This is a genomic window from Flavobacterium aciduliphilum, from assembly GCF_003268855.1.
In the GTDB taxonomy this organism is placed as follows: Bacteria; Bacteroidota; Bacteroidia; order Flavobacteriales; family Flavobacteriaceae; genus Flavobacterium; species Flavobacterium aciduliphilum.
The window spans coordinates 1-115,343 of record NZ_QLSZ01000005.1; the positions used below are offsets into that span (position 1 = coordinate 1).

A 115,343-nucleotide genomic window follows, 5' to 3' on the forward strand; every position below is an offset into this window, starting at 1 on the left:
ACCCTATGTTCTCAACAGATTACTGGTTCTCTGTAGACTACTCCGAAGCCAATGCTATTAAACAATTTAAAGCGCATTTCTCATTAAAAAGATAAGAACAACCATGAAATTAAGACTTTTATTTCTAATCTTGGCAGTAATTTTTACTAAACAAACGTATTCTCAAGAAATTTTACCCGTTTATTCAGATTATTTATCTGACAATTATTTTTTATTACATCCCTCGATGGCTGGCGCTGCTAATTGTGCTAAAATTAGAGTAACAGGCAGACAACAATGGTTCGGTCAAGAAGATGCTCCAGCTTTACAAACATTAAGTTTTAATGGAAGGGTTTCTGATAGAGATGGTATGGGTTTAATTTTATTGAATGATAAAAATGGATATCATTCTCAAAAAGGTTTTAGAGTTGCTTATGCTCACCATATTTTATTTTCACGTGACGAAATCGATTTGAATCAATTATCATTTGGTGTCAATTTTGGATTTGCACAAAGTTTGCTTGACGAAACAAGTTTTTTAGCTAATAACCCCACTTACGATCCAATTATCAATGGAACTATAGTCCAAAAAGCAACCTACATGAATATGGACATAGGAGCTTCATATAATTACTTGGATTTTTACGCCCATTTAACCGTTAAAAATGCCTTAGCGAGTGCAAGAGATTTATATACTGATAAAGAACCTGTGAATCTTAAGAGATTAGTCTATAATATGGGCTATACTTTTGGTGATTCAGAAAATATTATGTTTGAACCTTCTTTTATGTTTCAACATGTTTTCCAAACAAAAGAATCAACAGTCGATTTAAATATCAAAGCATATAAAGAATTAGAATTTGGTAAATTATGGGGAGGAATTTCTTACAGAAGGAGTTTAGATGGCGCAGAATATGTAGAAGGTAATTCGATTTCATCTCAAAAACTTCAATACTTTACTCCTCTTTTGGGAATTAATTTCAAGAACTATATGTTTGCTTATACTTATTCACATCTAATGGGTAATGTTAAATTTGACAATGGTGGTTTTCATCAAATAACATTGGGAATTAATTTATTCTGTAAACCAGAAAAGTACCATTGTAATTGTCCCGCAGTTAACTAACAACAACAATCCCGATATCCTTATCGGGATTTATTTTAAGTAGCTATGATTATCAAAACAATCAAAAATAAAACACCTAAAATTCCAGAAAACTGTTTCATAGCAGAAAATGCTACGATTATAGGGGATGTTGAATTTGGACAACACTGTAGCATTTGGTTTAATGCAGTTGTTCGAGGTGATGTTCATTACATAAAAATTGGGAACAAAGTCAATATTCAAGATGGGGCGGTAATACATGCAACCTATGAAAAACACCCTACAACTATTGGCAACAATGTATCCATAGGTCATAATGCGATTGTACATGGTTGCACTATAAAAGACAATGTATTGATTGGCATGGGAGCGATTGTTATGGATAATTGTGTTATAGAAAGTAATTCAATTGTCGCAGCAGGCTCAGTTGTTACACAAAACACTATAATTGAATCGGGAACTATATACGCAGGAATACCTGCAAAAAAAGTCAAGGAAATCAATCAATCAGATTTTGCAGGTGAAATCGAAAGAATTTCAACAAATTATGTAATGTATTCTAAATGGTATACTGATGAAAATTTAGAAACCAAATAATTTTTCTGCGTGTAATAACACCTTTGGATTAATCAAAACTATACTAAAAACTCCTGATACAATAATTATTTTCAAAATATTATGTAGTAAAAGATAGTGCTTTTTATCGTTTGCTTTATTTAATACTATCATAAAAATAAAAAGTACTAAAAGGCATATGTAAAAATACAAATCCATATAGCCTACATCATAAACATCTACTAAAAAATATACTGGCACTATAGTGCTACAGACTAATATTAAAATAATTCTTTTAGCAAATAATTCACCATATTTCACTGGAATAGTACTATAATTATTGGCAATATCACCTTTTAAATTTTCAAAATCTTTAACAATTTCTCTTATAAATAAGAGTAAGAACAGAAAAAGGGCGTGAACAAATATTTGAGGAAATAAATTTTTATAATATAAGAAAATAGCAAAGAAAGGGAATACTGCAAGGAAAGAGGCTGTCAAATTCCCTACAATAGCATACTTTTTTAATTTATGAGAATAAAACCATATAAAAAAAATGTAAAATGAAAAAAATAAAACAGCTCGAAAAGATATTAGAAAGGCCAATAATACAACAACTATATTTACTGTAAAATATACCTGTAATTTTGTAGCCTGACTAACCAATCGATCTATTTGAGATTTCTTGGGGCGATTTATCAAATCTTTTTTACTATCATAAAAGTTATTTATGATGTACCCTGTTGCTATTGTTAATGAAGAAGACAAGACAAGAATTAGCAAATTACCATCTAAGATAATTGAAAGAGCTCTTCGATTGGGAGATATAATAAAAATAGCAGCTAAATATTGTGCGAATGCTATTACAGGAATATTGTACCCACGAACAACAGAAAACATGCTAAATATTTTCAGCATGACTATTTTTGTCTGTTTATTCATTTTAAAAAGTTAAAACTGATACACAACCTCTAACTTATATCCTTTGAGTGATTGTTGCGCTTTTTCAAAATCTTCAGTAAATCCAAGGATATAACCGCCACCACCTGAACCACACAATTTTAAATAGTAATCGTTCGTATCGATTCCTTTCTGCCAAATTCCATGAAATTGTTCAGGAATCATAGGTTTGAAGTTATCTAAAACCACAGTAGATAATTTTTTAGTGTTTGAAAAAAGTGATTTTTTATCACCTCCTAAGAAATTTTCAACACACAAATCGGTATATTTAACAAATTGATTTTTGAGCATTTTACGAAAACCTTGATCTTTAAGATTTTCCATAAATATATTTACCATTGGAGCGGTTTCTCCAACAATACCTGAATCAAGTAAAAATACAGCACCTCTTCCTTCTTTTGTTTGAGATGGAATACCTGTAGCTTCAATATTGTCTTTAGAATTGATTAATATGGGAATACTTAAATAACTGTTTAAAGGGTCTAAACCAGAACTTTTCCCGTGAAAAAAAGACTCCATTTGGGAAAAAACAGCTTTTAATTCTAATAATTTCTCACGAGTTAAATTTTCCAAAACGGTAATTTTATTTACAGCGTACTTGTCGTAAATAGCTGCAACTAAAGCACCACTACTCCCTACACCATAACCTTGAGGAATACTAGAATCAAAATATAAACCATTTAGTATATCCTCTTTAAGTAAATGAAAATTATAATCAACAAGAAGTTCACCTTGTTCTTTTAAATTTTCTAAGTAAGTAACGAATTTTGATAAATTTTCATTGGATTTTTTTGCTTCTTCTGAAGTATTTTTATCCAATTTTAAAGCCCCATTGTAAAAATTATATGGTATTGATAAGCCTTTAGAATCCTTAATAATACCATATTCTCCAAAAAGTAAAATCTTAGAATAAAATAACGGTCCTTTCATAATATTTTAAAATTAAATTATTTTTTGGGCTCCATGACCAATCTCATCACAAATATACTGATCATTTTGACAATAGCCAACTAATTCTGAATTAATAAATTGTAAAACAATTTCTTTTACATTTTCTGGATATAAGACATGAACATTAGCTCCAGCATCAAGTGTAAAACAGACTGAAATATTTGTTTTTGCTCTAAACTCCCATATTTTATTAATGATATGCAACGTATTAGGTTTCATTAAAACAAAATATGGCAACGAGGTCATCATCATAGCATGAAGTGTTAATGCTTCTCGCTCTACGATTGTAATAAATTTCTCCAAAAGGCCTTGTTCCAAAACACTCTTTAATTTAGACATCGTTTCGTGGGCCTGAATAAATCGTTGTTCCGAAAACGGATGGTTAATCATTAAATTATGTCCAACCGTACTGGAGACTTTTTTTTCTCCTTTATCTACTAGTAAAATAGTATCTTGAAATGTCAAAAAAACCGGTGCTATTTGTTTTACTTCAACACCAAACCAATCATTACTTTCTGTAAAATCTTTCTGTTTGCCCCAAGCCACAATACTCCCATTAACACTTCTACAAGCGCTTCCTGAACCTAAACGAGCTAAAAAAGAAGCTTTTTTATAAAAAAAATCATCTGACATTTCAGGATTTAAAAGTCGTTCAAAATCCATTACATTCATAGCTAAAGCAGCCATTCCTGATGCTGAAGAAGCTATACCAGAACTATGTGGAAACGTATTTGAAGAAGAAATCATTAAGTGATAATTTGTCAAGTAGGGACAATACACATTTATCCGTTCTAAAAACTTTTGAATTTTGGGTTTAAATGCATCATTTGTTTTCCCATCAAAAATAAAATCAAAAGAAAAACCCTCTTTATTCGTATTAGAACCTTTTTTCTTAAATTCGATTTTTGTAGTGGTTTTACAATTCTTAAGAGTAAAACTAATCGATGGATTTGCTGGAATCTGATGGTCTTTTTTACCCCAATATTTAACTAAGGCAATGTTGCTAGGAGCACTCCATTCAGAAATTCCACCATCAATTAATTCGAAATTGTGATTATAAACAAAATCTTTTTCTACAAGCATAGGTAAAAATTTTATACAAAGATACTTTTTTATCTATCAATATTAAACAGAATAGTATATTTGACCAAAAACTTTATGCAAAGACAACTAAGACTTTTGATTACCCTTTTTACAAGCTTAATCATCGGATATTTATCAGGATTATTGATTCAAGAAAGTTTTTATTCTTGGTTTCAAAAACCTACAAATCCCTTATTTTTTATATCTCCACCTTTGTGGATTACTTTTGCTTCAATCTTTTATTTTTTATACGGATTGTTTGGAGGTTTATTATGGAATACTTTTGACAAATTTGAAGTAGACTTCAAACAGGCTTTTTCTTATTATATTTTAGGTTTTGTGCTTGTAACACTCTGGTTTTATATCTTCTTCTGTCTACAAAATGTTACATTAGCACTCATCGAATCTGTATTAACTACTCTATTTTTGTACGAATTATATTTAAAATCAAAAAAAATAGATCCAAAAATAGCTCGATATATTTTTCCTTGTGTTTTTTGGAATACAGCAATAACACTTTTAAATAGTATTTTCTTTTTTATAAGCTAAAAAAACCGGTTCATTTTACAATTCGAACCGGTTTTTACTATTTTAATTTTTTCTTAACTTCAACTTGTTGGAAAGCCTCAATGATATCATATTGTTCAATATCATTATAGTTTTTAATTTGCATTCCACAATCGTACCCTTTGGAAACTTCTTTAACATCGTCTTTGAATCGCTTCAGAGCAGCAAGTTCTCCAGTGTAAATTACGACTCCTTCTCTAATTAAGCGTATCTTAGAATTTCTAAATATTTTACCATCAGTAACCATACATCCTGCAATGGTACCCACTTTAGATATTTTGAAAGTTTCTCTAATTTCAGCCGTTCCTGTGATTTCTTCCTTCATTTCTGGAGACAACATTCCTTCCATAGCATCTTTCAAGTCGTCAATAGCATCGTAAATAATAGAATAATTTCTGATATCTATTTCTTCTTTGTCTGCCAATTGTCTCGCATTTCCAGCAGGACGAACATTAAATCCAATAATAATCGCATCGGAAGCAGAAGCCAACATTACGTCGGTTTCTGTTATGGCTCCAACACCTTTATGTATGATATTAATTTGAATTTCATCAGTAGATAATTTTGCAAAAGAACTTGAAAGGGCTTCAACAGAACCATCAACATCTCCTTTAAGAATAATATTCAATTCTTTAAATTGACCTAACGCTATTCTTCGTCCGATTTCAGCTAAAGTAATATGTCTTTGGGTACGAACAGATTGTTCTCTCAACAATTGAGCTCTTTTCACAGCAATTTGTTTTGCTTCACGTTCATCTTCGAACACACTGAATTTATCTCCCGCTGTTGGAGCTCCATCCAATCCTAAAATTGAAATAGGTGTCGATGGTCCAGCTTGTTTAACACTATTCCCTCTTTCATCATGCATCGCTTTCACTTTACCATGATTTTTACCTGCCAATACGTAATCTCCCACTCTCAAAGTACCTGCTTGTACTAATACAGTTGATACATAACCTCTTCCTTTATCCAATTGGGCTTCAACTACTGTACCGATGGCAGGTTTGTTCGGATTTGCTTTCAAATCTAATATTTCGGCTTCCAATAATACTTTTTCTAGAAGCTCTTTAACGCCAATACCCATTTTTGCAGAAATATCATGCGATTGATACTTTCCTCCCCAATCTTCCACTAACAGATTCATTGCTGCTAATTTTTCCTTTATTTTATCGGGATTTGCATTAGGTTTATCGACTTTATTTATAGCAAAAATCATTGGAACACCAGCTGCTTGTGCGTGACTGATAGCTTCTTTCGTTTGAGGCATAATATCATCATCCGCAGCAATCACAATAATTGCAATATCTGTTACTTGAGCCCCTCTAGCACGCATTGCGGTAAACGCCTCGTGTCCTGGTGTGTCTAAAAAAGTTATTTTTTGACCATTTTCTAATTGAACCGCATAAGCTCCAATGTGTTGCGTAATCCCTCCAGATTCTCCAGCAATTACATTTTCTTTTCGAATATTATCTAACAAAGACGTTTTACCATGATCTACGTGACCCATAACGGTTACAATAGGAGCTCTTGTCACTAAATCTTCTTGACGATCTTCAACTACTTCGATAGCTTCTTCAATATCTGTCGTGATAAACTCTACATTATAACCAAACTCGTCGGCAACAATAGTCAAGGTTTCTGCATCCAAACGTTGGTTCATGGTTACCATGATTCCCAAAGACATACACGTACCAATAACCTTGGTAATAGGCACATCCATCATACTAGCGATTTCACCAACAGTTACAAATTCCGTAACTTTTAATGTTTTGCTGCCTTCTTCCAACGCTCTTTGTTCTTCATCTGAACGTTGACGGTGTGTATCTCTTTTATCTCTTCTATATTTAGAAGCTTTTGATTTGTTTCCTTTACCTTGAAGTCTTTCAAGAGTTTCTTTAATTTGATTTTTTACTTCTTCTTCCGTAGGCTCAACTTTTTGAACTACTGCGGGTCTATGTCCTTTTTGGAAATTCGATTTATTTCCTCCAGGTTTGTTACCTCCTGGTCCTGAAGGTTTATTGGAGCCACCAACTACATTTCCACCACTTTGATTGGGTCGAGCTTCATTTGGTTTCGTCTGAATTCGTTTACGTTTGTTTTTGTTCGCATTCGCATCAGGTTTCCCTTGAGCGCCACTTTTAACAGGTTCAACTTTTTTCTTAGGTTTTTCGAACTGAGACAAGTCGATTTTTTGACCCGTCAATGTTGGGCCAGTTAAATTTTGATACTGTGTAGTGTACGTATCATCCACCAAAGAATTCTCATGGTTATCTACTATTTTTTCGGGAGTTTTTGATTCCGTCTCAACTTCTTTAGGTTCTTGAACCGATTCTTTTTTATTTACAGGAATCGCTTCTTGAACGGGTAGCTCTTTCTTTTCTTTCTTAACTTTTTCTACAGTTTTTTCTGTCTGAGAATTTTCTACAATAGAAACTGGTTCTGCTTTAGTTGCTACAGACTTAGCAGGTTCTAAATCAATTTTCCCGATCTGTTTAGGTCCAGTTACAACCGCTTTGGCTTTAATTACTTCTTGACGTTGACGCTCTTCTTCTGCACGTTTCTTTTCTTCAATTTCTCTCTCTCTTTCAAGTCTTAGAGCTTCTTTCTCTTTTTTAATTTCTTCACCAACACCTTTTGAGGCTTCTTTATTGCCTTTGTCACCAGCGAATTGATTTTGTAGAATATCAAATTCTTTGTCAGATATCTTAGCATTTGGATTAGCCTCAATGGCTATTCCTTTATCTTTAAGATAATCGACAGCTCTTTCTAACGAAATATTTAATTCCCTTAAAACTTTGTTTATTCTAATATTTCTTTCTTCAGACATAAAATCTTTTATAAGTTCTTTTATTTTTTTTTTAAACAAGAATTAATCTTCAAATTCTTCTTTTAAAATACGCATTACTTCTTGTATGGTTTCTTCTTCTAAATCGGTTCTTCTGGCTAAATCTGCGATATCTTGCTTTAAAATACTTTTGGCAGTATCTAATCCGATTTTAGCAAATTCGTCAATAATCCATCCATCGATTTCGTCAGAAAATTCAGTTAATTCTACATCATCATCTTCAGCCGAGCTACCTTCTCTAATTACATCTAATTCGTAGCCTGTTAGCATGCTCGCAAGCTTGATATTTTGTCCCCCTCTTCCAATGGCTTTAGAAACTTCTTCTAATTTTAAAAACACCTCAGCTCTTTTACTCTCTTCATCAATTTTTACAGACGATACTTTTGCAGGACTTAAAGCTCTTGTAATTAACAAGGAAGAATTTGTTGTATAGTTGATGACATCAATATTTTCATTACCTAACTCCCTTACAATCCCATGAATACGAGACCCTTTCATACCAACACATGCCCCTACTGGATCAATTCTATCATCATAAGAATCTACCGCTACTTTTGCTTTTTCACCTGGGATTCTGACTACTTTCTTAATCATAATTAAGCCATCGAAAACTTCTGGAATTTCTTGTTCAAATAATTTTTCTAAGAACTTCTCAGAGGTTCTCGACATGATAATTTGAGGTTTATTTCCTTTAAGTTCAACACTTTCAATCACTCCTTTAACATGATCGCCTTTTCTAAAAAAATCAGAAGGAATTTGTTTTTCTTTTGGCAACACGATTTCATTTCCTTCGTCGTCAACTAATATTACTACTTTAGGTCGTACATGATGAACCTCAGCAGAATACACTTCACCAACAATATCTTTGAATTGTTTGTACAAATTTGTGTTATCATGTTCGTGAATTTTAGAAATTAAATTTTGACGTAATGCCAAAATAGCTCTTCTTCCTAAATCAATTAATTTTACTTCCTCTGACACCTCTTCTCCAATTTCAAAATCGGGTTCAATTTTTCTTGCTTCGGTCAAAGTGATTTCTTCATTTTCCAAATCCAAATCATCGTCTGCTACAACAATTCTTCTTCTCCAGATTTCCATATCTCCTTTGTCTGGATTAATGATAATATCAAAATTGTCATCCGAACCATACTTTTTCTTTAATGCATTTCTAAACACATCTTCCAAAATCGCCATTAGCGTTACTCGATCAATTAGTTTATCATCTTTAAACTCTGAGAATGATTCGATTAATGCAATATTTTCCATTCCTTAACGTATTAAAATTTTATTGTAACAATTGCTTCTTTTATTTCATTATATGATAATTCAAGGGACTTTTGTACAGTTTCTTTCCCCTTTCCTATTTTTTTTGGTTCTCTTGCTTCCCAAGAGAGTGTAATTTTTTTATCATCAGCAGCACTTAGAATTGCCTCTATCGTTTGATCGTTTGTTTTTACAACCAGATATCTTCCAATATTTTTTTTGTACTGTCGTACAAATTTTAAAGGAGAACCCACCCCAACAGAGGCTACTTCCAACTCAAAATCAAGTTCTTCTCTATCAAGATTATGTTCTACTGCCCTGCTCACGTCTATACAATCTTGAAGATTCACCCCCTCATCACCATCAAGAATAATATTAATTTTGTTAGTGTTTGAAATCGAAAAATCAACTAAAAACAAATTTGGTTTTTCTTGAAGTGCATCCTCCAAAAGTTTTGTAACCTGATCTTTAAAAGTCATAATTTATAAAAAGAGGGAAGCATTGCTTCCCTCACTATCCTATATCAATTCAACAATGGTGCAAATATAGATTTTTTTTTTATAATACACCTTTTACGTTCATATTTTTTTTGTACCTTTATGCACTATTAATTTACATTTAAAAAATACTTTTTTTACAACATTATGAAAAAAATCTTAATCCCTACTGATTTCTCAAAAAACGCAGAATATGCCCTTAAAGTTGCCGCTCAAATCGCAAGAAAAAACAATGGAGAAATCATTTTGTTACACATGTTAGAACTTCCTCACCAATCAAGTGATGCTATTGGTTCAGGTACAGATATTCCAGGAATTATGTTTTTTAAGAACGCAGCTATAAAAAAACTTGAAGACTTAATGGACGAAGATTATTTAGACGGTCTCAAGGTTTCTGAAATTATTCAATTTGAAATGGCTTTTGACGGAATTTTAAAAATTAGCCAAATCAACAATGTCGATTTAATTGTAATGGGATCACATGGAGCTAGTGGCTACAAAGAAATGTTTATTGGATCTAATGCAGAAAAAGTAGTTCGCAATTCTGAAGTACCTGTTTTAATCATTAAAAAAGAAGAAAAAGATTTTGAGGTAAAAGATTTTGTTTTCGCCTCTGATTTCAGCGAAGAGATTAAAAAACCATTCTGGAAAGTGGTTGAATTTGCTAACAACTTCAATTCAACATTACATTTGGTTATGATAAACACTCCAAACAATTTCCTTCCGACTTCAATCGCTGAAGAAACCATGAAAAACTTTATTGCTCCTTACAACATAAGCAAAGTACAAACTCATATCTACAACGAAACTAATGTTGAAAAAGGAATCTTGAATTTTGCTAACAGCATCAACGCTGATTTAATCGGAATGAGCACACACGGAAGAAAAGGACTTTCTCACTTCTTTAACGGAAGTATAAGTGAAGACCTAGTAAACCACGCCACTAAACCCGTAGTTACTTTCAAAATATAACAAAGACATTCAAAACAAAGAAAAGCCTCTGTTTTAGAGGCTTTTCTTTGTTTTGAATGTACTGAAATAAAAAAAATCCCAACTTAAAAAGTTGGGATTTTTGTTGGTCTACTAGGACTCGAACCTAGAAAGACGGCACCAAAAACCGTAGTGTTACCATTACACCATAGACCAATACTGCTTGATTGCGGGTGCAAATTTAAAACATTTTTTATTTAAAACAAATTTTCAGACGTTTTTTTAATCATTTTTTAGAACAAGAAAATCAAATTTTACACTGCTTTTTCTTATCTACATGTCTTTCAAAATATTAGAAATAAAAAGAGATTTTAGAAAATTTTGTTAAGTCGTACTTCAATACACAAAAAAATAGTTTCTTTGCATTTCAATTAATTTGATACATATATTATGTCAGCATTTAACTTCAAAAAATGGAATAACATCATAGGTTGGGTCGCTTTTTCAATCGCATTATTAACATACACTCTAACTGTTGAACCCACCATGAGTTTTTGGGATTGTGGAGAATACATTCCAACAGCAGCAAAACTTGAAGTAGGTCACCCTCCTGGAGCACCACTATTCCAAATGTTAGGTGCTTTTTTTGCTATGTTTGCCACAAGCAAAGAAACTGTTGCACTTATGGTTAACATGATGTCTGTTTTTTCGAGCGCGTTCACCATCCTATTCATGTTTTGGTCTTCCACAATTATCCTAAAGAAAGTAGTTTCTTCATACACCGAAATAAACAAAAACAATAGTATTGTAATTTTAGGAAGTTCATTAATTGGAGCCTTGACATTTACATTTTCAGATAGCTTTTGGTTTAATGCTGTTGAAGCAGAAGTTTACGCTATGGCTATGTTGCTCATCTCATTGTTACTTTGGCTAGGTTTACGTTGGGAACAAGACATGCATGAACACAGAGGAAACCGTTGGTTGCTTTTAATTAGTTTAGTTGTTGGGCTTTCTTTTGGGGTTCATTTTATGGCTCTGCTGACTATCCCATCTATTGGATTTTTATACTATTTTAAAAACTATCAAAAAGTAACGATAAAAAATTTTATAATAGCCAATATTATTATAGTAGCGGTACTCTTATTTATATTCAAACTTTTACTTCCTTATACATTAGCCTTCTTCGGTAAGACTGAAATTTTTATGGTAAACAATATGGGCTTACCTTTTAATTCGGGAACAATTTTTGCTTTACTTGTCATTGTTGCCTTTTTTTATTTTGGTTTAAAATATACGAGAGCAAAAAATCATCCTACCTACAATACCATTCTTTTATGTATTTTGTTTTTACTCATTGGGTTTTCCACTTGGATGATGCTTCCTATTCGAGCTAATGCTAATACACCAATTAATGAAAACAAGCCTTCTGATGCCGCTGAAGTTTTAGCCTATTATAACCGTGAACAATACGGTGTAAATCCTTTGTTTTACGGACCACAATATACTGATGTTTTTGCGGGTCTAGATCCAAACAATCCTTATTTGGACAAAGCACCAAATTATGAAAGAAATGAACAAACAGGAAAATATGTCATTGTCAATGACTATAAAAACGCCGAACAAAATACTGATGATGCACACAAAGCAATTCTTCCAAGAATGTGGAGTACCGATAATATTCAAGGATATATTAATTTTACTGGCGTTCCAAAATTCAAAATAAAAGCGGATTATGCAGAAGAAAAAGAGTTAACAGATGTTGTTGCCGAATTTAGACAAGCCTACGCTTCAGGAAAAATTGATAATGATGGCTATGTTTCATTTTTAAAAGCTTATGGCGACTACTTAGACGTAGAAAAACCCTCAGCTTGGGACAACCTAAGCTTTATGGTGGAGTATCAATTTGGTTACATGTATGGTAGATACTTATTATGGAATTTTGTAGGTAGACAAAATGACAATCAAGGAAGGTATGACAATCTTGATGGGAATTGGATGAGCGGCATTAAAGCTATTGACAAAATTCATTTAGGCTCTCAAGACAACCTTTCGTCAGATGTTAAAAATAATAAAGGGAGAAATCTATACTACTTTCTTCCATTCTTCATTGGCTTAATAGGACTGATGTATCATGCTCAGAGAGATCTTAAAAGTTTTTATGTATTATTAGCCTTATTCTTATTTACTGGTTTAGCCCTTAAAATTTACTTGAATGAAAGACCTTTCGAACCTAGAGAACGCGATTATGCACTAGTAGGTTCCTTCTATGTGTTTGCGCTTTGGGTTGGATTTGGTATATATGCAATTTACGAGATGATTAAAGAAAAAATTGCTTCCAAATTGGTGGGACCTGTAGTAATGATTTGCTGTTTGTTTGCAGCCCCAATACTCATGGCCTCTCAAAACTGGGATGATCACGACCGTTCCGGAAGATATACAGCAATCGCTATGGCAAAAAACTATTTGGCCTCTTGTGATAAAAACGGAATCCTCTTCACCATAGGAGACAACGACACATTTCCTCTTTGGTATGCCCAAGAAATTGAAGGATATAGAACCGATGTAAAAATTGTCAATACAAGTTTATTAATGACCGATTGGTATATTGATCAGATGAAAATGAAAACCTACCAATCGGAAGGACTTCCTATTTCATTTAAACACCAACAATATGTTGCAGACAATCGTGATGCCATCATTTTTAACAAACAAACCAAAAATAGATGGAATCTTAACGACTTAATCAATTTTGCAAAAAGCGAAGATGAACGCACAAAAATTGAAATGCAAAGCGGACACAAACTTCACTTTTTCCCTACTAATAAATTCAGAATCCCAATTGATAAGAATGTAATAATAGCTAACCATATGGTCAATCCAAAACAATATGATTCTATTGTACCTTATATTGATATTGATGTCAAAGGAGGGGCATTATACAAAAACAGACTCATTATGTTTGATATCCTAAACAATAACAATTGGAAAAGACCTATCTATTTTAGTCCCGGAAGTTTTGGCGATGACGATTATTTATGGATGAAAGACTATTTACAACTTGACGGGATGGTCTATAAATTAGTTCCTATTAAAACTCCAGTAAATGAAGATGATTATCCCGATATGGGTCAACTCGATACCGAAAAAATGTATCATCTCGTTATGAATTGGGAATGGGGAAATGGAGAAAGCACCAAAATATATCACGACCCTGAAACTAGAAGAAATGCCATTTCATATAGAACGAATATGGCGCGCTTAATGAATAATTTAATTGCTGATAAACAATATGGTAAAGCAAAGAACGTCATCGAATTAGCCTTAAACAAAATGCCGCTTGATTTTTATGGTTATTATTTAACCATAGAGCCTTTTGCTACAGGGTATTATGAAATTGGAGAAAAACAAAAAGCAAGGGAACTAATTTCAAAATTAATACTAAAGTATCAAGAAGAATTAAAATATTACAGTACGTTTAGTGCTCCTGACCAAAGCTTTATGACTACCGATATCATCACAGCGATTGAGCGGTACAGAAGTTTATTATTAGTAATGAAAAAACACGGTGATCATGATTTTTACACAAAATCCAAAGTCGATTTTAATGCGTATAACAACCGATTTCATCGTTTTGGAAGAGATAACGAATAAAAAATAATGCCCATAAGTGCTAGTAACAAAATTATTAGCACTTATTTTTTTATTATGAAAACAAACTGGGTTAAGACAAATTGGTTGGTAAAAAAAATATTCTCTAAATACATTTGGGAAATTCCAAACAATGAAAAAAAAGTATATTTGACTTTTGATGATGGTCCTATTCCTGAAATAACCGAGTGGGTTTTAGGACAGCTCGAGTCCTATAACTTTAAAGCCACTTTTTTTTGTGTCGGTGAAAACATTAAGAAAAATCCTGAGATTTTCAAAAAAATATTGACTAATGGGCATGTCGTTGGGAATCATACTTACAACCATATAAAAGGATGGAATTTTGATACCAAAACATATATAGAAAATATTTATTTATTTGAGCAAGAATGGGCTAAACACACTTCTGAAAGATGCTATTTATTTCGCCCTCCTTATGGTAAAATAAAACCAAGTCAATCAAAAATTTTGAGAAAATTAGGATATAAGATAATAATGTGGGATATTCTAAGCTATGATTTTGAACAAACTTTAAGCCCCGAAGCATGTTTAGATAATGTTATAAAAAACATAACTTCAGGAAGTATTGTTGTCTTTCACGACAGCAAAAAATCATTTACAAATTTGGAATTTGCCCTTCCAAAAACGCTAGATTTTCTGAAAAAAAACGGATATCAAAGTGCTTTAATTCACTAAGCCTGTTCTTGAACGATGCTTATAATGGTATTGGCATCAAGTTCACCCGATTGCCTCCAAACCATCTGACCTTCTTTATAAATCATCAACGTTGGAAGTCCTTTAATTCGCAACGCTTCTGCAAGTTCTTGATTTTTATCTACATCAATCTTAATCACTTTAGCTTTATCTCCAAGAGCTGCAGCAACATCTCTTATTACGGGATGCATACTAACCGATGATTCATTCCACTCGGTATAAAAGTCTATTAAGACCGGAACTTGTGCATTTATAAGTTCTCCAAATTTTGACATAAATCCAAAATATTTAATTTCCTTAGCAAAAAAAAGAAATATTATTATACAAATATAGCATATTTAAGTAATTATACTACATTTTTACCTTTTTTTAGTTCGATTACGGTAATTTCTGGCATTATTCCTACTCGACCAGGATACGCATGGAATCCAAATCCACGATTCACGTAAATATATTTTCCATATTTTTCATACAATCCTGCCCACTGATTGTAGATATATTGTGCAGGACTCCATTTAAAATAACCAGGGATTTCTATTCCAAATTGCAACCCGTGGGTATGACCAGAAAGCGTTAAATGAAAATCTTTTGGATGCTGATTCACTTCGGCGTCCCAATGACTCGGGTCGTGACTCATTAGAATTTTGAATTCCTCTTTAGAAAGACCTTCAGATGCCTTATGTAAATCTCCAGCTTTTTTAAATCGTACTCCCCAATTTTCTACGCCTACTAGAGCTATTCTATCTTCTCCTTTGTGTATGTATTTATGCGTATTCAGCATTAAGTCGAACCCAATTTTACCATACAACGCCTTGATATTTTCAAAATTTTCTTGTTTGTCTTTCTTCGTTTTCCATGTGACATATTCCCCATAATCATGATTTCCCAAGACAGCGTGTTTTCCGTAGGGATGGGGTTTAATTTTATTAAAAATTGAAATCCAGGGCAACATTTCTTTAGCGTGTGTATTAACAATATCCCCAGTAAATAAAATCATATCAGCATCTTGTGCATTAATTAAGTCAATTGCATGCTCAATTTTTTCAGGGTCATCAAAGCTACCGCTATGAACGTCAGATATTTGTGTGATTTTAAACCCATCAAAGGCATCTGGTAAATCTGGAAAAAATATTTGTTGACGTATGACTTTGTAGTTATATTTCCCTAATGTCATGCCGTATATTAACGAGCTAAACGGAATAGCAGCTATTCCTAATGCTAGTTGACTAACAAATTTTCTTCGTTCAGGTAAAAAAGAGTCTGTTGAAGTTCCTGAAATTTTTAAATATACTCCTGAAAATAGTCTAAAGACATCTTCTATTAGTAAAACAAGGGTCAGAATCAGTTTTGGAATTAAGACCAACAACAAGACTCCTAGAGTTATTAAAGTCATTTTTGTTTGCCCCACACTCCGATCAAACTTTGTAAATTGATACGCAATAAAGGCAATGGCTATTATGGAAACTACTAGATAAACCCACTGTACCCATCGTACTTTTGTGAATGTTTTTACCGCTTGAAAAGCATAAAACTCTATTAATGTAATGATTAGAAAGAAAATTATTAAACGTATAGTCATTAAATAAATTTTCAACAAATTAACAAAGAAACTTAATGCAAATCGATACTGTTAAATATATTTTAACAATCATTTAAATTCTATACAAAAACAAATGTTTCTTTTTGAAAGTTTATTTATTTTTACGCTTCATAAAAATTACAATATGTCACAAAAACGCCTTTACCTTCTTGATGCCTATGCCTTAATTTTTCGGGGTTATTTTGCTTTTATAAAAAATCCTCGAATCAATTCCAAAGGGATGGATACCTCGGCCATTATGGGATTTATGAATGCCTTGATGGACGTCATCAAAAGAGAAAAACCAGACCATTTAGCCGTAGCTTTTGACAAAGGCGGAAGCGATTACCGCTACGAAATGTATCAAGAATACAAAGCACACCGTGACGAAACACCCGAAGCAATCAAAATTGCAGTGCCTTATATTCAAGAATTACTAAAAGCGATGCATATTCCGATTATTGAAAAAGCAGGTTATGAAGCTGATGATTTAATTGGAACTTTAGCCAAACAAGCTGAAAAAGAAGGCTTCAAAGTATATATGGTGACTCCTGATAAAGATTTTGCGCAATTGGTTTCCGAAAATATTTTCATGTACAAACCCGCTCGAATGGGTAATGATATCGAAATTTGGGGAATTCCTGAAGTATTGGAAAAATTTGAAATTCAACGCACCGAACAAGTCATTGATTTTCTCGGAATGATGGGTGATGCCGCCGATAACATTCCTGGATTGCCGGGTGTGGGTGAAAAAACCGCAAAGAAATTCCTAGCAGAATTTGGTTCTATGGAAAATCTTTTGGCCAATACTCATCAATTAAAAGGAGCCATCAAAGAAAAAATTGAAGCGAATGCTGAGCTCGGAATACTTTCAAAAAGACTAGCTACTATCCTACTCGATTGTCCCGTATCGTTTGATGCTCCCTCGTTTGAATTATCAAAACCCGATATTGAAAAAACCGATGCGTTGTTTCAAGAATTGGAGTTCCGTCAAATGAAAGCTCAGTTTGATAAATTTTTTGGCAGCGGAAAAGAATATGATGAGATTGACACAAATGGCAATGACACTTCAAACGACGCTCCGAAGTCAGTTAAGAAAACTCCAGCTAAAAAGTCAAACGAAGAACAATTTGATTTATTTGGATTTTCGGATGAAGATAATGGCGAACATAACTCACATTCGCATTATGCCTCTCTAGAAAACACCGAACATTTCTATCAAATTGTACAAGGGGATTTGCCTGTAAAATTGTTAATGCAAAATTTAATGAATCAATCTTCTGTATGCTTTGATACTGAAACTACAGGAATTGATACCTTGAATGCCGAATTGGTTGGGATGTCATTTTCGTATGAAAAAGGAAAAGCGTTTTATGTGCCGTTTCCCGAAAATCAAGAAGAAGCACAACTTTTAATAGAAAAATTCAAACCTTTTTTTGAAAACGAAACCATCGAAAAAATCGGTCAGAACATCAAATACGATTTAAAAATTCTCTCACATTATGGTATACAAATCAAAGGAAAATTGTTTGATACGATGATTGCGCATTATTTAATTAATCCTGACATGCGTCACAATATGGATGTTTTGTCGGAAACCTATTTAAAATATTCGCCTAAATCTATTGAAGATTTAATTGGTAAAAAAGGGAAAAATCAATTGTCCATGCGACAAGTTCCGCTGGAAGATATTAAAGAATACGCCGCAGAAGATGCCGACATAACGTTCCAATTGAAACAAAATTTCAGTCCGATTCTTGACAAAGTGGAAACCAAAAAGCTTTTTGATGAAATTGAAATTCCGCTGATTCCAGTTTTGGCTTCGATGGAATTGGAAGGTATCAATCTAGATGTTCCTTATCTCAAAGAAATGTCGATAGAAATGGCTAAAGAAAGTGCAGCCTTAGAACAAAAAATCTATGAAACTGCAGGCGAAAAATTCAATTTGGCTTCTCCGAAGCAATTGGGAGATATTTTATTTGACAAACTAAAAATCGGCGGTGCCAAGCAAAAGAAAACCAAAACGGGACAATACGCTACGGGTGAAGAAGTGTTGAGCTATTTGGCCAACGAACATCAAATTGTAAGAGATATTTTGGAATGGCGTCAAATGGTAAAATTGCAAAGCACGTACATTGATGCATTACCGAATCAAGTCGATAAAAAAACGGGGCGCGTGCATACCGATTACATGCAAACGGTGGCGGCTACTGGGCGATTGAGTTCGAATAATCCAAATTTACAAAACATTCCGATTCGAACCGAAAGAGGAAGATTAATCCGAAAAGCATTTATTGCTCGTGATGAAAATTATACGCTATTATCTGCCGATTATTCACAAATTGAACTTCGAATTATTGCGGCATTATCTGGTGAAGAAAATATGATAAAGGCGTTTCAAAACAACGAAGACATTCACCGAAGTACCGCGGCAAAAGTATTTAATGTCCCTTTAGAAGAAGTAACCAAAGAACAACGAAGTAATGCCAAAACAGTAAATTTCGGAATCATTTATGGGGTTTCTGCCTTTGGACTTTCGAACCAAACCTCGCTTTCGCGAAAAGAGAGTGCTGAATTGATTGATGCGTATTATGCCACCTATCCAAAACTGAAATCCTACATGAGCCATCAAGTAGATTTTGCTAGAGAACATGGTTATGTACAAACGGTTTTAGGAAGACGTCGTTATTTAAAAGATATTAATTCGGCGAACATGATGGTAAAAAGTGGCGCCGAACGAAATGCCGTAAACGCACCTATTCAAGGTTCGGCTGCCGATATTATCAAAATTGCGATGATTAATATTCATAAAAAACTAACTTCCGAAAATTGGAAATCGAAAATGTTGCTGCAAGTACATGATGAGTTGGTCTTTGATGTACACTTATCCGAATTAGAACAGATTAAACCCATGATTAAACACGAAATGGAAAATGCGTTTGCAATGGAAGTCCCACTAGAGGTTGAAATGGGCGTAGGCAAAAATTGGTTGGAAGCGCATTAAAAAAAGCGACTTAAGTCGCTTTTTTTATAATTTTCTAGTAGAATCTCTTTGTCTCAACTCCGTTTTAATAACTGTAGTTTTATAATTGTAACTTTCATCTTTATTTTCTAATTTTTCAATTAGCAATTTGGTCGCTACTTCTCCTATTTCAGGCCCGTGTTGACTTACCGTTGACAAACTTGGCGTCATTCTTCGTGACCAAACCCCATCAGCAAAACCAATAACAGATAGCTCCTCAGGAATTTTTAAACCTTTTTTAATTCCCATTTTCATTGCCGTTACGGAAGCATGTTCATCCAATGCAAAAACCGCATCCACTTTATTGTTATCGAAGAACCCTTCGACTTTTGCATCAAAATCTTCTTGAGTTTCTGCCAATACAACTATATTTTCATCCACACTCAATCCTCTCTCTTCAATCGCCTTGTAAAATCCCTTCACTCTTAACTTTCCAACACTCAAATTGTCTATTGAGGAAAATAATGCGATAGTATGGCAACCCGTTTTTATCAAATGTTGCGTCGCATCGTAAGCCGAATCCAAATCATCTACAATCACTTTGTCACAATTTACCTCATCGGCAATTCGGTCGAACATCACTATCGGTGTTCCTTCATTGATAATAGATTTGAAATGATCGTACTTTTGAAGTTTTTGCGCTTCTTCAGAAATAGACAAAATAAAACCATCAATAGTACCATTACTCAACATCTCTAAAGCGTTAATTTCTTTTTCTAGTGACTCATTAGAGATACAAGTAATCACTTTATAGCCTCTCTCATCAGCTACTTTTTCAATTCCTGTAAATACTTTAGCAAAGAAAGAATTCAAAATATTAGGCAAAATTACCCCTATAGTCTTAGTAGAACGGTTTTTTAAATTTAATCCGATGACATTAGGCTTGTAATTTTTAAGTTTTGCATATTCTTGTACTCTTTTTTTGGTAGGTTCACTGATTTCAGGACTGTCGTTTAGTGCTTTTGAAACCGTGGAAACAGAAACCCCCAATTCTTTGGCAATTTGTTTTAAAGTAGCTTTTGATTTCATGTCGTAAGGTGTAAAAAATATAAGGTAAAAGTATAAAAAAATATCTTGGAATAAGAAATAAATATCTATTTTGTATAATTGACATTAATTTTCAAAAAAGTGACACTAAATAACACCGCAAAACCATTATATAAATCCTTATATTTCAAAATAATAATAAAAAATAAAATCAATTTTGGATATCTCATAAATAATTGTAATTTTGCACTCCCTTAATTGGGAATGGAATGTTTAATTAAAATAAATTATTGTGAACAATTTAAGCTACAAGACAGTTTCAGTAAACAAAGCCAATGCAGACAAGCAGTGGATTGTTGTAGATGCTGATGGTCATAACTTGGGTCGTTTAGCTACAAAAGTGGCGATGCTTTTGAGAGGTAAATACAAACCAAGTTACACACCGCACGTTGATTGTGGAGATAACGTAATTGTTATCAACGCAGAAAAAATCAACCTAACTGGAAACAAGTTGACTGACAAAGTGTACATCAGACACACAGGTTATCCAGGAGGACAAAGAAGTTTAACTGCTAAAGTAATGCAACAAAAAAATCCTGCATTGTTAGTAGAAAAAGCTGTAAAAGGAATGCTTCCTAAAAACAAATTAGGCGCTGAGTTATTCCGAAATTTGAATGTTAATGTTGGTTCTGAGCACAAACACAGCGCTCAACAACCAAAAACCGTAAACCTTAACGACTTAAAATAATGGGAGTTATTCACAAAATCGGTAGAAGAAAATGTGCTGTAGCACGTGTTTATGTTTCAGAAGGAACAGGTAAAATTACCGTAAACAAAAGAGAATTTAACAACTACTTCCCTACTGCGACTTTACAATACAAAGTTTTGCAACCGTTAGCAATGACAAACAATGCAGACAACTTTGATGTAAAAATCAATGTATATGGAGGTGGTGCAACTGGTCAAGCAGAAGCTGTACGTATGGCTATTGCTAGAGCAATGTGTGAAGTTGGAGAAGACAACAGATCTATCCTAAAACCAGAAGGATTACTAACAAGAGATCCAAGAATGGTAGAACGTAAAAAATTCGGTCAGAAAAAAGCACGTAAGAGATTCCAATTCTCTAAACGTTAATATTCGATTTCTATTAGAATATTTTTTTAAACCATTTTTACAATTAAAATTGAATTAAAAACTAAGTTGCCGATATTCCTTGTAAAAAGGGAATTAGTTTAGCATCTAAATGAGTTGGGAGTTTAAAGTTTAGTAAAAAACATTATAACCAAAAAAATTCATTGCTAATCACGGAACGTAAACTATTACACAATGGCAAACAAAATTGAAGTAAAAGAGTTATTAGAAGCAGGTGTTCATTTCGGACACATGACTCGCAAATGGGATCCAAACATGGCGCCCTACATTTATATGGAGCGTAATGGTATTCATATCATTAACCTATATAAAACTGCTGCAAAAATTGAAGAAGCGAATGACGCTTTGAAAAAAATCGCAGCCTCTGGTAGAAAAATACTTTTCGTAGCTACCAAAAAACAAGCAAAAGACATCGTTGCTGAAAAAGCAACTGCATGCAACATGCCTTACATCACTGAAAGATGGCCTGGAGGTATGTTAACCAATTTCGTAACTATCCGTAAAGCCGTAAAAAAAATGGCTACTATTGATAGAATGAAAAAAGACGGAACATTCATGACACTTTCTAAAAAAGAAAGACTTCAAGTTGATCGTCTTCGTGCAAAATTAGAAAAGAACTTAGGTTCTATCGTTGACATGTCTAGATTACCTGCTGCTTTATTCGTAGTAGATATCAAAGCTGAACACATCGCAGTAAAAGAAGCTCAAAAATTAAACATTCCAGTTTTTGCAATGGTTGATACAAACTCTGACCCACGTGAGGTAGATTATGTAATCCCTGCAAATGATGATGCTTCTAAATCAATTGAAAAAATATTGTCTTTAGTAACTGACGCTGTAAAAGACGGATTGGCAAACAGAACTTCTGAAAAAGAAGCAGACGATATGCCAGAAGTTGAAGAAGTTGAAGAAGTAACTGCAGCGGTTGAAACACCTGCTACAGAAGCAAAATCTGAAGAATAAAACAAAACAATTACGAATTGTGAATTGTGAATTACGTAGATTTTGCGTAATCCGTAATTCGTAATTCGTAATTTCTTTTAAAAGAATTTCTAATCTTAAAATAAAAAACAACATGGCAACAATTACTGCTGCAGACGTAAATAAATTAAGAACAATCACAGGTGCAGGGATGATGGACTGCAAAAAAGCTTTAGTAGAAGCTGACGGTGATTTCGATTTAGCAATCGAAAACCTTAGAAAAAAAGGACAAAAAGTAGCGGCAAACCGTTCTGATAGAGAATCTACAGAAGGAGCTGCAATCGCAGCGGTTAACGCTGATAGAACTGCAGGTGTGGTCATCACACTAAATTGTGAAACTGATTTCGTGGGTAAAAACGAAGGATTCGTAAAATTAGCCACAGATTTCGCTAACCAAGCGTTGAACTATGATACTAAAGAAGCTTTCTTAGCATCCGATTTTAACGGCATTACAGTAGCAGAAAAACTAATTGAGCAAACAGGTGTTATTGGAGAAAAAATCGAAATCGGTTCTTTCGAAAAATTATCAGGAGCTTTCATTGGTTCTTATGTTCACTCTGGTAAAATTGCGGTTCTTGTAGCGCTTTCTGCAAACGTGGCAGGTGCTGATGAAGCGGCTAAAAATGTAGCGATGCAAGCGGCTGCGATGAACCCAATTGCTTTAGACGAAGCTGGTGTTGATGCTTCAATCATTGAAAAAGAAGTTGAAATCGCTAAAGACCAATTGCGTCAAGAAGGAAAACCAGAAGCTATGTTAGACAATATCGCTAAAGGAAAAATTCAACGTTTCTACAAAGACAACACGTTAGTAAACCAAGATTACATCAAAGACGGTTCGATGAATGTAGCAGCTTATGTAAAATCGGTTGACGCGGGATTAACTGTTACAGGTTTCAAAAGAGTAGCTTTAGGTTAATTTAAAAAATAAAGCATCTAAAAAACAAAACCTCGCTTCTTAATTGAAGCGAGGTTTTGTTTTTTACAATATATTAATTTAACAAAAATATTACAACAATCTATCTATTAGTTTTTTTATCAATTCAACATCATAACCATCATCAGTTATCTTATATTTTTCTGGATTTCGTTCCGCATAAAATGAATTGATAAAATAGCGATCATTTTCTTTGTGAATTTTAGCTTCAAATATGGTATATCCCGTCCATGAACGCTGAAAAAACAATGTATCGTTTTCAAACTTGATGCGCCATCTGTTCTCCATTTCTTTGGGAGACAATCCAAGTGTCAGTTTTTGGTATTGCTCCTCATTGAACGATAAATCAACAGCTATTTTATGACGAATATCAATTGGAAAATTTCTTCTTTGGTCCTTTTTTACTAACATTTAAATTTGTTTACTCCTTTCAATATTAATTTTATACCAATTTAAATTGTTTTCATAAGCTTGTATTATGTCAATGTATATAGGATAAAATTTTTCTCCTAACTTTTCTGAAATTTTTTCTGAAATTTTTTCTAAAAATTTATTTATACTATCGTAATGTTCAACAGATTCTATTTTACCCATACTTAAATTACTTTTCAATATAAAATCTTCAGTAGTTTCATTATCATTATTATATAAATTACTAATATAATTTAAAGAGTACTTATCTAATGGTATTTTTAATTTTGAAATACTCTTTTCTTTTGATGTTATATTTCCTTTAAGATTATATGCAACCCAATAATTAGTATATAAATTATAAACTTTGTGAAGTTTAACTAGCCCTTTACTATCAATTTTCCAATTTTTAAAAACTCCATGAGTATTATTTTCTATTTGTTTAAAAAACAAATTTCTTGTTTCGTCTTCACATGGATTTAAATCTGAATATAATTGAGCAACTTCCTTAAAATAATAACTCATTCCATAGTTCTTTGGATTGTTGCGAATAAAACTTCTGTAAGTACTTCCTGTAATAGCTATTTTACATAAATCATTTGGGTTAAGTTTATTGCTAAGACCATAAAAACTAATTATAACGTCTTTGTAATCTTTAAATAAACCCTCTAAATCATCAACTTTTTCAATTTTTTTTAACATTCTCTATTTTTTTATTCTTTAACACATCGTACAGACATACTCATTGGATAGTCAATAAATTTATAATTTCTTGTATAAAAATCAGTTTGTAGGTTGAGTGCAAAATCAATATAGGAAGTATTCTCAGTTTTATCATTAGAGGCACACCAAAATTTAGCTCCAATAGTAATATCTTTACTATTGTTCATATTTCTACCATCATGAAATCCTCCTGGCAATACACAAAAACCAAATTCATCTGTACCGTTACCGTTTCCTTTATAATCTGACTTTGCCCAACCATCAACTGACTTTAATTTAGCCCCTACTTTTTTATTTTTTCCTAAAAAATTACTATAATCAGCAGGCCCCATACCATCAGGCATTGGAGGTGTTAAAAAAACATTTAATTCTTTCCAATCATCACTGGTAGGTATTCTCCAACCATCTGGAGCTAATCCTCTAAGGTCATTTATTGCATACCAATTATATAATTTTCCATATATTTTTCCGTTTTCAGAGTTAAAATCATAATAACACCAACTTGGAATACAATTTTTATTAGCATTTTCCCATTCCTCTGTAGACTTTGCTTCTATAATTTTTTCTCCATTTCTAAAAGTATCAACATCTAAATTTCTGTTAGACCATATTTGATTTCCAATTTTTACTTGTTCCATTTGATTTATATTTTAAATTAAGCGAATTTATCAAATTATCTTTCTGAATACAAATTATTTATATATTTTATTATTACAGTCTGATTAATCATTCCTATTTTTTCTGACATTGAGACAATCTCAATATATCTACAAATTGTAGTAGTATTCCACCTTGTATCATTTTTTTGAATTAGTAGTTATTTTGGCTGTAATTATTACCTTTTAATCGACTTGGCTGGTTTTATATTTCTTTTGTCCAAATTCCTTTTCTCTTATTTTTCTACATAATCGACCATTATATTTTTGTGGGTATAAAAGTTATCTATTTTGGTTACGCTTTAAAGCTTTGTCCGCTAACATTTTTTCATACTCAGCGTGTGCTTTATCTGCTTTCGCACCTAACATCTCTGCTTTTTTTGTCAGCTCTTTTATTTTATTTTGACTTTCAATCCATTCAGGATTTTTACTTAGTCTCCATGCCTTGTAGGGTATGTAGATAAAGTAGATAAATGCTCCAAGTATTATTGCTCCAAGTATCATTTTTTGATTTTGGTAGTTGTTGTTTAGTAATTAGTAACTAATTTATTATTTTAAACCATATTTTTTAGAAAACCATTCCCTATCCCAAGTGCCTGCTTCGTTTTGCGCTTTAAATTGTTCAGCTGCTTTTTTTCCATAGTTTTTAGCATACTCATCATAATCTTTTTTTAAATTATTTTCTGCGTTTACAACGGCTTCTCCAGCTGCGTTTATTCTATCCGCAGCCGTTTTCACACCTTTCATAGCCTCTATATATTCAGGGTCTTTATGTAAACTATCGAAATAATTACCATATTTTGCTTTAACTATTTTATCAATAGAAAATCTTATTAATTTATCAAACATTCCCATTTTTAGTGATTTTAGAAATTTTAGTAAATTTACAAAAAAATATTAAACATGAAGAAAATACTACAGAATGAACGGCTGATATTTAATCTAATAGCAATAAATATTCTAATTATTTACCTTCACTCTTTTAATACTTTTAAACCTTATTTTTTTTATTTTGACCTTGTTGATGTTGGGTTAACTCTTTTTTTTAGCATTGAAATAGGTTACTCAATATTTGTTAAACATCCAAGTTTTTCATCTTATTTTAAAAACAATTGGAATAAGCTTGATTTTATTTCTATTCTATTATCACTCCCCAGTATTCTTGTTATTTTTATCCCAAACTTTGAAATATTAACTGGATTTATAGCGCTAAGGTCACTTAGAATTTTTAAAACACTTCGAATAATTGAATACATACCTAATGGTAAAAAAATAAGCAAAAAACTATTTAAAGCATTTAAAGGAATTACGTTTATTTTATTTACCTTTTTGGTTTTTACTACCGTTATATCATTAATATCTGTTAGTTTGTTTAAAAGTGTTGCTCCAAATTATTTTCAAAATGCCTTCGATAGTTTTTATACTATTTTCAAAATATTTTCAGGAGATGGTTTCTCTGATGTAGTTGCTGAAATTCAACAAAATACTTCTCCATTACTAACTGGTTTTTCGAAATTGTATTTTGTAATAATTGTATTTTCAGGAAGTATACTAGGACTTTCTCTGATAAATAGTGTTTTTATCAATGAAATGAGTACTATAGCAGATGATGTTGTAGAAAATGATAAATCTATTGATGCATTACATAAACAGTTAGAAATTGTAAAAAATCAGCAAACTGAAATTTTAAAAAAGTTGGAAGAACTATCAACCAACAACAAACCTTAACTATGCCAAAACAATTCAAAACCATAAAACCAATTACTGCCAAACAAAACCTTTGGTCAACTTTGGATATACCAGTAGGAACAATTCTCGAACAAATTCCTGACACTACTAATTTAATTCATCCTATTAGAGGGATTGTTACAACATACAACGACCAAACTATTGCTATTCCTTACGAATATATTATTCCTAATTATGAGTTTAAAACCACAATCTTATTATTGCATGGTTTTAATAGCGCACCCGAAAACAAACAAGCTATAATCAATCAATGGCTACTAGATAATAATGTATCAGACCACATTACTTTGATAGCTCCACAACTCAATTACAATCCCAACAAAGCCATAAAACAAATAGGCAGCATCATTCAAGAACATTATGGAAACATCATAGTAATAGGCACCTCTCTTGGAGGATTTTATGCCAACTATGTTCGTGCTATGAATCAAACGGACCAAATTAAAGTACATGCCATAAACCCAAGTTGGTCTCCAAGTATTTCTTTAAAAAAAGAAGTAAACCAAGAACAAATTAATTTAAAAACCAAAGAAAATTGGAAGTTTACAGAAACTTATTTAAACTATTTAGCACATTTTGAAAAAGCATGCAAAGTAGAATTAAAACACTACAAAGGAAATAACTACACATTGCATTTAGCCAACGCTGACGAATTATTAACTTTTGACACTATGCTAGAGTATCTCAATGAAAACAAGGTACCACACGAGGTTTTCTATTACAATACCAACCACAGATTTGAAACTGTAAAGGAATTGCTTGAAAATAGTAAAAATGACTTAATCCCATAAACATCATGAAAAGATATATCTTACCAATTGTTGCTGTATTTTTATGCACAATACAATCACAAGCCCAAAAAGTATATTCTGTCGATTATGCCAATCAAGCCGATGTAAAAGTCTTTGTTGTCGATTACGAAAATCAAGCCGATTTGAAGGTGTATAAAGAAAAATACCAAAACCAAGCCGATAAAAACGAGGGGCGCTGGTTTTTTACAGACTACGCCAATCAAGCCGATAAAAAAATATTCTTTGTGCAATATGCCAATCAAGCTGACCTAAAAATCTACTTTGTAAAATATGAAAACCAAGCAGGTTGGAACAACAAATCAAAAATGCAGTTAATGTATTAAACATGAAAAAAAACATCCTATCACTACTCATATTATTGCTTACCATGATAAGCACCGCACAAACCAAAATCCGGCAAGGCGACGGCACCTATGCGTCCAATAAAGTACTCTTCACTATAGACGGCACCAAAGTAAGACAAGGCGATGGCACGTATGCTTCAAACAAAGTATTATACACCTTTGATGGCGTAAAATTTAGAGAAGGCGACGGTACCTATGCTTCCAACAAAGTACTCCTAACTATTGATGGCAATAAAATCAGAGTAGGAGACGGCACCTATGCCTCCAACAAGGTTGTTTTCACCATTGATGGTGTAAAAATCAGACAAGGCGAGGGTACCTATGCCTCCAATAAAGTACTGTTTACCATAGATGGAAATAAAATCAGACAAGGCGACGGCACCTATGCCTCTAATAAAGTACTTTACACCCTTGAAGGAGGTCTAGGCATAACCAAAATAGCCTGTCTGCTTTATTATATCCTTTAAAAACAAAAAGGAGATAGTAAAACCTATCCCCTTTCTCTCAAATTCAAAGCATACCTACTTTATACAACCCCTATAATATTTAGAACATTATAAGACCCATTCTTCAACAAGTATAGCTCCCCATTAACCTCTTGGTAAAAAGCAATAAACAAAAAATAAAAATGAGTACCACTACCCTCAGGAGCACCATTAGGATCCATAATCAAAGTAGACTCATTCAAATCAATAGGCACATTCAACACATCACTCTTTTTGATGTTATAAATCCCAGTTGAAAAATCCAAATTCAAAAAAGCACTTTGCAAACTAAAATGAGTAGCTCCTTGTGGATAATTCAAATCCTCCTTTGGCTTAAAATGTGTAAGAACCGTTTTACCACTTTCCACATCCAATTCAATTGGAAAATCCAAAACACTTTTCAAAGGCGCATTCATATTAAAATCAAAACCTTTAAGCACATTTCTACCAGCATCAGTACAAACACCTTCAGAAACTTTTCTTTGCCCCCTTGCTGAATGCCCATCCAGTTTTTTAACCTCAGACATTGCTTTTTGTAATCGACTAGACAGTTTAGAGTCTTTTGCTTTCTTGGCTAAACCATCTGTAGCACTTCGCAACATTTTTCCCATAGAAGCACAGTGACCAAATTCACCCATATTCTCTCGAGTACGCTCAAAAGCAGGATCTTTCATCATACGTTCTCTACTTACACCACCTTTGGTGCGAACCAAGTACCCATCGGCACTTTTGTAGAAGGTAACATCATCTAGTGTTCCTTCAATCTTAAAAAGGCTTTTATTCTTTGCCATAATTAAATTGTTATTTTTATGCCCAATACTTACTTATTGAACTATACTATCTATCTTTCTGCTCATCCCATTTTGGGTATTTTAATGTTAAATAATCGTTAACTTTTACAAACTCAGTATTATCAAGGGATTTTGCTTACAAATATGCCAAAAACTAAGTGTATAGTCAGTTTAGTATTAAAATTATAGTTGTATAACTATAGTAGGATTTATTTATTAATCTGTATAGCTAAATTAGGACGGGTCATAATTATTTTAGGACGAGTCAAGTAACCAACTTAGTACATACTTGGTAGATACTTAGTACATAGTTAGGGTAATTGGATAAAAAGAGTTAAAAAAAGTATACACTTGCATTACATTTTTTTTATTATTTTTGACTGATATGAAAAAAACAGTTCAAATACTTTTAGGGGGAGCGTTTTTCTTTACGTCCTGCCAATGGATGGGCAACCCAGTCCCCTCTGAAAAAGAACTGCTTGAAAAACAAATCAAAGAAATCAATTGGAAAGAAGTAGATGTTTATCCGTCCATTGCCGATTGTGAAGCATTGACCGATGCCACTCAAAAAAAACAATGTTTCTTTGAATTTTTATCAGCTACCATTCAACAAAAATTAAGTATCGATACACTTAAAGTTCTATTTCCAAAACTCGATACCATTGAAGTTAAAATCACCGTAAACCCCGATGCAAGTTTAGAATTTGAACCCCAATTTCCAAGAGACACCGTAGCTTATGACACCATTAAAATTGACAGCATACTCAAAGTAAAATTGGTCGATTTCCCAAAAGTACATCCTGCTATCAAAAGAGGAATCCCTGTAAAATCACAATTTATTTTACCCGTTATCATCAAATCGGAACAATAGAACTATCGTGAAAAAGTTCGACCCTTCCAGGTAAAACGCCCAAACAAAGCATAGAATCCGACAAAACTAGAAAATACAGGATAAATCAAACTGCTTACAAGTGGAATAACAACCTTGTTTTTTCTTATATATTGGTTGGTTTTGTAGATTAAGATACAATCTACAAGATATTTCATTAAAAACACTGCAACCATTATTTTCCCAGCTAAAAAACCCTCAAACCACAATACACCACCCAAAACTAAAGAGAGATTCATCAATAATACCACAACCGCTAATAGTTTAGCATACGCATGTTTATAGCTTGTTGTTTTACTCGCCCATCGTACCCGTTGCATAAAAAGAGCATACAAATCATTTTCTGGCTTCGTTTTTACAATAACATCTGTGTTTTTTAAATACTGCACGCACTCAGGGTTCTTTTTTAAGGCTTTTTGAAGCAACAACACATCATCGCCACTAGCTTGAGTAGTAATCCCTCCAAAACCGCCAAGCTCTTGAAAAAGTCTTTTGGTATATGCAAAATTAGCGCCATTACACATAAACGGTTTTCCAATTCCAAAACTTCCAATTGTAGTGCCTTGTAAACTCAGAAGATCCAATTGCTGAAAATGGTGAAACCAGTTATTTTTAGTTTTATAAACAACGGCACCAACAATCATTTCCGTAGTGTTTTTTTGAATAAAAGCATCCATAGTCAGGAGCCAATTTTCATTGACAACACAATCAGCATCAGTAGTCACAACCCATTCATTTTTAACGATAGGCATCGCTTTGGTTAGCGCGTCTTTTTTGGGGGAATTAGACAACTTCAAGTTTTCTAAAAGTGTCGAATGAATCAATCCATGTTCCATACGCCATTTGATATAAATGCGCTCTGAAGCATCTTCAGAAAAGTCATCTACCAAAATCAATTCAAACAATTCCTTTGGATAATTCAGACTTGAAATGGACTTCAAAAGTTTGGGCAAATTTTTCGCTTCATTTCGAAAAGGAACGATTATAGAAAACGTTGTTTTAGGTTTTTCATTCGTTCTTTCAAAGGAGTTTACTTTATCAAAACCAAAAATTAGTTGAATGATAAACACAACATAAATTGCCAATATCAAAAATAAAACCATTTCTATCATAACTACTAACACTACAGATTATACCTATTTACACAAATAACACACTAATCATTTATAGGTTTAAATTGCGGAGAAATCTTAAAAATCAATACAAAATAACTTCCTATAATTACGGGCAAAACAACATTCAAAAACCACATAAGCGTAGTTACAAAAACCACAACCCATTCGTTAACCTCAAGAATACCAAAGAAATAAACTGCTAAACTCCCTTTTAAAGCGAAATCCAAAAACTGAAAACTTGGAATCACAGAAGCTAAAAAATAAACGGTGGTAATCGTAGCCATCAAAGTGGTGTAGGGCAAATCTACATCAAATGCTAGAAACAAAAAATAATATTGATGCGAAAAAACCACATAACGACACATCCCTAAAATAAAATTTTTCCGATGAATGGGTTTTGGAATTTCATTACTTTTTTCCAACAAAGCACCTAAAGAATAGCCTTTTATTTTTACTTTTTTGGTAAGATAGGAAAACCATACAAAAGCTATAACTCCCATAATTGTTCCTAAACTCCAAAGCCAATAACCTAAGAAAAACATACCTAAGATTCCGAAAACACCAGTAGCCACAATCTGAATCCCATTGCATATCAGGTTAAGAAAAATGATTTTTTTAGTGTCTTTTTTATCAAAATAGAGTGCTTTTCCAGCATATTCGCCTACACCCACGGGGGTAAAAACTCCCAAAGTTAAAGCCGCAAGAACTTGTTTGGTCGCTTCATATATTGAAATAGGCTGTACAACTTGCGCCAAGTTTTGCCATTTAAGGATTTCGAAATAACGATTCAAAAAACTTAAAAACAAAAGAAATACAATACCACTAACCGATTGGTTTTTACGATATAAAATCAAAAATTGATCCCAATCCAATGCGTCATTCGAAGCCAATTGATGGTACATAAAATATAATGCGCCAACAACAATCAAAAGTTTGATTGAAAAAACCAAGAATTGTTTAGCTTTGTGAGGAATTGAAATCATGGATGCAAAAGTAGTTAATTTGAAGATGAGACAATTTGAAAATTTGAAAATGAAAAGAATATTAGGATTCAACGATTAATAAAAGATTGGATATTCTTAAAAAATTATGGCACACGAACGCATCATATTAGGAATCGACCCAGGAACGACCATCATGGGCTTCGGTTTGATAAAAGTCATCAACAAGAAAATGGAATTTCTTCAGTTGAACGAACTGATTTTAAGTAAATACGACGACCATTACACCAAATTGAAAGTGATTTTCGAACGCACTATCGAATTAATTGAAACCCATCATCCTGACGAAATTGCTATTGAAGCGCCCTTTTTTGGTAAAAATGTGCAATCCATGTTGAAGTTGGGAAGAGCACAAGGTGTCGCGATGGCCGCGGGTTTATCGAGACAAATTCCAATTACAGAATACGAGCCCAAAAAAATAAAAATGGCGATTACCGGCAATGGAAATGCGAGTAAAGAACAAGTAGCTAAAATGTTACAACAACTTTTAGGATTGAATCAATTACCCAAAAATCTTGACTCTACCGATGGACTGGCAGCTGCAGTTTGCCATTTTTTCAATAGCGGAAAAGTGGTTGGACAAAAAAGCTATTCGGGGTGGGATGCTTTTGTAAAACAAAATGAAGAACGAGTTAAAAAATAGTATTCAGTCACAGTTTTCAGTCACAATACTGCAAACTGCGACTGTTACTGATCACTAAAATATGTCAGGCATCTACATCCATATCCCATTCTGCAAACAAGCGTGTCACTACTGTGATTTTCATTTTTCAACCTCTATGAAAAAGAAAGAGGAAATGGTTTGGGCATTAGCTAAAGAATTGCAACTACGTAAAGGCGAGTTTCAAAATGAAATAGTAGAAACAATCTATTTTGGTGGTGGAACGCCGAGTAGATTAACGATTGAAGAGGTAAGGTTTTTGATTCATTCAGTTTATTCAAATTATGAAGTTGTTAAAAACCCAGAAATAACATTAGAAGCCAATCCAGATGATGTATCAGAAGACTATTTGATAGCGCTAAAAGAACTTGGCATCAATCGGTTGTCTATTGGAATTCAATCTTTTTTTGAAGACGATTTAAAACTGATGAATCGCGCGCACAATGAAGAGGAGGCAAAAAAATGCTTAGAATTGGCCACAACCTATTTCGACAATATTTCGATTGATTTGATTTACGGAATTCCTCACATGAGCAACGAAAGATGGTTACAAAATATAGAAACGGCTTTATCATTTAATATACCTCACATTTCGAGTTATGCGTTGACCGTCGAACCTAAAACGGCGTTACATAAGTTTATTCAAAATGGAATTATACCGCAACTAGATGATGAATGGGCGTCCTCGCATTTTAATTTATTGGTGGAAACACTGGAAGAAAACGGATTCATTCATTATGAATTATCTAATTTTGGTAAGGAAGATTATTTTTCTAAAAATAATTCTGCTTATTGGTTAGGGAAAAAATACATAGGAATTGGCCCATCAGCACACAGTTATGATGGGATTACAAGAGGATGGAATGTATCAAACAATACCTTGTATTTAAAATCCATTCAAGAAAATCAAGTCCCTATTGAAACGGAAATTTTGTCTAAAACCGATCGCTATAACGAATACATCATGACGGGATTGCGCACTATTTGGGGAATTTCGTTAGATCGAATTGAAAAAGAATTTGGCACATCCTACTTAAATTACCTCAATCAACAAGCGGCAACATATATTGAGGATCATTTTTTATATGTTGATGAAACTGTTTTAAGAACCACCAAAAAAGGGAAATTTTTGAGTGATGGAATTACATCAGATCTTTTTTTATTAAATTTGGAATAGTTTAACCGCAAAGAGCGCGAAGCTTTAAGACAAAGTACGCAATGTTTTGTAAAATAAAGATTTTTTTACGAAATTGGCATAATTCTTAATTAACCTTGCGGTTAAAATTAATAAATAGTAAATGCCATATAAAATGAATTATGTCAGAAAATGAATTATCAAAAATTGTATTTGATTGTGCTTTGAAACTGCATCAAAATTTAGGACCTGGTCTTTTAGAAAGTGCTTATTAAGAATGTTTGTTTTATGAGTTGAAGAAAACAGGTATTCATGTTCAAAAACAAAAACCACTACCCTTGATTTATGAAGAAGTAATTTTAGATGTAGGCTACAGAATTGATATTATGGTTGAAAATAAACTAATCTTAAAAATTAAATCGGTTGAAGCATTGAATGACGTGCACTTTGCACAACTTCTAACGTATTTAAAATTAACAGATTGTAAACTAGGATTATTAATAAATTTCAATGTAACCTTGATAAAAAATGGAATCAAACGAATAGTAAATAAACTTTAATTATTACGGCGAACTTAGCGTTGTCACCCTGAGCTTGTCGAAGGTCTTTGCGCTCTTTGCGGTTAAGTATATGAAAGCAACAATAAACAACTTCCAAATCGACTTATCAAAACCTATTGATATTTCCATTTCGTTATCGAATACTGATGCCAATCCGATTGCTTGGTATCTTGAAAAACCTGAAATCGAACCCGTAAAGTTTGGTGATTGGGTAGGAAAAGTGTCAGAGGGAAGTTCGACCAATTTCAACAACATTCTTTTTAACCCCCACGGGCATGGCACTCATACCGAATGTCTAGGACATATCACAAAGGAGTTTTATTCGATTAATCAATGTTTGAAACAATTTTTCTTCACAGCCGAATTGATTTCAATCACACCCGAAAAGATTAACAACGATGGTGTAATTTCTAAAGTTCAAATTCAAGAAGCTTTAAATGGCAAAACTCCTGAAGCAATCGTTATTCGAACCCTGCCCAATTCAGAAATTAAAAAACACACCAATTATTCTAAAACCAATCCGCCGTATTTGGAAGCTGGAGCAGCGACATTCATTAGAGAAATCGGCATTCAACATTTATTGATTGATTTACCAAGTGTTGACCGAGAAGAAGATGAAGGAAAATTGTTAGCACATAAAGCGTTTTGGAATGTAAAAGATGTTATTAATTTGAACGATGATGCTCGAATGCATTGCACAATTACCGAAATGATATATGTAGACGACAGCATTTTAGACGGAAATTACATTTTAAATTTACAAATTACCTCTTTTGAAAATGATGCTTCGCCATCAAAACCGATATTATTTAAGGTTTCTGAATTTTGATTTCTGATTTCAGAACTTCAAAAATCAAAAATCGTTAATCTTCAATCAAAAATCATAATGATTACCGTTTCTACAGACAAATCCAAACTAGATGTTCCTTTCATTCAAAACTTTTTGAAAGATGTGTATTGGGCTGCAGGAAGAACCATAGCAGAAGTTCAGACTACTATTGATGCGTCTTTTTGTTTTGGAATATATCTGGATGATCAACAAATTGGTTTTTGTCGCGTCATAACCGATTACGTCGTTTTTGCTTATGTGATGGATGTTTTTATTGATGAAGATCATCGTGGAAAAGGATATTCTTCCATTCTAATCAATGCCATGATGACCGAACCCAAATTACAACACGTCAAAATTTGGAGATTGGCTACTTCGGATGCCCATTTTTTATATAAAAAATTTGGATTTACACTATTGGGGCATCCTGAAAAAATGATGGAAAAAATAATAAGTAACAAGTAAATAGTACTTCGTGAGTAGTTTAGATTTAATTCCTTATCACTAATCCCTTAAAAAATGAACATTCAACAACTTTACGATTTTTGCCTATCTAAAAAAGGAGTTACCGAACATTTCCCATTTGACGAAGACACTTTGGTGTTTAAAGTAGGTGGAAAAATGTTTTGTTTAACATCCTTAAAAGAATGGGAAAAAGGGACGCCATCAGTCAATTTAAAATGTGATCCAGAGCGAGCCGAAGAACTTAGAGCCGAATATGAAGGAATCAATCCAGGTTGGCACATGAGTAAAATCCATTGGAATACGGTAGATTTTAATAATGATGTATCCAACAAAATGATGTGCGAATTAATCAACCATTCTTACGATTTGGTTTTCAAAAGTTTGACTAAAAAAATTCAAAATGAAATTATTGAATTAGAAAATTAGGCATTACTTTTGATGCGTTTTTAAACTCTTAAACCTTTTAAACTTATAAACATTAAGATGATTGACAATTTAAAAAAAATATTAAACGAAGATCAAGATCCAAAAGCTATTGAAAAAATAACTACTAAACTTGATAATTTATTAATGTCAAATGAAGAAGTTGGTTATATAGCGGTTCAAAAAAAGCCAGCGGTAACTATTTTGCCCGATAGTATTGTGGTTACTAACAAAAGAATTATTCTTTGCAAACCTAAAAATTTAGGATTATCTATGGAATTTATGGATTATGACTGGGATGATATTGCGGCCTGTTTTGTAAAAGAGGGTATTCTCGGTGCTGATTTTACTTTTACCACAAAGTCTGAATTAACTCATACTGTTGATTATTTACCAAAAAATCAAGCACGAAAATTATACACTTACTCGAAGGAGCAATTGGACTTATTAAAAAACCCAAAAAACATAATACAAACTGAAGATCTTATTCCTGAAAAAAACGAAACTGTAGAAGAAATTCAAACAGAAGAAGTAACAAACTTTGCCGAAATTATTCCTTCTAACAATCTTTCTTTTGAAGAACCTAACCTTGAAAAAAATGTTGGAGAAAAAAAACTAAGCGAATTAACCCAAGACGAATTGTTTGAAAAATTACAAAACTACAAGAAGCTGTTGGACAATGGCTTAATTTTACAAGGCGAATATGATAATTTAAAAAAAGAAATTCTGAGTTATATGTAAAAAATCATCCGGTACTTCACCGGATTTTTTATGCCTTTTTGTAACATTTGATACTGTTTTTATGCTATTACCAAGCTAACTTTACATCATCAAATTAATCAAAATCATGACAACAACAGTAGTAATTGGAGGAAGTTTTGCTGGGATGACAGCTGCTCTAGAGATAAAAAGAAAAGGAAAAGCACAACACAATGTAGTACTAATAGATAAGTCTCCATTATTTTTATTTATTCCGTCTTTGATTTGGATCCCGTTTAAAAGACGGGAAATGAAAGACATTTCATTTAAAAAAGAAAATATTCTAAAGAAAAAAGGAGTCAATTTTATACATGCTGAGGCATTAAGAGTCGATCCTAATACACAAGTTGTTAGTACTGATAAAGGCGATTTTAAGTACGACAATCTAGTAATTGCAACTGGCCCTAAAGTTAAGTATGATGTAGCACCTGGTGTTGAAACTTACACACATTATATTGGCACGCCAAATGGAGCAATGAAAATCAGAAAAGCTTTAGAAGAATTCAAAAAAAATCCCGGTCCAATTGTTATAGGTGCTACACAAAATGCAGGTTGTATGGGTGCCGCGTACGAATTTTTATTCAATGTCGAAAAATGGTTGCGTGAACAAAATATTCGTAAAAAAGTAGATTTGTATTGGATAACACCCGAAGATTACCTTGGTCACTTTGGAATTGACGGCATGCCTTTGGCAGAAAGTATGCTTAAAGGATTTATGAAAATATTCAATATTCATTATAGAACACAGGTTGGAGTTAAGGAAGTCAAAGAAAATAAAATCATATTATCTACAGATGAGGAGTTGCCTTTTAAATTTTCAATGTTAATGCCTCCCTTTATTGGGGTCGATTTTGTTACAAACTCTACTGATTTGCATGCTACCCCAACAGGTTATATAAATGTTGGGGAGGATTACAGACATGTGGAATATCCAAATATATGGGCTGCAGGAATCGCTGTTAATGTTGTTTTACCATTCACCCCAAAATCCGTACCATTTGGAACTCCAAAAACTGGATATCCATCTGATGAAACTGGAAAAATTGTAGCCGAAAATATTATTAGAGTTTCTAAAGGAAAAACAGATTTAAAGAAAAAAGCATGGGGCAAAATCATGGGACTTTGCATTATGGATTGCGGCAAAAAAGAAGTTATCATTTTCTCAGATCACTTATTCAAACCTAGAAATTTTGCTATAATGATTCCTAATGTATTTTACGATTTTAGTAAAGTAATTTTAGAGAAATACTTCATTTGGAAAAGCAAACACGGCTATTCATACTTACCATAAATTATAAAAAGCCCCATTTAGGGGCTTTTATTTATTTATAAAGTTCTGTAAAATATTTATAAAACAACGGAATCGTTTCTATTCCTTTCAAATAATTAAACACTCCAAAATGTTCGTTGGGTGAGTGAATAGCATCCGAATCCAATCCAAATCCCATCAATATCGTTTTTGATTTTAACTCTTTCTCAAACAACGCTACGATAGGAATGCTTCCTCCAGATCGAACAGGAATCGCAGGAACACCAAAAGTCTCTGTGTAGGCTTTATTAGCCGCTTGATATCCAATACTATCAATGGGGGTTACATATCCTTGTCCTCCATGATGAGGCGTTACTTTTACTTTTACGGCTTTTGGTGCAATACTTTCGAAATGTTTAGTAAACAACTCCGTAATTTCTTCCCAATCTTGATTGGGCACCAAGCGCATCGATATTTTTGCATAGGCCTTACTAGCAATAACGGTTTTAGCACCTTCACCTGTATAGCCACCCCAAATTCCGTTAACGTCTAAAGTAGGACGAATCGAATTCCTTTCATTGGTTACATATCCTGTCTCACCATAAACATCTTCAATATCAAGTGCCTTTCTGTAATTATCTAGACTAAAAGGAGCTTTGGCCATTTCTTCACGTTCTGAGGTTGATAATTCTTCAACTTTATCATAAAACCCAGGAATAGTGATATGCTTATCTTCATCATGCAATGAAGCAATCATTTTTGTAAGCACATTAATGGGATTTGCCACAGCACCTCCATAAAGTCCCGAATGCAAATCGCGATTTGGCCCCGTCACTTCTACTTCCACATAACTCAAACCACGAAGACCCGTAGTAATGGAAGGCTGTTGATTGGAAATCATACCTGTATCAGAAATTAAGATAACGTCATTAGCCAATTTTTCTTGGTTGCGTTCTACAAACCATCCTAGCGATTTTGATCCCACTTCTTCTTCGCCTTCAATCATGAACTTGACGTTACAAGGCAACACATTGTTTTGAATCATGTATTCAAATGCCTTTACATGCATGTACATTTGTCCTTTATCGTCACAAGCGCCACGGGCAAAAATAGCCCCCTCTGGATGAATTTCAGTGGTTTTTATTACAGGTTCAAACGGTGGTGATGTCCATAAATCTATTGGATCAGGTGGTTGAACATCATAATGACCATAAACCAAAACCGTTGGTAAATTTTTATCAATGATATGTTCTCCAAAAACAATGGGATACCCTGGTGTTTCACAAATTTCAGTATGTTGACATCCAGCTTTATCTAAAGACTCTTTTACGGCAAAAGCTGTATTTATTACATCTTGAGAATAGGCAGTATCTGCACTTACAGAAGGTATTTTTAATAGTTCTACTAATTCTGAAATAAAACGTTCTTTATTGTCTTGAACGTATTGTTTTATATTATTCATGGGATTTAAAAATTAAGAGTTTCAAAAGTACTAAAAAATATTTTTAAAAAAATTTATTATTCGTTATTCAAAATTCATAATTATAATTATATTTGCACTCACAAATAAAAATTCACCGAACACCTATAAAACATAATGTTTTGTGAAGTAATTTTGCGGGTATGGCGAAATTGGTAGACGTGCCAGACTTAGGATCTGGTGCCGCAAGGCGTGTAGGTTCGAGTCCTATTACCCGCACAAAAAAAACCTCTTAAACAATGTTTAAGAGGTTTTTTTTATATGCTCTTTATCTTAGTATCTATAGTACTCGGGTTTGAATGGCCCTTGAACCTCAACACCTATATAAGCAGCTTGTTCTGGACGTAATGTTTCTAACTCAACACCTAACTTAGCTAAGTGAAGTGCTGCCACCTTTTCATCAAGATGCTTAGGCAACATATATACTTCATTTTTGTATGCGGCACTGTTATTCCATAATTCAATTTGCGCTAACGTTTGATTTGTAAACGAATTACTCATTACAAAACTTGGGTGACCCGTAGCACATCCTAAGTTAACCAAACGACCCTCAGCTAAAATAATGATATCCTTTCCATTAACATTATAAATATCGACTTGAGGTTTTACTTCATTCTTAGTATGTCCGTAGTTTTTATTTAACCAAGCCATGTCAATTTCGTTATCAAAATGACCAATGTTACATACTATCGTTTTGTCTTTCATTTTCTCAAAATGCGATCCTACAACGATGTCTTTATTTCCAGTTGTAGTGATAATGATATCCGCATTTCCAACAACTGTGTCTAATCTTTTAACTTCATAACCATCCATAGCCGCTTGTAATGCGCAAATTGGGTCGATTTCGGTAACTGTTACAATCGAACCAGCGCCTCTAAATGAAGCTGCAGTTCCTTTTCCTACATCACCATAACCACAAACCACAACTCTTTTACCAGCCAACATCACATCAGTAGCACGACGAATAGCGTCTACAGCCGATTCTTTACAACCGTATTTGTTGTCAAATTTTGATTTTGTAACCGAATCATTTACATTGATTGCAGGCATGAATAAAGTCCCGTTTTTCATTCTTTCATACAAACGATGAACTCCTGTTGTAGTTTCTTCTGACAAACCTTTGATTCCAGGGATTAATTCTGGGTAACGGTCAAAAACCATATTAGTTAAATCTCCTCCATCATCCAAAATCATATTCAATGGTTTTCGATCATCACCAAAAAATAACGTTTGCTCGATACACCAATCGAAATCTTCTTCATTCAATCCTTTCCAAGCGTAAACCTGAATACCTGCAGCAGCAATTGCAGCAGCTGCTTGATCTTGAGTTGAAAAAATATTACACGAAGACCATGTGACCTCTGCTCCAAGTGCAATAAGTGTTTCAATCAATACTGCCGTTTGAATAGTCATGTGTAAACATCCAGCAATTCTTGCTCCTTTTAAAGGTTGACTTGCGCCATACTCAGCTCTTAAAGCCATTAATCCTGGCATTTCAGCCTCAGCCAATTCAATTTCTTTTCTTCCCCAAGCTGCAAGCGAAATATCTTTCACTTTATAAGCCACATAAGGTAATGTTTGTGTACTCATCAATTATGTATATTTGTTTTTTTAAATTTGATGCAAAATTACAACATAGGTTTTTAATTTTATAATTTATTTAGAATTATTATTCTTGAATACTATTGCAAATAATTGTTATACAACATTCTACTAATGCCTTTTTACAAAAAAATAGCTTTACCAAACAACACAAGCCTATATCTTTGGAAAATTACTGAAGATTTAGATTTTTTTCGACAACAAGTATCCTTGAATGAAAATTCAAAAAAAAGATTACTTACGATGAAATCAGAAAGTCATCAGAAAGGATTTTTAGCAGTACGAATGTTATTACAACACCTTAATTTCTCAGATTTTAATTTGAATTATGATGCATCAGGAAAACCATATTTGTATGGTGCTTCTCAAACCAACACTTTTTTGAAAGAAACGCCAATAACATCACACATATCCATTTCGCATTCTCATGATTTTTCCGCTCTAGCTTTTAGCCGTTTACCCATAGGAATTGATATTGAATTAATCAAAGATAAGACTCTCAAAATAGCCTCTCGGTATATGGATATAAATCATTTAGAACAACTCACAATAGAAAAGAAACTAGAAAAGGCAACCGTGATTTGGGGAGTAAAAGAGAGTGTGTTCAAAATTAAGAACAATGAGGGGATTAGTTTTTTAAATCACATTCAAGAAGACGCATTTAATCTTGAAGACAAAAAAACAATTGCTACCCTCAAATTTAATGGCATGGAAGAAACGTTTGAGATTTATTTTGATACTTTTGAACAATATGTCTTTGTTTGTGCTATGCAAAATGACGAGTTAGCCTATGAATAACATTTACAATGAAATTTGCCAAGCCAAACATAAAAGTCAAAAATTATTGGCTATTTTACTAGATCCCGAAAAGATTGTTTTAGAAAATTTCTTAGAGTTAATTAGAAAAATAAAAGCATCACCTGCAACCCATGTTTTTGTTGGAGGCAGTACCTATGACGGTGGAGATATGGACAAAATCATTCTTTTATTAAAACAAAACCTAACGATTCCCATACTCATTTTTCCAGGACATCCTTCTCAAATATCTCGTTTTGCTGACGGTCTTTTATTTTTGATGTTATTATCAGGAAGAAATCCCGATTATCTTATTGGCTACCAAGTGGAAGCAATTCCATATATATCAAATACAACTATTGAGGTTATTTCCACAGGCTATTTGCTCATTGAAAGCGGTATAGAAACTACCGTTCAAAAAGTGAGTAAAACAAAACCCATTCATCGAAATGATAATCAATTGGCCATGCAAACAGCACTTGCGGGCGTATTAATTGGAAACAAAATAATCTACCTTGAAGCAGGAAGTGGGGCGCAATATCCTGTTCCCACAGATATGATTCGCACAGTTGCTCAATATTGCAATGTCCCCCTAATTGTTGGTGGAGGCATTCGTTGTCGAAGAGATATTGATAATGCCTATGAGGCTGGAGCAACGTTGGTTGTTATTGGAACAGCCTTTGAAAATGACCCTAATTTTTTCACTACGTAACGAATTTAAAATGGTTGATTTTTTTATTGCTCAATACAGACATGCGTCCAATATTCAAATAATTTTGGAGTTTCTTGCGTTTGTTTTTGGTATAATTAGTGTGGTTCTTGCCAAAAAGGAACATATTGGTGTATACCCTACAGGTTTAGTATCTACAATTATTACCGTTTATTTATTATATAAAGCCTGCTATTTTGGAGACATGACGATGAATATTTACTATTCTATTATGAGTATATATGGTTGGTACAAATGGAAAGTTCACAAAAATGCAATGGAATTACAAATTAGTTATACTAATGCAAAAGAAAAACGTATAGGATTTGGATTTTTCATCCTTACGATACTAATTACTTATTTTGTGTATGATTTTTTTGATTATACACTTGAAATTCCTAATTATATTGATATTTTTACATCTGGAATTTTTTTTACTGCGATGTGGTACATGGCGTTAAAAAAAATAGAAAATTGGACACTTTGGATTTTGGGTGATTGCATTGCGGTGCCACTATTTGCATATAGAGGGCTCGGCATGTTATCGCTACAATATCTCATCTTTACAATATTAGCTATTATAGCCTTAAAAGAATGGAAGAAAACCTTAAACAAAAGCAAAGTAATGTTGTAAAAATTGCATTGTTTGGACCAGAATCAACGGGAAAAACAACCTTAGCAAAACAACTGGCAACCGAATACAATACGTCTTGGATTCCTGAATTTGCACGTGATTATTTGCAGAAAAAATGGGATTCTAATAAAGGAATTTGCGAACCCAATGATTTGTTACCAATTGCGATAGGACAAATTACTCTAGAAAATGAAGCACTATCCATCGCCAATCAAATTCTTTTTTGTGATACGAATGTATTTCTAACAAAAGTTTTTTCTGATTTGTATTATGGAAGTTGTGACCCTTTGATAGAAAAAGCAGCCAAAAAACATACTTATGACTTGATTTTTCTTACTGATAGTGATGTGCCATGGGAGAAAGATGATTTAAGAGATCGCCCAGAAAACAGAGAAGAAATTGCCACATTTTTTGAAAAAAGCTTGGTACAGTATAACAAACCTTACATAAAATTATCAGGGAATAAAGAAGAACGTCTCAATAAAGCGAAGAAAATAATAGATGATTTCTTTGAAGCAAGAAAGTTAGGGTTTACTTCTAGGGATTTTGTATCTATTTACAACAGGGGTGTCTCACTAAAAACCGTAAAATTCCAGTTTGATATTCTCAAAAATGGCATCCCAAAAATCAATCTTGATAGACCGGCGATATTACATGATGGCATAATGCCGATGTCTAAAGAAGAAGCTTTATATTTTTCGAATTATTTTGATGAAAAGAAAAACAGTTTAAAGCTAAAAAAATTCGTACCCGCATCAGGAGCCGCAAGCAGAATGTTTAAATTCTTAAGTGAATTTGTCAATGAGTACAAACTAGGTGAAGAGTCTATAAACGCCTATATAAATAGAAAAAACGACTCAAGTTTATCTGTTTTTATTGTGGCAAAAGAGAAGCTTCCTTTTTACAAAGAAGTTTTAAAAAAAACTAAAGAAGCACTACCAGATTATGAAACTTGTGATAGTGATGTTCAGGATTATTGGTTCATTAAAACCATGCTTTCCGCTTCTTACTTTGATTATGCAAATAAGCCAAAAGGAGTGCTACCCTTTCATAAATATGAATCACATATAGCAACGGCCATTGAAGAACATTTAAATGAATGCGTTTATTATGCTGTCTCAAATTCAAATTCGTATCTTCATTTTACAGTTTCTGAGGAGCATCAAAGGAGTTTTGAAACTATTATAGCGTCTGTAAAAAACAAAGTTGAACAAGAGGCTAATGTTTCCATTCAGGTAAAATTTTCCTATCAAGATAAAGCCACTGATGTAATTGCTGTTGATGGTCTAGGAAATCCATTTCGAGGTGAAAATGATGAACTTCTTTTTCGTCCAGGCGGTCATGGTGCTTTAATAGAAAACCTAAATGCATTAAACTCTGATATCGTATTTGTTAAAAACATTGACAATGTGATTCAAAATCATCTTGATGTAATTTCGCTCTATAAAAAGGCGTTGGCTGGTATTCTTGTTCAGTTTCAGGAACAGATTTTTAATTATCTGAAAAAACTTCAATCAGATGCAATTTCAAATGATGAGTTGAATGAAATTGCTAGTTATATTTCCTCAAAATTAAATATTTCGATAAAAGAAGATTTCTATAGATATACTAAAGAATACAAAATAGGGCATCTCGTAACTCTATTGAATAGACCAATTCGTGTTTGTGGAATGGTTAAAAATGAAGGAGAACCTGGAGGAGGTCCTTTTTGGGTTACAGACAAAAAAGGAAAAACATTTCTTCAAATTGTTGAGTCTTCTCAAATTGCAACAAAAGACGAAAAGCAATTAGAAATATTTAATAAAGCGACCCACTTTAACCCTGTAGATTTGGTTTGCGGAATTAAAGACTTTAAAGGTCAGAAATTTGACTTAACTAAATTTGTTGATGCCAATTCGGGATTTGTTGTTGAAAAAAATAAAAATGGAAAGCCTTACAAAGCATTCGAGCTTCCTGGTTTATGGAATGGTGCAATGGCCAAATGGTTAACTATTTTTGTTGAAGTACCTTTAATCACGTTTAATCCAGTTAAAACAGTAAACGACTTACTAAAACCGGCCCATCAACATATGGGTTTGTAAAAATAGTGCAAAAAAAAACTCGCATGATGCGAGTTTTTTTGTTTCTTATTGAAAAAATTATGCTTCAAAAGGAATTATTGATACATAAGATTTTTCATTAGCTTTCTTTTGGAATTTTACAATCCCATCAACTTTAGCGTGTAAAGTATGATCATTACCCATGTAAACGTTTTCACCTGGATTATGTTTTGATCCTCTTTGTCTAACGATTATGTTTCCAGCAATAGCAGCTTGACCACCAAAAATCTTAACGCCTAAACGTTTAGAATGTGATTCTCTACCATTCTTCGAACTACCGACACCTTTCTTGTGAGCCATGATGTTTTGGTTTTATTAGTTATTACTCTTGACTTTCAGTCTTTTTTGTTTTCTTTGTAGCAGCTACCACGTCTTCTTCCGTTTTTTCTGCTTTTGGAGCGGCTTCTTTCTTAGCTGCTTTTTTCGTACCTGTTGCCACAATCCCTTCAATTAGGATTTGTGTAAAACTTTGACGATGACCATTTTTCTTTTTGTAACCTTTTCTTCTTTTTTTCTTGAAAACAATTACCTTATCTCCTTTTAAGTGTTGTAACACTTTTGCTTCTACAGAAGCACCTTCTATAGCTGGGGCGCCTAAAGTTACTGTTCCGTTGTCATCCAATAAAAGAACTTTGTCAAAAGAAACTTTTGAACCTTCTTCTTGAGCCAAACGATGCACATAAACCTTTAAGTCTTTGCTTACTTTGAATTGTTGCCCTGCTATCTCTACGATTGCGTACATAACAATATTGTTTAGTTAAATTTTAAGTGTGCAAATATATAAAATATTATCATCCGTACAACAATATACTTAAAAGTTTTTTTGTGATTTCATTTAAGCATGAGTATTCTATTTTACTATCAATAAAAAAACTACTTTTGTGTAACTAATACTACAAGATTTATACTAATTGTAGTACAACTAAAATTTAATAGTTTTTTATGAAAAAATCTTTAATCGCTTTAAGTTCAATGCTTATGCTTGGAGGAACTGCTCATGCCCAAAAGGTTGCTTTTGAGGAATATGATTTAGCCAATGGGTTGCACGTGATTTTACACAATGACTCATCTGCGCCTGTTGTAATTACGTCTGTCATGTATCATGTAGGCGCGAAAGACGAACAACCAGACAGAACTGGTTTCGCTCACTTTTTCGAACATTTGTTGTTTGAAGGAACTGAAAATATTAAACGTGGGGAATGGTTTAAAATTGTCACGTCTAATGGCGGAGTTAACAATGCCAATACCACAGAAGACAGAACGTATTATTATGAAGTTTTTCCCTCAAACAACCTAGAACTAGGTTTGTGGATGGAGTCAGAACGTATGTTGCACCCTGTAATCAACCAAATTGGGGTGGATACACAAAACGAAGTAGTTAAAGAAGAAAAAAGACTTCGATACGACAACAGTCCTTATGGTCAATTGATTCCGCAAGTAAAAAAATACATGTTTACAAAACATCCGTATCGTTGGACCACTATTGGTTCAATGGAGCATTTGGACGCTGCTAAATTGGAAGAATTTCAAGCGTTTAACAAAAAATTCTACATTCCGAATAATGCCGTTTTGATTGTAGCTGGAGACATTAACAATCCGACACAAACCAAGCAATGGATTGAAAAATATTTCGGTTCGATTCCAAAAGGACCTGCTATTGTACGTCAAACATTTGTTGAAGATCCTATCACCCAACCCATCAATGCCACTTTCGAAGATTCAAACATTCAAAAGCCTATGGTGGTTGCGGCCTACAGAACACCTTCTATGAAAACTAGAGATGCCAGAGTTTTAGATTTTATATCTACGTATTTGAGTGATGGAAAAAGTTCTAAATTATACAAAAAAATTGTAGACGATAAGAAAATGGCACTTCAAATTGGAGCATTCAGCTACAATCAAGAAGATTATGGAACGTACATTCTTTACGGAATGCCACAAGGAGAATTTACTTCAAAAGATTTAGTTAAAGAAATTGATGAAGAAATCGTGAAACTTCAAACGGATTTAATTTCTGAAAATGATTTACAAAAATTAAAAAACAAATATGAGAATCAATACGTTAGTGGCAACTCAAGTGTAGAAGGTATTGCTGACAATTTGGCTTCGTATTATTTATTGTATGGCGATGTTAACCTTATCAATACCGAAATAGAAATGTACAACTCTATTACTCGTGAAGAAATAAGAACAGTAGCTAAAAAATATTTGAATCCAAATCAAAGATTACTCTTAGATTACGTTCCTGCAAAAGACAAAGCTGAAAATAAATAAAACGACACAAGATGAAAAAATCACTAATTATAGTATCAAGCTTGTTTTTAACGATTATCATGCAAGCACAAGACAGAACCCAACCGAAACCAGGACCCGCTCCAACCATTAATATTAAAAAACCTGTTTCTTTCACATTGCCCAACGGACTTAAAGTATTGGTAGTAGAAGATCATAAACTACCAAGGGTTTCTTTTAGTTTGCAATTGGACAATGCCCCTTACACTGAAGGAACAAAAAAAGGAGTAGATGAATTAACCGGAAGTTTAATTGGAAATGGATCCATGAAAATTTCTAAAGATGCTTTCAATGAAGAAATTGACTTTTTAGGAGCAGACATTAACTTTAGTACAGACGGTGCTTTTGCTAGTGGACTGTCTAAATACTCTAAGAGAATATTAGAATTAATGGCTGATGGAGCTTTAAATCCCAATTTTTCTCAAGAAGAATTTGACAAAGAAAAAGACAAATTAATCGAAAGTTTAAAAACGCAAGAAAAAAATGTAACGGTGGTTGCAGGACGTGTAGAAAACGTTTTGGTGTATGGCAAAAACCATCCTTCAGGGGAATACTTATCTGAAACAACTATAAAAAATGTTACATTAGATGATGTTAAATCACATTATGCTACGTATTTTGTACCTGAACATGCTTATCTTGTTGTTATTGGCGATGTAAAATTCAGCGATACTAAAAAAATGGTGGAGAAATTGTTTAGCTCTTGGGTGAAAGCAAAAGCCCCACAAGTTTCGTATTCAGCCCCAAGCAATGTGCAATACACACAAATTAATTTTGTGGACATGCCCAATGCAGTTCAATCTGAAATTTCATTGGTCAATACGGTTAATTTAAAATTATCAGATCCAGACTATTTCCCTGTTATTGTAGCCAATCAAGTGTTAGGGGGAGACTTTAATAGTTATTTAAACATGAATCTTCGTGAGGCACACGGTTGGACGTACGGTGCGCGCTCTAGCATTGGGGTTAACAAATATACGGTTAGCAAATTTAAAGCCAATTCTCAAGTAAGAAACATGGTAACTGATAGTGCTGTTGTCGAATTTATTAAAGAAATCAAAAGAATCCGAACTGAAAAAGTAGCTGATGAAGCCCTTAATAATGTAAAAGCAGGCTATGTTGGTCGTTTTGTAATGAATGTTGAAAAACCACAAACTGTAGCTCGATATGCCTTGAACATTGAAACAGAAGGATTGCCTGCAGATTTTTATGAAAATTATATCAAAAAAATCCAAGCTGTTACTGCCGATGATGTATTGCGTGTAATGAACAAATACGTTCTTGCCGACAATATGAGAATTATCGTTACTGGTAAAGGTGCCGATGTTATCCCTGGATTAGAAAAATTGAACATTCCTATTTTCTATTTTGACAAATACGGAAACACTACCGAAAAACCAAAAATGAAAAAACCAGCCCCAACAGGAGTTACTGTAAAAACGGTTATGGACAACTATATCAATGCGATTGGTGGTGCTAAAGCAGTTGCTGGAATAAAAACACTTTTCGTATCAGGTTCATCAGAAATAGAAGGTGCGCCAGCTCCATTATCATACACTTCGAAAAAAGATGTGAAAGGAAAATCATTATTCAAATTAGAATTGGTTGGAATGATGGAACTTTCAAAACAAGTAATCGGGGATAAATCTGGATATATTGCCTCTCAAGGTCAGAAAAAAGACATGACTGCTGAAGAATTTGCTGAGAAAAAAGCAACGCTTTCTACATTTGAAGAATTGTTATTAGCAACCAAATCCGATGTTGTTTTGGATGGAATCGAACCTGTAAATGGAAGTGATGCCTATGCTATTAAAAATGGCAAAACCACCTTGTACTACGATGTAAAAACAGGACTAAAAACCATGTCTTCTACAACTACTGAAAAGAATGGTCAAAAAATGACATCAACCATAACCTATAGTGATTATAAAGATGTGAAAGGAATCAAAGTACCATTCACTATCGTATTATCACAAGGAAGAGATATCGAAATTAAAGTTACTGACGTTAAAATAAACGAAGGCGTTTCTGATGCAGACTTTCAATAGTCATTCCAATTAATATACTAAAGACTGTCTGAAAAGGCAGTCTTTTTTATTTTTTATTTGCTAGATAAACTCCTATTAATATGACAAAGGCGCCGAAACATTGAAGAGGGGTTAAAAATTCATGATCCAACATCCCCCAAACAAAAGCAACTACAGGAATTAAATAGGTAACTGACGATGCAAAGACAGGCGTCGAAATTTGAATGAGCTTAAAAAAAAGTACATTCGCCACACCAGTACCAAGAATGCCTAAAATCATAATAAACAGCATGGCATGTTGGGTTTTGCTTTCAGACATAATACTTGTAAAATTTGTCGAAAAGAGTACTATCAAAGCTGGGATAAGCATTACTGTAAAATTACCCGTTGTGATACTTAATGGTTTCACGTCTGATAAATATCTTTTTATAAGATTGACGTTTAAAGCATAACAAACAGAGGCAATAACAACCAAAATAGTGTAGGTATAATTTTCAGTACTCCCAACTGTAGCGCCACCAAAAATCAGAATGATAGTTCCTATTAAACCAATCAGAACTCCAAAAAATTGACTTCTTTTAAAGGACAATCCAAATGACAAAATACCAATCCAAAGAGTATTTAGAGGAGTTAAGGAATTTAATATGGAACAAATGGAACTGCTTACTTGAGTTTCAGCAATAGCAAACAAAAAAGCGGGCAAAAAAGTACCAAACAAGGCGGTAATTGCAATGTATTTCCATTGGTAGTGCTTAATTTCTGCTAAATTTTTAAATCCTATCACCAATAAAAAAACGGCTGTAAAAATAATACGCAAAGCGCCCAACTGGAACGGAGACAGCCCAATCAACCCTTTTTTAATTAATATAAATGAGCTTCCCCAAATAAGCCCTAAAAGGAGCAACAAATACCATTTTAATTTTTTTTCCATTTTGATGGTTGATTTTAATGAAACAAATTTGACATATTTTTATGAATTGTCATATAAAAAATAATGTAAATTTGCTCTAGTAAATCAAATTCAAACGAATATCATGAAATCGGTTAACATTGCAGCAGGTTTATTTTTTATAGGAGTGCTTCTAACCAGTTGTCACAACAATTCAAAAAACTCAGAAAATCAACTTTCAAAAAATGGAAATGAGGTGGTGGTTTCTCCCCAAAAAGTAACCTTTACTATAGACGGGATGACTTGCCCAGAAGGTTGTGCAAAAACCATTCAGAATAAACTATCGGAACTTAAAGGAGTAACTTCGGCTACAGTAGATTTTGACAAAAAATTAGCCATTGTTAGTTTTGATGCTGACAAAATATCCAAAGATAGTTTAGTACAATCTGTTGAAAATACAGGCGACGGACAAACGTACAAAGTTTCTAATATTTTGGTAAAATAATTTTTATCTGTTTACTTCCATTTTAACGTTTCCATCAAGGTTTGCATGTCATTTCGGATGTAATCGGCAGCGGGAAGAATGGAATCAAAGTTTGGTTTTGCATAGAAGTAAACCGAACCCGTCAAGAAATGTTTAACACTATCGGTTACGTAAAATTGTGCATTAGTTGCCGCATTACCTGAAACTCTATAAAACATTCCGTAGACTTTTTTATTTGGGTTGATATAGGGTTGTTCTAAAATATCATCTGCTTTGATAACGTGCTCATAAGTTAATTTTTGGGCGTCCTTTAAAAGTTTTTCCAAATTGTGATTCACTGGCTTGTAGGTCAAATAAATCGTCGCTTTCATTTTGGGGTAATTGATTGTAAATCCACAATCTTTTTCACCTTTAATAACTGCATTTTCATTCATATTAAAGGTAAACGGACACTCATTTTCGAAAGCAGCATACGTTGCCACCGGATACTCTAATCGCAACTGACTCGTTGGTTTGGGCAAAACTTCATCTTTACAACTCACAAAAAACGATGAAATTAATAAGAGGAGTATTCCAAAAAAGGAAGTTAGTTTCATTTTAGACATCTAGGGTTACTTTTATTTGTTTAATTCTTTTTTTATCAACGGTCTCTATAGTAAACAAGCAGTTTTCAAATTGAATTTTTTGTGATTTCTTCGGAAAATTTCCTAATAATTCGAGAATAAATCCAGCTAGTGTTTCGGCTTCACCCTTTTGATTTTCAAAAACATCTTCATCAACTTCAACAATTCTGTAAAAATCTTTCAGACTGATTTTTCCGTCAAAAATAAAATTTTTATCATCAATTTTGGTAAAAGGATGCGCGTCTTCATCAAATTCATCACTAATGTCTCCTACAATTTCCTCAATAATATCCTCGAGTGAAATGAGACCAGACGTTCCACCATATTCATCAACGACAATAGCTAAATGGTTTTTCATGTTTTGAAAATCATTGAGCAAATCGTCTAATTTTTTATTTTCAGGTACAAAAAATGGCGCGCGTATTAAGGTTTTCCAATCAAATGTCTTTTTATTAATATGGGGAATCAAATCTTTAATAAACAAGACTCCTTTTATTTGGTCGATAGTATCTTGATATACAGGAATTCTAGAATATCCTTTTTCTATAATTTTGGGGATAATTTCGGAAAAAGGCTCGTCAATTTCTAATGCGAAAATATCAATTCTCGGACTCATGACTTGCTTAGTATCAGTATTCCCAAACGAAACAATTCCTTCAAGAATTTTTTGCTCCTCTTGTGTGGTATCTTCTGTAGAAGTCAACTCTAAAGCCTGTGAAAGCTGATTTACGGAAAAATTAGTTTTCTGTTTGCCCAATTTTTCCTGAATAAACAAGGTAAACGATCGCATCGGAATACTGATGGGCGACAACAATTTATCCAAAATAAATAAAGGATGAATAATGAATAAGATGAATTTTACATTATTTCTACTAGCATAGATTTTAGGTAATACCTCACCAAAAAGCAAAATTAAAAAGGTAACCAAAAGTACTTCAACCACAAATTTTAGCAACACATTGGTAAGGGTTGAAAAAACAGTATCTAGTGAAAAGGAAAATAATATTACAATAGAAATATGTAAAAAATTATTGGCTACCAATATAGTAGCCAATGTTTTCTTGGGTTTACTAAGCAATTGATTTACCAAATCGCTTTTAGAAACACTTTTTTGTGAAAGTTCTGAAATATTTTTTTGTGAAAGAGAAAACAAAGCCACTTCAGACGCGGCAACCATAGCTGTTAAAAATAGTAAAATACTAATCCCAACTATTCCAAACAGAAGATTTGTATCAATATTTGAAAAAGTCAATAAATTGGGCGCCAGGTCCAAAGGAATATGTTTTAGTTACACAATTATTAGTACGACAAATCGTTGTCAATCGTTGAGTCAAAACCGCCACTTTTTGTATCGTTAGTAGAGATTTGTCTGTTGGATTCATTATCTTTTTTAACGTTTAAAAAGGTAAATTCAGTAACTTGAATTTCAGTAGTATATTTTGTAGTTCCGTCTTCAGCTTGCCATTGACGCGATTTTATTCTGCCTTCAACATATATTTTATCACCTTTGGACAAATATTTCTCACAAATTTCAGCTGCCTTATTTCGAACAACCAAATTGTGCCATTCTGTCGAATTGATTCGCTCATTAGTCGATTTATTGATGTAAACCTCATTGGTTGCTAGAGGAAACCTACCAATACAATTGCCTCCTTCAAAATAGTGCATCTTAATATCGTCTCCTAAATGGCCGATAAGCATAACTTTATTTAATGTCCCGTTCATGATGATTAAATTTCTAATTACCAAAAGTACAAATTAAAAACTATATTTTTCAATAAAATTATAAATTACTATAGGAAATGGGAAATTTATCAGGGAATTAAGGGGTACTCCCTCCGAAATATGTTCTGAAATCGTACAATGATAGAATTGAATGTGAAGTTTTTGATGCGACAGTTTATGAACAATGACATTGTTTTCATAACTATGTAATGACTTTGGTTTTAATGTTTCAAACTTTTTGAAAACAAGTTCTTTCAGCACTTCAAAATCAAGCATATTTTCCGATTCAATAAGTGGAAACTCATATAAATTATGCCAAATATCTTTTTGAGTTCTTTTTTGGATAAGAGTTTGTTGTTGAGCATCTTCAAAAATTAAATACTGGAAATACCTATTTTTAACATCCCCTTTTTTACGTTTAACAGGCAACTCAGACACCTTTCTCTTTTGAAGCGCTAAACACTTTTCATTGAGAATACAATCTAAACAATTTGGATTTTTAGGAACACATTGTAACGCACCAAATTCCATTATCGCCTGATTATATAAGGCAGGAACTGAAACAGAAATAAGCTTTTGAGACAATTCGAAAAACTCTTTTTTTGCGCTCCCTGTGCTAATATCTGTGCTCATGTCAAAATATCGGGCCAGTACCCTAAAGACATTTCCATCCACAACAGGCACAACTTCATTGAATGAAAAAGATGCTATAGCAGCCGCGGTATAGTCTCCAATTCCTTTTAGTTTTTTTAATTCAGCATACGTATCAGGAAATTTTCCATCATGTTCAAAGGCAATTTTTTGTGCAGTTTGATGTAAATTTCGAGCTCGAGAATAGTATCCGAGACCCTGCCATAGCTTCAAAACAACTTCTTCATCGGCTGAAGCCAAATCATAAACCGTAGGAAAAGCCTCTAAAAATTTATTAAAATAAGGCAACCCCTGTGCCACACGGGTTTGTTGTAAAATTATTTCAGACAACCAAATAATGTAAGGATTTGCAGTATCACGCCAAGGCAAATCTCGTTTATTTTGGTTGTACCATTGCAAAATTAATTCAGAAAATTCCATAGAAAAAGATAGTGGGACAAAACTAAATCTTTATGTGATTAAATTTTAATAAATTATACTTGAAATATTCTTTTTTTAATTTGTATATTTGCGCACTCAAAAAATTACACATATAATAATAAATACGAAAGAAAATGACGAAAGCAGATATCGTAGCTAAAATTTCAGAAAAATTAGGTCTAGAAAAAGGAGATGTTCAATCTACAGTTGAAGCATTGATGGAAGAAGTAAAAACTTCATTAGAAAATGGAGATAATGTTTATCTAAGAGGTTTTGGTAGTTTTATTATCAAAACTAGAGCTGAAAAAACCGGTAGAAACATTTCAAAAAACACAACAATCAAAATACCAGCACACAATATTCCTGCATTCAAACCTGCAAAAGTGTTTGTTGAAGGTGTAAAAACAAAAACTGAAGTAGCAGTTTAAAAATATTTATTAACACAAAATACATGACCTATGCCAAGCGGTAAAAAAAGAAAAAGACATAAGGTAGCGACGCACAAACGTAAAAAAAGAGCAAGAGCTAACCGCCATAAAAAGAAAAAGTAGTTTTACACTACTTTTTTCTTTTTAAACGTTCATTGAAAATGAAATTTAGTAAACAGTATTCAGTCACAGTAAGCAGTGTGCTAACTGAAAACTACTACTGCCAACTAAAATTCACCGGGTAAAAAAACCTGTAAAAAATGTTTAATCCATCCCTATTGTAGATTTTAGAATCAGGAATTAGGAATTAGGAATTTTAAAATCCTAAATCTCAAATCTCAAATTCTTGAATTGAAAATATGGATAAAAATTTACAACATGAATAAAGAATTAATCATCCGTAGTGGTGAAAATGCTGTAGATTTTGCCTTATTAAAAGATGGAAAACTAATTGAATTACACAGAGAAGAAGGAAAAGGAAATGCTTTTTCGGTAGGTGATATTTTTATTGCCAAAATCAGAAAACCAGTACCAGGACTTAATGCAGCATTTGTACACGTAGGCTTTGAAAAAGATGCCTTTTTACATTATCATGATTTAGGACCATCCTTACTTTCTTATCTGAAATTCATAAAACTTGTAAGCGCAGGTAAAATAAAAGATTTCTCCCTTAAAAACTTTCAGTTTGAAAACGAAATTGATAAAGATGGGGCAATAGCCGATGTGCTAAGTGCCAATCAGTCAATTTTGGTGCAGGTAGTAAAAGAACCTATTTCTACAAAAGGCCCGAGAATTAGCTCGGAACTTTCTTTTGCAGGAAGATATTTGGTTCTAGTCCCTTTTTCAGATAGAGTTTCAGTTTCTCAAAAAATTGAAGACAAATCTGAAAAAGACCGATTAAAAAAATTAGTACACGCAATCAAACCTAAAGGTTTTGGTGTTATTGTGAGAACAGTAGCAGAAGGCAAAAAAACAGCCGAACTAGAAAAAGATTTGCAGAACTTAATAGAAAGATGGACTGCAATGTGTAAAAAATTACCAACTGCTCATCATCCATCTAAAGTACTCGGAGAGGTTAATAAAGCTTCTTCAATACTTAGGGATATATTTAACGATACTTTTACAAGTATTCAAATTGATGATGAAGAGTTGTACCAAGAAACCAAGGACTATTTAGCCGAAATAGCCCCTGAAAAACAAAAAATAGTGAAGCTTTATCAATCTGTAGATGTACCTCTTTTTGAGAAATACCATATTGAAAGACAAATTAAAACTTCTTTTGGGCGAACCGTTTCCATGAGTAAGGGAGCTTATTTGATTATCGAACACACTGAAGCATTGCATGTGATTGATGTAAACAGTGGAAATCGTTCCAATAAAGCGACCAATCAAGAAGACACAGCTCTTGAAGTAAATTTAATTGCGGCAGCCGAAATTGCCCGACAACTCAGACTTAGAGATATGGGTGGGATAATTGTAGTTGATTTCATTGACATGCAAAATCCTGAAAACAGACAAGTATTGTACAATTTCTTGAAAGAAGAAATGAGCGACGATAAAGCCAAACACAAAATCTTACCGCCAAGCAAATTTGGATTAGTTCAAATTACGAGACAGCGCGTAAGACCAGAAGTTACGATTGACATAAGAGAAGAAAATCCGAATAATAGGGATAGCGAAGTAGATGCTCCTATTCAAATCATTGATAAAATTTCGTTTTCTCTCGAAAAAATTTTACAAGACCACAATAAAGTAAAGCTAAATGTGCATCCTTTTGTGGCAGCATACCTTAAAAAAGGTTTTCCATCAATACGTTCAAAGTGGTTCTTTGAACATAAAAAATGGGTGAAAATCATACCTCGTGACGCTTACACGTATCTTGAATATCATTTTTTTGATGCTCAAGGAAAAGAAATTAAATAAAAAAACGCCTTTCGTATGAGAGGCGTTTTTTTTATAATCTGTTTTTTTATTTTCCTTTGTTGACTTCCGAAACATATTTCTCTAAAGCCATAGTCATAGATGGCGTTTCTGGAGTTGGTGCCAAAATATCAATACGCAATCCATGTTCCAAAGCCTCTTTTTGAGTAGTGCTCCCAAAAACAGCAATTCGCGTGTTGTTTTGTTTAAAATCAGGAAAGTTTTTGAACAACGACTTGATCCCTGTAGGACTAAAAAAGGCTAATACATCATAATATACATCTGCTAAATCAGACAAATCACTCATAACCGTTTTATAAAAAACAGCGGGAGTCCAATTAATTTTCAAATTGTTCAACGTAGCTGGAACATCAGCATTTAGCTGGTCTGAAGCAGGTAATAAAAACTTCTCGTCTTTATATTTTTTAAAAAGCGAAGCCATGTCGGCGAAATCTTTTTGGCCTACATATATTTTTCGTTTTCTATAAACTACATATTTCTGTAAATAGAAAGCAATAGCTTCCGATTGACAAAAATACCTCAAATCTTCGGGAACCTTATAACGCATCTCTTCAGCCACTCTAAAAAAATGGTCTACCGAATTTTTACTCGTTAGAATAATAGCGTTAAAATTATTCAAATCTATTTTTTGAGCCCTTACATCTTTTGCGCTTACACCTTCTACATGAATAAAAGAGCGAAAATCAACTTTTATCTTGTGTTTTTGTTGTAAATCAAAATATGGCGAATTCTCTACTTTTGGTTCTGGTTGTGACACCAAAATTGTTTTCACTTTCAAATTTGACATATCTATGCTCTAGTTTTTTGTAATCAAATAATATATGAAATAGTAGGGAGCTATTTCAAGTGCGCAAAGATACAAAATAAAATAAAACAACTTGTCGGGTGATAAATTTTGATAAATTTTCAAAGAAAAAAGATAAGTAAGCACATTTATTGTTAATAATATAACTATTATAGCAAATATTGCAAACATTGATACATAATTGCAATAATACAAAACCCCTGTAACAGGAAGTAAAAGGAGTCCAACATAGGTTCTATAGTTAACTTTTTGTAAATTAATCTGTTCAGCAAACTCCTCAATCTCAAAAGTAGTAGCAATAATTTTCTCAATTAAAAATTTTGAAAGGATAAAAACCCCCAACAATGTAAATATCCGTACAAACAACATCCAATCGGTTTTAGAACCATAATGATACCCGTGAACCAAAATCATTTGTATAAAAAAAGAAAGCGAAATTAAATTTACCGCAAAAAGTAAAACATTGAACCCATTTAAAAGCTGGTTACTCTCTCTGTAAATTTTGTTGTATTTATTAGACACTAACATTCTTACGAAATCTGAAAAACGGGATTCGAAGGTTGTTTTTGCTAAAACAATCAAGACTAACGCTATCAAAAAAACTAAGGTAGCCCAATCTTTATTTTCTATATTTCGTAGATGTAATTCGTGCATGATCATAGTCAACAAAAATACTAAAATTTATTTGTTGCATACTATTATACTATTATTAAGAATAAAGAGTTATAAAATCAGTATTTTTGTGCAAATTTTTATTCAATGAATTGCGGCGTAGTAATCATTCCCACTTACAATGAAATTGAAAACATCGAAAGTATTATTCGAGCAGTGTTTTCTTTACATAAATCGTTTCACCTCCTTATTGTGGATGACAATTCTCCTGATGGGACTGCCACAAAAGTTCGGGAGTTACAGCAAGAATTTCCACAATCGTTATTCTTAGAACAACGAACAAAAAAAGCAGGGCTTGGTACGGCGTATGTTCATGGATTTACATGGGCGTTAGCTAAAGAGTATGAATTTATTTTTGAAATGGATGCCGATTTTTCCCACAACCCAGTTGATTTAGAACGCCTTTATGAGGCATGCCATTTTGCCGGTGCTGATATCGCAATTGGTTCGCGGTACGTTACCGGCGTAAATGTAGTAAACTGGCCTTTAAGTAGGGTATTACTCTCTTATTTTGCCTCTGTATATGTTCGAATGATAACAGGAATGAAAATTATGGATGCTACTGCGGGTTTCATTTGTTATAATCGAAAAGTATTAGAAAGCATCAATTTGAAAAAAATTAAATTTATTGGGTATGCTTTTCAAATAGAGATGAAATACAGGGCTTTTTCTAAAAACTTTGTCATTCATGAAGTCCCAGTTATTTTTACAGATCGAACCAAAGGACAATCCAAAATGAGTGGCTCTATTATAAAAGAAGCTATTTTTGGTGTTCTTTCCTTACGAATCAAAAAGTTTTTTAATCGGTTGTAATATGAAAAAAACACTCATTAAAAATGCAAAAATTGTCAATGAAGGTTCTATTCTCATTGGTGATGTATTGATTGAAGGAGCGTTTATAGCCGAGATTGCTCCCTCGATTGCTGTAGCAAATTTCGAAGGCACCGTTATTGATGCAAATCAACATTATTTAGTTCCAGGAGCAATAGATGACCAAGTTCATTTTAGAGAACCTGGCCTCACACACAAAGGCACTATTGCTTCCGAAAGCCGAGCAGCTGTAGCAGGCGGCATTACCTCTTTTATTGAGCAGCCCAACACCGTACCCAATGCGGTTACTCAAGAATTACTCGAACAAAAATATCAAATAGCCGCTGAGACTTCTTATGCCAATTATTCCTTCATGATGGGAGGCACTAATGACAATTTGGACGAAATTCTCAAAACGAATCCAAGAAATGTGGCGGGTTTAAAATTATTTCTAGGTTCTTCAACCGGAAATATGTTGGTTGATAATCCAGAAACGTTAGAAAAGATTTTTTCAAATACAAAAATGCTCATTGCGGTTCATTGCGAGGATGAAGCCACTATAAAATCAAATTTAGAAAAATATAAAGCAACATACGGTGAGGATATTCCAATAACAGCACACCATTTGATAAGAAGTGAAGACGCATGTTATTTGTCTTCGTCAAAAGCAATTGAATTGGCAAAAAAAACGGGCGCTAGATTGCATGTGTTTCATCTTTCTACTGCAAAAGAAATGGAGTTATTTACCAACAAAATTCCTTTGGAAGACAAACAAATTACCGCTGAAGTTTGTGTGCACCACCTATGGTTTTCTAATGAAGATTATTCCACGAAAGGCAACTTTATTAAGTGGAATCCCGCTGTAAAAACAAGTCACGACAGGGAAGTCCTTTGGGAAGCCTTGCTTGATGATCGCATAGATGTAATCGCAACAGACCATGCGCCACATACCCTAGAAGAAAAACAAAACGTATACACCAAAGCACCTTCAGGAGGACCACTAGTGCAACATGCGGTTGTGGCGTTATTTGAAGCATTCCATCAAGGGAAAATTTCTATTGAAAAAATTGTAGAAAAAATGTGTCACAATCCTGCTAAAATTTTCAAAATAGAAAAACGTGGCTTTATACGAGAGGGCTATTATGCCGATTTAGTACTTGTGAACCCCATGAGTCCTTGGACCGTTTCTAAAGAAAACATCGCATACTTTTGTAAATGGTCTCCTTTTGAAGGACAAACCTTTACTTCAAAAATAACACATACGTTTGTAAATGGCGAACTCGTTTATGAAAAAGATTCGGTAAAAGAAGCCCGTCACGGAATGCGATTGCTGTTTAATCGATAGATCCCTTTGTAACATGAAAAAACATATAATTATTAGCTTTTTAGTCTTGTTTTCAATTCAAGCGTGTAAAGAAAACACGATTGAAAAGCCCAAAAACCTTATCAGTAAAGACAAAATGGTCGATATCATTTATGATTTGGCTGTTTTGGAAGCGGCAAAATCACAAACTGCAGGGGTGTATCAGTATCCTCGAACGTCGGTATTTATAAAGAACAAATACCAAGTAGACAGCTTGACTTTTGCTCAAAGTACACAATATTATGCTGCCGACATGAAAGCGTATAAAAAAATCTATGAGGATGTAAAAAAACGTCTAAGCGAAAATCTAGCAAAAGCAAACGGAGGAAAAATTCCAAAAACACCCACTGAAACTCCAGGTGTATTGCATTAAAAGTTGTTTTTTTGTGTCAAGATGGAGTCTAGATACAAGTCCATTCTAGTAAAAGTGTAGCCTAACGTTTCTACAATTTTACGATTAGAAAACGTCTCTTGAGCTGTAAGCGTTTTGACATTCAATCGATATAAGCGCCTTGGTTTTCTAAAAAGCAAATGCAAAAACCAATCTACTTTCCATGCCAGATTTAAGAGTCCTAGGCGTGCCTCAAATCTTGGTTTTTTAACTCCTAATTTTTCGGCAATAAGAAAAATCATATCCTTAAAAGAAAAATTTTCTGCCACCAACACATAGCGCTCCCCTACGTTATCAGAAATCATTAATTGATGCATGATGGTAACCACATCTGAAACCGCTACATAACCTGTGGAACCTTGAGTATAAAAAGGAAGGCCTTTTTGGACAGTAGAGAAAAAGACGCCGCTACCTTGATTCCAAAAGCCAGGACCAAAAACAACTCCTGGATTTACTAGTATCACAGGCAATCCTTCTTGATAGCCTCGCCATACTTCCATTTCGGCGCCATATTTAGAAATGGCATAATCACTATAGGCTACTTCTGGGTTCCATTCGGTAGTTTCAGAAATAAAAGCCTCATTGGGCGCCAAACTTCCTAAGGCAGCTATAGAGCTCACATGGCATAATTTTTTCACTTTAAAGTCGAGGCATAAATTGACAATATTAGCCGTGCCTTCAATATTAACTTTTCTAAGGCGTTCTTCGTCGTTGGGGTTAAATGAAATAAGACCCGCACAATGATACACATAGTCACAATTTTCAAAAGCACGCTCCAACGCAGGAATATCCAGAATATCGGCTTCTACCCATGCTATTTTTTCAAACAAAGCCTCTTTTTGATATCGGGCAAACAAGGCTTTTGTTTTTTCTACAGCAGCAGCATTTCTATAAAGTGCACGAATGGGCTGTTGCTCATGTTCTGTTAAATAAACAAGCAAATGCGCACCAACTAAACCGGTTCCCCCTGTAACTAATATCATGGGAACAAAGATAAGATAGAATTTTTAAGTAGGATGTTAAAGGGTTATAAAAGTACTTTTTTTTAAACCCTCAGCTTGACCTTTTTGATTGCTCCTGAAGTATTTTTTAATTCTTGCTGACAATAAAACCAAAAGATATATATCTTTCATGCAAAAGATGTATATCTTTTACGTAAAACATGTACATCTTTTAGTCAATAGATGTATATCTTTTATAAAAGTCATCAGGAGAAATTAGTTTAAATGCCTTTAAGAATTAAAAAAATATACTAATTAACCATTTATTTCCCGTGAAGTAATTTTAAGAGCTGAATTTGCTCCTTTAAGGACTGTATGGTCTCTTCATATTGTTGGATGAGTTTGTCGGGTAAGTTGATATGATTAATTCCAATGTAGCCATCTTGTTTACAGTTATTGAATACTTGTTTATCATCAAATCCTAATACTTCCATTGGTGCCATTCCTAAAATTGCTGAGATTTCATTCAATCGATTAATAGTCAATTGCGTTTCACCTGTTTCAATTTTACTATAAGCACGAGTAGACAACCCCAATTGTTGTGCCATATACTCTTGCGTAAAATTCTTCAATTCACGTATTTGCTTAATCTTGGTTTCTGCTTGTTGTATCATGTCAATAAGAATTAATAGTTCAAAAATAGAATATTTTAATCAATTAAAGAAATTATTTAGCAAAATTTTTCAAAGGTTGTGAGTTATTTTTGAAAAAAATAAATATAAAATTTTTATAATATGAAAAAAACAATTGCACTTATTCTAATATCCCTATTTTTTATTGGATGTTCAACGAGTAATGATGGAAATGGTAATTCTACAACTACAGCTATACCGGTAACTCCATCAAATCTAGTTGGAAATGTAGTAACGAACTCTAAAATTAAATTGTCTTGGACAGACAATTCCACTAATGAAACGGGTTTTAAAATTGAGCGAAAAACTGGAGCTGGAAATTATACAGTTATAGCCACAGTAAACGCAGATATTATTAGCTATAGTGATTTAGGTTTAACACCAAATACAACTTATACTTACAGAGTTTATTCCTATAATACAACAGGTAATTCTCCAACTTATTCTAATGAAGTTACGCTGACTACAACACTAACTTCTATAACAGATATAGACGGTAATACCTATCAACTAACAACAATTTCTAATCAAACATTTACAACCAAAAATTTAGAGGTAACACATTACAGAAATGGTGATATAATTCCTCAGGTGACTGACGCAACTACTTGGAACAACCTTACTACTGGCGCTTGGTGTTATTACCAATTTCAAACTGCTATTGGACCTGTTTATGGTAAATGTTACAATTGGTATGCAGTTACCGATCCAAGAGGTTTAGCACCTGAAGGGTTTCATATTCCAAGCAATAATGAATGGGATTACTTATCGAATTGTCTAGGATACACCACAGCTGGTAAAAAATTGAAAGAAGCAGGTAATGCACATTGGCCATTTGTTTCTGGTATTTCTGCCACTAATTCATCTGGTTTTACTGCTCTACCAATGGAACCTCAGGCGTCGTTTGTTCAGTTTTGGTCTACTTCTACTTATACAAGTCCTAGTAACTATACTTCTGGTTATTATTTTGGATTAAGTGGTGGTAATGATGCTTGTTTTATATCTAATACTGTATCATTTGGACTAAATTCTGCGGCTTATGTAAGATGTATTATGGATTAATAAGTTTAAATATTTAGTTAACATTTTTGAATAATGGAGGAGATAAAAAATATATTAATAGATTTTTTTACTAACTATCATGACAGTGAAAGTGATTGGTATCATTGGAAAATTAAAGATAATTTAGTACCAAGTGGTATAGAATTGCCAAATGATAGTAGAGTTAATAGAAACCTACTTTTAAAAGAGCAACTTCATTCCAAATGGAGCCAATCTGACATAAAAACAAAAGGAGAACTAATAGAGTATTATATTGTTAAGTGGGGTGGCATTAAAGGTAATAATCAAGAAACACTTACTTTTTATAAAACAAAATCAGCAGAAGAATTAATTAATTTAGGAGTAAAAGGTGTATCTTCATGGTCAAAAGCTTTAGTACTTCATGATTGTAATAAATATGCCATTTTTGACTCAAGAGTATCGTGTTCTTTAAATTATTTACAAATTATAAATGAAAGTAATTACAAAGTTTTATTCCCTATTTTGCCAAGTAGAAATAATAAAATTAGCAGTGCTAATCAAAATTTAAAACAAATTTCTAAAAACTGGAATAAGCTTGAAAATGATAAATTTTATGAATTATACCTTAGTTTATTAAAAGAAACAGCAAAAGAGTTAAATTCAAATATATCAATTATTGAAATGTTGCTATTTGCAAAAGCTACGGAGTTAATAGATAAAGTACAAAAGTACTTTTGATAATAATAATAAATAACGATAAAAAAGCCACAATCTTGTGGTTTTTTTTGTATCACGTAATAAACATTTAGTATCGAGTTGTGCTGAACTAAATAACTAAACTGATTAATAAATATAAACCTCGTTACAGTCATAAAACTATAATTTTTATTTACTATAGTTTTATAATCCGTTCGGGTTAAAATATATATTTCTTCAATTTCCTATACCTCCTGTAACTTAAGACCATTTAATAGTATGCAAATCGCAACGTTTTAAATCGGCTCCAAGGAAGCTCAAAACACCTTAGCGATCGTACTGAATCTTTACTTACAAAAAGTACTTTCATCTCATTAAAAAAATTTAACATGATAACTACTAAAAAATAATTATGTTTGTGTAAGAAATTTGATAGTGTTGCTATTTAAGAGTAGCTGTATCTGTCAGGTAGATCAGATTGTTACGAAATGGCTTTATTTTCTGGATATAAATAAAATTCACATGGGTATGAAAAAAATTTATCTCCTTTTTTTATTTACAATACACTGCTGTATAGCACAGCAAACGTTTACCACCTATCAAGCAGCAAATTTAGTCGTGGGTCAATCGACTTTTACCACAACAACCTCATCTTGTTTGCAAAGTGGTTTGACTTGGCCATCCTATTCTGCAATAAGTTGTAAAGGAGTTTTGGCTATTGCCTCTCAAAATGGTGCGGGGGTGAGACTATGGAAAACCGTTTATGATGCGAATGGTAAAGCCGCCGATGTGGTGGTAGGTCAAAGTAGTTTTGTTTGTGGTACTGGAACAACTCAATCTACATTTAATAATGCCAATGGCGTTGCTTTTTCTCCTGATGGGAATAAACTTTTAGTGAGTGATTTTGGAAACAACAGGGTTTTAATTTGGAATTCAATTCCTACATCCAATGGACAACCTGCTGATGTTGTCTTGGGTCAAACAAGTTTTACTACCAATACTAGTGGGGTTAGCAGCACTTCGCTTTGGGGACCTGCTGGAATTTTTGTGAGTACCAACGGAAATCTCTTTGTATCAGACCGGCTAAACCATCGTGTATTAATTTGGAACAGCATTCCAACAACTAATGCAACGGCAGCCGATATCGTGATTGGTCAACCTGATTTTGTGAGTAATTCTCCTGGCAATGGTGCTTCAAATTTGAATAAACCTTGGGGATTATGGGTCACCAATGATGGCAAATTTCTCGTAGCCGACAATACGAATCATAGGGTTTTAATTTGGAACACCATCCCTACTGTCAATGCAGCTCCTGCTGATGTAGTCATTGGTCAATTAGGCTTTAACTCTTCTACAGCTGGGCTGGGCGCCGCCAGTTTGTATTTCCCTGCAGGAGTTACAGTTTCCCCTGATGGAAAATTAGCTGTTGGAGAAACAGGTAATAATAGAATATTACTATTTAATTCGGTACCAACAACAAATGCAACAGCTGCCAATGTAGTCCTTGGCCAGGCGTCTTTTACAACAAATACAGCATTATATCCCTCAGGAACAGCCACATCACAAAATTTTAGAGATGTATACAATGTTTCATTCGATTTGAATGGGCGCCTTTTTGTAACTGGAAGGCAAACGCATCGCGTATTGGTATTTGGAACGTTACCAACTACTCAGGCAGAACTTGGAATTACGATGTCTTCCAATAACAATGCCTCGTGTACTGGAAGCTCAAACCAAATTACGGTAACGGTAACTAATAACAGTAACAATGATGCCACGGGTGTGATTACATCAGCGAGTTTTCCCGCAACGTTTTCGTACCTATCCCATACCGCAAGCACAGGCACATACAATCCAGCATCTGGATATTGGACTATAGGTACCGTTCCCGCTAACAGCTCTGTCACTTTACTCATCACCAGTGCTGCGGGCGCTACAGGAACCTACACCGCTAGCGCGAACATATTGCAATCCAATCAGTTAGACACCAATTTAAACAACAATGGGATTAGCATAAATTACACCATTAGCACCATAACAACTGCGTCACCTACTGTTTCAAGTCAAAGCTTTTGTAACGGTGCCACAGTAGCTAACTTAAATGCCACAGGTACAAACATCCAATGGTATGCTTCAAATAGTGGCGGACTGCCTTTGGCTGCCTCGACGGTATTAACCGCTGGGACCTACTATGCAACTCAAACAATTGGGACTTGCGAAAGCGCAAGAGTGGGTGCTACAATTTCTTTTCCAACAAAGACTTGGAATGGTACATCGTGGGACGGTGATGGGCTGGATCCTTCTAATGTAGAATCAATCGTGTTTACTGGAGACTTTACATCGGTTGCCAATATTCAAGGATGCAGTTGCACCGTAAATAGTGGTACCGTTATTATTGATTCGGGGCATACCTTAAGCTTGACAAATGATTTAAAAGTAAATGGAGGCACGCTAACATTCAACGATGGCGCAAGTTTATTACAGACAAATTCTGTTGTAAATACTGGAGCAATTACCTATAAACGAACGACATCAGTTCTCAACAACAATTATGATTTTGTGTATTGGAGCAGTCCAGTTGTCAATCAACAATTAGCTTCAATATGGATGAGTAGTAATGGAAGTACTTTTTATACCTTTGACCCAACTGTAAATTATTGGGTTTCTCAAAATGGAAATGTGTCCATGAATCCTGGAATTGGTTATATCTCAAGGGCTTTTAGTGGCGATGCGGGATGGACCCCCAACAATTCTTGGAATTCTAGTTTTACAGGTGTTCCAAACAATGGAGACTATGCTGTTTCCATACTTAAAAACAACAGTTTTATTAATAATTTAATTGGGAACCCCTACCCTAGTGCTTTAGATTTAGAGCGTTTTTACGAAGACAACAACAGCGTCATTACGCCAAATTTTTACTTTTGGACTCACAATACACCTATATTAAATGATGCGTATACTCCAAGTGATTATGCAACCTATAATGCTATATTGGGTGTTGGGGTTGGAACCGGAAATGGTGCAATAACTGGCGGAACTATGCCAGACCAGTATCTTGATGCTTGTCAAGGTTTTTTTGCGGAGGCACTAACAACAGGCACCATTTATTTTAAAAACACACAAAGAGTTAGTGGAAATAATAACGGATTTTACAAACAAACAAACCAAACGACTCCCATAGAAAAACACTGTATCTGGTTAAACTTTACGAACACAAATGGACTATTCAAACAACAATTAATTGATTATGCCCAAGGAGCTACAAATCAATGGGACGTTCTTTACGATGCAGAATCATTTAATGGAAATGAATATGCCGATTTTTACTCGCTATCAGGAAGTAAACCCTGCGTTATACAATCAAGAGCGTTGCCTTTTATGTCTCAAGACAGTGTCCCTTTGGGATATTCTTGTACGCATGCAGATACTTATAGCATTTCGATAGACCACCTCAACGGATTGTTTATACATCAAGATATTTATTTAGAAGACCTTGAACTAAATCAGATTCATAATTTAAAAGTCTGTCCCTATACTTTTACCTCAACCTCGGGTACTTTTGATAGTCGATTTATCCTTCGCTATGAAAACAATGCGTTAAACAAACCTATGACCGAATATACTAAAGGGATTACGACCTTCCCAAATCCTGCACATTCTGTGTTGAACATTGAATCGAATGGTATTGCTATTGATAAAATTATTATTGTGGACATCACAGGTAAAAAAGTATGGGAACAAAAAGATAACGTGAATCAAGTAGATGTTAAAAATTTTGCTTCCGGATGGTATTCTATTGAAACTTATTCTGAAGAACAGAAATTCACGTCAAAGTTTTTAAAAATATGATGAGATAAACCTCTCGTTTGGGAAATCTTAATCGTACAATCACAACCACCATTTGTTTTACAAGTATATTTCTAAAACCATTCACAATTGTTATATTTGCCTAAATTTTTGAAGAACGATGAAGAATTTAGTAGCAGAATTACAATGGCGGGGTTTAGTGCATGATATCATGCCTGGAACAGAAGAACAACTATTAAAAGAAATGACCACCACGTATATTGGGTTTGACCCAACGAGTGATTCCTTACATATTGGGAGTTTGGTTCCTATCATTTTGTTGGTTCATTTAGAAAAATTCGGTCATAAACCGATTGCTTTGGTTGGAGGTGCTACAGGAATGATTGGTGACCCGTCTGGAAAATCAGACGAGAGAAATTTACTTGACGAAGCTACTTTAGAAAAAAATGTGGCAGGAATTAAAGCCGTGTTATCCCGTTTTTTAGATTTCAATTCTACGGCTACCAATGCTCCTATTTTAGTGAATAACTATGATTGGATGAAAGATTTTTCGTTCATCAATTTTGCCCGAGATGTAGGAAAACGCATCACGGTAAATTACATGATGGCTAAAGACTCCGTAAAAAAACGTTTAAGCGGTGAAAGTGGTGAAGGAATGAGTTTTACCGAGTTTACATACCAATTGATTCAAGGCTACGATTTTCATCATTTATACAAAACACACCATTGTCTCTTGCAAATGGGGGGTTCCGACCAGTGGGGAAATATTACTACGGGAACCGAATTAGTGCGCAGAATGAATGGTGAAGGTGCCAAAGCCTATGCAATGACGTGTCCGCTCATTACCAAAGCGGATGGTTCTAAATTTGGAAAGACAGAAGGAGGAAATGTGTGGCTAACCGCAGACAAAACTTCGGTATATAAGTTCTATCAATTTTGGCTAAACACTACAGATGTTGACGCAGAAAAATACATTAAGATATTCACTTTTTTAGAAAAAGATACTGTTGAGGCTTTAATTTCTGAACATCATGAAGCACCGCATCTGCGTGTATTACAAAAGAGATTAGCAGAAGAAGTAACAACGTTTGTCCACGGAAAAGAAGCACTAGACAAAGCTATTTTTGCATCCAATGCTTTTTTTAGTCCTACGATGGACGATTTAGCTCAATTGGACATACAAACTTTTAGAGAAGTTTTCGAAGGAGTTCCACAAGCTCAAATGCAGCGAAGCGAGATTGAAAACGGATTAGATATGGTAGGTGCTTTGGCAGCCAAAACAGGATTCTTATCTTCCAACAGCGAAGCCATGCGCGAACTAAAACAAAACGCCATTTCCTTAAACAAATCTAAAGTAGGTGTGGAATATAAAATTACTAGTTCCGATTTAGTGCACAACCAATTTGTGATGCTTCAAAAAGGAAAGAAAAATTATTATTTGATACAAGTAATATAATGGATAAAGAGTTGAGACGGTCAGCTCTTTTTTTAATACACCATTAAATTACAACCTCGAATATCAGAATTATCAAAACGTCCCAATACTTCAAATGAATTGTTGGGATATTTTTTTCCTAAGTCTTGAGTGGCAATAAAGGAACAGGAATTAATATTGGCCAAGTCAATCACATTGATACCTCCTGTTTTACCTGCAGGAATATACGATAGTGCGTCTTCCGTATCACGAATGAGAATATTCATCCAATTGGGACATTCAAAAATTCCATTTCCGAGCGAATAAGCCTGCGATAACAATTCGGTCATACCATATTCGGAATGAATAACCGAAACGCCAAAACCATCACACAAAATTTGGTGTAACTCTTCTCGAATGATTTCTTTTCGTTTCCCTTTCATTCCACCCGTTTCCATGATGATGGTATTTTTCAATTGGAATTTTTGTTTTTCAATCAAATCCAATAAAGCATAGGTAACTCCAATTAAAAGTATATTTTGTCCAGAATTATCTAATTCGATTAATTTTAAAATAAGTTCATCGTAATTGTGTAAATAAAAACCACTATTTTCATTGTTAGAAAGTTCAATCAAATCTTTTACCATGTAGATTAAAGAAGAACCTGTGCGTTCTAGATAAGAAGGTAATAAGGCTAAAACAGCATAATCTTCAATGTTTCCATAGAACTCTGAAAAGGCATTTCGATAGCTTTCTTCATAAAGTGAAACATCGGTTATGAGATGTTTGCTGGTTATCATTCCTGTGGTTCCGCTACTCGTAAAAGTTTCTTGAACAGGTTCAATAGAAGAAAGCACGTGATGGCTTTTAAAAAACTGTATAGGTAAAAAAGGAATCTTTTGCAATGATTTTACACTTCCTTTTTCAACTTTTAACAAGTCGCAAAACGCTCGATATATTGCATTATTTTCGTGTTGAAAACGAAAGACTTTCAAAGCTATTTTTTCAAATTGCTTTTGATTAGAAATAGTGAATATATCTTGTGAAGTAATCAATGAAACTAATTTGTGCAAAAGTAATGAAAATAAAAAAAGCTCCAACGTGAATTGGAGCTTTTCATTTTATCATCCTGAACTTGTTTCAGGAACTAAATTATTCAATGACTAATTTTTTAGTAGCAGTTTTACCTTCTTCAGTAATTTGAACCATGTAAACACCAGCGGTTAAGCTAGAGATATTTAACATATTCTGAGAAGTCGTTGCGTTTAAAACTTGTTTTCCTAACACATCATAGATAGCTACATTTTTCTCAGAGTTTACATCAGATTCTATGTGTAACACTCCGTTAGATACTGGATTTGGATAAACCTTTAAACCAGAAATTGCAGCAACTTCATTTGTATTTAATAACCCACCAATAGTAGTAGCAATTCTCAATTCATCAACTGTAATTGATGGTGTAGATGTTGATTGATCTTGTCTTAACAAAAACCCACCTAAAGTTGCAATTGCAGTTGTAGGCGTATCTGTTAAATTTGGTGTTGAAGAAGCTGTTAATGAAGCTAAATTTGGATTAAACCAAGCTTTTAAAGAATTTGCAGTAAAATCATACCCTAAAACAACTAAAACTGTATCTCCAACATTGAAAAGCGTAGGATCATAGTTTGTAGTAGATGTTCCAGATGTTAACCCTAATTGGTATTGTGAACCATTCTTTTTGATAAATAATCTACCTTTAAAATTAGAAGCAACACCATCAGTTAAAACTGCAAAATAAGCTTCTGTTAAATCTGTTGTTACATTAGAATAATCTGTAACATTAACTAAAAATGATGCAAACAATGTTCCATCTGTTGCTGTAGTCGCTGTAAATGGAGCATGGCATTCTTTTCCAGCACCTGAAAAAGAAATTGAATTACCAGACGATGTTAATCCTGTATAAGATAAATCACCAGAAACAACAGAAATATCATCTCCTGAGTTTGCGTTTGACCACGTTTGTTGAGCTCCTAATGCAGACCCAACAGTGTAATTAAAGGGTTCAATAAAAGGCAAAGCATTTACTGGCTTACATTCTGGCGCTGTAATAGTAGCAGAATAAGAGCATACTCCATTAGTGATATTTACAGTAATACCTGTTCCTTCTGTAATACCAGAAATCGTGATATTACCAGCTGCAACTGTGTTTGGGTTATCACCACCAACAGTTCCCGCTGAAGGTGTAATAACATAAGAACCAGAGCCTGCTCCAGTATAAGGAATTGTAGCTGTATAAGTATCTATTCCAGAGGTTATTGCATCACAAGCAGTTGTTGCAGAAGCCAAAACTAAAGTACAACTTGCATTATAATTGTAAATTTTTAAATCATCAATTCTAAATTGTGCAGATAATGGAACTGCTGCTGTAGAAGGTTGTGTAAATCTTAATGACAAAGTAGAAGACGAAGGGATTTGACCTCCTGTAACTGTTACTAATGTCCAACCTGAACCTGTTGGAGTAAAGGTAATAGGAGTCCATGTTGTACCCCCATTTGTACTTTGTTCAACTGTTAATTGTGCTGTTGTAGTACTTGAGGTATTGTAACCAAAAGACATTTGAAGATTTGCAGCAGAATAAGCAGACGTATTAATACCATCTACTTGAAAAAAATGACCAACATTAGTTGTTGCAGACAAGAAGATGTTCCCACCAGCAGAAAAACCAGTGTACCCACTTGAAGGAGAAGTAATTCTAACACTTGTAGCACCTGTTGTTCCTGTATAAACAATAGGAGCAGAATTTTGAAACGTCGCTGGGGATGTTCCAGCAACATAATTCGCTACAGTTGTACTACCTGTAGGAGTACCAAAATTTTCTGAGTAAATCGTTTGTCCAAATGACATTGATGCTACTGCAAGAAACAGTAAAGAGTAAAGTTTTTTCATAATTTTTACAATAAAAATAGTCCACAAAGATAATCACTATTTTTATAAATAAAAAAAATCAAAGTAAAAAAATAGTTATCAAACAGATAACAAACTACTTGATTATTAGTTTTCTAGTAGCTATAATTTCATTCTCTTTAACTTGAATGATGTAAATCCCAGGAGTCAAAGCACTAATATTAAGCTCTTTGGAAGTTAAAAGAGTTTGAAGTACTTTTTTACCAAGCACATCAAATATTACGATGTCTTTATCGTAATTATATTTTGAAGTAATATAAATCCTATCTCCATTGGTAGGATTAGGATATACACTTAATCCTTCAATAGTATTCTCTTGAAACCTTGAAGTCGATTTACTCTCTTGAGCCAAAACACTACTCGTACTCAAGCAAAGAAATAAAAGCGAGATGTAAAAGTAATTTTTTATCATGGAGTGATTTGTTTACAGCAAATATACTATTTTTTTCAAAAACAATGCCAAATTAACATTTTTTTTGATTTTCTTAATGTTATTTTAATGCAACTACATTAAGTTAGTGTTAATTGATTCAAAAACATGCGAAATTGAATGTTAAAATTGTAATTTTACCATCTTAAACTTTCACAAACATTTTATGAAAAAGAAAGATATAAAGATTTTATTGGTTGATGACGAGATCGATATTTTGGAAATAGTTGGGTATAATCTTGGACAAGAAGGATACAAGATTAGTACGGCATCCAATGGAAAAGAAGCCGTTCAAATGGCAAAAAAAGAACGACCCCATCTTATCATTATGGATGTGATGATGCCTGAAATGGATGGAATGGAAGCTTGCGAACTGATAAGAAAAATCCCAGAACTACAAAATGTAATTATCACATTTTTAACGGCTAGAAGTGAAGATTATTCTCAAGTAGCGGGTTTTGATGCAGGTGCAGATGATTACATTTCAAAACCTATCAAGCCCAAATTACTTGTTAGTAAAGTAAAAGCACTTTTGAGACGTTTACAAGATGATTCTGTAGCAAGTGATAATTTACACGTTGGCGGCATTGAAATTAACCGAGAAGAATATAAAATTGTAGTTAATGGAAATGAAATCATTCTTCCTCGTAAAGAATTTGAATTATGTTATTTATTAGCTTCTAAGCCCGGAAAAGTTTTTAAAAGAGAAGAAATTTTGGATAAAGTATGGGGAAATGAAGTGATTGTAGGAGGAAGAACTATAGATGTTCATATCCGAAAACTTAGAGAAAAAATTGGAGAAGACCTTTTTAAAACAATTAAAGGAGTCGGATATAAGTTTGATGCATAAAAACAAAATGACTTACCTCACTTAAATGGGATTGACTTTTAAAAAGACATATACTTTTGCTGTAGTATCAACTTTTTATATTACACTGTTTTCTACTTCTTTAGTAGCTTTATTGTTATTGTTTTTTGCCAAATTTTCACTTCCCTTTTGTGCTATTTTTGCAATTGGCATCGCTTTTTTTTCTTTTTTTGTTATCCAATATAGAGTGGAACATTTCATCTACAGAAGAGTCAAAAAAATCTATGACGATGTTTCTTTATTAGACTCTACGACCTTGCGCACTCAATCCATAACCACTGATATGGCCACTTTAACCAGAGAAGTAAAGAAATTTGCCACAGATAAAAAAATTGAAATCGAAAATCTTAAAGTCAGAGAAGAATATCGAAGAGAATTTATGGGAAACGTGTCTCATGAATTAAAAACTCCTTTATTTACGGTTCAAGGCTACCTTTCAACTTTATTAGATGGAGCGATGAAAAACAAAGAGCTTCGAAAAAAATACATCGAAAGAGCAGAAAAAGGCGTGGAACGATTGATTTACATCGTTGAAGATTTAGATATGATTTCAAAATTGGAGATGGGTGAATTAAATTTAGAGTACTCCCAATTTAATATAGTAGAATTGATTCAGAATGTTTTTGATTTACTAGAAATGAGTGCCGACAAAAAGAACATCATTTTAATGCTCGACAGAAAATACAACAAACCCATTTATGTCAATGCCGACAAAGAAAAAATTCAACAAGTTGTGACAAATTTAGTGATGAACTCCATTAAATACGGCAAAGAAAACGGCACTACAGAAGTCTCTATTGAGGATTTAGTAAACAATAAAATTATTGTTCGAATACGAGATAACGGTGAGGGTATTGAAAAACACTACATTCCTAGGCTTTTTGAACGTTTTTTTAGAGTAGATAAAAGTGGCGCGCGTAGTGAAGGGGGTTCGGGATTAGGACTCTCTATTGTGAAACACATTATAGAAGGTCACGATGAAAAAATCTATGTAGAAAGCGAATATGGAATCGGATCAGAATTTTCTTTTACTTTAGAAAAGTTCGAATAAGCTTTCCCAATCTACCACTAAATTGGGATCTTTAAATCTTAAATATAGCTTTACTTCTTCTAAGCGTTCAATTTTGAAATATTCTTGTTTACAATAAGAGATAACGCCGCTTTTCTTGAATTTTCTTGCTAAATATTCTTGCTCATATTGACCAGGAGTTGGAATAAAAAAAGCATTTTTTTCTAGTTTTACCAATTCCATTATAGTTGTATAACCCGATCGGCAGAGAATAATATCACTTTCATTAAAAGCTACTTCTAACTCATTGGTTTGCATATAATTGTAAAAAGTAATGTTGTTTTTCTTTAAAACACGTTGAGAGGCTTCTATGACTCCATTTACAAACAGTACATTTCCTTGATAATGCTCTAATTCTTCTGTTATTTTTTGTTCAAGAATACCTCTTTGAGGTTCTGGTCCAGAAAGGATAACCATCAAATCATATTTTTTTGGAATGTATTTTTTTTCAAATCGGCTTAGAATTCCAATATATTTTAGGTTAAAATTTTGAGCTTGATTTGGGGTTAAATGACCCAATTGTCCAGAAAAATTCTGAAGCCCTTCCATATCTGGAATCCAACATTCTGTAAATTTTTTGATATAGTATTGATGCGCTTTTGTGGTTAGCCAAGTTGTAGTCCCTGATAAAACATTCAGTTGATGCGTAATAATAACCGATTTTAAATTCCTATTTCTAACCCCCAATCGATTGTCTGAAATAATACCATTCAATTGGTATTCTTCAACCCATTGTTTGACAAGTTTTTTTTCGACTTTAATCGCTTTCAAAATTTTAGGAAGTTTTTTTATGATATTCCATTTAAAATTACGAGCTCTTTTGGAATATTCAATTCCATAGGAAGGCAATTCTAAACTCTTCAAATGAGGAAATTCTTTAGCAAGTAATTGTAAGGCATTTCCATCAGAAGCCAATATGGGGGTAAAGCCATTTCTCTCTAATTCTTTTATAATTGGAATGCATCGAGTCGCATGTCCTAGCCCCCAATTTAGTGGAGCTACCAATATGTTTTTCTGTTTTGAATTAGAATTCATTAATATACAGTTAGTTGTGTTTAAGAGCGCAAGATAAAAAAATATTCTTATATCATATATTTATTTAATTTTGTCAAAATATTAAATTTTATCGTGGGAAGTAAAAATAAACTCAAAAGATTCAAAGAAAACTATACTTTTCAAAACGTTTTTCAACCAACAAGAGAAGAAGTTATAAATAATAGTTTTCTGTTTAAAGGAAAATGGAATCATGATTTTTTCCAAAACGACAACCCTATTATTGTAGAGTTGGGTTGCGGAAAAGGAGAATATACTGTGGAGCTTGCAAAACGTTTTCCCGAAAAAAATTTTATTGGGATTGATATTAAAGGAGCACGATTTTGGCGAGGTGCAAAAACTGCTGTTGAAGACCGTATGCAAAACGTGGCTTTTGTTCGTACACAAATAGAGTTGCTCGATTTTATTTTTTCTCAGAAAGAGATTACTGAAATTTGGATTACCTTTCCCGATCCTCAAATTAAGTATAAAAGAACAAAACATCGGATGACAAATTCCTCTTTTCTACAATTGTATAAAAAAGTATTAAAGGAGGATGGGATTGTTAATTTAAAAACAGATTCCGAATTTATGCATGGCTATACTCTTGGGTTGTTGCATGGCGAAGGGCATGAGGTGCTTTATTCAAATCATAATATCTATCACAATGAAGGCGCTCCCGATGAAGTTACTTCCATTCAAACTTTTTATGAAAAACAATATTTGGAAATCAATAAAGCCATTACCTATATTAAATTCAAAATAAAATAATATATACTTTTATATTTAGCAGATGCCTGTCATTATCCCATTACTTTTCGGATTTGTTTTTTCCTTTATTGGGGTAATTCCACCTGGCTTAATAAATATTACAGCGGCCAAAGTAAGTATGACAGACGGAAAGAAAAGGGCTTTTATGTTTGTTTTGGGAGCTTTACTCGTTATTTTTTTTCAAACGTATATTTCTGTAATCTTTGCTCACTATATCAATAGCCACAAAGAAATTGATTTAATTTTACGTGAAATTGGCCTTTTGATTTTTGTGGTATTGACAATCTATTTTTTAAAATTTGCAAAACCACCCCAATTACAAGATAAAAAAATTGATGTAAAAAGTAAACGAAGTCGTTTTTTTATGGGAATGTTTATCTCGGCTATCAATGTATTTCCCATCCCTTACTATGTTCTTATAAGTTTGACATTAGCTTCTAACAATTCATTTATATTTACAACTATTCCTATATACAGTTTTGTTATTGGCGTTGTGTTAGGTTCTTTTACTGTTTTTTATTTTTATGTGATGTTTTTTAATAAAATTGGAGAGAAAGCTACCTTTGTTTTAAAAAACATCAACACCATATTAGGTATAATTACAGGAATTATTGCCTTTTTCACGTGTATTAATGTCTTAAAAAATTATGTTCATGGAGGATAACTTTTTTGAACGCGTTTATCAAATTGTAAAAGAAATACCCGAAGGAAAAGTAACCTCATACGGCGCTATTGCAAAAGCTTTAGGAACTGCACGTTCTGCAAGAATGGTGGGTTGGGCCATGAATGCTTCTCACAACAGAAATGATATTCCGGCGCATCGTGTAGTGAATAGAAACGGATTGCTTTCTGGAAAACATCACTTTGAAGGAACAAATTTAATGCAAACTCTTCTAGAAAACGAAGGGATTCAAATTGTAGATAATAAGATTGTAGATTTTGAAAAACATTTTTGGGAACCAAATCAATAAATGTAAGAATTTACTTTGTAAAAATATTTTTTTTAACTCTTTTTTATTGTATCTATAAAGAGCTTACCTCCTCGCAATCGATATAGTTATACCTTATTAATATAGAACTATATTTTGGTAACTAATATGACAAAAGTCATGTGATTGATTCCTTTTTAGTAAGAAATTTGTCCTATAATTCATTAAATAATAGGATATGGACACGTATAAAACACTTCGGAATTTACTTTTTTTAGGTATAGTACTTTTTATTTCAAATTTTGGATTTTCACAAGATTCCAAGGTAAATATGGCCGAAAGTAAATTGGTAGTATATGGAACTTCAAATTTGCATGATTGGGATATCGTAGCAAAAGCCATGGCTGGCAAAGCATCTTTTGACCTAGACAACAACACACTACAAAACATTATCAGTTTAGATTTTTCAGTCGAATCAGAGCAATTGTTAAGCGGTAGATCTGGAATGGATGAAAACACCTTTAAAGCATTAAATACAAAAAAATACAAAACAATTAATTACAAACTCACAAAAGTTTTAAAAATCATAAAAACCACTGCAAACACCTACTCTGTTGAAGCTCAAGGAGACTTAATGATTGCAGGGACAACTAAAAATATTACTCAAAATTTCATTGTTGTGGTTAACGGTAAAAAGGTGTCATTTTCTGGAAAAACAAAAATTACAATGGCACAATTTAACATTACTCCACCTACGGCTTTGTTTGGAACCATAAAAACAGGCCCTGATGTATCAGTAGATTTTAAAGTAACCTATAATTAATACAAAATTTAATACGATTATTATGAAAACAATTATTAGAGTATCGTTAGTAGTGGTAGCTTTGTTTTTAACTACCAACATTAAGGCACAAACTTTTGGTAATGTGCAAAATTTAATTCCTAGAAATAAAGATGGAATTAATGTATTTGATGTAAGAAAAGATAGCGCTCAATTTAAAGGTGTAAGTGTATATCTAGGAGGTGCTTTTGCTTTACAATTTCAAGCATTAAATTCCTTTAATGACCAAGACGCAGCTACATTGCCTTCATCAATTGTAAACTATAGATTGAATAATCTATCTAACAACTTAAACTTACCAATAGCTAATATGACATTTGGTGCACAATTGGCTGATGGAGTTCGAGTAAATTTAGACTTATACCTTTCTGCAAGACACCACAATGAAACTTGGGTTAAAGGAGGTTATTTACAAATTGACAAATTAGACTTCATCAAAAAAGATTTCTTAAAAGACTTTATGAAATATGCTACTATTAAAGTAGGTCAAATGGAAAATAACTATGGTGATGCACATTTTAGAAGATCTGACAATGGTAGTACACTAGTAAATCCATTTATTGAAAATAATATTATGGATGCCTTTATTACAGAACCAGGTGTTGAATTATATTATAATAGAAGTGGTTTCGTAAGTATGTTGGGTGTAACAAACTCAAAACTAAATCAAAATGTTGCTGAATTTGTTCCTAATGCCCCTACTGCAACGGCTCCAAATCCTAACACTACAGTGAGTCCTACAATTTTGGCTAAATTTGGATACGACAAACAAATCGACAAAGATTTAAGAATCCGATTGACAGGATCATTATACCACGTATCTAATATGAGTAGTGCTTTGTACGCCTCAGATAGAGCAGGTAGTCACTATTATGCAGTAATGACACACCAAGCTTATACAGGTGCAGGTGGAGCAGCCATAGCAAGTAATTTTGATGTAACTGCAAATAAAGATACAGGAAGATTTAACCCAAATTTTGGAAACTGGGCTACCTCAATTATGATAAACCCATTCATTAAATACAGAGGACTTGAATTATTTGGAACTTTAGAATTCGCATCAGGAGGTGATTATAAAGGAACAGACGAAACAAGAAAAGTAAATCAATATGCAGGTGATGTGCTTTATAGATTTGGAACTACTGAAAATTTCTTTGTAGGGTTAAAATATAACACAGTTACTGGAAAATTAGCCAATGCAGATACAGACGCGATAAGCATTAATAGAATTGAAACAAGTGTTGGTTGGTTCATGACAAAAAACATTCTTGCCAAACTAGCTTATATTAACCAAAATTATAAAAACTTTAGTCAGTTTACAGCAGGAAATCCAAATGACTTCTATGGTGGAAGATTTAATGGATTAATGTTCGAATCTGTAATTACATTCTAAAAACTAAAAAAAAAGAGAAATGCTAAAAGCATTTCTCTTTGTCAAAAATCATGAAATTCTTACATATAATTGGTATCATTGCTATTACTATTTGCTTTGGATTTGTCTCTTTAACAAAAACTAAAGTTAAAATTTCACCTAAAAGTGAAGTCATTATTTGTGGAAAATCGAATGTAAATTCGTTCCAATGCAAGTATAATTCAAATTATCTTGAAGATGAAATTGTGGTTACTTCAATAAAAAATGGAGACACAAAAATATGCCTGAATAATGCCAAAATAGCTATCAAAAGCAAAGGTTTTGATTGTGCTAACAACATGATTACAAGGGATTTTAAAACTATTTTGAAAGCTGATGATTATGACAATATAAATATTGAACTTAGAGAAATCGATATCACAAATACTAATTTGAATACTCGATTAGATATAGAAATTGCAGGGAAAAGCAAAGAATATGTTATTCCTATGACCTACAACCAAAAAACTGATAATGCAAAGGGAACATTAAAATTAAATATAAAAGATTTTGATTTAAAATCACCAAAAAAACTCTTCGGTTTGATTGAAGTTGACGAAACTGTTGAGATAAACTTTAATCTCTTTTTGCAATATTAGTATTAAATTTTTTTTATTTTGTTTATAGAGCAATTTCTAATAAAGTTGCTCTATTTTTATTAAAAACAATTCATTTATTCCGATTTAAATTTAAATACTGATAGAAACCAACTATCTTACAATAGCTAAACTTTAGAACCATTATACTTTTAAACTCCTAAACTTCTTTATATCTTTGCAATTCATATTTAGTTTAAATAAAAAATTAACTAACTTTTGAGTTCAAACCTTTTAAACAAGAAAATGAAACTAGATAGAAAAGAAATTCTGAAAGCCTTAGAAACTATTTCAATAGCGGGTGAAGGAAAAAATATGGTAGAAAGTGGTGCAGTACAAAATGTCATTACGTTTGGCGATGAAGTGGTAGTAGATTTACTTTTGTCAACCCCTGCAATGCACATAAAAAAACGCGCGGAAGAGGATATAAAGAAATTAATTCACGAACAATTTTCGCCAGAAGCGATTGTCAAAGTAAATAGTAAAGTAGTGGTTCCTGAAAAAAATGAAATCAAAGGAAAATCAATTCCAGGAATTAGCAACATTATAGCTGTAGCTTCTGGAAAAGGAGGCGTTGGAAAATCTACGACTACAGCCAATTTAGCTGTAACGCTTGCCAAAATGGGATTTAAAGTAGGGGTTTTAGATGCTGATATTTATGGCCCTAGTATGCCCATCATGTTCGATGTGGAACATGAAAAGCCAATTTCTGTTGAAGTAGATGGAAAATCTAAAATGAAACCTATTGAAAGTTATGAGATTAAATTACTTTCTATTGGATTTTTCACAGCACCAAGTCAGGCAGTGATTTGGCGTGGACCAATGGCCGCTAAAGCACTAAATCAAATGATTTTTGACGCCGATTGGGGAACATTAGACTTTATGCTCATCGATTTACCCCCAGGAACAGGAGATATTCATTTATCGATTATGCAATCATTACCCATCACAGGTGCCGTTGTTGTGAGTACACCACAAGCCGTTGCCTTAGCAGATGCTAAAAAAGGAGTTTCTATGTTCCAATCGGAAGCAATTAATGTTCCCGTTTTAGGAATCATTGAAAATATGGCGTATTTTACACCCGAAGAACTTCCAAATAATAAATATTACATCTTCGGACAAGAAGGAGCAAAAAATTTAGCTGACGATTTAGAAGTTCCATTTTTAGGCGAAGTGCCTTTAGTGCAAAGTATTCGTGAAGCAGGAGATTACGGACGTCCAGCGGCGCTACAAACGGCTTCTTTTTTAGAAAAAGTCTATGAGGAAATCGCTCGAAATGTAGTTCAAGAAACCGTGAATAGAAACGACAATCTCCCTCCAACAGAAGCAATAAAAATAACAACTATGGCAGGATGTTCTGCAGTAAAAAAATAGATTTACTGATTATTGGATTGTTATAATTTTAGAAGATAAACAATCCAAAATTCTAAAAATCCAATCATCTAAATTATGACAAACGAAGAATTAATTTCAAATATTGAAAAAGCGTTAGCGGAAATAAGGCCTTTTTTGAATTCTGATGGAGGCGATGTAAGCCTTATTTCAATAGAAGAAGATAAGCATGTCAAAGTACGTTTTCAAGGAGCATGCACTAGTTGTAGTGTTAATCAAATGACACTTAAAGCAGGTATAGAGACAACTATCAAAAAATATGCCCCTCAAATTGAAACAGTTGAAAATATTGCATAATTGAGGTTACAAATGATGATATTTATCATAAAAAAACTATGTAACTTTTTCATTTTTGCACCTTTGTAACTTTTGTAACGTTTACTAAACGCTTTGCTTTGTAGATTTGCAAAACAATTGGATGATTTACCATGATTGAAACAGATATTTTAATAATTGGCGCTGGTCCAACAGGACTTTTTGCTGTTTTTGAAGCTGGCCTTTTACAATTAAAATGCCATATTATTGATGCGCTTCCACAACCTGGCGGCCAACTTGCAGAATTATATCCTAAAAAACCCATTTTCGATATCCCAGGATATCCATCGGTGTTAGCTGGAGAATTAGTTGATAATTTAATGGAACAGATTAAGCAATTTCAACCCGGTTTTACCTTGGCGGAAACGGCAGAAACTATCGACAAACTGGAAGATGGCACTTTTATTGTTACTACAAACAAAGGCACTAAACATCATGCAAAAGCAGTTGCAATTGCTGGCGGTTTGGGTACTTTCGAACCAAGAAAACCTGCGCTTGAGAACATCTCTTTTTATGAAGAAAAAGGGGTCGAGTATTTTGTAAAAGACCCTGAATTATTCCGTGATAAGCGAATAGTCATTGCTGGTGGAGGAGATTCCGCTTTGGATTGGAGTATTTTCCTTTCCAATGTTGCTTCTGAAGTGACTTTGGTGCACCGAAGAAATGAATTTCGTGGGGCTCTAGATTCAGTTGAAAAAGTTCAAGAATTGAAAAAACTTGGTAAAATCAATTTGATTACTCCTGCAGAAGTGGTGGCAATCCATGGAAAAAACCATGTGGAAAGTATCGTTTTAGAAAACGAAGGCATCCAACAAGTTTTTGAAACCGATTATTTTATTCCTCTTTTTGGATTAACTCCAAAATTAGGTGCCATCGCCAATTGGGGTCTGGAAATTGAAAAAAATGCTATTAAAGTCAATAATGCTTTAGATTATCAAACCAATATTGACGGCATTTATGCTATTGGGGATGTGAATATTTATCCAGGCAAGTTAAAATTAATTTTATGCGGTTTTCACGAAGCAACATTAATGTGTCAAAGTGTGTACAACCGAATCAATCCAGGTAAAAAATATGTATTGAAATACACCACTGTATCTGGTGTAGATGGTTTTGACGGCACTCGAAAAGAAGCCGAAAAAGCTGTTGTAAAAGCGATAGAATAATGTCACAAGACGTAATAATTTACATCACCGATAGAACCGGTGTAAAGCATGAAATTCAAGCCCCAACCGACATGAATATGAACATCATGGAAGTGATTCGTGCGTATGAACTTGCCGAAGAGGGAACTGTTGGCGTTTGTGGCGGAATGGCCATGTGTGCCTCATGTCAATGCTATGTATTAAACGATGTCATTTCTTTAGAAAGAAATCCTGATGAAGAAGCCATGCTTTGGGAGGCCTATCATGTCAAGGAAAATTCCAGATTAGGTTGTCAAATTCCCATAACACAAGAAATTGACGGATTAGAGCTAGAAATTGCTCCTGAGCAATAAATTTACAACACTAATTCTTTAGACAAAATAGTTTCTTCAATGGCATTCCACAAACCAACTCTTTTTTCAAGGGCTTGAATAGCTGTTTCTTCCACTTCTTTCCATTTTGTTTCAGAGTCACACAATTCTTTAATCATTTGCATAGCCATAGGACCATGCTCGTCAGCATCCAATTCTATATGACGCTCAAAATAATAAATCAGTTCATTTAGTTGTATTTCGGGAAAATTTGTTTGGAAGTTTTTTAAGATTTCGGTAAACATACTGGGAATCAAATCTTCTCTCCCAAAAGTAAAAGCAGCGGCAATCTTATGCGATTTTCCCTCTTCAATAATTCGAAATGTAAAATCTAAAAATTCTTTTACCTTTGGATGTAAAACACTTTGCTTTATTGAAACAAATATGTTTTGCGTTGATTTGAGGTTTTCTAGGAACGTAATCACTGGAATAGTGTTTGCACCACATGATTTCATAGCATTAAGGTACATCTCAAAATGACTTTGACGCGAACCATCTAGTGCCAAGTCCGTTTCTTCTGCTACAACAATTTCATTTATCAAATAACGCACTTCTGGATTTCCAATAGGCAACCAAGGTGTTGTAGTACACGTTAATTTGTTTTGTAGCGCTTTGAGTAGTGACATAAAGTCCCAAACGGCATAGACATGATGCTCTAAGAAGCAATGCAAATCTTCAATTGTCTTTACTTTTTCATACAATGAGTGCGTAAGTAATTGATTTTTATATTGCTGTATCGAATGGTTGATGGTTTCAATAGTCATAACGAATTTTTTAGTAAAATTAAAAAAGCTTCTCGAAAAGGAGAAGCTTTTATGCCAATTTTAACGATTGTTTATTCGTTTATTTGAATGCAGGAATTCCCGTAATATCAGCTCCTGTAATCAACAAATGTATGTCGTGTGTTCCTTCATAAGTAATAACAGATTCTAAATTCATGCTATGACGCATAATAGAATATTCTCCTGTTATTCCCATTCCTCCTAATATTTGTCTTGCTTCACGAGCAATATGTATCGCCATATCCACATTGTTTCTTTTTGCCATCGAAATTTGAGCCGTAGTGGCACGTCCTTCATTTCTCAAGACACCCAATCTCCATGTTAACAATTGCGCTTTAGTGATTTCGGTAATCATTTCGGCTAATTTTTTTTGTTGTAATTGCGTTCCCGCAATAGGTTTGTCAAACTGAATGCGTTCTTTTGCATAGCGCAACGCCGTGTCGTAACAATCCATAGCCGCACCAATCGCACCCCAAGCAATTCCATATCGAGCTGAATCCAAACACATCATTGGTGCGCCAAGACCCGATTTTCCTGGTAATAAATTCTCTTTAGGGACTTTTACATTATCAAAAATCAATTCTCCAGTCGCAGACGCTCGAAGTGACCATTTATTGTGTGTTTCTGGAGTGGTAAATCCTTCCATGCCTCGTTCTACAATCAATCCGTGAATTCTTCCTTCTTCATTTTTAGCCCAAACTACCGCTACATCAGCAAAAGGCGCATTCGAAATCCACATTTTAGCACCATTCAACAAATAATGGTCGCCCATATCTTTGAAGTTGGTTACCATCCCACTTGGATTTGAACCATAGTCGGGTTCAGTCAAGCCAAAACAGCCCATAAATTCTCCTGTAGCCAACTTGGGTAAGTATTTCATACGTTGTGCTTCGGTTCCAAATTTCCATATTGGATACATGACTAACGATGATTGTACCGATGATGTTGAACGAACACCCGAATCGCCACGCTCAATTTCTTGCATGATTAATCCATACGAAATCTGGTCTAATCCAGCACCTCCATATTCTTCTGGGATATAAGGTCCAAAACCCCCTATCTCTCCCAAACCTTTAATAATTTGTTTTGGAAATTCAGCACGTTGTGCATAATCTTCTATAATGGGAGAAACTTCACGTTTTACCCAAGCACGAGCAGCATCTCGTACTAATTTATGTTCTTCTGTTAGTAAATCATCTAACAAATAATAATCGGGAGCTTGAAATAAATCTGGTTTCATATTTTTTAAAAACAATTAGTTATTGGTAATCAATTAAAAACTGAATTACGAAATCGTTTGCAAAGGTAAGAAAACAAATTTGAGAAATAATTGAACGATTGTTATTTTTTGAAGCTAATCCAGCTTTAGCCTTTATCACTCCATTGCATTCCGTGGATACCGGCTTAATCTGGGCTAGGACTACATCTTTAAATAGAAGTCTTTAGTTAAATTGATGTACTCATCTGTGTACTCATGACGACGAATCTCTATCACCAATTCATCAGCTTCCAAAACAGGCAGTTCGTATCGCTTAAAGGCTAGCAAACTTCTCATAATTGGCGTGTTATATGCTCCTTTAACTCGAGTAACTTTTACAGGATACAATTCGACTTCAGCACACAATTCGATAAATTTGTCTTCTTCTTTAAACGGAATAATAACTGAAAAAATACCGTTTTCAGACAATAATAAATCGGCAGCCGCCACCAATTCTTCAAAAGGCATGGCGTCTTGAAAACGGGCTAAATCGCGCTGTGAATTATCGGTTTTAAAATCTTCAGAATAAAAGGGTGGATTCGAAATGATAATGTCGTATTCGTCTTCGGGTTCTTCAATAAATTCATCCAAACCTGCATGAAAACAAAACAAACGGTCACTCCAAGGTGAGGCTTCAAAGTTTTCAACACACTGTTCGTATGCGGATTCGTCAATTTCTAATGCGTCAATTTGCTGAGCCTTTGAACGTTGTGCCAGCATTAAGGATAATATTCCTGTTCCTGCTCCAATGTCTAAAACGGAAAAGGGATTGTTGTCTATGGGACACCAAGTACCAAGCAAAACCCCATCAGTACCAATTTTCATAGCACATCGGTCTTGTTGAACGGAAAATTGTTTGAATAAAAACAAGATTATTAACGATTGAAGATTAACGAGTTTAGATTTTTGAAATTTCAGCTAAATACTAAAAAACTAATCAAAGAACACTTTACTAAAGATACATCTCCACTAAACCTTCTGGTAAATTCATGATGACTTTCTTATTTTCTCTGTCAATTTTTACCAAAAACTGATCAATCATAGGAACAAGAATTTCTACACCACCATTTAATACTTCAAAAAGAGGCTGTGCAGCGGTATCGTTAATGGACACAATTTTTCCAAAAACCCCCAATTTTTGGTCTTCAATTTCAAAACCAATGACTTCATGGTAGTAAAATTGATTCCCCTCGAGTTTTGGTAATAGACTTAAAGGAAGGTAAACTTCACAACCAACAATTTCATCGGCTTCACTTTCTGTATTGACATCTTCAAATTTTACTCTAAGAAAATCCCCTTTATGTAAATGACAAATTTCAATAAAAAAAGGAATCAGATTTTTGTTAAATTCAACAAAAACTGATTCCAAGTTTTGATATTGCTCGGGTTCGTCAGTATCTAAATAGACCAAAACTTCCCCTTTGAAACTAAATTTTTTAGCGATTTTGCCTAAATAGAAACATTCCTCTTTACGCATGTTCGCGATACATTAAGCTTCTGCTCCTTCGTTTGTTTCTTCAGCAGCTGGAGCTTCCTCAACCGCTGGAGCTTCTTCAGTAGCTACTTCTTCTACTGTTTCTTCAGCAACTGCTTCAGCTTCTAATGCTTTTGCAGCTTCCTCAGCCGCTTTGATGCGTTTTTCATTAGCTTCTTTTTCCGCTTTTAAAGCTTTTGCTTTTTCCGCTTCTTGCGCTTTCGATAAACCATCTTTTTTAGCGTTAACTTTAGCTGCTTTCTCATCCAACCATGCTGCTAATTTTGCATCAGCTTGTTCTTGAGTTAAAGCCCCTTTTCTAACACCTCCATCTAAATGATGCTTCAATAACGCTCCTTTATATGAAAGAATCGCTCTTGCTGTATCTGTTGGTTGAGCACCATTGTGTAACCATTGTACAGCTGCATCAAGATTTAAATCTATGGTTGCAGGGTTTGTGTTTGGATTGTAAGTTCCTAATTTTTCTAAGAATCTACCATCTCTCTTTGCGCGTGCATCTGCCGCTACAATCCAGTAAAAAGGCTTTTGCTTTTTACCGTGTCTTTGTAATCTAATTTTTACTGACATAATCTTTTTGATTCATTTAAGGTACTCGACCTTGGTTATTTAAGGGCGCAAATATATAAAATTATTTATTGCAATTTGTTTTTACCTTCAAAAAAAAGTATTTCAGATAATTTTAACTAAAAATAGAATGTTAATTGATAAAAAAAATTATTTTTGTGCTTGTAATTTATTATAAAATGAAAAAGATAATTTATTTCCTACTTGCTGTTGGTGTTTTTACCTCATGTCAGAAGGATGTACAATTCAATAATCCAGGATTTCAAGCCTATCGTGATGGGTCACTTTTTAGAGGAATAGATATAAAAGCATACAAATCTATATCATCTGGAGAACTTAATTTGGTTGCTTTAGCACAAGATGAATCCGTACATTTAAATGTAGCTAGTGCCTCTTTAGGAACCTATTATTTAGGATCTACCGACCTAACTACCACAGCAGAATATGATTCTTCTTTTAATGGAGTAAACCTAACCTATCAAACCAATGTGATAACAGGACCCGTAGCAAAAATGTATCCAACAATGTCTACTGGAGGTTCAGGATATGTTTCAGATTGCATCTTGACAGACCCAGTTAATCTAACGTATGCATGTAATAATTCTCATCAAACTACGGGAGGATCTGGTTCAGGATTAACCTTATCTGTTATAGCTAATACTTCTGGAGTTGTTACTTCGGTTAAAGTAGCCTCTCCCGGTAATGGGTACAAAGCAGGTGATATCATCACCATTGTAGGTGGTGGAAACGATGCTAAAGTGAAAGTTTTGAATGTTGAAGGAAGTAATGGTGAAATTGTAATCACTGAAAACACAGGAGATACTGTAACTGGCACATTCAAATTCAATGCTATCAATACTACTGCAAACCCGCTAGGAAATACTATGGTCAATTTTCAATATGGAAATTTTTATAAAATCCCTATTATTACTACTCCTTAAAATATAAAATTTCTAAAAATATACAAGAAACCGTTTCATAATTTGAAGTGGTTTTTTTTGTTAATAACTAAAATTGTCCGTTTCTTTCTTAAAATGTACTTTTGAGAGGTTGATTTTTTAAAATCAGCTATCTAAAATCAACAATCTAAAATCCAAATGTATTTAATATTCGACACCGAAACCACCGGATTACCAAAAAGTTGGGCCGCTCCTATTTCTGATACAGATAATTGGCCAAGATGTATTCAAATTGCTTGGCAGTTGCATGACGAAATGGGAACTCTTATCAAGCATCAAGATTATTTAATCAATCCTGAAGGCTTCAATATTCCTTATGATGCCGAGAGAATTCATGGAATTTCGACCGAATTAGCTCAAGAACACGGCATTCAACTCCATGTAATGTTGGAGAAATTCAACATTGCTCTTTCAAAAGCTAAGTTCATCGTTGGACAAAATGTTGGTTTCGACGTCAATATCATAGGTTGCGAATTCTACCGTGCGGGTATGGAGTCCCAATTATCGAAAATGCCAATATTGGATACCTGTACCGAAGTTACCGCTTCATTACTAAAATTGCCTGGTGGTCGTGGCGGAAAATTCAAACTTCCTACACTGACCGAATTGCATCAATACCTTTTCAACGAACCTTTTGCAGAAGCGCACAATGCCACTGCCGATGTGGAAGCAACCACTCGATGTTTTTTAGAATTAATTCGCACCGAAGTTTTTACTCCTGAAGAACTTGATGTCGAACAAGAATATTTTGAAGATTTTCAATTAAAAAATCCAAGATCGATTCAATTAATTGGTCTCCAACACATCAACCTTAAAGAAGCCTCGGAACAGATAAGAAAAAGGCTTGAAAATAATGAAAAAGAAACTGTTCAATCATCCATAACCGAGGATGACAAGAGAGATTTTAAACGTTCAAACTTTGTTCATCTTCACAATCATACGCAATTTTCAGTATTGCAATCTACTATATCGGTTCCGGCTTTAGTTTCGGCGGCAGCCAAAAACAAAATGCCTGCAGTTGCCATGACAGACACCGGAAACATGATGGGTGCTTTTCATTTTGTGAGTGCGGTGATGAATCATAATAAATCGGTTAAATCCAGCATAGAAACGGCTATTGCTAACGGAGAAGAACCTACCGAAACAGAGATTAAACCCATAGTGGGTTGCGAGTTCAATATTTGTGACAACCATACTGACAAAACCAAAAAAGACAATGGGTATCAAGTCGTTTTTCTTGCTAAAAACAAAAAGGGCTATCATAATTTAGCCAAAATGGCTTCCATTGCTTATATCGATGGCTTTTATTATGTTCCAAGAATTGACAAATCAGTTGTAGAAAAATACAAAGAAGACATTATTGTTTTATCGGGGAATTTATATGGTGAAATTCCGAGTAAAATTTTAAATATTGGCGAAAATCAGGCCGAAGAAGCTTTAATTTGGTGGGCCACACAATTTGGAGATGATTTTTATTTAGAAATCATGCGTCACAATCAGGAAGATGAAAATAGGGTCAACAAAACCTTGATTGAATTTTCTCAAAAACATAAGATAAAACTAGTTGCGACCAACAATACCTACTATCTAAACAAAGAAGATGCCAATGCTCACGATATTTTATTGTGTGTAAAAGATGGCGAAAAACAAGCCACTCCAATAGGTCGTGGACGTGGGTATCGCTACGGATTACCCAATCAGGAATATTATTTTAAATCGGAAGAAGAAATGAAAAAGCTATTTTCCGATTTGCCTGAAGCTATTATCAATATCCAGGAAATTGTGGATAAGATTGAAACCTATTCGTTATACCGTGATGTCTTACTTCCAAAATATGCCATTCCTGAAGGATTTGTAAACCCAGAAGATGAAGTTGACGGAGGGGTTCGTGGTGAAAATGCCTATTTGAAACATTTAACCCTGGAAGGAGCCAAAAAAAGGTATGGCGAAATCACTCCCGAAATTCAAGAACGATTGGATTTTGAATTACTGACCATTTCCAATTCAGGGTATCCTGGTTATTTCTTGATTGTTCAAGATTTCATTGCCGAAGCCCGAAAAATGGATGTTTCTGTAGGCCCGGGTCGGGGTTCAGCAGCGGGCTCTGCGGTAGCTTATTGTTTAGGAATTACCAATATTGACCCCATAAAATACGATTTGCTTTTTGAGCGTTTTCTTAATCCAGATAGGGTTTCCATGCCCGATATTGATATTGACTTTGATGACGAAGGACGTGGCCGTGTTATGGAATATGTAATCAATAAATATGGAGCCAATCAAGTAGCTCAAATTATCACGTATGGTAAAATGGCTACCAAATCGGCTATTCGTGATACCGCACGTGTATTGGATTTACCCCTTTTTGAAGCGGATCGAATTGCTAAATTAATTCCAGGTATGATGCCTTCGAAATGGAATTTGGCGCGATTCATTTCTGAAAAAGAAGAAGAAGTTAAAAAAGCCTTGCGTTCGGATGAGTTTGAACGGGTAAAAGAATTAATTGCTATTGCCAATGAAGGCGATTTGGCAGGAGAAACCATCCAACAAGCTAAAATTCTGGAAGGATCACTTCGAAATACCGGAATTCATGCTTGTGGTGTGATTATTACGCCTGATGATATTACGAATTTCGTTCCTGTCACTACAGCAAAAGATTCTGAATTATACGTTACTCAATTCGACAACTCAGTAGCCGAAAGTGCTGGATTACTAAAAATGGACTTTTTGGGTTTGAAGACCCTTACTCTGATTAAAGATACTGTTAAATTGGTAAAATACCGAACAGGAATCGAACTCAATCCAGACGAATTTCCAATAGACGATGTTAAAACATATGAATTGTTTCAAAGAGGCGAAACCGTAGGGATTTTCCAATACGAATCGCCCGGAATGCAAAAATACCTTCGCGATTTAAAACCTACCGTTTTTGGGGATTTAATTGCGATGAATGCCTTATATCGTCCAGGACCACTAGAATATATTCCTTCCTTCGTTAGAAGAAAAAACGGAGAAGAACCTATTGTTTATGATTTAGAAGCTTGCGAAGAATATCTTGGCGAAACATACGGAATCACAGTCTATCAGGAGCAAGTAATGCTTCTGTCTCAATCGCTCGCCGGATTTACAAAAGGTGAAGCCGACGTCTTGCGTAAAGCCATGGGGAAAAAGCAAAAAGATGTTCTCGACAAAATGAAGCCTAAGTTTGTCGAACAAGCTGCAGCTAAAGGACATGATGCTACGGTTCTTGAAAAAATTTGGAAAGATTGGGAGGCTTTTGCGAGTTATGCATTCAACAAATCACACTCAACATGTTACGCTTGGATTGCGTATCAAACGGCGTATTTGAAAGCTCATTATCCAGCAGAATATATGGCAGCAGTGCTTTCGAATAATATGAACGACATCAAGCAAGTCTCATTCTTTATGGAAGAATGTAAGCGCATGGGGTTGAACGTTCTTGGTCCTGATGTCAATGAATCCTACTATAAATTTACGGTCAATCATGATTATGCTATTCGTTTTGGAATGGGGGCTATCAAAGGAGTTGGAGCCAATGCAGTAGAAACGATTGTCCAAAACAGAAAAAATGCACCTTATAAATCCATATTTGATTTAGCTAAAAAAATCGATTTGCGCGCAGCCAATAAAAAAGCATTTGAAAGTTTGGCTCTTGCTGGTGGTTTTGACTGTTTTTCAGATACTCACCGTGCACAATATTTCCATGTGGAAGGCGAAGGAATTACTTTTTTAGAAAAAGCGATGCGTTTTGGCTCCAAGTTTCAGGAAAATGAAAATTCGGCTCAAGTGAGTTTGTTTGGAGAAACAAGTGAAGTTCAAATTGCCGAACCTCAAGTACCTCCATGTGAAGAATGGAGTACCATGGAAAAATTGGCCAAAGAAAAAGAAGTCGTTGGAATCTATCTTTCAGGACACCCTTTAGACGATTACAGTCATGAAATGAAATATTTTTGCAACACTAAATTAGAAGCTTTTAAAGACTTGAATCCGCTAGTTGGTAAAAACATAGCTGTAGGAGGTATCATTACTAAAGTAGAGCATCGCACCACAAAAAATGGAAAAGGCTGGGCTGTTTTTACTTTAGAAGGCTATGATGAAAGTTATGAGTTTAAAATTTTTGATGAGGAGTATTTAAAATACAGGCATTTTTTAATTCAAAATAGTTTTACCTATATCCGAATAATGATTCGCGAGGGTTGGATAAACAAAGAAACGGGAAAAAAATCAGACCCCAGAATTCAATTTCTTGACATGAAAATGTTGGCCGATGTTCTTTCTAGTTTTGCCAAAAAGCTAATTCTTCGCATCGATATAAAGATGTTAGAAGAAGAACTAATCCAACAATTACAAACGGTATTTAGCAAAGAACAAGGAGAACATCCACTCACTATTGAAGTAGTAGAAGTGGAAAAAGTAAAAAAAGAAATTGTAAACACAAATATACCACAACACCCCGACACTGATTCTGATGAAGAAACAATAGAATTAGTCGAACAAGATGAAGAATTGGGCGCCTCAAACGGAGGAATTCCACTCCCTGAATCGACCCTTGTGGAAGAAATTATTGAACTTACTAAAATATCCATGCCTAGTCGAAAATGGAAGGTGAAAATTACGAAGGAGTTGCTGGTAGCTTTGGAACAACTCAACATGGATTTTAGATTGAATTAATCAATTAAAACAATTCTTAAATAATTAAAAGTAATAAAAAAGCTCCTTTTGTAAAGGAAATGTTTATTTATCTTTGCATTATAAAAATAATACGTTCTGTTTTAGAGGTAACTTTTAACTTTTAAACAAATTAAACTTTTTAAACAAAAAAATATGGCATTAGCAATAACAGACGCTACTTTTGAAGAAGTAGTTTTAAAATCAGACAAACCTGTAGTAGTAGATTTTTGGGCAGCATGGTGTGGCCCTTGTAGAATGGTAGGTCCCGTAATTGACGAAATTTCTACCGAATATGATGGCAAAGCAATCGTTGGTAAAGTCGATGTAGACGCCAATCAAGAATTTGCTGCAAAATATGGGGTACGAAACATCCCAACCGTATTAGTATTCCAAAATGGAGAAGTTGTAGGAAGACAAGTTGGAGTAGCTCCAAAAAAAACCTACACAGATGCTATTGATGCTTTGCTATAATCGATACATAAAAAATTTTAAAAGGTTCGGCGAAAGTTGAACCTTTTTTTTAGCCCTAAAAAATCAATTCCAAAGTAGCACATTTTCGAAATTTCAAATTATCTTTGACTCGAATGTAAGGGCTAATCAACAAAGTAACTATGAAGATTGAACAACAAAAGGAACTGATATCGGGATTTAAGCATTTAGAGTTATTAGCCAATCAAGTGGTTGAAGGGTTTATTTCTGGGATGCACAAATCTCCTTTCCATGGATTTTCTGCCGAATTTGCCGAACACAAAGTGTATAATTCTGGCGAAAGCACTAGGCATATAGATTGGAAGTTATTTGCCAAAACCGATCGGTTGTATACCAAACGATTTGAAGAAGAAACCAATCTTAGGTGTCATTTGATTTTAGATAATTCTTCCTCTATGCATTATCCAAAACTAGAAGGAAATCAAGAGTTTTATGAGAGTAAAATCGGATTTTCTGTTTTGGCTTCGGCTGTTTTGATGAACTTATTGAAAAAACAACGAGATGCTGTTGGATTGAGCATTTACTCCGATTCATACGAATATTATGCCCCCGAAAAAGGGAGCGATCGCCACCACCGTATGATTTTAAACCGCTTAGAACAATTGCTTGAAACTCCAAAAGTTTCTAAAACAACTGATACGATTACATTTTTACATCAAATAGCTGAAAAAATGCATCGTCGCTCTATGATTGTTATCTTTACAGATATGTTTCAAAATGATCATCAAGAAGCCTTGTTTCATGCGCTTCAACATCTAAAACATAATAAACATAAAGTAGTCTTGTTTCATGTTATAGACGAAAAGAGAGAATTGCACTTTGACTTTGATAGTGCACCTAGAAAATTTATTGATGTGGAATCGGGAGAAATTATTAATCTTTTTGCTGAAAATGTCAAAGACGAATACGAAGATAGATTGAAAGCCTACTTTAAAAATATTTCCATGACGTGTGCTCAAAATAAAATTAAGTATGTCCCTGTAAATGTGGGCACCAATTTTGAAAAAATTATGACAACTTACTTAGTTGAAAAACAAATGTTTGGTTAAAATAATAGTTTACAACTAAAAAAAATAAACAAAAACACTTGCAAATACAAAAAACGTGTGTATATTTGCAACCGCAATTAAGCGATGGTTTGGTAGTTCAGTTGGTTAGAATACATGCCTGTCACGCATGGGGTCGCGGGTTCGAGTCCCGTCCAGACCGCTAAATTGGAAAAAGGTTTTCAGCAATGAAAACCTTTTTTGCCCAAAAAGCAAATGAAATGCATTCGTCGAATATGGTTCGAATCATTCAAAATTAGTTGTGTTGTTTCGCTACGAATTTGTAACTCGTAGCAAATAGGTTTAGTAGTTAGACCAATGAAAAGCTTTCCACTTTTGTGGATGGCTTTTTTGCTTTTATCTAACACCAATAACATCTCCTAACAAATTAATAAACTATAATCTATTCTTCATCAAAAGCTTTCCATCCCCTTGCTTTTAATGGAATTTTTGTATTAGCTCTGGTTATTAAGTGAATCCCTTCTGTTTCTGGAACAATATGTCCAATTACAGTAAAATTTGGGTTTGCTTTTATTTTGTCAAAATCAGCAATAGGTATGGTAAACAAAAGTTCATAATCTTCTCCTCCGTTAATTGCCACTGTAGTTGAATCTATGTTAAACTCTTCGCAAACTGAAATTAATTGTGGGTCTAACGGCAATTTTTCTTCATACAAATTACATCCTTTTTTACTTTGCTTACAAATATGAATAATTTCTGAAGATAAACCATCTGAAATATCAATCATTGAGGTTGGCTTGACCTCTAATTGTTTTAATATATCCTTAATATCTACACGTGCTTCTGGCTTTAACTGTCTTTCGATTAAATAAGTATAAGCATCTAAATCTGGTTGACTATTTGTATTAACCTGAAAAACCTGTTTTTCTCTTTCTAACACCTGTAATCCCATATAAGCCGATCCAAGATCACCCGAAACAACTAATAAATCATTTTCACATGCCCCGCTTCGATATACGATTTCATCTTCGTGGTCTACTTCCCCCAAAACTGTTATTGAAATTATAAGTCCTTTTTGTGACGAAGTGGTATCACCCCCAACAATATCAATATTATATATTTTACACGCTATTTTAATACCTTCATAAAGTTCTTCGACAGCTTCTAAGGGAAACCTATTTGAAACAGCAAGAGAAACGGTTATTTGAGTTGGACGTGCATTCATAGCACATATATCAGAAACATTTACCACAACGGCTTTATATCCTAAATGCTTTAAAGGCATGTAGGCCAAATCAAAGTGTACCCCTTCAATCAACAAATCTGTAGAAAGAACAGTTCTTTTATCTTTGAAAGACAAAACTGCCGCATCATCTCCAACAGCTTTGATTGTAGAAGATTGTTTTATTTCAAGGTTTTTTGTTAATTTTTCGATTAATTGAAATTCTCCTATTTGTGACAAGGGTGTTCGCAAGGGGCTTTTATCTTCTATCATTTTTTTATGCAAAATTACAAAAGATATTTAGAAAACAACACTTAGCGTTTCATACTAAAATGGGCTTTAAACTCATTGGTTTGATTGGTGTTATTTTGTTTATAAAAAACTTGAAACCAATAGTCTGTAGAAGGCATTTCTTCTCCATTGTAGGTACCATCCCAACTTTCATAACGAGGACGAATCTCTTTTAACAATTTTCCATATCGATCATAAATGAAAACTTTAGCATCACTTTGATAGGATAAATCCCATATATTCCACGTGTCATTAAAACCATCTCCATTTGGAGTAAAGAATTTTGGATATTTTAGTACATGTATCATCAACTGTAAGTCTTGACAACCTCCCTTAGTATCTACAATAGTGATTGTATGAGTTCCTGAATCCACATCATAAAAAACCGTTCCCGATTGTGGCTGTAACTCGTCCAATTGATACAAATAGACTCCATGACCTCCTGTTAAGGTAACTTCCACATTAACATGATCAGTAAAATCACTAGAAACTGTTGCAAATGCTATGGCTTGACTGGATACTTCTACAGTTGCTGTCGTAGAATTATATCCGCAATCATCTCCTACATTTGGTGTGTTTTTGATAATCTCCACAGAGTATGTTCCCGGAGTTGAAGTTGTAAAATTGACCCCAGTACCTTTTAACACTCCGTTCAAATACCATTTTACGGTGTAAATCGAAGCGTTCAATCCCGTATGAAATGTTGTTGAATTAAAGGCTACCCCAGTACTATTGTCTACACAAATCACACCATTAGGAATAACTAAATCTTTTAAATTATGTATTGTGATAAAAAAATGTCTTTCTACATTACAATCTATATTATTTGAAGCAGCATCAAAAACATACATTATTTGACTTGAACTTATCACATCATTGGCATGATACAGTGTTCCTTGTCCATTAGGTTGAGAATAATAATTTCCATTACTCAATACTGGCAAGACATAAGAAACACAAGCCTCAACATCATTAAAAACAGGCAAAGAAGGTCTATGAGAAACTAGTATTTGAAAACTATCTTCATCAGAACACGTTTGTCGACCGCCAAACTCGGCATATATGTAAACCGTTTGTGTGGTTGTAATGATTGTTCCTTCAGGAATCAGAGCACCTACTCCATGTGGCCCTCCGGTTGCAGTATAATAATTTCCAATATTTAAATGAGGAAGCACATAAGATTCACAAGCATAAATATCATCATGTTGTCCAACATTTACTCCTTGAATATTAATACTAAAAATAGTTTCATTTGTACAACTCACAAAATCTGGCCATTCATTATAAATGTAAACTACTTGAGAGATTGAAACTACCGTTCCAACTGAAATAACAGTTCCCGATCCATGTGGTCCTCCAGTTGCTGTATAATAGATTCCATTTGTTAGATGTGGAAGTGTATAGGGCGTACAACTAAACACATCCGTAAAACTATCCACAGGAGGTTTTGGTCTTATTGTAACATTAAATGATTTTTGGCTTTTACATCCATTACTACCAACAGATAAAACATACAACAATTGGGTAGAAGAAATAACATCATTAGGAAATAAAGCAGTTCCACCTCCATTTGTTGCTGTATAATAATTCCCATTTGTTAATGACGGGAGAATATAACTACCACATGAAAGCACATCTGGCGGATCATCAACAGGAGGCAATGGTTTTATGGTAATATCATAATTCAAATTGGTAGTACAATTAGGTTGTGTGGTTGTAATAGCATAATAATATACTATTTGAGAGGTTGAGATAATAGTTCCAGCAGGTATAATAGTCCCTGCGCCACCCGGCAAGGTATAATAATTACCAAAAGGTATTACAGGTAATTTAAAAGGCCCACATTTTATAATAGGATGATACTTAGACGTATCAATAATATCTACCCTAAATGAAGTTTCATTTGGGCATCTTCCATTAAAAGCATAAATAAAAATGGTTTGACTAGAAGTAATCGCATCACCTGGAACCAAGTGAGTTCCTCCTCCTCCTGTCTCTGTATAATAATTGCCATTTGTTAAAGTTGGAAGAATAAATGAATTGCAAGTCACCACGTTCTGAAGTGTATCTACAGGAGGTAATGGAAAAACCTGAATATTTAAAGCTTCATCTCTACACACTACACCATTTATTTCTGCATAAAAATAAATAGTTTGATCAAATGTTAAGATAGTTCCTTTGGGTATTACAGAACCTAATCCGTGAGGTTGTGTATAAAAATGTCCTGCTGGTGCCCCAGGAATAACATATTTCCCACAGGCCGTTGTTGGAAAATTAATTTGGTCTAAGAGTATGATTACAAAAGAAGATTCATTAGTACAACCATAAGGCGCTACTGGACCGTTAAAAACATAATAGGTACCATGAGTAGTTATCACATCTCCAGCGTGCAACAATGTACCTGTACCTCCAGAATTTGTATAATAATTTCCATTAACAAGAGGGGGAAGCACATAACTACTACACTCAACTACATTTGGCAAATCATCGACAAGAGGTTGAGGATAGGTTGTAATTGTAAAACTAGTTACATTAAAACAAGATGAAAATACGTTGTTGTGAACCCGAATCCAAACCGTATATGTAGCTATTCCAGCTGGAATAGGATAATTTGTTGGGTCTGTCATTGGATTTATTCCAGCCTGAGCATCACTATTAGTATTATAATAAGAAACGGTGTAAGCAGTAGAATCCAATCCATTGAGTACCGTTGCGTTGAGCGAACTCAAATCGAAAACACCACCTGTAGCCGAATCACACAATATAATATTTGATGGTGTTGTTATAGAAATAGCTGAATTAACCAATAAATCGAACGAGAACAAATTATTACATACCATACTGTTGTTTGAAATATGTGTAATTTTTATATAAATAGTTTGATTTCCTGTACTTGAAAACGAATTCAACAAACTAACCGGAATTTGTGGTCCATTGGCATTCGCATTTGACAATGTAGCATAATACGCAATACTGTACATTGAAGGATCTAATCCCAATGTGGTGAGATTGTTTTCTGTTAAATCAAATTGATACACAGCTTGCCCAGTATTACATACCGTAATATTGTGAGGAGGTGTTGGATTGAACGTGGTTAATTCGATTTCATCGGTAATCACACACCCAGAATTTGGCAAAGTTGCCTTAACGCCATACACTCCAGGTTGGTTAACCGATAATGTTGAACTTGTAGCTGACGGAATTGTTACCCCACCCATTGTCCATTCAAAGTTATATTGACTATCTAAACCAGTATTTAAAACCATTGATTCCCCTTGACAAATAGCTTGATCCGCCCCCAAATCTATAGAATGAATAAAACTACCTCCTGAAACAAAAACAGCCGAATCATAATCACTATCATTATAATCCCCAATGACCATTCGTATTCTATAGGTTCTATTAGGAATTACAGACGAAGACGCTTTGAGCAATTTAGTTTCCCCTCTAAAATTCGTAGCAGACAACAACGGATTGACAATATTATAATTTCCAAACAAATCAGGATTAGCAGAAAAACATGAAGAATTGTAGGCCTGATTTCTAATATTGATAACTGAAACTGGCGTAGAAGTTCCTGGTATCACAGCCAAATTTGTTGTCACATTTGTAGTTAAATCAGTCAATAAAAAAGCAAAATTATCACTAAACCCACATTGATATTGACCATATTCATTTGAAGCAAATAAAAAATCAAAGGAGAAGTGACTTGAAATAGGGGTAAAATCAAATTGCAAGTAAGCAACATCCGTAATAGATGCTGTTTGTCCTGTGCTATTGCTTAAATTTTGCAAAAAAGTATCCCCAAAATTTGTAACCTGACTACTTAAATTTGTTCCTATATATTGTCCTTGAGAATACGTTGCCAAACCATTACGAATCACAATTCCATTAGTGATAGGAAAACTAGTATTTGTATTGGTAAAATATCCAATTGACTTATGGGAAGAGTATTGAATATTTGTCACATCAGAACAAGCATTTTGCATTAAAACATTATAAACTAGTTGAGGCACGGTAGTGCTTGTCGTGTCTACAACAATCCCTTGCGAAAAGGCTTTCACAGTATAAACTAAGAAAAAGATAAAAAATAATTTTATTTTCATAGAATAACACCTCTGTTTTATGAATATAAAATTATAAAAAAAAACAATATATCAAAGCAAATAAATCTAAAATTTATTATTTTTTATATAAATTTTACAGAACAAAAGGAATTCTGTTAAAAATACATCATTTAAAAATGATTAAAAAAGAGGCAGATTTTAAAATCTGCCTCTTTTTTAATCATTCAATTTCAATACTGCCATAAAGGCTTCTTGAGGAATTTCAACATTTCCTACTTGACGCATACGTTTTTTTCCTTTTTTCTGTTTTTCCAACAATTTACGTTTACGAGAAATATCACCCCCGTAACATTTAGCCGTAACGTCTTTACGCAACGCTTTGATGGTTTCACGCGCGATGATTTTGGCACCAATGGCTGCTTGAATTGGGATGTCAAATTGTTGTCTCGGAATCAATTCGCGTAATTTCTCACACATTTTTTTACCAATATTATACGCATTGTCTTCATGAATCAAAGCTGATAGCGCATCTACTGATTGCCCATTCAACAATACATCTAGTTTTACCAATTTCGAAGTTCGCATTCCGATTGGAGAATAGTCAAACGACGCATACCCTTTAGAAACGGTTTTTAAACGATCATAAAAATCAAAGACAATCTCGGCCAACGGCATATCAAAATTCAACTCGACACGTTCGGTGGTTAAATAGGTTTGATTGGTAATAATCCCTCGTTTTTCAATACACAAACTCATCACATTCCCCACAAAATCGGATTTGGTAATGATAGTCGCTTTGATATAAGGTTCTTCTACACGATCTAATTTAGAGGGTTCAGGCAAATCAGATGGATTGTTAACCACAATAGGCGTTTCAGGCTCCTTTTTTGTATATGCTAAATACGACACGTTGGGAACCGTAGTAATCACCGTCATGTCAAATTCGCGCTCTAAACGCTCTTGAATAATCTCCAAGTGTAACATCCCTAAAAACCCGCATCGGAAACCAAATCCCAAGGCAGCCGAACTTTCTGCCGCAAAAACCAATGAAGCATCGTTCAATTGTAATTTTTCCATCGAAGCACGTAAATCTTCAAAATCTTCAGTATCCACTGGGTAAATTCCAGCAAATACCATAGGTTTTACGTTTTCAAAACCCGTAATCATATTAGTAGTTGGCAATTTGGCATCGGTAATGGTATCCCCTACTTTTACCTCTTTCGCTTCTTTAATTCCCGAAATTAAATACCCAACATCTCCCGTAGAAATCACGTCTTTTGGGACTTGATTCAACTTCAAGGTTCCAACTTCATCAGCAAAATATTCATTGCCCGTAGCCATGAATTTGATTTTTTGTCCTTTTCTAATTTCGCCATTTTTTACCCTAAAAATAACTTCAATCCCTCGAAACGGATTGTAATGCGAATCAAATATTAAGGCTTGCAATGGTTCGTTTTTGTCTCCTTTTGGAGCCGGAATTTTTTCAATAATTGCCGATAAAATATTTTCTACCCCAAAACCCGTTTTACCCGATGCATGAATAATATCTTCTAGTTTACACCCTAATAAATCAATAATATCATCGCTCACTTCCTCGGGATTGGCACTAGGCAAGTCTACTTTATTCAATACTGGAATAATTTCTAAGTCGTTTTCCAAAGCCAAATACAAATTCGAAATGGTTTGCGCCTGAATGCTTTGTGCGGCATCCACAATCAACAAAGCGCCTTCGCAAGCCGCAATCGAACGCGAAACTTCATAAGAAAAATCCACGTGACCTGGCGTATCTATCAGGTTTAGAATATATTTTTCTCCTTGGTACACATACTCCATCTGGATAGCATGACTCTTAATGGTGATGCCTCGCTCACGCTCCAAGTCCATATTATCAAGCAATTGCGCTTTCTCTTCACGAGCCGTTACCGTTTGTGTCGCTGCCAAAAGTCGGTCTGCAAGCGTACTTTTTCCGTGGTCAATATGTGCAATAATGCAAAAATTTCTAATATTTTTCATGCTCTTCTTTTGTCAATTTTAATGGCGTTCCCAAAGGGTCGGGCTTTGCGCTGTATCTTTCGCTTCGCAAGCTCCACAAAAGGATGTCGCTACAATCCCTAACGCAACCCAGCACTCTTGGGAACTAATCGGCAAATATAGGTTAAAGTTTTGAATTTTATACCTGACAGCTTTTAGAAACCTATTGGGTATAAAAAAATAGTATCTTTGCAAAAAAATAGTATAATGCCCAAAATTGGCAACATCCTTTTACCTGATTTTCCTCTATTGCTCGCACCGATGGAAGACGTGAGCGATCCTCCGTTCCGTAGATTATGCAAGTCGCATGGCGCCGATTTAATGTATTCGGAGTTTATTTCATCAGAAGGATTGATTCGTGATGCCATGAAAAGCAAACAAAAATTAGATATTTTTGATTACGAACGCCCTGTTGGCATTCAAATTTTTGGCGGTGACGAGGAAGCTATGGAGCTGTCTGCCAAAATTGTAGACACCGTACAACCCGATTTAATCGACATCAATTTTGGATGTCCTGTAAAAAAAGTGGTATGTAAAGGTGCTGGAGCAGGAGTTTTGAAAGATGTCGATTTAATGGTGCGCTTGACCAAAGCGGTTATTAAAGGAACCAATTTGCCTGTAACCGTAAAAACGCGCTTAGGATGGGATGAAAATTCGATCAATATTGATGAAGTTGCCGAAAGACTTCAAGATATTGGCGTACAAGCCCTAACCATTCATGCTCGAACCCGTGCACAAATGTATAAAGGTCATTCCGATTGGTCGCATATTGCTCGGGTGAAAAACAACCCCAGAATCTCAATGCCTATTTTCGGGAATGGCGATATTGATTCGCCAGAAAAAGCGTTAGAATATAAAAATAAGTATGGTATTGATGGCATCATGATTGGTCGGGCTGCCATTGGATACCCTTGGATTTTTAACGAAATCAAACATTACTTTGCTACAGGAGAAAAACGTTCGCTTCCCTCGATGAACGACCGTATTGAAGCGGCACGCAATCATTTGATTTGGTCTATGGAATGGAAAGGCGAACGCCTGGGGATTGTAGAAATGCGCCGCCATTACACCAATTATTTTAAAGGAATTCACGGATTTAAAGAATACAAACAACGTTTGGTCACAACGGATGACCACAATAGTTTGATGGATGTTTTTAAAGAAATTTCAGATGTATATGCTAATTACATCATGGAATATTAGTCCAATAATTTTTTTCCTACCCTGCTCGAAGCAATCACACTCGCCAAGAATCCAAGGAGTACAAGGGTAGTAAAAACAATTACAATATTTTCAAAATTTAAAACCACAGGATATGCCAACGAGCTAGTAATCATGATTAGCTTGTATTTTTGTTGCACCAATACAATAATAATCCCAAGAAGTAATCCAATAATTCCTCCAAGCACGGTGAGCAAGGTTCCTTGTAGAAGAAAAATTTGTCTTAAACTTTTTAATTCGGCACCCAAATTATAAAGGGTTTTTAGATTGGCTTTTTTATCCAAAATCATCATAATCAAAGCACCGATTAAATTGAACAGCGCAATAATTATAACCAAGGTAAAAATTAAATAAACAGCAATATTTTCGGTATTTAACATTTTATACAGCGTCGCATTCAAAGCCGCACGCGTCTTAACCACCACTTGATTTCCAAAGATTTGGTTCAGTTGCGCAACAACCTGATTTTCATTAGCATTCTTCTTCAATCTAATTTCAACGCCCGACATTTGTTGTGGGGACAATTCTAACAGTTCTTGTGCAAGGCCCAAATCGGTAAAAACATACTTATTATCCAATTCTTCGCTTATCGCATAAATTCCAACGGGAGCTAAGTAGGCCTTATTGAAAGCGTCTTCAGGGTTTTCAATAGCGCCTTTGCCAGGTTTTGGAACATATACGTCAAAATCATTGTTAAAATCAAACAAACCTAACGACAGTTTTTCTGAAATTCCATACCCAATTACACATTGCGTCGTGCCTTTTTTCAGCCATTGTCCATTAAACAATTTTGTAGTAGCCTTATTTACTTTTCCATAATTTTCGTCCACACCTTTTAAAAGAGCCACTTGCTGCTTGCTGTCGAACGAAAAAAGCACGCGTTCTTCTATAATTTTGCTATAACTCGCAAGTCCATCAACATGTTCGAGTTGGCGCAATTGCTTGGGTGTTATTGAAATGATTTTTCCCGTGGCGGGAAAGAGTTTTAAATCGGGGTCAAAATCATTTGAAAACGAAAGACTAAATTCCCGCAATCCACTAAAAACCGAAAGGACTACAAACAGCGCCATTGCGCCAACAATAATTCCTCCCGAAGCAATACGAGTAATGATGTTGATGGCATTGTTCTTGCTTTTACTAAAAATGTAGCGTTGGGCTATGTAAAGCGGAAAATTCACTTACGATTTTTTGCGTTTTTCTAAAAGATCACGATTTTCAATTGGATTTTCTTTACCTGCAAGCGCATTGTCAATTTTTTCGATGTAATCAAGGGAATCATCAATGTAAAACGAAAGATTGGGCACTTTTCGCAATTGCAATTTCACACGTTGTGCTAAATCGTGCTTGATTAAAGGAGCGTTTGATTTTACAGCTTCCAACAATTCTTTGGCTTTATCTTGTGGAAAAACACTTAAATACACTTTAGCAATCGATAAATCGGTGGTCACGGCTACTTTAGATACCGAAATCACTAGATTTGATATGCCGTTTTTGCGCACTTCCCCTTGCAGGATATCTACTAAGTCTTTTTGAAGTACACTTCCTATTTTTTTTTGTCTATTGGTCTCCATGGCGCAAAAATACGATAAGATTTTTGATTGAAGATTAACGATTTTAGATTTTTGAACTTTTCCAGTCGATGGGAATCTATTTTATTTTGTAATTTTACAAACCTTAGAGACTTTTTAACCTTAGAACCTTAGTAACTTATACCATGAGAAAAATAGAACATATAGGAATAGCCGTAAAAAGTTTGGAAACCTCCAATGTGCTTTTCGAAAAATTATTTGGCGCACCTGCCTACAAACAAGAAGAAGTGGCGAGCGAGGGAGTGAAAACCTCTTTTTTTATGAACGGTCCCAATAAAATAGAACTTTTAGAAGCCACCAACCCAGAGAGTCCTATTGCTAAATTTATTGATAAAAAAGGCGAAGGCATCCACCACATTGCGTTTGATGTAGAAGACATTTACAGTGAAATGGAACGGTTAAAGGGAGAAGGTTTTATTTTATTAAATGAAGTTCCTAAAAAAGGCGCCGACAATAAATTGGTTTGTTTTTTACATCCTAAAGGCACCAATGGGGTCTTAATTGAACTTTGTCAAGAAATACAAAAATAGTAGTTCTTTTCTTAACCCCCTTTGTCAAAGGTTTTACAAAAAACATCCCCAACTAAAAAAAACACTTTGCGAAACGAAGAGCTGTGCCAAGAGCTATAACCTTTCTAAAACAACATCCCTCCATTTTATATTAATCTTTGTGCTCTTGTTAAAAGACACTGCAACCTCATTGCAGTGATTGATTAAAAAAACTACACCTTTTTATTGTTGTAGTTTGTGTTTTTAGGCTCTTTGTGGACACAGAATGCAATTGCGCCCATCCGTCGACAAATCTGAGCTATCTAGGGTTACCTCATTCATTTTATGTATGGGTATTCCGTGATTTTTAGTTGGCTTTGCAAGCCCAATGAAATTCTAGCTATTAACAACCGTAATTATTTTATACTATATTTTGTTTTATTAAGAGTTCCAACACTTTCAAATAATTGCAAATCTATTCCTTTTTTCAAATCTCTACTTGCTGTTGCAGATGATAAATCTTTGAATGTATTCATATAATCTTTACGAGTAAATTCTTTTGCTCCGAGCTTTATGAAGTATTCTAAACGATCGATATCTTTTAAAATTCTACTGTTGTAACTAAGCAAGTTTTCAAGAGATTTGTTAATTACATCAAGCATATATTCTATGAAGAATGTTGATTTTCCATTTTTATCACTAAGTGAAAGCGATTTATAATATTCATCTTGTGTTTGGCTAATCAAAGTTTCAAAAGGCAAAAACTCAAATACAGGATATTCGTTCATTAATATTAAAGTTTGCCACAACCTTCCCATTCTTCCATTCCCATCTAAAAAGGGATGAATGAATTCCATTTCATAGTGGAAAACACAACTTTTAATTAATGTTATTTCTTCAGAGTCATTCAAATAGTCAAATAAATCTTTCATAAGAAAAGGAACATTTTCAAAAGGAGGAGCAACATGTTCTACTTTATTTCCTTTGACTATTCCAACGCCTTTAGTTCTGTATTTTCCAGCGCTATCAATTAATCCATTCATTAATAGGCGGTGCGCTTTTAAAAAGCTTTTGTCAGAATTGAATTTAAATTCATCAAGTTTTTCGTAAACTTTGATCGCATTCAATACTTCTAGAACATCTTTTTTAGGACCAATGATTCTTTTGTTTTCAATTAAGGCTGTGATTTGATCTTCTGTTAATGTATTGCCTTCAATTTGTAAAGATGAATGGATTGTTTTAATCCTATTCTGTTTTCTTAATTGAGGTGATTGTTTACTTAGGTAATTGGCGTTCACTTCTCCTAGCTTTTCAGATATAGAAGTGATTAGTTTTAAAATCTTAGGAGTAATGTTATATGGCGGCTTCATTGATAATATCATTTGATAGTATCAAAAGTAGTTTTTTTAAACTAAACGTCCAAATATTATTGTTGTTAACATCAGACTGTGAGAAAACCCACAATCTTCAAAACAAATCAAATAACATAACATCTACATCATTATCTAGCCCTACAAAAAACCCAAGAACATTACCAAGTAGTAGGGTGATATTACAAAGCTACACCATTTTTATATTGTTACTTTGTTTTATCTTTACAGGCAAAGCTTTATCTAAAAACGGGAAAGGATTAGCTACACTGAACTTCGTTTCGTGCACCAGCAAGTAGTTTTATATCTATTACTACTACGAAGTCGGGAGACTTCGCAGAGCTGGGAATAATTTGTTTTGATATCAAAGTACTTTTTGAGATGTCTTACTCTGATTACTACTGGAAATGTTTCATCTTTCTTTGTTCTGCGTTGGTCAAGTACAATTTTAATAGTTGCCATAATTAAAAATTTGTAGCACTTGAGTACTTAAAAAATTGTACACACTTTTGTACACACCTGAGGTGTTTTTTTGGTTACTTTTGACCTTCTAACTCCTCTTGCGTAATTTTCATAAAAGTTGAAATGATGGAGTTTTTACACTTAAAAGAGTTAAATTTATCTGCTTTAAACCTCTATTAATCACTTGTAAAGTCACTATTTTCAAGGAATTTTTAAAAATACTTGCAATAAATTAAAAATAGTAGTAATATTGCATCCTCCTAACTGGTCCTATAGCTCAGTTGGTTAGAGCACCTGACTCATAATCAGGTGGTCCCTGGTTCGAGCCCAGGTGGGACCACTACATTATCAAGCCTTTACAAATTGTAGAGGCTTTTTTGTTGGCTCTAAGTGTAGTTTCTAAGTGTAGTTCATTATTCAAAGCACCACTTATTTGCACTCTAAATAATAAAACAAAACCCTATCTTTTGAATAGGGTTTGTTGTTTTGATTTGAATTAACTAGCGTTGCGTTCATCTTCTTTTTTAAACAATCTGAATCCTTTTTGTTTAACTGCTCTTGCTATCTCTGGTTTAACCAAATAATTGTTCTGTATGACTCTTTTGGTCTTTTGGTAGCCTAATGATTCAACAAGTCCTGTTTGGGCTTCTATTTTCGTTAGAAACGATTTTCTGAGGTGCTTTAATCCTATTTTAGTAGTAATACCACACTTATCTCTATAGAACTTGAAAGAATGCGACAATAGTTTTGCCATTGAATCTCTAGTAATATTTTCATCTGGACCAATCAAGTACCTATCTTCACCCAAATGTTTCTTATAATCTAACCTATTAAGCAAATCTTCTAACTCAGGAGAATAAGGTATCGGCACAATCTTTGTTGGTTTGGATTGGTCGTAATTATGTGTTTTTTCATATTTCAAATCAACACCTATTACATAATCTAACTCTCCGTTTTCATCCAATACAATATCGGAATATTTGATTGATATTGCTTCGGTGTTTCTCATACCTGTATATGCTATTATTTCAAATGCTTCCTTTATATACGGGCGATACATTTTCTTTCTAACACCATTTTTATAAGTGTGTATCGAGCTGTTATCACTAGAACAACTTCTTAAAATTTTATCAAAATCAGTATCTGACGCATTTATTGGATTTGGTGATTCATTCTTTAATCTAGCAGCTGCCATTGGATTAAACAACTCGTATCCTTTAGTTTCAATTAAAAACTTATAGAAGCCTTTGTTTGCTCTAATGTTATGATTGTAAGTTGAAATGCTTTTGCTTTTCTTATATAGTTCTTCAAAATAACTATTTACTAAATTTTTATCGACATTGAAAACAGAAAGTTCTTCTTTAGTATTCTTTTGAAGATAGTCTTTTAACTTACAGATATAACCAATGGTATCTCTAATGTATTCACGCCTTCTTATCTTTCTTTCAAAGAATGGTACATCCACATTCTCCAACCAATCGCTATACATCATAATGCAATCTTTAAATAGTATTGGCTTGGATTCTACCTCTTTTGGTGCAATAGAAAGTTTAACAGGATTCAATAATTCTTCTTTGAATTCCAACACCTTCTTTACTGCCGTATCATAATCCAAAGTTTGTAAATCTCTTGTTTTACGAGCTCCATTTATACTAACTATAGCTTTATACTTCTGTCTGTCAATTGGGTGATTACAGCCTTTGTATTCGTCTTGTGACACCTCAATGTGTCTACCACACTTCTTGCATACTATGTGCAAGCCTGTGAATTTCTTGTATTTTAATATCTTCATTTGTGTTGTTGTTTTTATGCGAGTGTAATTTATTTCTACGACCCGCCAAATAATTTTTTACTAATTTCTCCTTTGGGTATGTACCCATTGTTTTTGTTTGGTTTATCACTTTTGAAATCAAGCAATTTGTATAAGGTTCCTTTAAGATGTTCTTCATAGTATTGTTCCCAATCCTTACCATGTACTAACTTCAAATCCAATATCAGCGGCATATCATTAGCTAACTCAAATTCACTTCTATAAACGAATTCACCCGTTGTATCCTTATAAACTTTTACATTGTTCTTTTGACACCATGTTTTAGTTGGTCTATTGTCTTTTCTGTTTATTAACCCAGCCATTTCATCTAGGTATATTCTATCTATGTGTATAAATAACATCTTTTCTTTTTTTAAAATTAATATTGTTTTGGGTATCCAAACCCGTTTTGAAAACGATTTGTTGGTATCGTTATCGGTAGACATTACTCCATAAGAAGCAATGTGCGTCTGAAAGCAATCTGCTTTATATCGGCTATTGAATAAACAGCCATTTTATTTTTTAACCTGTAATCATAATTTATACGTTTTTCAATTTATTCAGCTCCTAAGACCATAGCGCATAGCAATAGCCTTTAGGAAATTATCCTATTTCTTTTGATTCCTTTTGACTTGAGTTAAAGCCACAGAAATCTAGTCTGGGTGTTTAACCCAAATGATAAATGTTTAATTGGTTTTTGCTGAATACTATCTTTTATTACTTAAAGTAAGCAGATAGTCGATGGAGATAATTTTGCCTCTAGTTGACAAGAAGTTGTAATCTCAAATTCATAATGCAAATATACGATTTTAAGTAAAGCCATGCCAACATTTTGGTAGAGAAAAGATATTGACAAGAGTTAATAAAATAAAAAAATATTGTGTTACCCATAGAAAAATAAGGCGTTTTCGCTTGCCCGTGATATTTATCAATAAAGATAAATCATGGCAAATGAAACAAAACAAACAAATAAAAAACTAAACATACTTTCCCTTTTTGATGGAATTTCTTGTGCCTATTTAGCACTAAACAAAGCTGGTGTTCCAGTTGGTAATTACTACTCTAGCGAAATTGATAAATCAGCTCTTACTATTCAAAACCACCATTACCATAGCAATCCAAACTATATTCAGTTGGGAGACGTTACAAAACTGCAAGTTGATAACATACTCGACACCGATTTGGTGGTGTTTGGTTCACCCTGTACACAATTGAGTAGTGTAAATAGTAAAGACAGAAGTGGACTTGAAGGAGAAGATTCTAGTCTTTTTTTCGAGGCTATCCGAATACTTAAAGAATTAATCTACCACCAACCCAAAGACAAGAAGTTGTATTTCCTAATGGAGAACGTAGCTAGTATGTCCTCTAAAGACAAAAATAAAATAACCGAAGAACTGCAAGCTATATTTGGTGATGAGGTGCAAATTTTAAAGATTAATTCAAGTATTGTTGCTCCAGCGAATCGTAGAAGGTTCTATTGGACTAACATTCCCAATGCAAGTGAACCAAAGCCAAACGATACCAAGTTTGAAAATATACTTGTAAATGGTTATGTAGATAGAGATAAAGCCAACGTATTGCTATCGGGCAACGTAACACTAACTAATGGCATATTTAGGCATTATAAGATGAATATGGGCAATGTTATATTCAAAGACAAATCGTTCGCTGAATTACCAAACCAACAAAAACTAACTCAATATCCAAAAATTCTTGAAAAATCTGGGTACGTTGGCAAACCAAAAAGCCAAGAATCTGAATATGATTTTGGCAACGGATGTTATAGAACGCCTAGCGTATTAGAAGCAGAACGATTGATGACAATACCAGATGGATACGTTAGTGGTGTTTATGGCGTATCCAAATCCAACAAGCATAAAGCAATTGGACTAGCTATGACCGTTGATGTCATAGCGCACCTAGTAAGCCCTTTGGGTTAATGTTTTATGTAAAACAAAAAAAGCTAATCTTTATCGGATTAGCTTTTGTTTTTTTTAGTGTGTTAGTCTTTAGGATTTTCATGGTAATCAAACATTTCTGTTTCGTGGTCCCTTGGTGCTTGTTTAATATTCCTAGTTTTTTTGTATATCGTCCAAGTGTTCATAAAATCAGCATCATATTTTTTATGTTTAAATATTAGGTATTTTGCTCTTTCTTTAAACTCCTCAAATGACTTTGGATTAACACTTGAGTCTGTTATTGATGTAACGACTTTTTTGTATAAATATTTTTCAAATTTTTCAACAATTGAATCATATGATTCAATATTTCTAATACTTGTTCTAACTGTATTTTGAAAGAAATCATCGTCAATTAAATCATCATTTTTTTTAACAAAATCACTAACCATGGTTAAGTATTTATCGGCATCTTTCTCAGTCATAAAATTATTTATTCCTTGAATAGAAGTAACCGCTTCTTCTTGATTATTTTCTATATCTGTTTCAAGAACCGTTTCAATATTTAGATTGCCAAATTCAGATATTGTGTAATGGTATAAGTTCTTAACCTTCGTTGATGATTTTCTTAAATAACCACATTCTTCAAGATTAGCAATTGCGCTAAAAAATGTTTTCTTGGTTATTCCAAGTCTATCACAATAAACTGTTTGCGATAGGTTAAATTTAGTATCGGAGTCCGATAAAATGGCTATAAATAGCCTTAATGCGTTAGGTGTTAGTCTTGTATCAAACAAGATATTATTGTGGATAGTTGTAAACTTCCCAGTTTCGTTTTTTCGTCTTATGACTGTTTTATTATTCATTGGGTTTTCTGTTTTATTCCCTTGTTATTTTTTCTCTCTTGTATCGGGTAAGAGAGGCTAGCGGTCATGAACCCGCCAGCAACCCGAATAACTTTATTATAAGCTATTGTATATGATAGTTGATGTTTTCACATCAGTATTTTAACCTTTTGCATAAGTATACTGAAAACAAAAATATTTGTCAAGGGCAAATAGGTAAAAAGTGAAAATATTTTTAAAAAAGCACTTTTTTCATCCTTACGGAGTTGAGATGTTTTTATTTATATAAATATATAGTTGGTGTAAAAAAGATACCAATAAATTGGGTTGATGGTGTACTTTCTCCACCTTGAATAGGTGTAGTTTCTATACCACATACTATAAGAGTATTATATAATCACACTCTTGAGAGTGTGTGATTAACAAGAATATAAAATGTGTTATTGGGAGTATCTCCGCTAAGGCTACGATACATCCCAAACACATTTATACAAAATATTAATTATTGTTTTATCAAAGTAAAGTAGTTTGGAAAAAGAAAACAATCTCAACCAAATTGATGCGAAGCATTTGAATTGATTGGTGTATTACAATAATAACGAAGTGAAAACTAATCTCAACTAGTACAAGGAGCGAAGCGACTTTATATATTGTGTATTTATATTAACTATAGCGAAATCGAAGCATACATCAACTGCCGTAGGCATAGTAAGGTGATGCTTTTTTTACTATTATATATTAATATGTAAATCCGAAGGCAATCTCAAGACCCTACGGGAATAGACCCAGCCCATGCACCCCTGCCCCCGTTACCACCTTGTGGTGGCTGCCCCCAATTTGAACAGCATGGCTACCTTAAAGGGATATGCAACCAAATTTTTTTATATGATTTTATTAGTATGTGTACCTAAAAGAGTAATCTATTGTTCGTTCTCGTACCTATATAACTCAGTGAATGCTATATGAACGCATATAAATTACTCTAGGATTTGATTCGTTACTATTGATGTATGTGTAGAGTAATAATGTTTTTTTGAAAAATTTGTTATCGCCCCTGGCATGGGTCATTTATTCCTTGTACACTCGTGGTATTAATATTAAAGTTTTAGATTTAGATTATAGTTCCAATTTAAAACGCAACCCAAAATGACCAAACCAACAAAATCGGTCAAAGCGTTTTAAAAAAACTTGAACCCTAAATCTAAAACGATTTTAACCTCTAAAACGCAAAGTCTATGGTATTCTATTTTTATTCCAGAACATCCACGGTTCTTCAAAATTCAGCCAGACAAATCGAAACTTTTAAATCACATGAAGGCTTCGACCCATCCAGATTATTCGTTGAACGCATCCAAGGAAACATTCCATTTATGGAACGTCCAGAAGCTGTGAGGATGTTTGATGAACTAACCAACCAATCAGAACGATGTACGGTAGTGGTCGACTCCATAGATAGGCTCGGAAGAAACCTTTTGGATATACTTCATACTATTTCCCTGTTCAACCAAAATCAAATCAACTTGAAATCCATTAAAGAAGGCTTCACCACACTATTGGATAACGGTGATGTTAATCCAATGGCACAGCTTGTAATTAGTTGTATGGGGTCGATAGCAGAAATGAATCGTAATCAAATCAAGCAAAGGGCACTTGAAGGGATTAGAGTAGCACAGGCTTTGGGTAAGTATCAAGGCAGAAAGGTGGGAGCAACCCAGACGGATGAAAAGCTGTTGCAACGTCACCAAAGCATTGTAAAGAAGTTGCAGAAAGGCATCAGCATACGTGACATATCGGAGATTACAGGTGCTTCCAGTGCAACAATTTGCAAAGTTAAAAAAGTAATGGCTAACCGAAAAATGCTTGAAATATGATAAATATAGACCTAACAGCAATACACCGAATGATGACTAGACACTATGGTAGCAGAAAAATGAACGTTGAAACAATAGTAGAAAGAGTGAGCTTTATCAAACCACGAGAACTAAAAATTACTTTTGATTATGACAAAGAGTGCTTCGTTGATATGGTACGGTTAAATAGGAGACTCAATAGGTATATTGGTGGTGTTAGACACTTTTTTGTTAGCGTTAATTATAAAAGTATTGAGATACATGTAATATTTTATTGGAGACGCAAGTTACGAGACTATGATTTTGAATTTAGCGATAACTAGGATATGAAAAAAACAAGAATAACAATAGCGCATCAAGTTGAGAAAACCAAACATCACTTTATGGTTGGTAATCATGATAAACTAACCAGTTCCGAAGTTGATATGATTAAAAAGGAAATGGGGTGAAATGGTCTTTGTGAATGGGAGGTTGTACAAATGAAAAAGGAGCCAAATAATAATTGACTCCTGATTTATATATTTATTCTGCTGATTGAATATTAATGGGTAATTCATAAGATACTCTGACAGTTTTTCCATCTTTCTTACCAGGAATCCATCTAGGAGAATATTTCAAAAC

Annotated in this window: 109 protein-coding genes and 4 tRNA genes (1 of these 113 running past the window's edge); 63 read left to right on the forward strand and 50 right to left on the reverse strand. The window is 33.8% G+C overall.

Annotated elements, in window-relative coordinates; translation table 11 throughout:
- Positions 1-103: 103 nt before the first annotated feature.
- Together CLV55_RS06425 and CLV55_RS06430 are read left to right on the forward strand one after the other, a co-directional pair.
- Positions 104-1,105: a PorP/SprF family type IX secretion system membrane protein gene (locus CLV55_RS06425; protein ID WP_112112933.1), complete on the forward strand. Its 1,002-nt coding sequence runs from the start codon at positions 104-106 to the stop codon at positions 1,103-1,105.
- 45 nt (positions 1,106-1,150) lie between these two features.
- Positions 1,151-1,681 (forward strand): gamma carbonic anhydrase family protein, encoded by a 531-nt coding sequence (locus CLV55_RS06430; protein ID WP_112112934.1) that lies wholly within the window; start codon positions 1,151-1,153, stop codon positions 1,679-1,681.
- Here the strand turns inward: CLV55_RS06430 and CLV55_RS06435 are convergent.
- Genes CLV55_RS06435 through CLV55_RS06445 form a run of 3 tightly spaced genes read right to left on the reverse strand, consistent with a single transcriptional unit; the run spans position 1,667 to position 4,633 of the window.
- Complete coding sequence (locus CLV55_RS06435) at positions 1,667-2,581, reverse strand: geranylgeranylglycerol-phosphate geranylgeranyltransferase (protein ID WP_112112935.1); 915 nt, start codon at positions 2,579-2,581, stop codon at positions 1,667-1,669. The two genes, CLV55_RS06430 and CLV55_RS06435, sit on opposite strands and share 15 nt — an antisense overlap.
- A 9-nt stretch (positions 2,582-2,590) precedes the next feature.
- Positions 2,591-3,529, reverse strand: coding sequence for a mevalonate kinase family protein (locus tag CLV55_RS06440; RefSeq protein ID WP_112112936.1), 939 nt, complete (start codon positions 3,527-3,529; stop codon positions 2,591-2,593).
- A gap of 12 nt (positions 3,530-3,541) precedes the next feature.
- Positions 3,542-4,633 carry a diphosphomevalonate/mevalonate 3,5-bisphosphate decarboxylase family protein gene (locus CLV55_RS06445; RefSeq protein ID WP_112112937.1) on the reverse strand — a complete coding sequence of 364 codons (1,092 nt, stop codon included), beginning with the start codon at positions 4,631-4,633 and terminating at the stop codon, positions 3,542-3,544.
- Positions 4,634-4,708: 75 nt separating this feature from the next.
- Here CLV55_RS06445 and CLV55_RS06450 point away from each other — a divergent pair, with 75 nt between their 5' ends.
- Positions 4,709-5,182 carry a TspO/MBR family protein gene (locus CLV55_RS06450; protein ID WP_146739544.1) on the forward strand — a complete coding sequence of 158 codons (474 nt, stop codon included), beginning with the start codon at positions 4,709-4,711 and terminating at the stop codon, positions 5,180-5,182.
- A gap of 37 nt (positions 5,183-5,219) precedes the next feature.
- On the opposite strand, the gene infB is transcribed toward CLV55_RS06450, so the two are convergent.
- The 3 genes from infB to rimP are packed head-to-tail and all read right to left on the reverse strand — an operon-like array spanning position 5,220 to position 9,787.
- Positions 5,220-8,027 carry a translation initiation factor IF-2 gene (infB, locus tag CLV55_RS06455; protein ID WP_112113110.1) on the reverse strand — a complete coding sequence of 936 codons (2,808 nt, stop codon included), beginning with the start codon at positions 8,025-8,027 and terminating at the stop codon, positions 5,220-5,222.
- A gap of 42 nt (positions 8,028-8,069) precedes the next feature.
- Positions 8,070-9,311: a transcription termination factor NusA gene (nusA, locus tag CLV55_RS06460; RefSeq protein WP_112112939.1), complete on the reverse strand. Its 1,242-nt coding sequence runs from the start codon at positions 9,309-9,311 to the stop codon at positions 8,070-8,072.
- 11 nt (positions 9,312-9,322) lie between these two features.
- Positions 9,323-9,787 carry a ribosome assembly cofactor RimP gene (gene rimP, locus CLV55_RS06465; RefSeq protein WP_112112940.1) on the reverse strand — a complete coding sequence of 155 codons (465 nt, stop codon included), beginning with the start codon at positions 9,785-9,787 and terminating at the stop codon, positions 9,323-9,325.
- 165 nt (positions 9,788-9,952) lie between these two features.
- Between rimP and CLV55_RS06470 the strand changes: the two genes are divergently transcribed.
- Positions 9,953-10,777, forward strand: a complete 825-nt coding sequence (locus CLV55_RS06470; protein WP_112112941.1) for a universal stress protein — start codon at positions 9,953-9,955, stop codon at positions 10,775-10,777.
- Positions 10,778-10,880: 103 nt separating this feature from the next.
- Here the strand turns inward: CLV55_RS06470 and CLV55_RS06475 are convergent.
- Positions 10,881-10,951: transfer RNA gene (locus CLV55_RS06475), tRNA-Gln, on the reverse strand.
- Between the two features lie 234 nt (positions 10,952-11,185).
- Between CLV55_RS06475 and CLV55_RS06480 the strand changes: the two genes are divergently transcribed.
- Together CLV55_RS06480 and CLV55_RS06485 are read left to right on the forward strand one after the other, a co-directional pair.
- Entirely contained in the window at positions 11,186-14,386 is a 3,201-nt protein-coding gene (locus CLV55_RS06480; protein WP_112112942.1) for a glycosyltransferase family 117 protein, read from the forward strand.
- Between the two features lie 54 nt (positions 14,387-14,440).
- A complete protein-coding gene (locus CLV55_RS06485) occupies positions 14,441-15,079 on the forward strand; it encodes a polysaccharide deacetylase family protein (RefSeq protein ID WP_112113111.1) in 639 nt (212 codons plus the stop codon).
- On the opposite strand, the gene CLV55_RS06490 is transcribed toward CLV55_RS06485, so the two are convergent.
- Together CLV55_RS06490 and CLV55_RS06495 are read right to left on the reverse strand one after the other, a co-directional pair.
- On the reverse strand, positions 15,076-15,372 hold the full coding sequence (locus tag CLV55_RS06490; RefSeq protein WP_112112943.1) for a thioredoxin family protein: 297 nt from the start codon (positions 15,370-15,372) through the stop codon (positions 15,076-15,078). The two genes, CLV55_RS06485 and CLV55_RS06490, sit on opposite strands and share 4 nt — an antisense overlap.
- 71 nt (positions 15,373-15,443) lie before the next feature.
- Positions 15,444-16,676 carry a metallophosphoesterase gene (locus tag CLV55_RS06495; protein WP_112112944.1) on the reverse strand — a complete coding sequence of 411 codons (1,233 nt, stop codon included), beginning with the start codon at positions 16,674-16,676 and terminating at the stop codon, positions 15,444-15,446.
- 145 nt (positions 16,677-16,821) lie between these two features.
- Here CLV55_RS06495 and polA point away from each other — a divergent pair, with 145 nt between their 5' ends.
- On the forward strand, positions 16,822-19,680 hold the full coding sequence (gene polA / locus CLV55_RS06500) for a DNA polymerase I (protein WP_112113112.1): 2,859 nt from the start codon (positions 16,822-16,824) through the stop codon (positions 19,678-19,680).
- A gap of 24 nt (positions 19,681-19,704) precedes the next feature.
- On the opposite strand, the gene CLV55_RS06505 is transcribed toward polA, so the two are convergent.
- Positions 19,705-20,727: a LacI family DNA-binding transcriptional regulator gene (locus CLV55_RS06505; protein ID WP_112112945.1), complete on the reverse strand. Its 1,023-nt coding sequence runs from the start codon at positions 20,725-20,727 to the stop codon at positions 19,705-19,707.
- Between the two features lie 250 nt (positions 20,728-20,977).
- Between CLV55_RS06505 and rplM the strand changes: the two genes are divergently transcribed.
- The 4 genes from rplM (at position 20,978) to tsf (ending at position 23,734) form a co-directional block, all read left to right on the forward strand.
- Positions 20,978-21,433 carry a 50S ribosomal protein L13 gene (gene rplM, locus CLV55_RS06510; protein WP_112112946.1) on the forward strand — a complete coding sequence of 152 codons (456 nt, stop codon included), beginning with the start codon at positions 20,978-20,980 and terminating at the stop codon, positions 21,431-21,433.
- Positions 21,433-21,819 carry a 30S ribosomal protein S9 gene (rpsI, locus tag CLV55_RS06515; protein ID WP_112112947.1) on the forward strand — a complete coding sequence of 129 codons (387 nt, stop codon included), beginning with the start codon at positions 21,433-21,435 and terminating at the stop codon, positions 21,817-21,819. The genes rplM and rpsI overlap by 1 nt, the downstream gene beginning before the upstream one ends.
- Before the next feature lie 192 nt (positions 21,820-22,011).
- Positions 22,012-22,800: a 30S ribosomal protein S2 gene (rpsB, locus tag CLV55_RS06520; RefSeq protein ID WP_112112948.1), complete on the forward strand. Its 789-nt coding sequence runs from the start codon at positions 22,012-22,014 to the stop codon at positions 22,798-22,800.
- 112 nt (positions 22,801-22,912) lie between these two features.
- Positions 22,913-23,734 (forward strand): translation elongation factor Ts, encoded by an 822-nt coding sequence (gene tsf, locus CLV55_RS06525; protein ID WP_112112949.1) that lies wholly within the window; start codon positions 22,913-22,915, stop codon positions 23,732-23,734.
- Between the two features lie 90 nt (positions 23,735-23,824).
- On the opposite strand, the gene CLV55_RS06530 is transcribed toward tsf, so the two are convergent.
- From CLV55_RS06530 to CLV55_RS06550, 5 genes are all read right to left on the reverse strand, one after another.
- On the reverse strand, positions 23,825-24,163 hold the full coding sequence (locus CLV55_RS06530) for a hypothetical protein (RefSeq protein ID WP_112112950.1): 339 nt from the start codon (positions 24,161-24,163) through the stop codon (positions 23,825-23,827).
- The gene (locus CLV55_RS06535; RefSeq protein ID WP_112112951.1) at positions 24,164-24,865 is read right to left on the reverse strand and encodes a hypothetical protein; all 702 of its coding nucleotides are present in this window, start codon (positions 24,863-24,865) and stop codon (positions 24,164-24,166) included.
- A gap of 11 nt (positions 24,866-24,876) precedes the next feature.
- A complete protein-coding gene (locus CLV55_RS06540; RefSeq protein ID WP_112112952.1) occupies positions 24,877-25,524 on the reverse strand; it encodes a fibrobacter succinogenes major paralogous domain-containing protein in 648 nt (215 codons plus the stop codon).
- Between the two features lie 300 nt (positions 25,525-25,824).
- Positions 25,825-26,046, reverse strand: coding sequence for a hypothetical protein (locus CLV55_RS06545; protein WP_112112953.1), 222 nt, complete (start codon positions 26,044-26,046; stop codon positions 25,825-25,827).
- 45 nt (positions 26,047-26,091) lie between these two features.
- On the reverse strand, positions 26,092-26,397 hold the full coding sequence (locus tag CLV55_RS06550; RefSeq protein ID WP_112112954.1) for a hypothetical protein: 306 nt from the start codon (positions 26,395-26,397) through the stop codon (positions 26,092-26,094).
- A gap of 48 nt (positions 26,398-26,445) precedes the next feature.
- Between CLV55_RS06550 and CLV55_RS06555 the strand changes: the two genes are divergently transcribed.
- Genes CLV55_RS06555 through CLV55_RS06570 form a run of 4 tightly spaced genes read left to right on the forward strand, consistent with a single transcriptional unit; the run spans position 26,446 to position 28,914 of the window.
- Positions 26,446-27,270 carry an ion transporter gene (locus CLV55_RS06555; protein WP_112112955.1) on the forward strand — a complete coding sequence of 275 codons (825 nt, stop codon included), beginning with the start codon at positions 26,446-26,448 and terminating at the stop codon, positions 27,268-27,270.
- Between the two features lie 2 nt (positions 27,271-27,272).
- A complete protein-coding gene (locus tag CLV55_RS06560) occupies positions 27,273-28,082 on the forward strand; it encodes a YqiA/YcfP family alpha/beta fold hydrolase (RefSeq protein ID WP_112112956.1) in 810 nt (269 codons plus the stop codon).
- A gap of 5 nt (positions 28,083-28,087) precedes the next feature.
- A complete protein-coding gene (locus CLV55_RS06565) occupies positions 28,088-28,426 on the forward strand; it encodes a DUF6150 family protein (protein WP_112112957.1) in 339 nt (112 codons plus the stop codon).
- A gap of 2 nt (positions 28,427-28,428) precedes the next feature.
- Complete coding sequence (locus CLV55_RS06570; RefSeq protein WP_146739545.1) at positions 28,429-28,914, forward strand: hypothetical protein; 486 nt, start codon at positions 28,429-28,431, stop codon at positions 28,912-28,914.
- Between the two features lie 59 nt (positions 28,915-28,973).
- Here CLV55_RS06570 and CLV55_RS06575 read toward each other — a convergent pair whose 3' ends face one another.
- A complete protein-coding gene (locus CLV55_RS06575) occupies positions 28,974-29,723 on the reverse strand; it encodes a hypothetical protein (RefSeq protein WP_112112959.1) in 750 nt (249 codons plus the stop codon).
- A 385-nt stretch (positions 29,724-30,108) separates the two neighbouring features.
- On the opposite strand from CLV55_RS06575, the gene CLV55_RS06580 reads away from it, so the two are divergent.
- Positions 30,109-30,594: a hypothetical protein gene (locus tag CLV55_RS06580; RefSeq protein ID WP_112112960.1), complete on the forward strand. Its 486-nt coding sequence runs from the start codon at positions 30,109-30,111 to the stop codon at positions 30,592-30,594.
- 2 nt (positions 30,595-30,596) lie between these two features.
- Here CLV55_RS06580 and CLV55_RS06585 read toward each other — a convergent pair whose 3' ends face one another.
- Both CLV55_RS06585 and CLV55_RS06590 read right to left on the reverse strand, forming a co-directional pair.
- Positions 30,597-31,703, reverse strand: coding sequence for a glycosyltransferase family 2 protein (locus tag CLV55_RS06585; protein ID WP_245902689.1), 1,107 nt, complete (start codon positions 31,701-31,703; stop codon positions 30,597-30,599).
- Between the two features lie 65 nt (positions 31,704-31,768).
- Complete coding sequence (locus CLV55_RS06590; protein WP_112112961.1) at positions 31,769-32,710, reverse strand: hypothetical protein; 942 nt, start codon at positions 32,708-32,710, stop codon at positions 31,769-31,771.
- A gap of 106 nt (positions 32,711-32,816) precedes the next feature.
- Between CLV55_RS06590 and ruvC the strand changes: the two genes are divergently transcribed.
- The 8 genes from ruvC (at position 32,817) to CLV55_RS06630 (ending at position 38,851) form a co-directional block, all read left to right on the forward strand.
- Complete coding sequence (gene ruvC, locus CLV55_RS06595; protein WP_112112962.1) at positions 32,817-33,371, forward strand: crossover junction endodeoxyribonuclease RuvC; 555 nt, start codon at positions 32,817-32,819, stop codon at positions 33,369-33,371.
- A 61-nt stretch (positions 33,372-33,432) separates the two neighbouring features.
- Positions 33,433-34,566 (forward strand): radical SAM family heme chaperone HemW, encoded by a 1,134-nt coding sequence (gene hemW, locus CLV55_RS06600; RefSeq protein WP_112112963.1) that lies wholly within the window; start codon positions 33,433-33,435, stop codon positions 34,564-34,566.
- A gap of 239 nt (positions 34,567-34,805) precedes the next feature.
- Positions 34,806-35,084 (forward strand): GxxExxY protein, encoded by a 279-nt coding sequence (locus CLV55_RS06605; protein ID WP_245902690.1) that lies wholly within the window; start codon positions 34,806-34,808, stop codon positions 35,082-35,084.
- A 70-nt stretch (positions 35,085-35,154) separates the two neighbouring features.
- Complete coding sequence (locus CLV55_RS06610; RefSeq protein ID WP_112112964.1) at positions 35,155-35,913, forward strand: cyclase family protein; 759 nt, start codon at positions 35,155-35,157, stop codon at positions 35,911-35,913.
- Between the two features lie 57 nt (positions 35,914-35,970).
- Positions 35,971-36,378, forward strand: coding sequence for a GNAT family N-acetyltransferase (locus CLV55_RS06615; protein ID WP_112112965.1), 408 nt, complete (start codon positions 35,971-35,973; stop codon positions 36,376-36,378).
- A 54-nt stretch (positions 36,379-36,432) separates the two neighbouring features.
- Positions 36,433-36,804, forward strand: a complete 372-nt coding sequence (locus CLV55_RS06620) for an MmcQ/YjbR family DNA-binding protein (protein WP_112112966.1) — start codon at positions 36,433-36,435, stop codon at positions 36,802-36,804.
- 57 nt (positions 36,805-36,861) lie between these two features.
- Complete coding sequence (locus CLV55_RS06625) at positions 36,862-37,542, forward strand: PH domain-containing protein (protein ID WP_112112967.1); 681 nt, start codon at positions 36,862-36,864, stop codon at positions 37,540-37,542.
- A gap of 106 nt (positions 37,543-37,648) precedes the next feature.
- A complete protein-coding gene (locus CLV55_RS06630) occupies positions 37,649-38,851 on the forward strand; it encodes an NAD(P)/FAD-dependent oxidoreductase (RefSeq protein ID WP_112112968.1) in 1,203 nt (400 codons plus the stop codon).
- A 31-nt stretch (positions 38,852-38,882) separates the two neighbouring features.
- Here the strand turns inward: CLV55_RS06630 and CLV55_RS06635 are convergent, their stop codons facing one another.
- Positions 38,883-40,271 carry a dipeptidase gene (locus CLV55_RS06635; RefSeq protein ID WP_112112969.1) on the reverse strand — a complete coding sequence of 463 codons (1,389 nt, stop codon included), beginning with the start codon at positions 40,269-40,271 and terminating at the stop codon, positions 38,883-38,885.
- Between the two features lie 155 nt (positions 40,272-40,426).
- Between CLV55_RS06635 and CLV55_RS06640 the strand changes: the two genes are divergently transcribed.
- A tRNA-Leu gene (locus CLV55_RS06640) sits at positions 40,427-40,508 on the forward strand.
- Between the two features lie 54 nt (positions 40,509-40,562).
- Here the strand turns inward: CLV55_RS06640 and ahcY are convergent.
- Entirely contained in the window at positions 40,563-41,879 is a 1,317-nt protein-coding gene (ahcY, locus tag CLV55_RS06645) for an adenosylhomocysteinase (protein WP_112112970.1), read from the reverse strand.
- 255 nt (positions 41,880-42,134) lie between these two features.
- On the opposite strand from ahcY, the gene CLV55_RS06650 reads away from it, so the two are divergent.
- Genes CLV55_RS06650 through CLV55_RS06665 form a run of 4 tightly spaced genes read left to right on the forward strand, consistent with a single transcriptional unit; the run spans position 42,135 to position 46,110 of the window.
- Entirely contained in the window at positions 42,135-42,689 is a 555-nt protein-coding gene (locus CLV55_RS06650) for a 4'-phosphopantetheinyl transferase family protein (RefSeq protein WP_245902691.1), read from the forward strand.
- A complete protein-coding gene (locus CLV55_RS06655) occupies positions 42,682-43,398 on the forward strand; it encodes a geranylgeranylglyceryl/heptaprenylglyceryl phosphate synthase (RefSeq protein ID WP_112112972.1) in 717 nt (238 codons plus the stop codon). The genes CLV55_RS06650 and CLV55_RS06655 overlap by 8 nt, the downstream gene beginning before the upstream one ends.
- A gap of 10 nt (positions 43,399-43,408) precedes the next feature.
- A complete protein-coding gene (pnuC, locus tag CLV55_RS06660) occupies positions 43,409-44,029 on the forward strand; it encodes a nicotinamide riboside transporter PnuC (RefSeq protein WP_112113114.1) in 621 nt (206 codons plus the stop codon).
- Positions 43,990-46,110, forward strand: coding sequence for a DUF4301 family protein (locus CLV55_RS06665; protein WP_112112973.1), 2,121 nt, complete (start codon positions 43,990-43,992; stop codon positions 46,108-46,110). Before pnuC ends, CLV55_RS06665 begins: the two co-directional genes overlap by 40 nt.
- A 57-nt stretch (positions 46,111-46,167) precedes the next feature.
- On the opposite strand, the gene rpmA is transcribed toward CLV55_RS06665, so the two are convergent.
- Both rpmA and rplU read right to left on the reverse strand, forming a co-directional pair.
- Positions 46,168-46,428 (reverse strand): 50S ribosomal protein L27, encoded by a 261-nt coding sequence (rpmA, locus tag CLV55_RS06670; protein WP_112112974.1) that lies wholly within the window; start codon positions 46,426-46,428, stop codon positions 46,168-46,170.
- 22 nt (positions 46,429-46,450) lie between these two features.
- On the reverse strand, positions 46,451-46,870 hold the full coding sequence (gene rplU, locus CLV55_RS06675; RefSeq protein ID WP_112112975.1) for a 50S ribosomal protein L21: 420 nt from the start codon (positions 46,868-46,870) through the stop codon (positions 46,451-46,453).
- A 200-nt stretch (positions 46,871-47,070) separates the two neighbouring features.
- Between rplU and CLV55_RS06680 the strand changes: the two genes are divergently transcribed.
- Both CLV55_RS06680 and CLV55_RS06685 read left to right on the forward strand, forming a co-directional pair.
- Positions 47,071-48,402: a M16 family metallopeptidase gene (locus CLV55_RS06680; protein ID WP_112112976.1), complete on the forward strand. Its 1,332-nt coding sequence runs from the start codon at positions 47,071-47,073 to the stop codon at positions 48,400-48,402.
- Positions 48,403-48,413: 11 nt separating this feature from the next.
- The gene (locus CLV55_RS06685; protein WP_245902692.1) at positions 48,414-50,468 is read left to right on the forward strand and encodes a M16 family metallopeptidase; all 2,055 of its coding nucleotides are present in this window, start codon (positions 48,414-48,416) and stop codon (positions 50,466-50,468) included.
- Positions 50,469-50,514: 46 nt separating this feature from the next.
- Here the strand turns inward: CLV55_RS06685 and CLV55_RS06690 are convergent, their stop codons facing one another.
- The gene (locus tag CLV55_RS06690; RefSeq protein WP_112112978.1) at positions 50,515-51,378 is read right to left on the reverse strand and encodes a DMT family transporter; all 864 of its coding nucleotides are present in this window, start codon (positions 51,376-51,378) and stop codon (positions 50,515-50,517) included.
- A 103-nt stretch (positions 51,379-51,481) separates the two neighbouring features.
- Between CLV55_RS06690 and CLV55_RS06695 the strand changes: the two genes are divergently transcribed.
- Positions 51,482-51,841, forward strand: coding sequence for a heavy-metal-associated domain-containing protein (locus tag CLV55_RS06695; protein ID WP_112112979.1), 360 nt, complete (start codon positions 51,482-51,484; stop codon positions 51,839-51,841).
- 11 nt (positions 51,842-51,852) lie between these two features.
- On the opposite strand, the gene gldD is transcribed toward CLV55_RS06695, so the two are convergent.
- The 4 genes from gldD to mutY are packed head-to-tail and all read right to left on the reverse strand — an operon-like array spanning position 51,853 to position 55,239.
- Entirely contained in the window at positions 51,853-52,416 is a 564-nt protein-coding gene (gldD, locus tag CLV55_RS06700) for a gliding motility lipoprotein GldD (RefSeq protein WP_112113115.1), read from the reverse strand.
- Between the two features lies 1 nt (position 52,417).
- On the reverse strand, positions 52,418-53,716 hold the full coding sequence (locus CLV55_RS06705) for a gliding motility-associated protein GldE (protein WP_112112980.1): 1,299 nt from the start codon (positions 53,714-53,716) through the stop codon (positions 52,418-52,420).
- A gap of 26 nt (positions 53,717-53,742) precedes the next feature.
- Positions 53,743-54,168: a single-stranded DNA-binding protein gene (locus CLV55_RS06710; RefSeq protein ID WP_112112981.1), complete on the reverse strand. Its 426-nt coding sequence runs from the start codon at positions 54,166-54,168 to the stop codon at positions 53,743-53,745.
- Between the two features lie 33 nt (positions 54,169-54,201).
- Complete coding sequence (mutY, locus tag CLV55_RS06715; RefSeq protein WP_112112982.1) at positions 54,202-55,239, reverse strand: A/G-specific adenine glycosylase; 1,038 nt, start codon at positions 55,237-55,239, stop codon at positions 54,202-54,204.
- Between the two features lie 134 nt (positions 55,240-55,373).
- Here mutY and CLV55_RS06720 point away from each other — a divergent pair, with 134 nt between their 5' ends.
- Complete coding sequence (locus tag CLV55_RS06720; protein WP_035127849.1) at positions 55,374-55,667, forward strand: HU family DNA-binding protein; 294 nt, start codon at positions 55,374-55,376, stop codon at positions 55,665-55,667.
- Positions 55,668-56,045: 378 nt separating this feature from the next.
- Complete coding sequence (locus CLV55_RS06725; protein ID WP_112112983.1) at positions 56,046-57,590, forward strand: Rne/Rng family ribonuclease; 1,545 nt, start codon at positions 56,046-56,048, stop codon at positions 57,588-57,590.
- Positions 57,591-57,636: 46 nt separating this feature from the next.
- Here the strand turns inward: CLV55_RS06725 and CLV55_RS06730 are convergent, their stop codons facing one another.
- Together CLV55_RS06730 and CLV55_RS06735 are read right to left on the reverse strand one after the other, a co-directional pair.
- Positions 57,637-58,386, reverse strand: a complete 750-nt coding sequence (locus CLV55_RS06730; RefSeq protein ID WP_112113116.1) for a uroporphyrinogen-III synthase — start codon at positions 58,384-58,386, stop codon at positions 57,637-57,639.
- Between the two features lie 18 nt (positions 58,387-58,404).
- A complete protein-coding gene (locus tag CLV55_RS06735) occupies positions 58,405-59,067 on the reverse strand; it encodes a DUF4271 domain-containing protein (protein WP_317048367.1) in 663 nt (220 codons plus the stop codon).
- Between the two features lie 105 nt (positions 59,068-59,172).
- Here CLV55_RS06735 and CLV55_RS06740 point away from each other — a divergent pair, with 105 nt between their 5' ends.
- The 3 genes from CLV55_RS06740 to CLV55_RS06750 are packed head-to-tail and all read left to right on the forward strand — an operon-like array spanning position 59,173 to position 61,631.
- Positions 59,173-59,898, forward strand: coding sequence for a polyprenol monophosphomannose synthase (locus tag CLV55_RS06740; RefSeq protein ID WP_112112985.1), 726 nt, complete (start codon positions 59,173-59,175; stop codon positions 59,896-59,898).
- Between the two features lies 1 nt (position 59,899).
- Positions 59,900-61,240 carry a dihydroorotase gene (locus tag CLV55_RS06745; RefSeq protein ID WP_112112986.1) on the forward strand — a complete coding sequence of 447 codons (1,341 nt, stop codon included), beginning with the start codon at positions 59,900-59,902 and terminating at the stop codon, positions 61,238-61,240.
- Between the two features lie 13 nt (positions 61,241-61,253).
- Positions 61,254-61,631: a DUF4296 domain-containing protein gene (locus CLV55_RS06750; RefSeq protein WP_112112987.1), complete on the forward strand. Its 378-nt coding sequence runs from the start codon at positions 61,254-61,256 to the stop codon at positions 61,629-61,631.
- Here CLV55_RS06750 and CLV55_RS06755 read toward each other — a convergent pair.
- Both CLV55_RS06755 and CLV55_RS06760 read right to left on the reverse strand, forming a co-directional pair.
- Positions 61,628-62,632 carry an NAD-dependent epimerase/dehydratase family protein gene (locus tag CLV55_RS06755; protein ID WP_112112988.1) on the reverse strand — a complete coding sequence of 335 codons (1,005 nt, stop codon included), beginning with the start codon at positions 62,630-62,632 and terminating at the stop codon, positions 61,628-61,630. The genes CLV55_RS06750 and CLV55_RS06755 overlap by 4 nt on opposite strands.
- A gap of 281 nt (positions 62,633-62,913) precedes the next feature.
- A complete protein-coding gene (locus CLV55_RS06760; protein ID WP_112112989.1) occupies positions 62,914-63,264 on the reverse strand; it encodes a helix-turn-helix domain-containing protein in 351 nt (116 codons plus the stop codon).
- A 120-nt stretch (positions 63,265-63,384) separates the two neighbouring features.
- On the opposite strand from CLV55_RS06760, the gene CLV55_RS06765 reads away from it, so the two are divergent.
- The 4 genes from CLV55_RS06765 (at position 63,385) to tyrS (ending at position 70,264) form a co-directional block, all read left to right on the forward strand.
- On the forward strand, positions 63,385-64,344 hold the full coding sequence (locus tag CLV55_RS06765; RefSeq protein WP_112112990.1) for a fibrobacter succinogenes major paralogous domain-containing protein: 960 nt from the start codon (positions 63,385-63,387) through the stop codon (positions 64,342-64,344).
- A 33-nt stretch (positions 64,345-64,377) separates the two neighbouring features.
- On the forward strand, positions 64,378-65,043 hold the full coding sequence (locus CLV55_RS06770) for a hypothetical protein (protein ID WP_112112991.1): 666 nt from the start codon (positions 64,378-64,380) through the stop codon (positions 65,041-65,043).
- A gap of 486 nt (positions 65,044-65,529) precedes the next feature.
- The gene (locus CLV55_RS06775; RefSeq protein ID WP_158527025.1) at positions 65,530-68,850 is read left to right on the forward strand and encodes a T9SS type A sorting domain-containing protein; all 3,321 of its coding nucleotides are present in this window, start codon (positions 65,530-65,532) and stop codon (positions 68,848-68,850) included.
- A 118-nt stretch (positions 68,851-68,968) separates the two neighbouring features.
- Positions 68,969-70,264 (forward strand): tyrosine--tRNA ligase, encoded by a 1,296-nt coding sequence (tyrS, locus tag CLV55_RS06780; protein ID WP_112112993.1) that lies wholly within the window; start codon positions 68,969-68,971, stop codon positions 70,262-70,264.
- Between the two features lie 32 nt (positions 70,265-70,296).
- On the opposite strand, the gene CLV55_RS06785 is transcribed toward tyrS, so the two are convergent.
- The 3 genes from CLV55_RS06785 to CLV55_RS06795 all read right to left on the reverse strand — a co-directional run bounded on the left by CLV55_RS06785 (position 70,297) and on the right by CLV55_RS06795 (position 73,577).
- On the reverse strand, positions 70,297-71,277 hold the full coding sequence (locus CLV55_RS06785; RefSeq protein WP_112112994.1) for a LuxE/PaaK family acyltransferase: 981 nt from the start codon (positions 71,275-71,277) through the stop codon (positions 70,297-70,299).
- Between the two features lie 97 nt (positions 71,278-71,374).
- Positions 71,375-73,147, reverse strand: a complete 1,773-nt coding sequence (locus CLV55_RS06790) for a T9SS type A sorting domain-containing protein (protein ID WP_112112995.1) — start codon at positions 73,145-73,147, stop codon at positions 71,375-71,377.
- A gap of 94 nt (positions 73,148-73,241) precedes the next feature.
- Complete coding sequence (locus CLV55_RS06795; RefSeq protein ID WP_112112996.1) at positions 73,242-73,577, reverse strand: T9SS type A sorting domain-containing protein; 336 nt, start codon at positions 73,575-73,577, stop codon at positions 73,242-73,244.
- Between the two features lie 184 nt (positions 73,578-73,761).
- On the opposite strand from CLV55_RS06795, the gene CLV55_RS06800 reads away from it, so the two are divergent.
- Positions 73,762-74,445 carry a response regulator transcription factor gene (locus CLV55_RS06800; protein WP_112112997.1) on the forward strand — a complete coding sequence of 228 codons (684 nt, stop codon included), beginning with the start codon at positions 73,762-73,764 and terminating at the stop codon, positions 74,443-74,445.
- Between the two features lie 25 nt (positions 74,446-74,470).
- Positions 74,471-75,514, forward strand: a complete 1,044-nt coding sequence (locus CLV55_RS06805) for a sensor histidine kinase (RefSeq protein ID WP_112112998.1) — start codon at positions 74,471-74,473, stop codon at positions 75,512-75,514.
- Here the strand turns inward: CLV55_RS06805 and CLV55_RS06810 are convergent.
- Positions 75,497-76,567, reverse strand: a complete 1,071-nt coding sequence (locus CLV55_RS06810; protein ID WP_112112999.1) for a glycosyltransferase — start codon at positions 76,565-76,567, stop codon at positions 75,497-75,499. The two genes, CLV55_RS06805 and CLV55_RS06810, sit on opposite strands and share 18 nt — an antisense overlap.
- 93 nt (positions 76,568-76,660) lie before the next feature.
- On the opposite strand from CLV55_RS06810, the gene trmB reads away from it, so the two are divergent.
- The 10 genes from trmB (at position 76,661) to CLV55_RS06860 (ending at position 84,317) form a co-directional block, all read left to right on the forward strand.
- Positions 76,661-77,335 (forward strand): tRNA (guanosine(46)-N7)-methyltransferase TrmB, encoded by a 675-nt coding sequence (gene trmB, locus CLV55_RS06815; protein ID WP_112113000.1) that lies wholly within the window; start codon positions 76,661-76,663, stop codon positions 77,333-77,335.
- 22 nt (positions 77,336-77,357) lie between these two features.
- Positions 77,358-77,999: a LysE family translocator gene (locus CLV55_RS06820; RefSeq protein ID WP_112113001.1), complete on the forward strand. Its 642-nt coding sequence runs from the start codon at positions 77,358-77,360 to the stop codon at positions 77,997-77,999.
- The gene (locus tag CLV55_RS06825; protein ID WP_170122242.1) at positions 77,989-78,306 is read left to right on the forward strand and encodes an MGMT family protein; all 318 of its coding nucleotides are present in this window, start codon (positions 77,989-77,991) and stop codon (positions 78,304-78,306) included. The genes CLV55_RS06820 and CLV55_RS06825 overlap by 11 nt, the downstream gene beginning before the upstream one ends.
- A 196-nt stretch (positions 78,307-78,502) precedes the next feature.
- Entirely contained in the window at positions 78,503-79,087 is a 585-nt protein-coding gene (locus CLV55_RS06830) for a YceI family protein (RefSeq protein WP_112113003.1), read from the forward strand.
- A gap of 22 nt (positions 79,088-79,109) precedes the next feature.
- Positions 79,110-80,498: a hypothetical protein gene (locus tag CLV55_RS06835; RefSeq protein WP_211306486.1), complete on the forward strand. Its 1,389-nt coding sequence runs from the start codon at positions 79,110-79,112 to the stop codon at positions 80,496-80,498.
- Between the two features lie 50 nt (positions 80,499-80,548).
- Positions 80,549-81,115 carry a YceI family protein gene (locus CLV55_RS06840; RefSeq protein WP_112113004.1) on the forward strand — a complete coding sequence of 189 codons (567 nt, stop codon included), beginning with the start codon at positions 80,549-80,551 and terminating at the stop codon, positions 81,113-81,115.
- Between the two features lie 243 nt (positions 81,116-81,358).
- A complete protein-coding gene (locus CLV55_RS06845) occupies positions 81,359-82,486 on the forward strand; it encodes an Mrp/NBP35 family ATP-binding protein (RefSeq protein ID WP_112113005.1) in 1,128 nt (375 codons plus the stop codon).
- Positions 82,487-82,561: 75 nt separating this feature from the next.
- Positions 82,562-82,801, forward strand: coding sequence for a NifU family protein (locus tag CLV55_RS06850; protein ID WP_112113006.1), 240 nt, complete (start codon positions 82,562-82,564; stop codon positions 82,799-82,801).
- A 131-nt stretch (positions 82,802-82,932) separates the two neighbouring features.
- The gene (locus tag CLV55_RS06855; protein WP_112113007.1) at positions 82,933-83,985 is read left to right on the forward strand and encodes an NAD(P)/FAD-dependent oxidoreductase; all 1,053 of its coding nucleotides are present in this window, start codon (positions 82,933-82,935) and stop codon (positions 83,983-83,985) included.
- A complete protein-coding gene (locus tag CLV55_RS06860) occupies positions 83,985-84,317 on the forward strand; it encodes a 2Fe-2S iron-sulfur cluster-binding family protein (protein ID WP_112113008.1) in 333 nt (110 codons plus the stop codon). Before CLV55_RS06855 ends, CLV55_RS06860 begins: the two co-directional genes overlap by 1 nt.
- A gap of 2 nt (positions 84,318-84,319) precedes the next feature.
- On the opposite strand, the gene CLV55_RS06865 is transcribed toward CLV55_RS06860, so the two are convergent.
- The 5 genes from CLV55_RS06865 to CLV55_RS06885 form a co-directional block, all read right to left on the reverse strand.
- On the reverse strand, positions 84,320-85,099 hold the full coding sequence (locus tag CLV55_RS06865) for a DUF3050 domain-containing protein (protein WP_112113009.1): 780 nt from the start codon (positions 85,097-85,099) through the stop codon (positions 84,320-84,322).
- Positions 85,100-85,178: 79 nt separating this feature from the next.
- Positions 85,179-86,357: an acyl-CoA dehydrogenase family protein gene (locus tag CLV55_RS06870; RefSeq protein ID WP_112113010.1), complete on the reverse strand. Its 1,179-nt coding sequence runs from the start codon at positions 86,355-86,357 to the stop codon at positions 85,179-85,181.
- Positions 86,358-86,537: 180 nt separating this feature from the next.
- Positions 86,538-87,200 carry a tRNA1(Val) (adenine(37)-N6)-methyltransferase gene (locus tag CLV55_RS06875; RefSeq protein WP_170122243.1) on the reverse strand — a complete coding sequence of 221 codons (663 nt, stop codon included), beginning with the start codon at positions 87,198-87,200 and terminating at the stop codon, positions 86,538-86,540.
- A gap of 127 nt (positions 87,201-87,327) precedes the next feature.
- Complete coding sequence (gene rimM, locus CLV55_RS06880) at positions 87,328-87,852, reverse strand: ribosome maturation factor RimM (RefSeq protein WP_112113012.1); 525 nt, start codon at positions 87,850-87,852, stop codon at positions 87,328-87,330.
- Between the two features lie 12 nt (positions 87,853-87,864).
- The gene (locus CLV55_RS06885) at positions 87,865-88,437 is read right to left on the reverse strand and encodes a 30S ribosomal protein S16 (RefSeq protein ID WP_112113013.1); all 573 of its coding nucleotides are present in this window, start codon (positions 88,435-88,437) and stop codon (positions 87,865-87,867) included.
- Positions 88,438-88,613: 176 nt separating this feature from the next.
- Between CLV55_RS06885 and CLV55_RS06890 the strand changes: the two genes are divergently transcribed.
- The 5 genes from CLV55_RS06890 to CLV55_RS06910 all read left to right on the forward strand — a co-directional run bounded on the left by CLV55_RS06890 (position 88,614) and on the right by CLV55_RS06910 (position 95,780).
- Positions 88,614-89,375 carry a DUF6252 family protein gene (locus CLV55_RS06890; RefSeq protein ID WP_112113014.1) on the forward strand — a complete coding sequence of 254 codons (762 nt, stop codon included), beginning with the start codon at positions 88,614-88,616 and terminating at the stop codon, positions 89,373-89,375.
- Between the two features lie 156 nt (positions 89,376-89,531).
- Complete coding sequence (gene dnaE, locus CLV55_RS06895) at positions 89,532-94,082, forward strand: DNA polymerase III subunit alpha (RefSeq protein ID WP_112113015.1); 4,551 nt, start codon at positions 89,532-89,534, stop codon at positions 94,080-94,082.
- A gap of 153 nt (positions 94,083-94,235) precedes the next feature.
- Complete coding sequence (trxA, locus tag CLV55_RS06900) at positions 94,236-94,553, forward strand: thioredoxin (RefSeq protein ID WP_112113016.1); 318 nt, start codon at positions 94,236-94,238, stop codon at positions 94,551-94,553.
- A 140-nt stretch (positions 94,554-94,693) separates the two neighbouring features.
- Positions 94,694-95,620 (forward strand): DUF58 domain-containing protein, encoded by a 927-nt coding sequence (locus tag CLV55_RS06905; RefSeq protein WP_112113017.1) that lies wholly within the window; start codon positions 94,694-94,696, stop codon positions 95,618-95,620.
- Positions 95,621-95,706: 86 nt separating this feature from the next.
- Positions 95,707-95,780: transfer RNA gene (locus tag CLV55_RS06910), tRNA-Asp, on the forward strand.
- A 240-nt stretch (positions 95,781-96,020) separates the two neighbouring features.
- On the opposite strand, the gene thiL is transcribed toward CLV55_RS06910, so the two are convergent.
- The 3 genes from thiL to lepA all read right to left on the reverse strand — a co-directional run bounded on the left by thiL (position 96,021) and on the right by lepA (position 103,171).
- A complete protein-coding gene (thiL, locus tag CLV55_RS06920) occupies positions 96,021-97,073 on the reverse strand; it encodes a thiamine-phosphate kinase (RefSeq protein WP_112113019.1) in 1,053 nt (350 codons plus the stop codon).
- A 41-nt stretch (positions 97,074-97,114) separates the two neighbouring features.
- The gene (locus tag CLV55_RS06925; protein ID WP_112113020.1) at positions 97,115-101,197 is read right to left on the reverse strand and encodes a T9SS type B sorting domain-containing protein; all 4,083 of its coding nucleotides are present in this window, start codon (positions 101,195-101,197) and stop codon (positions 97,115-97,117) included.
- A 177-nt stretch (positions 101,198-101,374) separates the two neighbouring features.
- Entirely contained in the window at positions 101,375-103,171 is a 1,797-nt protein-coding gene (gene lepA, locus CLV55_RS06930) for a translation elongation factor 4 (RefSeq protein WP_112113021.1), read from the reverse strand.
- 225 nt (positions 103,172-103,396) lie between these two features.
- Here lepA and dusB point away from each other — a divergent pair, with 225 nt between their 5' ends.
- Positions 103,397-104,392 (forward strand): tRNA dihydrouridine synthase DusB, encoded by a 996-nt coding sequence (gene dusB / locus CLV55_RS06935; RefSeq protein ID WP_112113022.1) that lies wholly within the window; start codon positions 103,397-103,399, stop codon positions 104,390-104,392.
- On the opposite strand, the gene CLV55_RS06940 is transcribed toward dusB, so the two are convergent.
- Positions 104,389-105,588, reverse strand: a complete 1,200-nt coding sequence (locus CLV55_RS06940; RefSeq protein WP_112113023.1) for an ABC transporter permease — start codon at positions 105,586-105,588, stop codon at positions 104,389-104,391. The two genes, dusB and CLV55_RS06940, sit on opposite strands and share 4 nt — an antisense overlap.
- Positions 105,589-105,981 carry a 30S ribosome-binding factor RbfA gene (rbfA, locus tag CLV55_RS06945; RefSeq protein ID WP_112113024.1) on the reverse strand — a complete coding sequence of 131 codons (393 nt, stop codon included), beginning with the start codon at positions 105,979-105,981 and terminating at the stop codon, positions 105,589-105,591. It abuts the gene before it with no gap.
- Between the two features lie 143 nt (positions 105,982-106,124).
- Here rbfA and mce point away from each other — a divergent pair, with 143 nt between their 5' ends.
- Complete coding sequence (mce, locus tag CLV55_RS06950; protein ID WP_112113025.1) at positions 106,125-106,529, forward strand: methylmalonyl-CoA epimerase; 405 nt, start codon at positions 106,125-106,127, stop codon at positions 106,527-106,529.
- Between the two features lie 374 nt (positions 106,530-106,903).
- On the opposite strand, the gene CLV55_RS06955 is transcribed toward mce, so the two are convergent.
- Positions 106,904-107,857 carry a Fic family protein gene (locus tag CLV55_RS06955; protein ID WP_112113026.1) on the reverse strand — a complete coding sequence of 318 codons (954 nt, stop codon included), beginning with the start codon at positions 107,855-107,857 and terminating at the stop codon, positions 106,904-106,906.
- Between the two features lie 728 nt (positions 107,858-108,585).
- Between CLV55_RS06955 and CLV55_RS06960 the strand changes: the two genes are divergently transcribed.
- A tRNA-Ile gene (locus tag CLV55_RS06960) sits at positions 108,586-108,659 on the forward strand.
- A 156-nt stretch (positions 108,660-108,815) separates the two neighbouring features.
- Here CLV55_RS06960 and CLV55_RS06965 read toward each other — a convergent pair.
- Entirely contained in the window at positions 108,816-110,078 is a 1,263-nt protein-coding gene (locus CLV55_RS06965; RefSeq protein ID WP_146739546.1) for a tyrosine-type recombinase/integrase, read from the reverse strand.
- Positions 110,079-110,146: 68 nt separating this feature from the next.
- Positions 110,147-110,491 carry a hypothetical protein gene (locus tag CLV55_RS06970; RefSeq protein ID WP_146739547.1) on the reverse strand — a complete coding sequence of 115 codons (345 nt, stop codon included), beginning with the start codon at positions 110,489-110,491 and terminating at the stop codon, positions 110,147-110,149.
- 582 nt (positions 110,492-111,073) lie between these two features.
- On the opposite strand from CLV55_RS06970, the gene CLV55_RS06975 reads away from it, so the two are divergent.
- Positions 111,074-112,069 carry a DNA cytosine methyltransferase gene (locus tag CLV55_RS06975; protein ID WP_112113029.1) on the forward strand — a complete coding sequence of 332 codons (996 nt, stop codon included), beginning with the start codon at positions 111,074-111,076 and terminating at the stop codon, positions 112,067-112,069.
- 62 nt (positions 112,070-112,131) lie between these two features.
- Here the strand turns inward: CLV55_RS06975 and CLV55_RS06980 are convergent, their stop codons facing one another.
- Entirely contained in the window at positions 112,132-112,893 is a 762-nt protein-coding gene (locus CLV55_RS06980; RefSeq protein WP_112113030.1) for a helix-turn-helix domain-containing protein, read from the reverse strand.
- Between the two features lie 1,214 nt (positions 112,894-114,107).
- Here CLV55_RS06980 and CLV55_RS06985 point away from each other — a divergent pair.
- Positions 114,108-114,743, forward strand: a complete 636-nt coding sequence (locus tag CLV55_RS06985) for a recombinase family protein (RefSeq protein WP_112113031.1) — start codon at positions 114,108-114,110, stop codon at positions 114,741-114,743.
- Positions 114,744-115,244: 501 nt separating this feature from the next.
- Here the strand turns inward: CLV55_RS06985 and CLV55_RS12840 are convergent.
- Positions 115,245-115,343, reverse strand: partial view of an energy transducer TonB gene (locus CLV55_RS12840; RefSeq protein ID WP_158527026.1) — the 3' end only. Its footprint extends 1,287 nt past the window's final position; 99 of the gene's 1,386 nt are visible here — the last part of the coding sequence; the start codon falls outside the window, past its right edge; its stop codon occupies positions 115,245-115,247.

Coding starts and splice junctions, on each gene's coding strand:
- CLV55_RS06805 (WP_112112998.1), top strand. CDS start 74,471: ATGGGATTGACTTTTAAAAAGACATATACTTTTGCTGTAGTATCAACT.
- CLV55_RS06565 (WP_112112957.1), top strand. CDS start 28,088: ATGAAAAGATATATCTTACCAATTGTTGCTGTATTTTTATGCACAATA.
- CLV55_RS06580 (WP_112112960.1), top strand. CDS start 30,109: ATGAAAAAAACAGTTCAAATACTTTTAGGGGGAGCGTTTTTCTTTACG.
- rbfA (WP_112113024.1), bottom strand. CDS start 105,981: ATGGAGACCAATAGACAAAAAAAAATAGGAAGTGTACTTCAAAAAGAC.
- ahcY (WP_112112970.1), bottom strand. CDS start 41,879: ATGAGTACACAAACATTACCTTATGTGGCTTATAAAGTGAAAGATATT.
- CLV55_RS06530 (WP_112112950.1), bottom strand. CDS start 24,163: ATGTTAGTAAAAAAGGACCAAAGAAGAAATTTTCCAATTGATATTCGT.
- dusB (WP_112113022.1), top strand. CDS start 103,397: ATGCCCAAAATTGGCAACATCCTTTTACCTGATTTTCCTCTATTGCTC.
- CLV55_RS06955 (WP_112113026.1), bottom strand. CDS start 107,857: ATGAAGCCGCCATATAACATTACTCCTAAGATTTTAAAACTAATCACT.
- CLV55_RS06695 (WP_112112979.1), top strand. CDS start 51,482: ATGAAATCGGTTAACATTGCAGCAGGTTTATTTTTTATAGGAGTGCTT.
- CLV55_RS06970 (WP_146739547.1), bottom strand. CDS start 110,491: ATGTTATTTATACACATAGATAGAATATACCTAGATGAAATGGCTGGG.
- CLV55_RS06795 (WP_112112996.1), bottom strand. CDS start 73,577: ATGATAAAAAATTACTTTTACATCTCGCTTTTATTTCTTTGCTTGAGT.
- tyrS (WP_112112993.1), top strand. CDS start 68,969: ATGAAGAATTTAGTAGCAGAATTACAATGGCGGGGTTTAGTGCATGAT.
- CLV55_RS06800 (WP_112112997.1), top strand. CDS start 73,762: ATGAAAAAGAAAGATATAAAGATTTTATTGGTTGATGACGAGATCGAT.
- pnuC (WP_112113114.1), top strand. CDS start 43,409: ATGGTTGATTTTTTTATTGCTCAATACAGACATGCGTCCAATATTCAA.
- CLV55_RS06490 (WP_112112943.1), bottom strand. CDS start 15,372: ATGTCAAAATTTGGAGAACTTATAAATGCACAAGTTCCGGTCTTAATA.
- CLV55_RS06750 (WP_112112987.1), top strand. CDS start 61,254: ATGAAAAAACATATAATTATTAGCTTTTTAGTCTTGTTTTCAATTCAA.
- CLV55_RS06820 (WP_112113001.1), top strand. CDS start 77,358: ATGCCTGTCATTATCCCATTACTTTTCGGATTTGTTTTTTCCTTTATT.
- rpsB (WP_112112948.1), top strand. CDS start 22,012: ATGGCAAACAAAATTGAAGTAAAAGAGTTATTAGAAGCAGGTGTTCAT.
- rimP (WP_112112940.1), bottom strand. CDS start 9,787: ATGACTTTTAAAGATCAGGTTACAAAACTTTTGGAGGATGCACTTCAA.
- CLV55_RS06835 (WP_211306486.1), top strand. CDS start 79,110: ATGAAAACAATTATTAGAGTATCGTTAGTAGTGGTAGCTTTGTTTTTA.
- CLV55_RS06425 (WP_112112933.1), top strand. CDS start 104: ATGAAATTAAGACTTTTATTTCTAATCTTGGCAGTAATTTTTACTAAA.
- thiL (WP_112113019.1), bottom strand. CDS start 97,073: ATGATAGAAGATAAAAGCCCCTTGCGAACACCCTTGTCACAAATAGGA.
- mce (WP_112113025.1), top strand. CDS start 106,125: ATGAGAAAAATAGAACATATAGGAATAGCCGTAAAAAGTTTGGAAACC.
- CLV55_RS06495 (WP_112112944.1), bottom strand. CDS start 16,676: ATGACTATACGTTTAATAATTTTCTTTCTAATCATTACATTAATAGAG.
- dnaE (WP_112113015.1), top strand. CDS start 89,532: ATGTATTTAATATTCGACACCGAAACCACCGGATTACCAAAAAGTTGG.
- CLV55_RS06870 (WP_112113010.1), bottom strand. CDS start 86,357: ATGAAACCAGATTTATTTCAAGCTCCCGATTATTATTTGTTAGATGAT.
- CLV55_RS06690 (WP_112112978.1), bottom strand. CDS start 51,378: ATGGAAAAAAAATTAAAATGGTATTTGTTGCTCCTTTTAGGGCTTATT.
- lepA (WP_112113021.1), bottom strand. CDS start 103,171: ATGAAAAATATTAGAAATTTTTGCATTATTGCACATATTGACCACGGA.
- CLV55_RS06625 (WP_112112967.1), top strand. CDS start 36,862: ATGATTGACAATTTAAAAAAAATATTAAACGAAGATCAAGATCCAAAA.
- CLV55_RS06680 (WP_112112976.1), top strand. CDS start 47,071: ATGAAAAAATCTTTAATCGCTTTAAGTTCAATGCTTATGCTTGGAGGA.
- ruvC (WP_112112962.1), top strand. CDS start 32,817: ATGGCACACGAACGCATCATATTAGGAATCGACCCAGGAACGACCATC.
- CLV55_RS06615 (WP_112112965.1), top strand. CDS start 35,971: ATGATTACCGTTTCTACAGACAAATCCAAACTAGATGTTCCTTTCATT.
- CLV55_RS06445 (WP_112112937.1), bottom strand. CDS start 4,633: ATGCTTGTAGAAAAAGATTTTGTTTATAATCACAATTTCGAATTAATT.
- CLV55_RS06810 (WP_112112999.1), bottom strand. CDS start 76,567: ATGAATTCTAATTCAAAACAGAAAAACATATTGGTAGCTCCACTAAAT.
- CLV55_RS06740 (WP_112112985.1), top strand. CDS start 59,173: ATGAATTGCGGCGTAGTAATCATTCCCACTTACAATGAAATTGAAAAC.
- rpsI (WP_112112947.1), top strand. CDS start 21,433: ATGGGAGTTATTCACAAAATCGGTAGAAGAAAATGTGCTGTAGCACGT.
- rplU (WP_112112975.1), bottom strand. CDS start 46,870: ATGTACGCAATCGTAGAGATAGCAGGGCAACAATTCAAAGTAAGCAAA.
- CLV55_RS06610 (WP_112112964.1), top strand. CDS start 35,155: ATGAAAGCAACAATAAACAACTTCCAAATCGACTTATCAAAACCTATT.
- polA (WP_112113112.1), top strand. CDS start 16,822: ATGTCACAAAAACGCCTTTACCTTCTTGATGCCTATGCCTTAATTTTT.
- trxA (WP_112113016.1), top strand. CDS start 94,236: ATGGCATTAGCAATAACAGACGCTACTTTTGAAGAAGTAGTTTTAAAA.
- CLV55_RS06765 (WP_112112990.1), top strand. CDS start 63,385: ATGAAAAAAACAATTGCACTTATTCTAATATCCCTATTTTTTATTGGA.
- mutY (WP_112112982.1), bottom strand. CDS start 55,239: ATGGAATTTTCTGAATTAATTTTGCAATGGTACAACCAAAATAAACGA.
- CLV55_RS06720 (WP_035127849.1), top strand. CDS start 55,374: ATGACGAAAGCAGATATCGTAGCTAAAATTTCAGAAAAATTAGGTCTA.
- CLV55_RS06620 (WP_112112966.1), top strand. CDS start 36,433: ATGAACATTCAACAACTTTACGATTTTTGCCTATCTAAAAAAGGAGTT.
- CLV55_RS06855 (WP_112113007.1), top strand. CDS start 82,933: ATGATTGAAACAGATATTTTAATAATTGGCGCTGGTCCAACAGGACTT.
- CLV55_RS06775 (WP_158527025.1), top strand. CDS start 65,530: ATGAAAAAAATTTATCTCCTTTTTTTATTTACAATACACTGCTGTATA.
- CLV55_RS06980 (WP_112113030.1), bottom strand. CDS start 112,893: ATGAATAATAAAACAGTCATAAGACGAAAAAACGAAACTGGGAAGTTT.
- gldD (WP_112113115.1), bottom strand. CDS start 52,416: ATGAAACTAACTTCCTTTTTTGGAATACTCCTCTTATTAATTTCATCG.
- CLV55_RS06850 (WP_112113006.1), top strand. CDS start 82,562: ATGACAAACGAAGAATTAATTTCAAATATTGAAAAAGCGTTAGCGGAA.
- CLV55_RS06890 (WP_112113014.1), top strand. CDS start 88,614: ATGAAAAAGATAATTTATTTCCTACTTGCTGTTGGTGTTTTTACCTCA.
- CLV55_RS06650 (WP_245902691.1), top strand. CDS start 42,135: ATGAAATCAGAAAGTCATCAGAAAGGATTTTTAGCAGTACGAATGTTA.
- infB (WP_112113110.1), bottom strand. CDS start 8,027: ATGTCTGAAGAAAGAAATATTAGAATAAACAAAGTTTTAAGGGAATTA.
- CLV55_RS06540 (WP_112112952.1), bottom strand. CDS start 25,524: ATGGAACAAGTAAAAATTGGAAATCAAATATGGTCTAACAGAAATTTA.
- CLV55_RS06755 (WP_112112988.1), bottom strand. CDS start 62,632: ATGATATTAGTTACAGGGGGAACCGGTTTAGTTGGTGCGCATTTGCTT.
- rpmA (WP_112112974.1), bottom strand. CDS start 46,428: ATGGCTCACAAGAAAGGTGTCGGTAGTTCGAAGAATGGTAGAGAATCA.
- CLV55_RS06435 (WP_112112935.1), bottom strand. CDS start 2,581: ATGAATAAACAGACAAAAATAGTCATGCTGAAAATATTTAGCATGTTT.
- CLV55_RS06560 (WP_112112956.1), top strand. CDS start 27,273: ATGCCAAAACAATTCAAAACCATAAAACCAATTACTGCCAAACAAAAC.
- CLV55_RS06710 (WP_112112981.1), bottom strand. CDS start 54,168: ATGAACGGGACATTAAATAAAGTTATGCTTATCGGCCATTTAGGAGAC.
- CLV55_RS06760 (WP_112112989.1), bottom strand. CDS start 63,264: ATGATACAACAAGCAGAAACCAAGATTAAGCAAATACGTGAATTGAAG.
- CLV55_RS06885 (WP_112113013.1), bottom strand. CDS start 88,437: ATGTCAGTAAAAATTAGATTACAAAGACACGGTAAAAAGCAAAAGCCT.
- CLV55_RS06470 (WP_112112941.1), top strand. CDS start 9,953: ATGAAAAAAATCTTAATCCCTACTGATTTCTCAAAAAACGCAGAATAT.
- CLV55_RS06745 (WP_112112986.1), top strand. CDS start 59,900: ATGAAAAAAACACTCATTAAAAATGCAAAAATTGTCAATGAAGGTTCT.
- CLV55_RS06865 (WP_112113009.1), bottom strand. CDS start 85,099: ATGACTATTGAAACCATCAACCATTCGATACAGCAATATAAAAATCAA.
- CLV55_RS06985 (WP_112113031.1), top strand. CDS start 114,108: ATGGTATTCTATTTTTATTCCAGAACATCCACGGTTCTTCAAAATTCA.
- CLV55_RS06630 (WP_112112968.1), top strand. CDS start 37,649: ATGACAACAACAGTAGTAATTGGAGGAAGTTTTGCTGGGATGACAGCT.
- CLV55_RS06535 (WP_112112951.1), bottom strand. CDS start 24,865: ATGTTAAAAAAAATTGAAAAAGTTGATGATTTAGAGGGTTTATTTAAA.
- CLV55_RS06825 (WP_170122242.1), top strand. CDS start 77,989: ATGGAGGATAACTTTTTTGAACGCGTTTATCAAATTGTAAAAGAAATA.
- CLV55_RS06575 (WP_112112959.1), bottom strand. CDS start 29,723: ATGGCAAAGAATAAAAGCCTTTTTAAGATTGAAGGAACACTAGATGAT.
- CLV55_RS06770 (WP_112112991.1), top strand. CDS start 64,378: ATGGAGGAGATAAAAAATATATTAATAGATTTTTTTACTAACTATCAT.
- CLV55_RS06685 (WP_245902692.1), top strand. CDS start 48,414: ATGAAAAAATCACTAATTATAGTATCAAGCTTGTTTTTAACGATTATC.
- CLV55_RS06555 (WP_112112955.1), top strand. CDS start 26,446: ATGAAGAAAATACTACAGAATGAACGGCTGATATTTAATCTAATAGCA.
- CLV55_RS06845 (WP_112113005.1), top strand. CDS start 81,359: ATGAAACTAGATAGAAAAGAAATTCTGAAAGCCTTAGAAACTATTTCA.
- CLV55_RS06905 (WP_112113017.1), top strand. CDS start 94,694: ATGAAGATTGAACAACAAAAGGAACTGATATCGGGATTTAAGCATTTA.
- CLV55_RS06550 (WP_112112954.1), bottom strand. CDS start 26,397: ATGGGAATGTTTGATAAATTAATAAGATTTTCTATTGATAAAATAGTT.
- CLV55_RS06430 (WP_112112934.1), top strand. CDS start 1,151: ATGATTATCAAAACAATCAAAAATAAAACACCTAAAATTCCAGAAAAC.
- nusA (WP_112112939.1), bottom strand. CDS start 9,311: ATGGAAAATATTGCATTAATCGAATCATTCTCAGAGTTTAAAGATGAT.
- CLV55_RS06860 (WP_112113008.1), top strand. CDS start 83,985: ATGTCACAAGACGTAATAATTTACATCACCGATAGAACCGGTGTAAAG.
- CLV55_RS06590 (WP_112112961.1), bottom strand. CDS start 32,710: ATGATTTCAATTCCTCACAAAGCTAAACAATTCTTGGTTTTTTCAATC.
- CLV55_RS06480 (WP_112112942.1), top strand. CDS start 11,186: ATGTCAGCATTTAACTTCAAAAAATGGAATAACATCATAGGTTGGGTC.
- CLV55_RS06830 (WP_112113003.1), top strand. CDS start 78,503: ATGGACACGTATAAAACACTTCGGAATTTACTTTTTTTAGGTATAGTA.
- CLV55_RS06635 (WP_112112969.1), bottom strand. CDS start 40,271: ATGAATAATATAAAACAATACGTTCAAGACAATAAAGAACGTTTTATT.
- CLV55_RS06450 (WP_146739544.1), top strand. CDS start 4,709: ATGCAAAGACAACTAAGACTTTTGATTACCCTTTTTACAAGCTTAATC.
- CLV55_RS06505 (WP_112112945.1), bottom strand. CDS start 20,727: ATGAAATCAAAAGCTACTTTAAAACAAATTGCCAAAGAATTGGGGGTT.
- CLV55_RS06570 (WP_146739545.1), top strand. CDS start 28,429: ATGAAAAAAAACATCCTATCACTACTCATATTATTGCTTACCATGATA.
- CLV55_RS06725 (WP_112112983.1), top strand. CDS start 56,046: ATGAATAAAGAATTAATCATCCGTAGTGGTGAAAATGCTGTAGATTTT.
- tsf (WP_112112949.1), top strand. CDS start 22,913: ATGGCAACAATTACTGCTGCAGACGTAAATAAATTAAGAACAATCACA.
- CLV55_RS06840 (WP_112113004.1), top strand. CDS start 80,549: ATGAAATTCTTACATATAATTGGTATCATTGCTATTACTATTTGCTTT.
- CLV55_RS06925 (WP_112113020.1), bottom strand. CDS start 101,197: ATGAAAATAAAATTATTTTTTATCTTTTTCTTAGTTTATACTGTGAAA.
- CLV55_RS06875 (WP_170122243.1), bottom strand. CDS start 87,200: ATGAAAATTGGTACTGATGGGGTTTTGCTTGGTACTTGGTGTCCCATA.
- rimM (WP_112113012.1), bottom strand. CDS start 87,852: ATGCGTAAAGAGGAATGTTTCTATTTAGGCAAAATCGCTAAAAAATTT.
- CLV55_RS06665 (WP_112112973.1), top strand. CDS start 43,990: ATGGAAGAAAACCTTAAACAAAAGCAAAGTAATGTTGTAAAAATTGCA.
- CLV55_RS06975 (WP_112113029.1), top strand. CDS start 111,074: ATGGCAAATGAAACAAAACAAACAAATAAAAAACTAAACATACTTTCC.
- CLV55_RS06545 (WP_112112953.1), bottom strand. CDS start 26,046: ATGATACTTGGAGCAATAATACTTGGAGCATTTATCTACTTTATCTAC.
- CLV55_RS06735 (WP_317048367.1), bottom strand. CDS start 59,067: ATGCACGAATTACATCTACGAAATATAGAAAATAAAGATTGGGCTACC.
- CLV55_RS06485 (WP_112113111.1), top strand. CDS start 14,441: ATGAAAACAAACTGGGTTAAGACAAATTGGTTGGTAAAAAAAATATTC.
- CLV55_RS06440 (WP_112112936.1), bottom strand. CDS start 3,529: ATGAAAGGACCGTTATTTTATTCTAAGATTTTACTTTTTGGAGAATAT.
- CLV55_RS06790 (WP_112112995.1), bottom strand. CDS start 73,147: ATGAAAAAACTTTACTCTTTACTGTTTCTTGCAGTAGCATCAATGTCA.
- hemW (WP_112112963.1), top strand. CDS start 33,433: ATGTCAGGCATCTACATCCATATCCCATTCTGCAAACAAGCGTGTCAC.
- CLV55_RS06655 (WP_112112972.1), top strand. CDS start 42,682: ATGAATAACATTTACAATGAAATTTGCCAAGCCAAACATAAAAGTCAA.